This is a genomic window from Flavobacterium lotistagni (assembly GCF_011392125.1).
GTDB classification, from domain to species: domain Bacteria; phylum Bacteroidota; class Bacteroidia; order Flavobacteriales; family Flavobacteriaceae; genus Flavobacterium; species Flavobacterium lotistagni.
Genome location: NZ_JAAJBU010000013.1, coordinates 1 through 82,544, shown reverse-complemented (window position 1 = coordinate 82,544; position 82,544 = coordinate 1). Strand labels below are relative to the sequence as shown.

The 82,544-nt window shown below is 43.3% G+C and carries 65 protein-coding genes, 1 tRNA gene and 1 riboswitch; of the genes, 41 read left to right on the top strand and 25 right to left on the bottom strand.

Annotation, left to right across the window (positions count from 1 at the left end; all coding sequences use genetic code 11):
• Positions 1 to 374: 374 nt before the first annotated feature.
• The 7 genes from G4D82_RS12990 to G4D82_RS12960 form a co-directional block, all read right to left on the bottom strand.
• Positions 375 to 1,133, bottom strand: coding sequence for a DUF2490 domain-containing protein (locus G4D82_RS12990; protein WP_207788178.1), 759 nt, complete (start codon positions 1,131 to 1,133; stop codon positions 375 to 377).
• 30 nt (positions 1,134 to 1,163) lie between these two features.
• Positions 1,164 to 2,555: a TolC family protein gene (locus G4D82_RS12985; RefSeq protein WP_166337721.1), complete on the bottom strand. Its 1,392-nt coding sequence runs from the start codon at positions 2,553 to 2,555 to the stop codon at positions 1,164 to 1,166.
• 2 nt (positions 2,556 to 2,557) lie between these two features.
• Positions 2,558 to 3,901, bottom strand: a complete 1,344-nt coding sequence (locus G4D82_RS12980) for an HlyD family secretion protein (protein WP_166337720.1) — start codon at positions 3,899 to 3,901, stop codon at positions 2,558 to 2,560.
• A gap of 4 nt (positions 3,902 to 3,905) precedes the next feature.
• Positions 3,906 to 5,564, bottom strand: a complete 1,659-nt coding sequence (locus G4D82_RS12975; RefSeq protein ID WP_166337719.1) for a peptidase domain-containing ABC transporter — start codon at positions 5,562 to 5,564, stop codon at positions 3,906 to 3,908.
• The gene (locus G4D82_RS12970; protein WP_166337718.1) at positions 5,561 to 6,235 is read right to left on the bottom strand and encodes a TetR/AcrR family transcriptional regulator; all 675 of its coding nucleotides are present in this window, start codon (positions 6,233 to 6,235) and stop codon (positions 5,561 to 5,563) included. Before G4D82_RS12970 ends, G4D82_RS12975 begins: the two co-directional genes overlap by 4 nt.
• Positions 6,236 to 6,372: 137 nt before the next feature.
• Entirely contained in the window at positions 6,373 to 7,890 is a 1,518-nt protein-coding gene (gene gpmI, locus G4D82_RS12965; RefSeq protein WP_166337717.1) for a 2,3-bisphosphoglycerate-independent phosphoglycerate mutase, read from the bottom strand.
• 197 nt (positions 7,891 to 8,087) lie between these two features.
• Positions 8,088 to 10,508: a DUF5916 domain-containing protein gene (locus G4D82_RS12960; RefSeq protein WP_166337716.1), complete on the bottom strand. Its 2,421-nt coding sequence runs from the start codon at positions 10,506 to 10,508 to the stop codon at positions 8,088 to 8,090.
• Positions 10,509 to 10,777: 269 nt separating this feature from the next.
• Here G4D82_RS12960 and G4D82_RS12955 point away from each other — a divergent pair, with 269 nt between their 5' ends.
• Together G4D82_RS12955 and G4D82_RS12950 are read left to right on the top strand one after the other, a co-directional pair.
• On the top strand, positions 10,778 to 11,482 hold the full coding sequence (locus G4D82_RS12955) for a murein L,D-transpeptidase catalytic domain family protein (RefSeq protein ID WP_166337715.1): 705 nt from the start codon (positions 10,778 to 10,780) through the stop codon (positions 11,480 to 11,482).
• A gap of 174 nt (positions 11,483 to 11,656) precedes the next feature.
• A tRNA-Gly gene (locus tag G4D82_RS12950) sits at positions 11,657 to 11,729 on the top strand.
• A 63-nt stretch (positions 11,730 to 11,792) separates the two neighbouring features.
• On the opposite strand, the gene G4D82_RS12945 is transcribed toward G4D82_RS12950, so the two are convergent.
• From G4D82_RS12945 to G4D82_RS12925, 5 genes are all read right to left on the bottom strand, one after another.
• Positions 11,793 to 12,731 (bottom strand): energy transducer TonB, encoded by a 939-nt coding sequence (locus tag G4D82_RS12945; protein WP_166337714.1) that lies wholly within the window; start codon positions 12,729 to 12,731, stop codon positions 11,793 to 11,795.
• 21 nt (positions 12,732 to 12,752) lie between these two features.
• A complete protein-coding gene (locus tag G4D82_RS12940) occupies positions 12,753 to 13,577 on the bottom strand; it encodes a thymidylate synthase (RefSeq protein WP_166337713.1) in 825 nt (274 codons plus the stop codon).
• 69 nt (positions 13,578 to 13,646) lie between these two features.
• Entirely contained in the window at positions 13,647 to 14,273 is a 627-nt protein-coding gene (locus G4D82_RS12935; protein WP_166337712.1) for a bifunctional nuclease family protein, read from the bottom strand.
• A 110-nt stretch (positions 14,274 to 14,383) separates the two neighbouring features.
• The gene (locus tag G4D82_RS12930; protein WP_166337711.1) at positions 14,384 to 15,352 is read right to left on the bottom strand and encodes an electron transfer flavoprotein subunit alpha/FixB family protein; all 969 of its coding nucleotides are present in this window, start codon (positions 15,350 to 15,352) and stop codon (positions 14,384 to 14,386) included.
• Positions 15,353 to 15,578: 226 nt separating this feature from the next.
• Positions 15,579 to 16,325: an electron transfer flavoprotein subunit beta/FixA family protein gene (locus tag G4D82_RS12925; RefSeq protein ID WP_166337710.1), complete on the bottom strand. Its 747-nt coding sequence runs from the start codon at positions 16,323 to 16,325 to the stop codon at positions 15,579 to 15,581.
• 325 nt (positions 16,326 to 16,650) lie between these two features.
• Between G4D82_RS12925 and G4D82_RS12920 the strand changes: the two genes are divergently transcribed.
• The 5 genes from G4D82_RS12920 (at position 16,651) to G4D82_RS12900 (ending at position 24,817) form a co-directional block, all read left to right on the top strand.
• Positions 16,651 to 17,628 (top strand): pyruvate dehydrogenase complex E1 component subunit beta, encoded by a 978-nt coding sequence (locus G4D82_RS12920; RefSeq protein ID WP_166337709.1) that lies wholly within the window; start codon positions 16,651 to 16,653, stop codon positions 17,626 to 17,628.
• A gap of 604 nt (positions 17,629 to 18,232) precedes the next feature.
• Complete coding sequence (locus G4D82_RS12915; RefSeq protein WP_166337708.1) at positions 18,233 to 20,716, top strand: DUF5686 and carboxypeptidase-like regulatory domain-containing protein; 2,484 nt, start codon at positions 18,233 to 18,235, stop codon at positions 20,714 to 20,716.
• Between the two features lie 118 nt (positions 20,717 to 20,834).
• Positions 20,835 to 21,443, top strand: a complete 609-nt coding sequence (locus tag G4D82_RS12910; protein WP_166337707.1) for a DNA-3-methyladenine glycosylase family protein — start codon at positions 20,835 to 20,837, stop codon at positions 21,441 to 21,443.
• Between the two features lie 175 nt (positions 21,444 to 21,618).
• Positions 21,619 to 24,171 (top strand): sodium-translocating pyrophosphatase, encoded by a 2,553-nt coding sequence (locus G4D82_RS12905; RefSeq protein ID WP_166337706.1) that lies wholly within the window; start codon positions 21,619 to 21,621, stop codon positions 24,169 to 24,171.
• Between the two features lie 166 nt (positions 24,172 to 24,337).
• Complete coding sequence (locus tag G4D82_RS12900; protein ID WP_166337705.1) at positions 24,338 to 24,817, top strand: DinB family protein; 480 nt, start codon at positions 24,338 to 24,340, stop codon at positions 24,815 to 24,817.
• A 104-nt stretch (positions 24,818 to 24,921) separates the two neighbouring features.
• Here G4D82_RS12900 and G4D82_RS12895 read toward each other — a convergent pair whose 3' ends face one another.
• The 3 genes from G4D82_RS12895 to metK form a co-directional block, all read right to left on the bottom strand.
• Positions 24,922 to 25,536 carry a deoxynucleoside kinase gene (locus G4D82_RS12895; RefSeq protein WP_166337704.1) on the bottom strand — a complete coding sequence of 205 codons (615 nt, stop codon included), beginning with the start codon at positions 25,534 to 25,536 and terminating at the stop codon, positions 24,922 to 24,924.
• Entirely contained in the window at positions 25,536 to 26,312 is a 777-nt protein-coding gene (locus G4D82_RS12890) for a hypothetical protein (protein ID WP_166337703.1), read from the bottom strand. Before G4D82_RS12890 ends, G4D82_RS12895 begins: the two co-directional genes overlap by 1 nt.
• Before the next feature lie 503 nt (positions 26,313 to 26,815).
• On the bottom strand, positions 26,816 to 28,066 hold the full coding sequence (gene metK / locus G4D82_RS12885) for a methionine adenosyltransferase (RefSeq protein ID WP_166337702.1): 1,251 nt from the start codon (positions 28,064 to 28,066) through the stop codon (positions 26,816 to 26,818).
• Between the two features lie 282 nt (positions 28,067 to 28,348).
• On the opposite strand from metK, the gene G4D82_RS12880 reads away from it, so the two are divergent.
• The 9 genes from G4D82_RS12880 to G4D82_RS12840 all read left to right on the top strand — a co-directional run bounded on the left by G4D82_RS12880 (position 28,349) and on the right by G4D82_RS12840 (position 41,236).
• Positions 28,349 to 29,329: a T9SS-dependent choice-of-anchor J family protein gene (locus tag G4D82_RS12880; RefSeq protein ID WP_166337701.1), complete on the top strand. Its 981-nt coding sequence runs from the start codon at positions 28,349 to 28,351 to the stop codon at positions 29,327 to 29,329.
• Positions 29,330 to 29,435: 106 nt separating this feature from the next.
• Complete coding sequence (locus G4D82_RS12875; protein ID WP_166337700.1) at positions 29,436 to 30,311, top strand: T9SS-dependent choice-of-anchor J family protein; 876 nt, start codon at positions 29,436 to 29,438, stop codon at positions 30,309 to 30,311.
• Positions 30,312 to 30,584: 273 nt separating this feature from the next.
• Positions 30,585 to 30,686, top strand: a riboswitch (SAM riboswitch).
• Between the two features lie 223 nt (positions 30,687 to 30,909).
• A complete protein-coding gene (locus G4D82_RS12870) occupies positions 30,910 to 31,923 on the top strand; it encodes a homocysteine S-methyltransferase family protein (RefSeq protein WP_166337699.1) in 1,014 nt (337 codons plus the stop codon).
• A 68-nt stretch (positions 31,924 to 31,991) separates the two neighbouring features.
• A complete protein-coding gene (gene metH / locus G4D82_RS12865; protein WP_166337698.1) occupies positions 31,992 to 34,673 on the top strand; it encodes a methionine synthase in 2,682 nt (893 codons plus the stop codon).
• 591 nt (positions 34,674 to 35,264) lie between these two features.
• A complete protein-coding gene (metF, locus tag G4D82_RS12860; protein ID WP_166337697.1) occupies positions 35,265 to 36,221 on the top strand; it encodes a methylenetetrahydrofolate reductase [NAD(P)H] in 957 nt (318 codons plus the stop codon).
• Positions 36,222 to 36,680: 459 nt separating this feature from the next.
• Positions 36,681 to 38,942 carry a CotH kinase family protein gene (locus G4D82_RS12855; protein WP_166337696.1) on the top strand — a complete coding sequence of 754 codons (2,262 nt, stop codon included), beginning with the start codon at positions 36,681 to 36,683 and terminating at the stop codon, positions 38,940 to 38,942.
• Between the two features lie 44 nt (positions 38,943 to 38,986).
• Positions 38,987 to 40,081 (top strand): acyloxyacyl hydrolase, encoded by a 1,095-nt coding sequence (locus G4D82_RS12850; RefSeq protein WP_166337695.1) that lies wholly within the window; start codon positions 38,987 to 38,989, stop codon positions 40,079 to 40,081.
• A gap of 4 nt (positions 40,082 to 40,085) precedes the next feature.
• Entirely contained in the window at positions 40,086 to 40,838 is a 753-nt protein-coding gene (locus tag G4D82_RS12845) for a head GIN domain-containing protein (RefSeq protein ID WP_166337694.1), read from the top strand.
• A gap of 215 nt (positions 40,839 to 41,053) precedes the next feature.
• Complete coding sequence (locus G4D82_RS12840; RefSeq protein WP_166337693.1) at positions 41,054 to 41,236, top strand: hypothetical protein; 183 nt, start codon at positions 41,054 to 41,056, stop codon at positions 41,234 to 41,236.
• Between the two features lie 180 nt (positions 41,237 to 41,416).
• Here the strand turns inward: G4D82_RS12840 and gldA are convergent, their stop codons facing one another.
• Positions 41,417 to 42,316, bottom strand: a complete 900-nt coding sequence (gene gldA / locus G4D82_RS12835) for a gliding motility-associated ABC transporter ATP-binding subunit GldA (protein WP_166337692.1) — start codon at positions 42,314 to 42,316, stop codon at positions 41,417 to 41,419.
• Positions 42,317 to 42,601: 285 nt separating this feature from the next.
• Here gldA and G4D82_RS12830 point away from each other — a divergent pair, with 285 nt between their 5' ends.
• The 9 genes from G4D82_RS12830 to queA all read left to right on the top strand — a co-directional run bounded on the left by G4D82_RS12830 (position 42,602) and on the right by queA (position 53,915).
• The gene (locus G4D82_RS12830) at positions 42,602 to 43,684 is read left to right on the top strand and encodes a bifunctional 3-deoxy-7-phosphoheptulonate synthase/chorismate mutase type II (RefSeq protein ID WP_166337691.1); all 1,083 of its coding nucleotides are present in this window, start codon (positions 42,602 to 42,604) and stop codon (positions 43,682 to 43,684) included.
• Positions 43,685 to 43,837: 153 nt separating this feature from the next.
• Positions 43,838 to 44,821 (top strand): ribosome small subunit-dependent GTPase A, encoded by a 984-nt coding sequence (gene rsgA / locus G4D82_RS12825; protein WP_166337690.1) that lies wholly within the window; start codon positions 43,838 to 43,840, stop codon positions 44,819 to 44,821.
• A 1-nt stretch (position 44,822) separates the two neighbouring features.
• Positions 44,823 to 45,275 (top strand): D-aminoacyl-tRNA deacylase, encoded by a 453-nt coding sequence (gene dtd / locus G4D82_RS12820; RefSeq protein ID WP_166337727.1) that lies wholly within the window; start codon positions 44,823 to 44,825, stop codon positions 45,273 to 45,275.
• Positions 45,276 to 45,329: 54 nt separating this feature from the next.
• A complete protein-coding gene (locus G4D82_RS12815; RefSeq protein WP_166337689.1) occupies positions 45,330 to 47,231 on the top strand; it encodes a DUF3857 domain-containing protein in 1,902 nt (633 codons plus the stop codon).
• 3 nt (positions 47,232 to 47,234) lie between these two features.
• Positions 47,235 to 49,172: a DUF3857 domain-containing protein gene (locus G4D82_RS12810; RefSeq protein ID WP_166337688.1), complete on the top strand. Its 1,938-nt coding sequence runs from the start codon at positions 47,235 to 47,237 to the stop codon at positions 49,170 to 49,172.
• A gap of 10 nt (positions 49,173 to 49,182) precedes the next feature.
• Positions 49,183 to 51,165 carry a DUF3857 domain-containing protein gene (locus G4D82_RS12805; protein WP_166337687.1) on the top strand — a complete coding sequence of 661 codons (1,983 nt, stop codon included), beginning with the start codon at positions 49,183 to 49,185 and terminating at the stop codon, positions 51,163 to 51,165.
• Position 51,166: 1 nt separating this feature from the next.
• Positions 51,167 to 51,493: a nucleotide pyrophosphohydrolase gene (locus tag G4D82_RS12800; protein ID WP_166337686.1), complete on the top strand. Its 327-nt coding sequence runs from the start codon at positions 51,167 to 51,169 to the stop codon at positions 51,491 to 51,493.
• Between the two features lie 3 nt (positions 51,494 to 51,496).
• Positions 51,497 to 52,747 carry a 3-phosphoshikimate 1-carboxyvinyltransferase gene (locus G4D82_RS12795; RefSeq protein WP_207788177.1) on the top strand — a complete coding sequence of 417 codons (1,251 nt, stop codon included), beginning with the start codon at positions 51,497 to 51,499 and terminating at the stop codon, positions 52,745 to 52,747.
• Between the two features lie 118 nt (positions 52,748 to 52,865).
• The gene (gene queA / locus G4D82_RS12790) at positions 52,866 to 53,915 is read left to right on the top strand and encodes a tRNA preQ1(34) S-adenosylmethionine ribosyltransferase-isomerase QueA (protein ID WP_166337685.1); all 1,050 of its coding nucleotides are present in this window, start codon (positions 52,866 to 52,868) and stop codon (positions 53,913 to 53,915) included.
• 386 nt (positions 53,916 to 54,301) lie between these two features.
• On the opposite strand, the gene G4D82_RS12785 is transcribed toward queA, so the two are convergent.
• Positions 54,302 to 55,033 (bottom strand): SIMPL domain-containing protein, encoded by a 732-nt coding sequence (locus G4D82_RS12785; protein ID WP_166337684.1) that lies wholly within the window; start codon positions 55,031 to 55,033, stop codon positions 54,302 to 54,304.
• 100 nt (positions 55,034 to 55,133) lie between these two features.
• On the opposite strand from G4D82_RS12785, the gene kynU reads away from it, so the two are divergent.
• Positions 55,134 to 56,429, top strand: coding sequence for a kynureninase (gene kynU, locus G4D82_RS12780; RefSeq protein ID WP_166337683.1), 1,296 nt, complete (start codon positions 55,134 to 55,136; stop codon positions 56,427 to 56,429).
• Here the strand turns inward: kynU and G4D82_RS12775 are convergent.
• Positions 56,409 to 58,220: a hypothetical protein gene (locus G4D82_RS12775; RefSeq protein WP_166337682.1), complete on the bottom strand. Its 1,812-nt coding sequence runs from the start codon at positions 58,218 to 58,220 to the stop codon at positions 56,409 to 56,411. The genes kynU and G4D82_RS12775 overlap by 21 nt on opposite strands.
• A 159-nt stretch (positions 58,221 to 58,379) precedes the next feature.
• Here G4D82_RS12775 and G4D82_RS12770 point away from each other — a divergent pair, with 159 nt between their 5' ends.
• From G4D82_RS12770 to G4D82_RS12760, 3 genes are all read left to right on the top strand, one after another.
• On the top strand, positions 58,380 to 59,471 hold the full coding sequence (locus G4D82_RS12770) for an agmatinase family protein (RefSeq protein WP_166337681.1): 1,092 nt from the start codon (positions 58,380 to 58,382) through the stop codon (positions 59,469 to 59,471).
• A 215-nt stretch (positions 59,472 to 59,686) separates the two neighbouring features.
• On the top strand, positions 59,687 to 61,000 hold the full coding sequence (locus tag G4D82_RS12765; protein WP_166337680.1) for an ammonium transporter: 1,314 nt from the start codon (positions 59,687 to 59,689) through the stop codon (positions 60,998 to 61,000).
• Positions 61,001 to 61,188: 188 nt separating this feature from the next.
• The gene (locus G4D82_RS12760; RefSeq protein ID WP_166337725.1) at positions 61,189 to 62,529 is read left to right on the top strand and encodes an FAD-dependent oxidoreductase; all 1,341 of its coding nucleotides are present in this window, start codon (positions 61,189 to 61,191) and stop codon (positions 62,527 to 62,529) included.
• A 157-nt stretch (positions 62,530 to 62,686) separates the two neighbouring features.
• On the opposite strand, the gene G4D82_RS12755 is transcribed toward G4D82_RS12760, so the two are convergent.
• The 4 genes from G4D82_RS12755 to G4D82_RS12740 all read right to left on the bottom strand — a co-directional run bounded on the left by G4D82_RS12755 (position 62,687) and on the right by G4D82_RS12740 (position 67,782).
• Positions 62,687 to 63,049, bottom strand: a complete 363-nt coding sequence (locus tag G4D82_RS12755) for a cupin domain-containing protein (protein WP_166337679.1) — start codon at positions 63,047 to 63,049, stop codon at positions 62,687 to 62,689.
• Positions 63,049 to 65,568, bottom strand: coding sequence for a T9SS type A sorting domain-containing protein (locus G4D82_RS12750; protein WP_166337678.1), 2,520 nt, complete (start codon positions 65,566 to 65,568; stop codon positions 63,049 to 63,051). The genes G4D82_RS12755 and G4D82_RS12750 overlap by 1 nt, the downstream gene beginning before the upstream one ends.
• A 173-nt stretch (positions 65,569 to 65,741) precedes the next feature.
• Entirely contained in the window at positions 65,742 to 66,110 is a 369-nt protein-coding gene (locus tag G4D82_RS12745; RefSeq protein WP_166337677.1) for a DMT family protein, read from the bottom strand.
• A gap of 154 nt (positions 66,111 to 66,264) precedes the next feature.
• The gene (locus tag G4D82_RS12740; protein ID WP_166337676.1) at positions 66,265 to 67,782 is read right to left on the bottom strand and encodes a helicase HerA-like domain-containing protein; all 1,518 of its coding nucleotides are present in this window, start codon (positions 67,780 to 67,782) and stop codon (positions 66,265 to 66,267) included.
• Positions 67,783 to 68,154: 372 nt separating this feature from the next.
• Here G4D82_RS12740 and G4D82_RS12735 point away from each other — a divergent pair, with 372 nt between their 5' ends.
• From G4D82_RS12735 to G4D82_RS12690, 10 genes are all read left to right on the top strand, one after another.
• Complete coding sequence (locus G4D82_RS12735) at positions 68,155 to 68,976, top strand: MotA/TolQ/ExbB proton channel family protein (protein ID WP_166337675.1); 822 nt, start codon at positions 68,155 to 68,157, stop codon at positions 68,974 to 68,976.
• A 35-nt stretch (positions 68,977 to 69,011) separates the two neighbouring features.
• Positions 69,012 to 69,620, top strand: a complete 609-nt coding sequence (locus tag G4D82_RS12730; protein ID WP_166337674.1) for an ExbD/TolR family protein — start codon at positions 69,012 to 69,014, stop codon at positions 69,618 to 69,620.
• Positions 69,621 to 69,638: 18 nt separating this feature from the next.
• Entirely contained in the window at positions 69,639 to 70,235 is a 597-nt protein-coding gene (locus G4D82_RS12725; RefSeq protein WP_166337673.1) for an ExbD/TolR family protein, read from the top strand.
• 20 nt (positions 70,236 to 70,255) lie between these two features.
• A complete protein-coding gene (locus G4D82_RS12720; protein ID WP_166337672.1) occupies positions 70,256 to 71,050 on the top strand; it encodes an energy transducer TonB in 795 nt (264 codons plus the stop codon).
• Between the two features lie 228 nt (positions 71,051 to 71,278).
• Complete coding sequence (locus G4D82_RS12715) at positions 71,279 to 72,184, top strand: PstS family phosphate ABC transporter substrate-binding protein (protein ID WP_166337671.1); 906 nt, start codon at positions 71,279 to 71,281, stop codon at positions 72,182 to 72,184.
• Between the two features lie 25 nt (positions 72,185 to 72,209).
• Positions 72,210 to 73,880, top strand: a complete 1,671-nt coding sequence (locus tag G4D82_RS12710) for a tetratricopeptide repeat protein (RefSeq protein WP_166337670.1) — start codon at positions 72,210 to 72,212, stop codon at positions 73,878 to 73,880.
• A 261-nt stretch (positions 73,881 to 74,141) separates the two neighbouring features.
• Entirely contained in the window at positions 74,142 to 74,774 is a 633-nt protein-coding gene (locus G4D82_RS12705) for a 7-carboxy-7-deazaguanine synthase QueE (RefSeq protein ID WP_166337669.1), read from the top strand.
• A gap of 1 nt (position 74,775) precedes the next feature.
• Positions 74,776 to 75,168: an energy transducer TonB gene (locus G4D82_RS12700; protein WP_166337668.1), complete on the top strand. Its 393-nt coding sequence runs from the start codon at positions 74,776 to 74,778 to the stop codon at positions 75,166 to 75,168.
• A gap of 3 nt (positions 75,169 to 75,171) precedes the next feature.
• Positions 75,172 to 76,326: an aminotransferase class V-fold PLP-dependent enzyme gene (locus G4D82_RS12695; protein ID WP_166337667.1), complete on the top strand. Its 1,155-nt coding sequence runs from the start codon at positions 75,172 to 75,174 to the stop codon at positions 76,324 to 76,326.
• Between the two features lie 101 nt (positions 76,327 to 76,427).
• On the top strand, positions 76,428 to 77,669 hold the full coding sequence (locus tag G4D82_RS12690; protein ID WP_166337666.1) for a M43 family zinc metalloprotease: 1,242 nt from the start codon (positions 76,428 to 76,430) through the stop codon (positions 77,667 to 77,669).
• A gap of 54 nt (positions 77,670 to 77,723) precedes the next feature.
• Here the strand turns inward: G4D82_RS12690 and G4D82_RS12685 are convergent, their stop codons facing one another.
• On the bottom strand, positions 77,724 to 78,263 hold the full coding sequence (locus G4D82_RS12685) for a YfiT family bacillithiol transferase (RefSeq protein ID WP_166337665.1): 540 nt from the start codon (positions 78,261 to 78,263) through the stop codon (positions 77,724 to 77,726).
• Positions 78,264 to 78,399: 136 nt separating this feature from the next.
• On the bottom strand, positions 78,400 to 79,107 hold the full coding sequence (locus G4D82_RS12680; protein ID WP_166337664.1) for a class I SAM-dependent methyltransferase: 708 nt from the start codon (positions 79,105 to 79,107) through the stop codon (positions 78,400 to 78,402).
• Between the two features lie 52 nt (positions 79,108 to 79,159).
• Between G4D82_RS12680 and G4D82_RS12675 the strand changes: the two genes are divergently transcribed.
• Complete coding sequence (locus tag G4D82_RS12675) at positions 79,160 to 79,663, top strand: YkgJ family cysteine cluster protein (protein WP_207788176.1); 504 nt, start codon at positions 79,160 to 79,162, stop codon at positions 79,661 to 79,663.
• A gap of 87 nt (positions 79,664 to 79,750) precedes the next feature.
• Here G4D82_RS12675 and G4D82_RS12670 read toward each other — a convergent pair whose 3' ends face one another.
• Positions 79,751 to 80,965 (bottom strand): exo-beta-N-acetylmuramidase NamZ family protein, encoded by a 1,215-nt coding sequence (locus G4D82_RS12670; RefSeq protein WP_166337723.1) that lies wholly within the window; start codon positions 80,963 to 80,965, stop codon positions 79,751 to 79,753.
• 215 nt (positions 80,966 to 81,180) lie between these two features.
• On the opposite strand from G4D82_RS12670, the gene G4D82_RS12665 reads away from it, so the two are divergent.
• On the top strand, positions 81,181 to 82,416 hold the full coding sequence (locus tag G4D82_RS12665) for an ABC transporter permease (protein ID WP_166337722.1): 1,236 nt from the start codon (positions 81,181 to 81,183) through the stop codon (positions 82,414 to 82,416).
• The last annotated feature ends 128 nt before the right edge of the window (positions 82,417 to 82,544 follow it).

Sequence of the window (82,544 nt, the reverse complement as noted above, 5' to 3'; positions counted from 1 at the left end):
TCGCGTCTTTGCGCCTCTGCGAGAAAATTAAATCTCGCTAAGACGCCAAGGCGCAAAGCTATTGATGTCATTTACCTGTTGTCACTTTCCACAAATCATAGTTGAAATTTCCAATCAGGACGTGCCCATAGAAAACCATTGTGCAAAACTTCGCGTCTTTGCGCCTCTGCGAGAAAATTAAATCTCGCTAAGACGCCAAGGCGCAAAGCTATTGATGTCATTTACCTGTTGTCACTTTCCACAAATCATAGTTGAAATTTCCAATCAGGACGTGCCCGTAGAAAACCACTGTGCAAACTTCGCGTCTTTGCGCCTTTGCGCCTTTGCGAGAAAATTAAATCTCGCTAAGACGCCAAGGCGCAAAGCTCTTGATGTCATTTACCTGTAGCAGCTTTCCGCAAATCAAAATTAAAAATCCCTGTAACGATAAAACCATTATTCTTCTGGAATACATTCTCGCCATTCACTTCGCGACCCAGTTGTACAATCTGGTTCAAATAGCCGCCTTCGGCTTTGAAATGCTTATTGAACTGGTAGCCCACGAGTAAACCCAAACGGTTCTGGTCAAAAATATTTTCGGCGATTTTTCCGCCAAAGCCTATGAATATTTCGTCGTAAGCGGCCGCGTAAAAATCCTTGTAAACCGGTAGTTGCAACCGGAACATATAGCGCAACCGGTTGGTGTAGATATAAATGTCTTCGTTGTTCAAATCCTCGCTTGAATACCGTCCGACCCAGCGTTGCTCCAGCATCAAACGGTGGCTCACATTGAGTTGGTTCATATTATTATTGAATTGCACCATTTCAAAAATGCGGTGCTCGGTAAAGTCTTTTCCCATGCCATTGAGCGGAATCTCGCCATACGGATAAGTCTCGGCCCAAGCATAACCTGCGCGAAAAAGCACGTTGTTATTGTATTTGTAATTCACGCCAATCCGCAACAAACCTTGCTGCCAGTTTTCGCCATAATCTAGGCGCCGCCATTGGTATTCGGTGTGGATTCCGAAATGTTCTGAAACAGTAAAAGTCGCGTTGGCCGCATACCAGCCAATATTATTTCGGTCAGTAATCCGGTTTTGGGCGGTACTGAAAAGTGAATGCAATAAGAAAATCGTCAGTAAAAGTTTTTTCAAAATAATAAAGGTTAAGATGTGGCTGGCGGTTTATCCTCCGGGATTGGCCATAGTTTGATACAAATCGGCATGCGAAATCAAGAGTTGGTTCTCCAGTGTGATTTGTGAGAGTTGCGTCGAAATCAAACTATTTTCCCTAGAATTGAGTAAAAACATGGAACTCTCGCCAAACTCAAAAAGCCGCGTTTCAGAATTGACCAAAGTTTCGGTATCGGCCACCAAACTTTCAATAAGTTTTTTCTGTTTCTCCAGCGATTTTACGGCAATGCGCTGCGAGGCAATTTTATTGGAAAGCTCCAATTTTTCCAAGCTCAAATTGAATTGCGATTCTTGTAGTTTCAATTTGGCCATTTTCAAATCGCCACGTTCTTTTCTGAGAAACAAAGGAAAGGCAAAGTTTACACCTACTTTATAATCTTTCAAGCCATAAGCCGACATCGAATCGGGCACAGCCAAATAGGAATAGCCCAAATCAATTCGCGGCAGTAAAGCATTTGATTTGAGTTTTTTGTCGATGGTTAGCAATTCTATCTTCCTTTCCAGTACATTAATTTTCGGGTGGTTGGCGATTGTTGGTTCGTTTTGCAACAGCTCTTCGGTGCGCAGCGTGGTCGCGATGGAGTTGGCGAGTGCTTTTTCAGGCTGTACCGTTTCGGCCAACTCGAGCGGAATGGCATTGTCGAGCCACAAAAAATTGCTGAGTTCTAGTGCGGCTTTGTTGAGTTTGAGCTTTGAATCTTCTAAACTCACCAAACGATTGCTCACAATAATTCTGGCCTCGATGCTGTCAATCGCAGGTTTATCGCCTTGTTCAATCAAACTTTTGATGCCGCGGAAACGATTTTCTGCCACAGTCAAATATTCGCTGTACAATTGCACTTCGTCAAAACTTCGTTTCCACTTGAAATAAGCCAACGAAGCTTCGTGAATCACTGCTACGGCTCGTAATTTCTGCTCGTCTTGGCTGAGTTTCAGATAGGTTTTGGCTTTTCTTAAATCGGCCATCCGCTGGTTAATCAGTAAACCTTGACCCAACGGAACGCTCACACCAAAAGAAGCCAATCCGTTATTAGGAACCGTGTTCTGCGGATCCAGAAACAAGCCGTCGTTATTTTCAAATCCGGCTTTGGCTTCAATGCCGTACCAAGTCGGGATTTTGAAAGTACCGTTGAGCAGCGAATAATATTCTTTGTCTTTAAATTGTTTCTGTGAGAAATCCGCTTCTAATTTTGGGTCAAATCCGCCGCGGGCTTTCATCAGGTTGGCTTCCGCCATACTCACTTCAAGACCGGCATTGCGCACCATCGGATGGTACTTTTTTACATAACCCAGAAATTCGGCAAACGGCAGCACTGTCGGGTTTTCGGTTTGAGCCCAACCCGGAAGCGATGACAATAACAAAATCAAAAGCCAGTTTTTCATCACTATTTTTCTTTAGCGGTTGTAGTTTTGGGTTTGTAATAATTCGGTGGAAATCCGTTGAGGTTGCGCCAGATTTCGTACCAAATCGGTACATCGTTGAGCAAGGCAATTGTCTGTGCGCCACTGCCGATGCTGAGCTGTTTGGGCCAAGGCGCATCGTTCGGGTCGGGAGCTATTAAGATTCTGAATTTTCCGTTCTCACTAATGGCATTCTCGATGGCAGCCACTCGTCCGCCAAAAGTACCGTAAGACATATTGGGCCAGCCGGAAAACACGATTCTGGGCCAACCGTCGAACCAAACCCTAATTTTTTCGCCTCGGTGCACTAGCGGTAAATCGATAGGGTCAATGTAAGATTCCACTGCAATTTCGTAGTCTGCGGGCATAATGCTCACAATCGAAGTACCTTCCTTGATGGTTTCGCCAATACCGGCTTGCAAGGCACGGTTCACATAACCACTTTGAGGTGCTTTGATGTAGTACATTCCGTTTCGGATGCTGTAGTTCACGTATTGGTTCTCGAGTTTGGTCACTTGGGCTTCGGTGTCGAACTGGCTGCTGAGCGCGGTGAATTGGTCGCTTTGGGCCTTGGAAGCTTTCTCGTTGTATTCGGCTTGGATGCGGTTGATTTCCACCTTGGCGTTAATGAATTCATTTTTACTGGCCAGCAGTTTGTTCTCCTGAGTGATGATTTTCGCCTCAGCTTCCTGCAATTTCAGGCGTTTCTCTTCTACATCTGTCAGCGGTTTAAGGCCTTCTTTATTGAGTTGCACAGAGCGATTGAACTGGGTTTTAGCAATTTTGATTTGGGTTTTCACGGCTTCGAAATCGATACTGTCGCTCTTAATTTTTAGCATTGCTTGTTGAATTTTATTCTTGGCTTGCTGCAGTTTGAGGTTTTTTTCGTTTTCGATTGCAGAAATCTGGTTCGACAAAGCCTTAACTTTAGAACCATAGGAAATGACCGATTTCTTTTTGGCCTCGACTTGGTTTTTGGTATTGGCTACTAAATTCGGGTCGAAATAATCGTCTTTGATTTCCGAAATGAACAAAATGGTATCGCCTTTCTGCACGAAATCTCCTTCTTGAACATACCACTTTTCAATGCGCCCTGAAATCACACTCTGAATCGTTTGCGGACGTTGGTTCGGTTTGAGTGTGGTAACGGCTCCGTTTCCTGAAATATTCTGTGTCCAAGGCAAGAAGAGCAAAATGAAAACGAAAGCGCAAACCCCGATAATAATGCGGTTCAAGACTTTGTAATGCGGACGCGTACTCAAATTTTTAACCGTCGCATATTGCTCTAAAGGAACAATTTTCTGTTGGGTATGAGATAAGTTTAGCATGGCGTTATTGTTTGAGGTCAGAGGTGATTTTTCCGTTTTGTAGGGCAATGATTCTAGAGCAAGCTGCCTTCCAGCGTTCGTTTTTCGAGGTGACGATTACTGTCCAGGAATGTTTGTCAGATAAGATAAAATCGATGATCTCACTAGCCACAATTTCGTCAAGTGTATCGGTCGGATTTTCGTAAAACAAGATTTTGGGTTTGTGAATAATACTTCTGGCGAGTAAAATTTTTCGTGCATTTGAAGACGATAGCTTCTTGCCTTCAGGGAAAATCTTAGTGTCTAATCCTTCGGGTAATGATTTGATGTAGCTACCCAATTGTACAGCATCGATAGCCCATTTTAAATCCTCATCGGAAACTGTTGCATCGTTGAAAGTGATGTTCTCTTTAATAGTACCTTCAAAAGGCGTCTCGCCATGAAAAATCGTCCCAATTTGCGAGCGGTATTGTTCAAGATCCATTTTACGGTACATATCATCATTGATAAAAAACACACCAGAAGTTGGTTGCAGTAAGCCGGCCAAAATTCTTATTAAAGTGGTTTTTCCTGATCCGTTCTCACCTTCAAGGAAAATTGTTTCGCCTTGTTCTATTTTGAGCGATATTGATTTGAGTACATCGTTTTTAGACTCTGGAAAGCGAAATCTAAGATTCTCTGTTTCGAGTTGAATTTTGGTATAACAATAATCCTGTTTAAAGTCTTGTGCAGCTTCTAATTCTAAGTCAGTAATCCAACCGATTTTTTCCACCGAAGTCAATACATCATAAAAAGTTTCAAGCCCAAGAATAATCTTCTCAACCGAACCAATCACCAATAGAATGATGATTTCTGCCGCTACGAATTGCCCGACGTTCATTTGTTGGTTCAACACCAGAAATCCACCGACCGATAAAAGCCCAGCGCTAATAATCATCTTAAAAACAATCAACTGGCTGAATTGTTTCTGCAATACTTTAAAGTGCTTCTCGCGATAAGACAAGTAATCTGTTAATAGGGTATCGTTTTTTTGAAGTGCGAAGTGGTAATTCAACGTGTTGCGAAAACTGAAATGATTGCGAGCAATTTCCTGAATCCAGCCGGCGACTTTGTATTTGTAATGCGATTCTTTTAAACTCGTATTCAAACCTGTAGTATAGGAATTTTTGAAAATCAAGTAAAGCAAAATCAGCAGCGCCAATCCGAACAGAATAAAATAAGGATGATAAATCGAAAGCAGGATGATGCCGAAGAAAATCTGAAGCAAAGCCGCCGAGAAATCAATCAAGAGTTTGGAAGTGCCTTTCTGAATAGACAGCGTGTCGAAAAAGCGATTGGCCAATTCTGCCGGATAGATATTATAGGTAGATTCGAATTTGATTTTCGGGAAACGCGCCGTGAAATCAAACGACGAGCGCACAAAGATTTTCTGTTGCAAGTTCTCGGTAATGCGCAGTTGCATGAGCGATAAGAGCCCAACCAATGCTACGCCAAAGACCACCAAGAAAATCAACAAAACCCAAGAAGCGCTGATGCGTCCGGCCTGAATGAAAACAATAATCGCTTGAATGCCAATGGGCAATGACAAACTGATGAGTCCGGCAAAAATGGCGTAAAAGAAGATTTGCAAGACATCTTTTTTGTCGAGCCGCAGTAAGTTGAAAAATCGTTTAAGTGGTGTCATTTTCTGAGGATATTTTGTACTAAATCTAAATAGAAATCAGTGGGTGAAATGCTCGAGTCGCAGTTGGTAATGCTGCCTAAATGTAACATAAGGAAATGCTGGTGCAGGCAACCTTCCACGATGCTCGAAGCTAGGCTTTTGGCAAAACGATAATCTGGGTTTACTGTTTGAATTAGAGTCACGAGCCGATCGATGATTCTTTGGTAAATCAAGAAAAAGCCTTCCTTGTTCTCCTGATCGACTTCTTTGGTTTGTAGGGTTTTGGTGAATTCGGAGATGATAATTTTGTTCAAAATGCTTTCGTTGATGTGCGGAGTGCTTTGGTCGTCGAGAATTTTTTCGGTAATTACTGAAATGGCACGGTTGAGTTTCTCTGAAGCTTCGGTAATGTTTGAAGTGCTGAAAACAAGTTTGTATTCAATCCAGCTCCAATACCACGAAGACAAGTATAACATGAGTTTGTGTTTGTTCTCGAAGTAACGGTAAATCGAGCTTTCGTTCGAGTGGATGGCGGCACCAAGTTTTTTGAAAGTGAAATCCTCGAACCCGATTTGGTCGATGAGCAAGATACTGTGCTCGATGATTTTTTTGCCCAAAGCCGAGGTTTCAGGGTCTTTAACGTAAATTTTTGGGTTGATTTGTATTTTGAAGTTGCTCAACAAACTTTCCATATTGATTGTTTTTGATGCAAATATAATAGTAATACTATTGCTATTGAGAATTTAACTTTTATTTAGCGACTGTCAACCAAAAAAAAAACGCCAACTCAAAAAGAATTGGCGCTCACTATTTTGGAATAAATTATCTTTTACAGTAGCGATTTTTGGGTCATCGCTGCGGGTTTTTCTAGGCCCATGAGCTCAAGAATGGTCGGGGCAATGTCGCCCAAAATGCCGTTGTGAATGATCTTGAGTTCTGGGTCGACCAAAATAATCGGTACTGGGTTAGTGGTGTGCGCCGTGTTAGGGCTTCCGTCTGGGTTAATCATCGTTTCACAATTGCCATGATCGGCGATGACTATTGTGGTGTATTGGTTTCTAAGCGCGGCTTTGATGACTTTTTCGGCACATTTATCGACCGCTTCGCAAGCTTTGATGGCGGCTTCCATCACACCAGTATGGCCTACCATATCGCCGTTGGCAAAGTTCAAACAAACAAAATCGACTTCGCCTTTGTCGAGTTCCGGAACCAGTGCATCGGCCAATTCGAAAGCGCTCATTTCAGGTTGCAAGTCATAAGTAGCCACTTTGGGTGAATCTCTCAGAATTCGGGTTTCGCCTTCGAAAGGTTCTTCTCGGCCGCCGGAAAAGAAAAACGTCACGTGCGGATATTTCTCGGTCTCGGCAATCCGGATTTGTTTTTTGTGGTTTTTAGCGAGCACTTCGCCCAAGGTTTCGGTGATGTTGTCTTTGTCGAAAATGCGGTAGATGTTACTGAACGTATCGTCGTAATTGGTCATCGTGACATAATACAGGTTCATCTTATGCATGTTGAAATCGAGGTGGTCTTTCTGTGAAAGCACTTCGGTAAGTTGGCGGCCACGGTCAGTGCGGAAGTTGAAGAAAATGACCACATCGCCTTCTTTGATTGTTGTAATGGGTTGGTCTAGGGCATCGGTCATGACAATCGGCGGTAAGAACTCGTCGGTGATGTCTTTGGCGTAATTGTCTTCAATAGATTTCACGGCATCTTTGGAATGTTTTCCGATACCTTGAACGAGCAGATCATAAGCTTGCTTCACGCGTTCCCAACGTTTGTCGCGGTCCATGGCGTAATAGCGTCCGATGACCGAAGCCAGTTTGACCGATGTTCCTTTGACGTGGTTGACAATATCGCCGATAAAACCGGTGCCCGACTTTGGATCTACGTCGCGGCCGTCAGTGAAGGCGTGAACAAATACTTTTTGCAAACCGAAATCGTGCGCGGCATCAATCAATCCTTTTAAGTGATTGATGTGCGAATGGACGCCGCCATCGGAAACCAGCCCGAGCAAATGCACGTCTTTGTCATATTCTTTTGCGTAATGGAAAGCATCTTCAATGGCTTTTTCCTTGTTGATGGTTTTGTTCTCTACGGCCAGATTGATTTTAACCAAATCTTGGTAAATGATTCTACCGGCACCAAGGTTCATGTGGCCGACTTCACTATTGCCCATTTGGCCATCGGGTAAGCCTACGTTGAGCCCATCCGTGCGCAGTTGGGCACTTGGGTAATTTTGATAGAGCGAATTGATAAACGGAATTTTAGCATTGTCGGGCGCAGACACTTTCGGGTCGGGTGATTTGCCCCAACCGTCGAGGATCATCAGGATGACTTTTTTGTTCATGGTATTTTGGGTTTGCGAAGCCGCAAGGTTTCAAGATTTAACGAATTTTTGTCGGACAGTTCATAGCCCTAGCCCTGATGGCAGCGGCACCCTTTTGCTGCTTTCTTTAAGCAGGAAAAGGTATAGCGAACAGCAGGATTAAGCTTCTAAAAGCAAATAAGCTTTTCAGCAAATAGCTACAAAATTAAAGAATAAAATTAGTGTTTGAGGCTGTTGTAATCGATAAAGTAGCGGAAACTGATCGAAAAAATGTGGTCGAGTTGTTCGTTGTTGACCAAATCGCCAACGTTGCGACGGAAATTGGTCGAAAAGACATTGGTGTCAATCAGCGCATTGTTGCGATACAACACCGAAATCTGGCTGCCCGGCGCGAACCACCAGTTGTAGGAAAGATCGAAATTCCAGGTGTTGAAATCGTTGTTTTTGTTCTCGGTGTAAGTGCTAATTTCGGTCAAATCGCCATCGTTTTCTAGCTCAAGAATGTCGTGATTTTTGGCGTAAGACCAGTAATGGCGTACCAAAAGGTTGAAATTCATTCGGTTGTTGACCGAGTAACGGCCATCGAGCGTATTGGTATAAGTGTGGCGGTTGCGTCGGGCGAAGATAATTTTGTCGTCGGTAGCCGGATTGCTGTCGTGGTCGAAAGTGTCAATATAGCCGGTATTGTTGTGTTGCTGTAAATAGTTGAAGCGATAAATGAGCAATAACCGGTCGGAGAAACGGTAGCGCGGACTCACTGTAAAACCGTAATTGGCGCGGTCTTTTTCGTTGAATAAATTGAGCGTTGTGTTCAAATCGACCAAAAAACGGCGGTTGTAATTCGGGGAATAATACAAACGCGTTTCGAAATATTCGGGCAAGGTGACAAAACGGGTTTCGCCTTCGGTGCGCGGCTCGTAAAAATCGTAGTTCTTCATTGGGCGAATCGTGATTCCGGCACCGAGATAGTCATTTTTCTTGTTGGTAGAGTTGAGGTTCAGATTCACGTAACTGCCCTGAATACGACCGGTTCGATTGTCAAACTCGGAATAAAGGTTGGTCGAGAAATCGAATGAATTAAAAGTTTTGTTGGGGTTCAGAATGCGGTAGCTTCCGTTGGCTTCTATGGTGTGATAATGGGTTTGGAAAGTGATGCCCAAATCGTCGATGTTGTAGTCTTTAGAAATGTAGCGGCTGCTCACAGAATAACGGTAGTTGCCGCTGGTTTCTCCTAAAGACAGGTAGGCATTGTATCCTTTTTTGTTGGTCGGATTTTCGTTGATCAGGCTGTATTTCATCTCACCGGTCAGATTGTAGGTATTGGCCTTGGTGTTCAAATCGAAAAGCGCTCCAGTGACGTTGGCATCGCGGAAATGGTCGGCACGCAACACGCTGGTATTAATTAAAGAAACCGATGAGTTTTTGCGAAAACGTTGGTCGAGTACCAATACATTATAATTGGTAAGCGGAGAAAGAATCGCGTTGCGCGTAGAATTGTCGTTGGTGTTGGTTACCGTTACCGAGGTCTTTTCCGTCACAGCATTCAAAACACCGATACCCAAACCGGCTTTGTTGCGACCTGAAATTTTTAAAGCGTTGAGTAGTTTGATTGATCCGGGAAGTTCTTCGGAAACTTCATCGTTGTTTAAAGCAAGATCTCTTGGGGTTTGGCCAATTCTTCGTGAATACACCAGATTGCCTTTGCTGAACAAATCGGTGCCTTCGGTAAAAAACGGACGGTTCTCGCTGAATTGCTGTTCGAAAGCGCTCAGGTTAAGTTCGACGTTATCAAACTTGGTCTGACCAAAATCTGGAATTAGAATCGCGTCGAGTGTGAAAGCATCACTAATGCCGTATTTGATGTCGAGCCCGCCTTTGAGTTCGCCTTTGGCTTTATTATATTTATTAGCGTTCAGATAAAAAGAAGAGTAAGGAATCAAAAACAAGCGGGTGGGCGTGTTGATGTTGTCAATGCCTTCCAAAATTCCCGACTGTGCGCTTTCGTTGTTGATTTTCGAGTCGATGAAATTCCAGGTATAATCCTGACGGTCGCGGCGAATTTCTCGGTAAAAGTTAACGCCCCAAGTTTGAAATTGATTTTTAGAGAACCGAAGCGCCGCATACGGAATCTTGATTTCTGCCACCCAACCATATTCTGTTATGGCCACTTTACTGTTCCAAATCGCATCCCAAGTGAAGTCTTGCCCGTTTTGGTTGGTAAAAATGCAATCCATCTGCACGCCGGCAGAACTGACGAAAAAGCGAAAATCCTGTTGGCTGTCATTAAAGCCGTTAATAAAAACCCCGAAGTGTTCTGCTGCGCCAAATATATCGCGTTGGGTGATTTCTTTACAAATCTTCGACGGGTCGTCATCGTACATTTTGGCGGCGATGTATATTCCGTCGTCATTATATGCTACCTGAACTTCTGTTTTTTTGGCTTGGGCAATCGGCCTTCCGTTATCTGGACCAAACATGATGAAGTCTTTGGCGATGGGCGCGAATTCCCAAATCGGCTCATCGATTTTAGCGTCTATAGTAATATCGCCCGATGGAACGGCCCTTAAAACTTTCTTCTGGCTGTAAGAAACATGAAATAGGCAGATAAAAATTAATATGTAGTAAGGAAATTTACCCATAAACGCGGTAGGTTAGTTAAACAAAAGTAACGATAAAATTCAACGATGCAATAGCTTATACAATAAAAACCGAAGTGGTTCGTTTTCGGTAATTCGCAGTGTTTTCGAGCGGTTGTTATAAATCGGATTCTTCCCAAGATTTATAAAAACATGCGTTTCGTCGATTATTTTGGTCGATAATCGCATTTTTTTGTTAAAAAAGTTGGCTGGGAAAATATGTTTTAATAGGTTTGCTGCCCCGAGTCTATTGTGGAACCTAATCTAAATCAATGAAATATAAGTTTTTATCGTTCGCTATTGTATTTGTGCTGATGGCTTTTGCGCCAACAAAAACAGCCGTTCCGAATACCTATTTTCCCGTTGAATCCCTTGGAGGTTTTGAAGCCAAAGCCGCTAGCTTGCATGCTGGTTTGAATGCCAATCATTTCCAATTGCCTAAACTCAAAAGTTTTTCTGAGGCACTCAAAGGATTTTACCAATTACAAGATAAAGGCCTTTTGCAAAAAGAATTGCTGACCATCATCGACTTCAGTATGTCATCCAACGAAAAGCGCCTTTGGATTATCGATATGGCTACCGAAACTGTTTTAATGAATACTTATGTAGCCCATGGTAAAAATACCGGTGAAGAATTTGCCACTTCATTTTCCAACACCGATTCATCCAACAAAAGCAGTTTAGGATTTTATACTACCGGAGAAGTATACAATGGCAAGCACGGCCTATCGCTCAAACTAGACGGAATTGAAAAAGGCATCAACAACAACGCAAGAAGACGCGGAATTGTGATGCACGCGGCAGACTATGTTTCGACAAGTTTTATCAAAGCGCACAACCGTTTAGGAAGAAGCCAAGGTTGTCCGGCAGTTCCGACCGAACTTTCGGCACAAATCATAGAACTGATAAAAAACAAATCGTGTCTGTTCATTTATCATCCGTCACGAAGCTATAATATCAACGAAAAACTGGTTTAAAGACCGGTTTTTTTGTGTTCGATTGAATTGTTTTAAAGAACAGGTCGACAGATAACAAATTCACAATAAAAAGGTTGGCTGAATTGAATCCGGCTGAACGGCATAAAAAAATAATTTTATTAAAAAAAACTTGCAAGTCCGAGAAGTTATTGCTTATATTTGCACCGCAATAACGCGGAAGTAGCTCAGTTGGTAGAGCTCCAGCCTTCCAAGCTGGTTGTCGCGAGTTCGAGCCTCGTCTTCCGCTCTGATAGAACCTCAAATGAAAGTTTGGGGTTTTTTGTTTTTCGTCTATATGGATGAAATAAAATTACTGCGATCCACTTAAGGCGATTGGTAAAGAGTAATTGCATCTGACTTTGACACCTCTTTGTTCTCCAGGAATCCATTTTTCATATTTCTGAACGACTCTAATTGCTTCCTCATCCAGACCATATCCGGCACCTTTGAGGATTTTTGGTTCTACGATATTGCCTTGTTCATCAACTACGAAAGTAATAATGATTTTTCCCTTGATGTTTTCTTTTCTCGCTTCTTTAGAATACTTAAAATTATTGCCAATGAATTCGTAGAAATCTTTCATGCCTTTTTTGGGCTCAGGTTTTTTTTCAAATTGGTCGTATCGTATTTCAACATTGTTCTGATCAGTTCTGACACCTGAAATGAATTTTCCTTCGACATATGTTTCCACTATCTTTACTTTTCCATGGTTGAATTCCGATTTCCATTCCCCCTCTCGATAACCATTCTTGACACTTCCTTCGCCATAAAAACTGTTTAAACCTTTGATATAACCATTGCCATCGATAACAGTTTTATTGTTTTGACTATCCCAGTATTGAAAAATTTTAGACTTTGAATTACCTTCTTCAAAATATTCTCCTTCATACTCAGGATTTCCATTCTCATACCATGTATAGTATTTACCCACAGGAGCTGAATTTTCAAAATGGCACTGTGATTTTTTTTCTCCGTCAGGATAATAATAAACAAAATCGCCGGTCTGTTTCAAACGGTCTTTGTCAAGAGAGTAACCTTCCATTCTTAGGTTTCCAGACTTATAATAATCTTGAACCTTATAGGGTTTGTTCTCGCTAAAATAATTTCTAATTATCCTATAATACGTGTGACTTCCTTCGGCAACTTCATTGTTTATGGAGTCCAAAAATATTTTCTTGTCACCTGATTCTTGTGCCTGAACATGAATTGAAATCAATACCCACAGTACCAGAAAAGAAAATTGCTTCATAAAATTTTGTATAAAGTGTCCTTACACCGCCACTTCACCTTTAATATGCGGATGCGGATCGTAATCCGTTAGGGTAAAATCCTCAAATTTAAAATCTAGGATGTTTTTCACTTCAGGGTTCAGGTGCATTTTAGGCAGCGGTCTAGGTTCACGTGAGAGTTGCAATTCGAGCTGCTCGAAATGGTTGTTGTAGATGTGCGCGTCGCCAAAAGTGTGAATGAATTCTCCTGGTTGCAAATCGCAAACCTGCGCAATCATTAACACCAACAAGGCATACGAAGCGATATTGAAAGGAACGCCCAAAAAGATGTCGGCGCTGCGTTGGTACAATTGGCAGGATAATTTTCCGTCGGCTACATAAAACTGGAAGAACGCGTGGCATGGCGGCAAAGCTACTTTTCCGTTGGCGACATTCTCTGCAAAAGATTTTGAAGTATCGGGAAGCACCGACGGGTTCCAAGCGGAAATCAGCATTCTGCGACTGTTCGGATTGGTTTTTAAAGTTTCAATCAGTTCAGTAATCTGATCAATGCCTTCGCTGTTCCAATTGCGCCATTGGTGGCCGTAAACAGGGCCTAAATTTCCGACGGCGTCGGCCCATTCATCCCAAATCCGGACGCCATTTTCGTTCAGGTAAGCAATATTGGTGTCGCCTTTCAAGAACCAAAGCAACTCATATATAATAGACTTTAAGTGCAACTTTTTGGTAGTTACCATCGGAAAACCTTCACTGAGGTCAAATCGCATTTGGTATCCGAAAACACTTTTGGTTCCCGTGCCGGTGCGGTCGCCTTTCTGGGTGCCGTTTTCCAGTACGTGTTTTACTAGGTCGTGGTATTGTTTCATTTATTTAGCCTTTAGCGTTCAGCTGTCAGCACTCAGCTAAATGCTGATGGCTCACAGCTACTAGCTGATTTACGATTCTCTCTTCGAAATCTCATCGCGGATTTTCGCCGCCTTTTCATAATCCTCGTCTTGTACTGCGCCTTCGAGAAGTTCATGCAGTTCAGACAAGCTGTGTTTAGTATAAGTTTCCCCGGCCTGGTTGCTTTCTTCGATGCCGAAAGTTTCCGGCGGTGTGAGCGCGCCACTGAGTTCGTCACTTTGCGGATTGGGTTCCATCGAACTGCTTTTGAGGTAAATCCCGGCTTTGTCCAAAATATTCTTGTAAGTGAAAATCGGAGCCGAAAACCTCAGGGCCAATGCAATCGCATCTGAAGTTCTGGCATCAATGATTTCTTCAATCTTGTCTCGTTCGCAAATGATGCTAGAATAGAAAACGCCATCTACGAGTTTGTGGATAATCACTTGCTTGACCACGATGTCGAAGCGTTCGGCGAAATTCTTGAAAAGATCGTGCGTCAATGGGCGCGGCGGCTTGATTTCTTTTTCCAGCGCAATGGCTATTGATTGGGCTTCGAAGGCACCAATGACAATCGGCAGCTTGCGTTCACCGTCTACTTCATTCAGGATTAAGGCATACGCGCCGTTTTGTGTCTGGCTGTATGAAATCCCTTTTATCGTTAATTTAACTAAGCTCATAGTTGCAAAAGTACAATGAAATGGTAGAAACTACCAACACATTTTTTTAACAAAAAAAGCTATCTGAATGAAATGCACCCAGATAGCCTTTCTTAGGCCAATTTATAAAATTAAGCGTTTTGTGCTTTGAAAGCTTTTAATTTCTCGTTGAGTTTCGGCACGATTTCGAACAAATCGCCTACCACGCCATAATCCGCTACCTTGAAGAAAGGCGCTTCCGGATCCGAGTTGATGACCAATTTCACTTTCGAAGAGTTGATTCCGGCAATATGCTGGATCGCACCTGAAATTCCTACCGCCACGTATAAGTTCGCCGCTACAGGTTTCCCAGTTTGCCCGACGTGTTCTCCGTGCGGTCTCCAGTCCAAATCGGAAACTGGTTTAGAACACGCGGTTGCAGCGCCCAAAGTAGCCGCCAAATCCTCGATGATTCCCCAGTTCTCCGGACCTTTCATTCCTCGGCCTGCAGATACGACAATATCAGCATCGGCAATAGTTACTTTTCCGGTAGATTTTTCTACTGATTGTACTTTCACGCCAAAATCCGCATCTGAAATCGACGGAGCGAAATCTTCTTCTGTTTGCGATGATGCATTTTCAAAAACGCCGTATGAGTTCTTTCCTAAACTCAACACTTTTACGTCGGTGCTGATTTCGGTAACGTTGAACGCCTTGTTCGAGAATGCGTGTCTTTTCACCTGAAACGGCGAAGTGCTCACCGGCAAACCGACTACGTTAGATGCGAAACCGGCTTCCAAAGCAACGGCTACCAGCGGAGCTAAATACAAACTATCGGTCGTTGAAGACAACAAAACCAATTTCACATTTTCTTTTTGGGCGGCCTGCTTGATCACGTCGGCGTAAGCTTTTGCGGTGAATCCGGCGAGTTTGTCGCTGTTCACTTTCAAGACTTTATCGACACCGTATTTCGAAAGTTCCGAAACCTCTCCGGCATTGATCGTCACGGCAGTCACGCTCGTTCCCATGTTTTGCGCCACGGCTTTGGCGTACGAAGCCAATTCGAAAGCGACTTTCTTAAATTTTCCGTCTGCAGATTCTGCGTATATTAATATAGACATCTTTAATTATTTTGAATGATGAATGTTGAATGTTGAGTGGGGCGTTGCCTTCGGCCGGGCTTTCCGTTGCAATCTTTTTTTACAAAAAAGGATTTTCACTGCAATCCCTAACGCGGGCTAACGTTCCTGTTTTATGTTTTTCTTCTTTACGAAGGTTTGGTTTTATACCTGAAGCCCACCGGGCTTCCTCCTCTTAATATCAAATCTAACGCGGGCTCCGTTTCCCTTAGATTACTTTTGCCTCGTTGTGCAATGCGCTGACCAAGCCATCCAAATCGTCAGCCGAGAACAATTTCACCGCTGATTTCGGAGCTGGTTTTTCAAACTTCACAGCTTTGGTTTCTACGTTGGCAGCCACAGGTTCCAAAACGGTCAAAACTTTGGTTCTTGCAGTCATAATCCCGCGCATATTTGGAATACGCAAATCTTTTTCTTCCACTAAGCCTTTTTGTCCGCCAATAATTAGAGGTAACGAAGCAGATAAAATTTCTTTTCCACCGTCGATTTCGCGCGCTGCGGTAGCGGCAGTGCCGTCCACTTTTAATTCAATGCACGAGTTTACGAAGTTGTAACCGAGCAAACCGGCCACCATTCCCGGAACCATTCCGCCGTTGTAATCCAAAGATTCTTTTCCGGCAATCACCAAATCGTAACCACCATTTTTAATCACTTCGGCCAATTGCTTGGCTACGAAAAACCCGTCGGTCGGAGTAGCATTGACACGAATGGCTTCGTTAGCTCCAATGGCAAGTGCTTTTCTCAAAGTCGGCTCTGTGTCTGGGCCGCCAACATTCACTACGGTAACGTTCGCGCCTTGTTGCTCCTGGAACCAAATGGCACGCGTCAAGCCAAATTCATCATTCGGATTAATCACATACTGTACGCCGTTGGTGTCAAACTCAGAATCGCCGTTGGTAAAGTTGATTTTGGAAGTAGTATCAGGCACATGGCTGATGCAAACTAATATTTTCATTTTGTAAAGTTTATAGAGTATTTCAGCCGCGAAAGTATAAAATAATTTTGAATAAAATTAATATGCATGCATAATATATAGTCCTACTATTTCGATTTCGCTGTGGGTTTTTCTCCTAAATGATTGTGGCATCTTTTTTCTTGTTCTTTTCTGGGGTGAAAGATATCCTCATAAATTCAATCACTATATACAAGCATTGGTTCAATTCGCTTGTTTCGGGCAGCCAGCAACCAGAAATAACTACTAAAAATTAAAATGACTTTTGTTTCTATCTGACTAGAAAATTTTTACTTTTGCTTTCCAAAATTGACACAAAGAAATTGATATGAGAACGATACAGTTTAGAGAAGCCATAGCCGAAGCCATGAGCGAAGAAATGCGCCGCGACGAATCGGTATATCTGATGGGCGAGGAAGTAGCCGAGTACAACGGAGCTTATAAAGCTTCAAAAGGAATGCTAGACGAATTTGGCCCTAAAAGAGTCATCGATACACCGATTGCCGAATTAGGTTTCGCCGGTATTGCAGTAGGCTCAGCCATGAACGGTTGCCGTCCGATTGTAGAATACATGACCTTCAATTTCTCATTGGTAGGTATCGATCAAATCATCAACAACGCAGCAAAAATGCGCCAGATGTCAGCCGGACAATTCCCAATGCCAATGGTTTTTCGTGGGCCAACCGCATCAGCTGGGCAATTGGGCGCGACGCACTCACAGGCTTTTGAGAACTGGTTTGCCAACACACCAGGTTTGAAAGTAGTAGTGCCATCAACACCTTATGATGCCAAAGGATTGCTCAAGTCAGCCATTCGCGACAACGATCCGGTGATTTTCATGGAGTCAGAACAAATGTATGGCGATAAAGGCGAAGTGCCGGATGGCGAATACACACTTCCGTTAGGCGTGGCCGATATTAAAAGAGAAGGAACCGATGTAACAATCGTATCGTTCGGGAAAATCATCAAAGAAGCCCACGCAGCAGCTGAAGTTTTAGAGAAAGAAGGTATTTCGTGCGAGATTATCGATTTGCGTACTGTTCGCCCGATGGATTACGATGCTATCATCAATTCTGTGAAGAAAACCAATCGTTTGGTGGTTTTAGAAGAAGCATGGCCGTTTGCAAGTGTCGCTTCTGAGATTACTTATATGGTACAAGAACGCGCGTTTGATTATCTTGATGCGCCAATTCAGAGAATTACTACTGCAGATACGCCTGCGCCTTATTCCCCGACCTTGCTTAAAGAATGGCTTCCAAATTCGGAAGATGTGATTAAAGCGGTGAAGAAAGTGCTTTACAAATAAGATTTTTTCTTTTAAAGATAGAAGCCGAAATGTTTAGTTTCGGCTTTTTTGTTTCTTCTTTTGTCTGGCAACAAAAGAAGCAAAAGTGCCTAAGCGGCGCATAAACGTGGCTAAAAATTGCTAGCTGGCACTAAATGAAATTAACTCGCCTGCGGCTCAAACAGAATTTCTTTCTTAACGCGTCAGCTAGCAATTTTCTTAACGCCACATTCATACTATGCCGCACTAAGCGGAATGTTCTTTGCAATTTTCGGCTACCTTCGGAGCGCCGAAAAGGGTTCGCGAGGACGATTCGTAAACTTTACGATATTTTCTTCGCGTTTCGGCCTTCATAAAATCGGCGTTAAAAAAAATTAAAGTGATGAGCGTTAAGAGCCAGGTTCTGTTTGAGCCGTAGGCGAGTTAAGCTGGCTTAGCTTTTCACTTTAATTTTTAGCTGATTTTATGTAAGCCTTGAATTTTTGCTTCTTTTACCTCACGGGTTAATATTTTTTATTTGCGTTCGGTGAACCTCCTGCGTCGGTTTGTATCAAGGAAAAAGAAGATACATTACCTTTTTGTTTCAAGAAGAATAAACTTATATTTGACCTCCCTAAGAAAACCTATGAAAAAGAAAATATTTTTAGTTCTATTCGCCTTTGTTTCGCAGTGGCTTTTGGCTCAAACCAAAGTCAGCGGTGTTGTGCTTGATAATACCAATCAGCCGATTCCTTTCGCCAATATCATTTTCAAGAATTCCCAAACCGGAACCGTCAGTAACGAAGACGGGCGTTTCTACATTGAATCTGATCAAACCTATAAAACACTTGTGGTTTCTTTTATGGGTTTTCAAACCAAAGAAATTCCGCTTACCAAAGAGGTTAACTACGATTTTAAAGTGGTTTTGTCCGATGCCAATAAGCTCAAGGAAGTAGTAGTTTATGCCGGAAAAACCTCCAAGAAAAACAATCCGGCTTTGGATATCCTTCGCAAGATTTGGGCGCGCAAACGCAAGAACGGTTTGAACATGTTCGACCAATACCAGATGGAGAAATACGAAAAGGTGGAATTCGACATGAACTCGATTGACAGTGCTTTTATGAAAAAGAAGATTTTCAAAGGCATGGAGTTCATCTTCAAACAAGTGGATACTTCTAAAATTACCGGGAAAACTTATTTGCCGATTTTTATCAACGAAGCCCTTTCGGATGTGTATGGCGACAACATCAAGAAACGCGTCAAGGAAATCCTCAAGGCCAACAAGAACTCGGGTTTTGAAACCAATCAGCAAATCATCGCGTTCATTAAAGATTTGTATTCCGAGTATAACATCTACAACAACTACGTGACGTTTTTCGACAAAAGCTTCACCAGCCCGCTTTCTAGAACCGGAATCGACGTATACAATTACGTTTTGACCGACACGGCCGTGATTGACAAGAAACTTTGCTACAACATTGTTTTTTATCCACGACGCAAAAATGAGTTGACTTTCAAAGGCGATTTCTGGGTCAATGACACCACTTGGGCCATCAAGAACATCAACATGGCCGCGACCAAAAGCGCGAACATCAACTGGGTGAAAGACGTGTATATCGAGCAGGAATTCGAAGTGATGAACGACTCGGTTTTTTTGCTCACCAAAGATTACATGATGTCGGATTTTGCCTTGAACAAGAAAGAAAAGTCAAAAGGTGTTTACGGGAAACGGACTACTTATTACCGCAACCACCAATTCAATATTGAAAAACCCGACGATTTTTACAAGCAAGAAGTCAATTACAACGACGAATCGGTCTATATAAAACCCGATGAATATTGGGAAGAAAACCGTTTTGAGAAGCTTTCCAAAGATGAGCGCGGCGTGTATAAAATGTTGGATACTTTAAAAACCGTTCGCAAGTTCAAACGCTTGTACGATGCCACGACTATTGTCTTAAGCGGATTTGTACCCATAGCCAAAGGATTGGAATATGGCTCCATCTATTCTACGATAGGAAACAACGAAGTTGAAGGGCTGCGTTTGCGTGCTGGGCTCAGAACTTATTTCGGAGCAAACGATCCTTGGCGTTTGCAAGGTTATACGGCTTACGGTTTCAAAGACAATAAATTCAAATACGGCCTTTCGGGCAAATGGATGATCGACAAGAAAAACCGCATCATTATCTCCGGAGGCAATCGCCGCGATGTCGAACAAATAGGAGCGAGCCTGACCACGACCAACGACGTTTTGGGTAGAAGTTTCGCGTCTTCGGCTTTGTTCACCAACGGCAGCAATGGTAAGTTAACCAATATCAATTTATCGAATGTAGCTGTAGAAATTGAACCGGTCAAAAACCTGACTTTCCAAACGGGTTTCTCTTATCGTACGCTGGTTTCGGCCTCAGATTCGTTTAAGTTAGATTACTATACTGACGCAGCCCTAACCCAAACCAAGAGCGATGTCAAACAACCTGAAGCCAACTTCCAAATCGAATACACTCCAAGAATGAAAACGGTCGGTTACGGTGTAGAACGTAACATTGTCGACAATCCGTACACGCGCGTTTTCTTCAATTATACCCGAGGTTTCAAAGGCTTCATGGACGGCGATTTCTCGTACAACAAATTCCAATTCTATTATAACCAACCAATTATTATAGGAGCCATTGGCCGCACGAATTTGATTAGCGAGTTCGGCAAAACCTACGGAAAAGTGCCTCTAGGACTTTTGAGCGTCGTACCCGGAAACCAAACTTATTTCACCATCGAAAACACGTTCAACAACCTGAATTTCTACGAGTTCGTGACCGACGAGTACGTAACCTTGCAATGGATACACAATTTCCAAGGTAAACTTTTCGCCCGTGTGCCGTGGCTCAGAAAGCTCAACTGGCGTGAAATCATCGGAGCCAAAGGCGTTTACGGAACCGTATCCGAGGAGAACCGCGCCATCAACGCTTCGGGTTTGGTTTACACCGCTCCTGAGAAATTCTACTGGGAATACAGCGCCGGAGTTGGCAACATTTTCAAGGTCTTGCGCATCGATTTTTCTTGGCGTGGCAATTATCTCGACCTGCCTAAAGCCAACAAAATGACCGTGAAGGCATCAATCGGGTTTTACTTTTAATTTTTTTTTTTAGAAGCTTTTCCAGCTATTCGTTGCAATCTTTTGTGTCGAACGCCGCCACAAAAGGATTTCCACTGCTATCTGGGCTAGGGCAATCATTTCCAAATCAACTGTAAGCATGCAAGAAGCTATCGATTACTTAACCCAACGCGAGCCGGTTTTCCAGAAAATCATCGATACTTACGGATTACCCAAAATCCCATACCGGCCGCCCGGTTTCGAAACTTTGGTATTGCTCATTCTCGAACAGCAAGTTTCCATCGATTCGGCCAAAGCCACTTATCTTAAACTCAAAACCAAAGCAGGGGCAATTGCACCACAAACGCTGGTCGATATTGCTGATGAAGATTTCCGCTCGGTAGGAGTGAGCCGCCAGAAAACGGGTTATATCAAAGGTTTGGCGCAAATCATCCTCAACAACAAAATCGAATTGGAGGGTTTCGCTCAGAAATCTGCTGAAGAAGTCCGTCAAGAACTGATCAAGATCAAAGGCATCGGCCACTGGACTATCGATGTGTACCTGATGTTTTCTCTCGAAGCTTCAGATGTGATGCCCTTTGGCGATGTCGCGGTGGTCAATACGATCAAAGAACTTTTCGATATCCACGACAAAACTCAGATGGAAAATTTTGCCTTGCAATGGGCGCCATATCGTTCGATGGCTACTTTTCTGCTTTGGCACCATTACCTGAACAAACGAGGCCGCACCATCGAATACATTTACTAAATCTCAATTTTGCCACTAATTTATCTTGCAGCGCAGCGGTCTTGCTTCTATCGGCGAAGTGGTCTTACCTCTCAAAAGGCGACGGTCTTTTTCTTTCCATAATTCCGTTTGAATAGTTGTTTTTTGTTAATGTTTTGTTACTTTTGCGACCGATAAAAATTATAACAAAGAACTTATGGAATCAATGATGATTTACGTGCCAGTGATTATGGCAATCTTAGGCCTCGCGTTCATGGGAGTGAAAGCCGCTTGGGTAAACAAACAAGACGCCGGGGACGAAAAAATGCAAAGTATTTCTAAGAGCATTCAAGAAGGTGCTATGGCGTTCCTCAAAGCCGAGTACCGAATTTTGGCGATCTTCGTAGTGATTGCTTCTGTGGCTCTTTTTGCGGTTTCTCAAATTTCAGGAGCTTCCCACTGGATGATCGTAGTGGCGTTCATCTTCGGAGCTATTTTCTCAGCTTTAGCCGGAAATATCGGAATGAGAATCGCTACTAAAGCCAACGTAAGAACCACACAAGCTGCTAAAACCAGTTTGCCGCAAGCTTTGAACGTATCGTTCGGCGGTGGAACAGTAATGGGCTTAGGAGTTGCCGGTTTGGCCGTTTTAGGATTGAGCATTTTCTTCATGTTCTTCATTGGCCAATTCATGGGTGATAACGGAAAATCATTCTATGAAAATATGTCGATGGTACTAGAAACGCTTGCAGGTTTCTCATTAGGTGCTGAATCGATTGCATTGTTTGCCCGTGTGGGCGGTGGTATCTATACCAAAGCCGCCGACGTTGGAGCAGACTTAGTAGGAAAAGTAGAAGCAGGAATTCCAGAAGACGATCCGCGTAACCCAGCAACAATTGCTGATAACGTGGGTGACAACGTAGGAGACGTTGCCGGTATGGGTGCCGATTTGTTCGGTTCTTATGTGGCTACTGTTTTGGCTTCTATGGTACTTGGAAACTACATCATCAAAGATATGTCTGAGGCTACAGGTACTCAATTCACCGATGCTTTCAACGGTATGGGACCGATTTTGTTGCCGCTAGTAATTGCCGGTATCGGAATCTTGTGTTCGATCATCGGAACTTTCTTCGTGAAAATCAAAGACAACGATGCCAAAGAAGCTCAAGTTCAAGGTTCTTTGAACTTAGGAAACTACGTATCCTTGGCTTTGACGGTGGTAGCTTGTTGGTTCTTAATCGATATGATGTTACCAGAGAAAATCAGCATGAACTTCTTCGGCGAAGGCGTGAAAGAAATCGCTCGCGTGAACGTGTTCTATGCTACTTTGGTAGGTTTGGGCGTGGGGCTTTTGATCTCAGCTATTACAGAATATTTCACTGCTTTAGGTAAAAAACCAGTATTGAATATCGTACAAAACTCTTCAACCGGAGCTGCAACCAACATTATCGCTGGTTTGGCTACGGGTATGAAATCTACTTTTGGTTCTGTGTTGTTGTTCGCTGCTGCAATCTGGGGTGCTTATGCGCTGGCAGGTTTCTACGGTGTGGCTATCGCTGCTTCTGCGATGATGGCTACTACAGCGATGCAGTTGGCTATCGATGCTTTCGGTCCGATTGCAGATAACGCCGGCGGTGTCGCTGAAATGAGCGAATTGCCAAAAGAAGTGCGTCAAAGGACTGACGTTTTAGATTCGGTAGGAAATACTACAGCTGCCGTTGGTAAAGGTTTCGCGATTGCTTCTGCTGCATTGACTGCCTTGGCTTTGTTCGCAGCTTACGTAACTTTCACAGGCATTGACGGAATCAACATTTTCAAGGCTGATGTATTGGCTGCGTTGTTCATCGGAGGAATGATTCCGGTAGTATTCTCAGCTTTAGCCATGCAATCAGTAGGAAAAGCAGCGATGGATATGGTACAGGAAGTACGCCGTCAGTTCCGCGAAATCCCTGGTATCATGGATGGGACCGGAAAACCAGAATACGGTAAATGTGTTGACATCTCAACCAAAGCAGCGTTGCGTGAAATGATGTTGCCTGGTGCGATTACCATCATTACCCCAATTATTGTAGGAATCTTAATGGGTGCTGAAGCGCTTGGAGGTTATATGGCCGGAGTTTGTGTTTCTGGTGTACTTTGGGCGATTTTTCAAAACAATGCCGGTGGTGCTTGGGACAACGCCAAGAAATCTTTCGAAGCTGGTGTGATGATTAATGGTGAAATGACTTTCAAAGGTTCTGATTCTCACAAAGCGGCAGTAACCGGAGATACCGTTGGTGATCCGTTCAAAGATACTTCAGGTCCGTCGATGAACATCTTAATCAAATTGACTTGCTTGGTAGGTTTGGTGATTGCTCCAATTTTGGGTTCAGGTCACGGTGCAACACAAAAAATGGAGTGCACGATGGAAATGAAAAAAGAATGCACTACCGAAATGAACGGCAACTGCGATATGAGCAAGTGCGCTACCATGACCAAAGAAGAGTGTGCTAGAATGTGCGATTCGTTGGGTTGTACGCCAGAACAAAAAGAAATCTGCATGTCACACTACGACGCTGATGGAAAGTTCATCACTACAAAAAAAGATTGTTGCGCCGGAAAACCAGCGGGTGAAACCATGTCTGAATCTAAAACAGTAAGAGTAGAAATCAGCAATGACAAAGGCAAATCAAAAGCTACGGTAACTAAAACCGTGAACGGAGTTTCAACTACAGAAACTTTCGAAGGTACTGAAGCTGAAGTAAAAGCTAAAGTAGATGCTGTGAAATAATCTCACTTTCTCAAATTAATAGAAGCCTCGGTTCGCGCCGGGGCTTTTTTTGTTAACATCTATTCCGGTTTGGTTAATATCTAAAATTCAAATAATTAACATTTTTTCCAAGAAGTATTTTATATTTGGCGCATCCTAATTGACGTTAAAACAAGACTTTATCCCGATGAGCCAAAAAAAGGCCGTAAATGCACTCTTGGGCGAATACCGAAATGTAATCAATGCGCTGCAACAAGTGATTGTAGGCATTTCGCATGAGAACCTTGTCGCTGTTGTAGATGCAGAAACTTCTGATCCAGAGTGTGTCTCAATTCAGAGCATCCTCTCGCATGTAGTAAGTTCGGGATATTCTTATGGCGGCTACATTCGCAAACTTAAAAAAATCAAAGACGACCGCCCGGGAAAAGTGGTTCGTATTGCCGTAGAAGACTACCGCGATGATTTAGAACGACTCATGGCCTACACCAATGAAACTTTCGACACCATTGAAGACCACGAACTGGAAGAATTCGACGAAGACAAAAAAATCAAAACTACTTGGGGCCAAGTATATGACATCGAGCAAATGATGGAACACGCCGTCGTTCATGTGTTGCGCCACCGCCGTCAGATTGAAAAATTCAAGCGTAAACTAGGTCTGCAATAATTCAAACCAATACCAATAAAAAACGCTGCTAGCAAATGAACTTATTTGTTCTTCTTGCAAGGCAGCGGTCTAACTTCTTATAGCGAAAGCGGTCTTTTTAATATTTAAAACAAACCGTGCAACTCTGCATCAATTCTGTTAAGAATCATTCCTAAATCTTCGGGGTTGTTCACAAAGTCGATATTGTCTACGTCGATAATCAACAACTTTCCTTTGTTGTACGTATGAATCCAAGCTTCATAACGCTCGTTGAGGCGGCTCAGGTAGTCAATCGAAATCGAGTTCTCGTAATCCCGTCCGCGTTTGTGAATCTGTGAGACCAAATTCGGAATTGAACTGCGCAGGTAAATCAACATATCGGGTGCTTCCACCAAGGTTTCCATCAGCTCAAACAACGATTTGTAGTTCTCGAAATCACGATTGGTCATCAAGCCCATCGCGTGCAAGTTGGGCGCAAAAATGTGAGCATCTTCGTAGATTGTTCTATCTTGGATAATCTTTTTTCCGCTTTGACGAATTTGCAAAATCTGCCGAAACCTACTATTGAGAAAGTAAATCTGCAGGTTGAACGACCAACGTTCCATCTGGTGGTAAAAATCATCGAGGTAAGGGTTGTCGACCACATCTTCGAAATGCGGTTCCCATTTAAAATGCTTGGCCAATAAACGTGTAAGTGTGGTTTTCCCTGCGCCGATGTTTCCTGCTACTGCTATGTGCATTATGGTATCGTGATTTTATAATTCGTAATTCCTTGGTTGGTAAAAATAGATAAAATTTGGTCTTTGTAGCTAAAATTTTCGAACGTTTTTTCACCAATTGCTACCAAAACCGATTTGTTTTCCACCAAGTCATACCGATACAAATGACTGCCGTTTTTATAAAGTAAAATCGTATTGGTGGCCCAAACCAATTGCTGATGCTCAGGCACTTTACCCAAAGCTTGAATCTTGCCGTATACATCGCAACTAAACGCTTCTCCGCGGGCATTCACCCAACGGAAATAATTAAAATCAGAGTCATAATTCACCGGCGCTTCCCGCAAAGGCGTGCCCAATCTCCGGAACTCTTTTTTAGTATAATCATACAAGCCAATTCGCTGCGAGAGTCCGTCATACACCCAAAGCCGGTTTCCCGAAGCCAATCCGGTAGCTTGCAAGATCATCGGGTCAGTGGTGCGCTGAGAGAAATCGATTTTTTCGGTCAGATTTAGTTGGTTGTCCAGCAGCGCAACGGTATTAAAATCCTGAAAAAAAACCACTATTTTCAATGGGTTCAGCAAATCCACCCTCGAAATTTTCCCGAGCTGCGGCAAACGGAATTCCCAGCTGATGTTCGAAGCATTTTTTACCAAAACATTCTCGTTGAGGCCATAGGTAGCACCCAGATTATCATAGCCGAGAAAAGTACCGGCTTTCCAGATAAGAGAATCCCTTACTTCGAGTTTTTGCCCGACCAAATTTGTCGAAACCAGCAATATAACGAGCCATTTTTTCATTCCAACGAAAGTAAAGAATTCAAGGTAAATTATGTGAATTTCTATCGGTTTATTGTTTTTCGGGAGCCGGGAACCTGCTATTCGCTATAGTCCTCGCAAGCTCCGGGCTGCCGCTGCTATCAGGGCTAGGGTTTCAGGGCAAATCAAAAGCAATTATTTGAGAATGAAGATTAAGCCTTATACCTTAAGTCCACTGGACTTTTATTCCGCTATCGCTCCATACAATTCGACCTATCGGTCTCGGGTCTCCTCTTAATATGCTAAGCCAGTTCGCTGAAGCTCGTGTCACCCGAGGCTTTAGCCGAACTGAGCGAAGCTAAATATCAAGGCTAGGGCTTTAGGACAATATTGAAGCCTTGTTGCCAAAATCAATATTCAAATTTATTCCAATTTGCGCCTTAGCGTCTTTGCGAGATTTTTTGACTACCAGAGCAATAAATCTTTTAAACAAAAAAGCCTGACTCCAATGAAGCCAGGTTTTATATAGTTCGCATTTGGGGAAATTAAATTCCGAAAGCCGCTTTTACTTTGTCTACGTAATCGAGTTTTTCCCAGGTAAACAATTCTACTTCCACCGTTTTTTGGCTTCCACCCGGTGCTGCGAAGGTTTTCGTTACGGTTTTCGGCTCTCTTCCCATGTGCCCGTAAGCAGCCGTTTCGCTGTAAATTGGGTTTCTGAGTTTCAAACGCTGCTCGATGAAGTAAGGGCGCATATCGAAAATACTCTCGACTTTCTTGCTGATCTCACCGTCGGTCATATTTACTTTAGCGCTGCCATAAGTCACCACGTTGATTGAAGTTGGCTTGGCCACACCAATAGCGTAAGAAACCTGTACCAATACCTCGTCGCACAAGCCGGCAGCCACCAAGTTTTTAGCAATATGACGTGTAGCATAAGCGGCAGAACGGTCTACTTTACTTGGGTCTTTTCCTGAGAATGCACCACCACCGTGAGCGCCTTTTCCTCCGTAAGTATCTACGATGATTTTTCTTCCGGTGAGCCCGGTATCGCCGTGCGGCCCGCCAATGACGAATTTTCCGGTCGGGTTAATATGGTACGTAATATTGTCGTTGAACAAGTGTGCATATTGCGGGTATTTCGCTTTAATTCTAGGAATCAAAATCGAAATCAAATCGCTCTTAATTTTAGCCAACATTTCCGCCTCAGCAGCAAAATCATCGTGCTGGGTCGAAATCACGATGGCGTCAATACGCACCGGTTTGTTATCGTCAGAGTATTCTAATGTTACCTGAGATTTAGCATCGGGGCGCAAATATTTAATTTCGTTGTTTTCTCTTCTCAAATTGGCCAACTCTATAAGTAAAGCGTGAGATAAATCCAACGCCAAAGGCATGTAGTTTTCTGTTTCATTGGTAGCATAACCGAACATCATTCCTTGGTCGCCGGCACCTTGGTCTTCTGGATTGGCTCTTTCCACGCCTTGATTGATGTCTGATGATTGTTCGTGAATGGCCGAAAGCACACCACAAGAATCTGCTTCAAACATATATTCACTTTTGGTATATCCGATTTTGCGGATGACTTCACGAGCAATTTGCTGCACATCAAGATAAGTGTTCGATTTTACTTCGCCTGCCAAAATCACTTGACCAGTTGTAACTAAGGTTTCGCAGGCCACTTTTGAAGTCGGGTCGAAAGCCATGAAGTTGTCAATCAACGCATCTGAAATCTGATCGGCTACTTTGTCCGGATGTCCTTCACTCACAGATTCTGACGTAAATAAATAAGCCATAATAATTAGGTATAAATGTTAATTAATGAAGAGGAAAGGCTGACGACAATGTTAAAGTAGAGCAACTCTGTTTTAGCATTTTTTTGTTTCGAACCCAATTAAAAAAAAACAGTTATTCGCTTTATACTGTTGGTTTTCAATTCAAAACAAGAGGTCGCAATCAGTCAAATTTTTCCTCCGTATTTTCCGCTTGCGAATGTATGAAACCTTTTTTGATTAGAAAAAACTTTTTTCTAGCACTTTTTTTCATAGTTTTGCTACCAAACAATTAAAAATATAATTATGAAAAAACTATTACTTTCTTTCGCTTTAGTTGTAGCATTTGCTTCGACTCAAGCTCAAAACCTTTACAACTATGGGTTTAGCGGTGTGTCAGCAGATTTGACAACAGCTGGCTGGGTAAGAACCAACCAAAGTACTCTTGCGGACGCGACCAGATTATGGAGCATCGCTAGCTACACTGCGGTAACTGCAACAAGTACTTTTCAAAACCCTTTCAACGCTGCCCCTGTAGCCGTTGGAGCCACTAGTCCAGTGCCTAACGGTCAAGCAGGTGGAGGAAACTCATTTGCTCTTGTAAATTTTGCAGGTACTACTAGTACTGCTGCTACTGGAGCTACATTGAGCAATTGGTTGATTTCACCAAGCATTACAGTAGAAAATGGTGACATTGTAACGTTTTATACAAGAATTGGTAAAAACACCACAGCTAACAATGCTTCATTTGCTGACAGACTTCAGTTAAGAATGAGTACAAATGGTGCTTTTACAGCTGTCCCAAGTACAGGGCCTGAAGATATTGGAGATTTTTCAGAGGTATTGGTTGATGTTAATCCTACTTTAAACCTTACTGCTTACCCTTCAACCTGGACACAGTACTCATACACTGTTGCCGGTTTAACAGGTCCAACTGATTGCCTTTTCGCTTTCAGATATTACGTGACTGACGGTGGCCCACAAGGAAACAACTCAGACATCATCGGAATTGATACTTTCTCTGTAGACCGTGCTTTAAGTACTGATTCATTCTTCAGAAACAACTTTGGAGTAGCTCCGAACCCAGCTAATGATGTAATTTATATTTCAAACATCACTGATATCGCTGTTAACAGTATCCAGTTAGCTGACATCAATGGTCGTACTGTAAAAGAAGTAAAAGGAATGACTAACCAAATCAACGTTGCTGAATTGAACGCTGGGGTTTATTTCCTTAAAATTACTACAGACCAAGGAACAGGTACTACCAAAGTAATCAAAAGATAATTTTTATATCTCATAGATTCTTAGGCCCGCTTCTTCATTGAGGCGGGTTTTTTTATGTTAGCAATTCAAAATTTATTGCTTATTTTGCGGCAATAAAACAAACATCATGAAGATAAAACTATTTTCCGCACTGCTTGTATTGGTTTCAATGAACTCGTATAGTCAAACTTTATTGGCAGAAAACTTCGATACTTTTCCCACCACCTGGACCGCTACCAACCAGAGCCAGCCGGTAGGGGTTTCCAATTGGCAACAAGGAACCACCAGCCCTTTTGGAGCCGGTTTCAACGGCGGATCAACCTCTTACGCCAGAGTCAATTATAATAGCGTGGCAGCCGGAATGGCCGGAACCATCAGCAACTGGTTGATTTCTCCTTCGGTCAGCTTGGTCAACGGGGATGTAATTAAATTCTATACTAGAGCCGGAGCCAACTTCAGTACACCTCCGGATCGATTAGAGTTTCGCCTCAGTACAGCTGGTGATGCCTCTGTAATTCCTTCCACAGGTAGCAGCGATTTGGGTAGTTTTACTACTGTTGGCGTCACTGTGAATCCCAATCTAGCCCCGAATGTATATCCCGTAACCTGGACAGAATACACTTACACCGTTACAGATTTACCCAACGCCACTGATTGCAAACTCGGGTTCCGCTACTACGTCACCAACGGCGGCCCGACCGGAGCCAACGGCAACGCGATTTGGTTAGACGCTATTACCATCAACCGCGTTCTGGCAACAGATACCTTCTTCAAAAGCCATTTTACAGCCAGCCCAAACCCAGCTAGCGATGTTATCAATATCTCTAATAACACTGATATTGCAGTCAATACAATCCAACTTACTGACATGAACGGCCGTGTTGTGAAAGAGGTAAAAGGAATGACCAACCAAATCAACGTGAACGAGTTAAACGCTGGGGTTTATTTCCTTAAAATCACTACCGATCAAGGAACTGGTACTACCAAAATTATCAAGAAGTAATTTACTTCTATAATGCATTAAAAGCCTGCTTTCACGAGCGGGCTTTTTTGTTGATGATTGTTGGCTACTATTAAGTTTAATAGCACTTTCTGCTTTTCATTTCTTACTTCAGGATGATAACACTTTTAGCAACCAAATATTGTCATCTCCTATTGCAACCGAAAACCGACGACTGACAACTGTCACTACAACGTTGTCGCATAAATATTTTCCCAAACTCTTGCAAAAACCACTTTCATGCCCTTACTTTGCAGCGTTCATTTACATACTGAACCGTTATCACGAAAGCCAGAGGGACTAGACCCGATGAAAGCTTAGCAACCCTTTGCCAAAAGAAGGTGCTACATTCTACCGCCATAAGCGGACAGATAACCACGAGAATTTCCCTTGATTTTTCTGGTAACGTTTTATTTTTTTCGAGAAGCTGATCCGGCTGTCCGTTATTATCTTTTGCGCTGAACCCCAGCACAAAAGGATAGCCACTACCATCCGGGCTAGGCCCATCGGTGAAATAACCATAGTGGCTAGACTTTGCGCCTTTGCGTCTTTGCGAGCCAAAATAAAATCCAAAACGAGTCACTTTGAAGGCCAAAAAAATATGACACTAGTAGAACAAGAAATCTCCAAAAGAATCCTCGTGCTCGACGGTGCGATGGGCACCATGCTGCAACGCTACAACTTCACCGAGGAAGACTACCGCGGCGAGCGTTTCAAAGACTTTCCGCATCCGCTCAAAGGCAACAACGATTTGCTTTCGATTACGCAACCACACGCCATTCGCGAAGTACACGCCAAATATTTCGAAGCCGGCGCCGATATTGTCGAGACCAACACTTTCTCCGCCACGACTATCGGAATGGCCGACTACCATTTAGAAAATTTGGTATACGAACTCAACTATGAATCGGCTAAAATCGCCCGTGAAGTTGCAGCTGAATTTACCTCCAAAAATCCAAGTAAGCCCAGATTCGTTGCGGGTTCCATTGGTCCAACCAATCGTACGGCCAGCATGAGCCCCGACGTCAACGATCCGGGTTACCGCGCCGTCACTTTCGATGATTTGCGTATCGCTTACAAACAGCAAGTAGAAGCCTTAATCGACGGTGGCTGCGACGTGCTGTTGGTAGAAACTATTTTTGATACACTCAATGCCAAAGCTGCTTTGTTTGCTATCGAAGAAGTAAAAGACGAGAAAAAAGTGAACATTCCCGTCATGGTTTCCGGAACGATTACCGATGCTTCAGGCAGAACTTTATCGGGTCAAACCGTAGAAGCTTTCCTGATTTCGGTCGCGCATATTCCGCTTTTGAGCATTGGCTTCAATTGTGCCTTAGGGGCTGATTTGCTCAAACCTTACCTACAAAGACTCAGTAGAAATACTTCGCTGAATATTTCCGCGCATCCGAACGCTGGACTTCCGAACGCTTTCGGCCAATACGACCAAACACCCGCGGAAATGCAAGCCTTGATTCGCGACTACATGAAAGACAATCTGGTCAATATCATTGGCGGCTGTTGCGGTACTACGCCAGAGCATATTAAGTTGATCGCCGAAGTTGCTTCCGAATTCCAGCCCAGAACCATCTTAAAAAATGCAGAATTAAATAACTAACACAGATTTCACAAATTACACGGATTCAATCTGTGCTAATCTGTGAAATCTGTGTTTAATAGACCACAATGTCAGAATCAAATAATAAATATCTTCAGTTATCCGGCCTGGAACCACTCATAGTCACGCCCGAGACGAATTTCGTGAATGTGGGCGAACGCACCAACGTGACCGGTTCGCGTAAATTCCTTCGGTTGATTAAGGAAGAAAAATACGAAGAAGCGCTCGATATTGCCCGCAACCAAGTTGAAGGCGGCGCGCAAATCATTGATGTCAACATGGACGAAGGCATGCTCGATGGCGTGTATGCGATGACCAAATTCCTGAACCTGATTGCCGCCGAACCCGATATCGCGCGTGTTCCGGTGATGATCGATTCCTCGAAATGGGAAATCATCGAAGCCGGGCTCAAAGTCATTCAAGGCAAAGGCGTCGTGAATTCGATTTCGCTCAAGGAAGGCAAAGAAGCTTTTGTGCACCATGCCAAACTGATCAAGCGTTACGGTGCTGCGGTCATTGTGATGGCTTTCGACGAGCAAGGTCAGGCCGATACTTATGAGCGGCGGATTGAAATCTGTAAACGCTCTTACGATATATTAGTTAATGAAGTCGGTTTTCCGGCGCAGGATATTATCTTCGACCCAAACATTTTTCCGGTTGCCACAGGCATGGAAGAGCACAAACTCAACGCGCTCGATTTTTTCCGTGCCACCAAATGGATTCGTGAGAACTTGCCTTATGCCCACGTTTCCGGAGGTGTGAGCAATGTTTCTTTTTCGTTTCGTGGTAATGACAAAGTGCGCGAGGCTATGCATTCGGCTTTCTTATATCACGCGATTCAGAACGGCATGACCATGGGAATCGTAAATCCGGAAATGTTGGAGATTTATGACGAGATCGACAAGAATTTGCTCGAACATGTGGAAGATGTCTTGCTGAACCGCCGCGAAGATGCCACCGAAAGATTGCTCGATTTGGCCGAAAGTTATAAAGGAGAAAGCAAAGAAACGACCAAAGAAATCCAGCAATGGAGGCAAGGCAGCCTGCAAGATAGACTCACGCATGCGTTGGTGAAAGGCATCGACGAATTCATAGAAACCGATGTGGAAGAAGCCAGACAATTAGCGGCAAAACCCATCGAAGTCATCGAAATCAATCTCATGGCCGGAATGAACGTCGTGGGCGATTTATTCGGCAGCGGAAAAATGTTCCTGCCGCAAGTAGTCAAGTCGGCGCGTGTGATGAAAAAAGCCGTGGCGTATTTGCTTCCGTACATTGAAGCGCAGAAAGACGGCAAATCGTCCTCGGCCGGAAAAGTGTTAATGGCTACTGTGAAAGGCGATGTGCACGATATCGGAAAAAATATAGTATCGGTGGTTTTGGGTTGCAACAATTTCGAGATCATCGATTTGGGTGTGATGGTGCCGCCGGAGAAAATCATTGAAACCGCGATCAAAGAAAACGTAGACATTATCGGTCTCAGCGGATTGATTACGCCATCGCTCGATGAAATGGTCTACTTGGCCAAAGAAATGGAAAAACGCAACATCAAAATTCCACTCATGATTGGCGGAGCGACGACTTCAAGAGCGCATACGGCGGTGAAAATTGCACCGGAATATGGTGAAACTGTCGTGCACGTCAATGATGCTTCCAGAGCCGTAACAGTAGCGAGCAATTTGCTGCAACACGAAACCAAAACGACTTATTCCCAAAGTATCCGAGCGGAATATGACCAATTGCGCGAAGGCTATTTAAGCCGTAGTCGAGATAAGAATTATTTACCGATAGCCGATGCCAGAAGAAATAAACTCCAACTCGATTGGAACGAATTTACTCCGGTAAAACCCAATTTCATCGGAACCAAAACCGTTGAAGTAGATTTGGCAACGCTGGTAGATTATATCGATTGGACGCCGTTTTTCGCTTCGTGGGAACTCTACGGAAAATATCCGGCGATTCTCAGCGACGAAGTAGTTGGCGAGCAAGCTACCAATTTATTTGCCGATGCCCAAAAAATGTTGGCGCAAATCGTATCAGAAAAATGGTTCACTGCGAAAGGCATTCTGGGGATTTTTCCAGCCAATCAGGTAAACGATGATGATATCGAAGTGCATCCAACAACCAACGACCAACAACCAACAACTTTCCTTACCCTGCGCCAGCAATCACAGAAAACCGCCGGAGCCCCGAACATTGCCCTAGCAGATTTTATGGCACCGAAAGATTCAGGCAAGCAAGATTATATTGGTTGTTTCTGTGTGACGACCGGTTTTGGTGTTGATGAAAAAGCAGCCGAATTTGAAAAGGAACTCGACGATTATAATTCGATTTTGGTCAAAGCGCTAGGTGACCGATTGGCCGAAGCGTTCGCGGAATATTTGCACCTGAAAGTCAGAACTGAAATTTGGGGTTACGCTTCGGATGAGGAATTGTCGAATCAGGAATTGATTGCCGAAGAATATAATGGCATCCGTCCGGCTCCGGGTTATCCGGCTTGCCCTGACCATTTAGAGAAACCGACGATTTGGAAGTTATTGAATGTAGAACAGGAAATAGGCGTGAAGCTCACCGAAAGCATGGCGATGTGGCCGGCTTCGTCTGTATCAGGTTATTATTTCGCGCATCCGAAAAGTAAGTATTTCGGGCTTGGGAAAATCAAACCGGATCAAGTGGAAGATTACGCAAAAAGACGAGGCGTTTCGACAGAGCAGGCGAGTAAGTGGTTGAGCCCGAATTTGGCGGATTGAGTTGCAGGTTTCGGGTCGTCAGTCGTCAGTCGTCGGTTTCGTTTAAGGAAAGTTGATTTTAGAGGCTGCGCTAGACCGCTGCACTGATGGAGCCAAGACCGCTGCGCTGCAAGACCGTTTATGAAAAGTTGAATTGGTGTTTTTCAATTCGTATTTTTCTGTATGAAGTACTTATTGGACCGTTAATTCCAGTAAAAAACTGTAAACCGTAAACCGTGAACTGTAAACTGTAAACTATTGTATACCGTTAATTCCGCGATTCGTAAACGACAACAGACGACCGAATGACCGACAACCGAACTGCGTGAGATTTAGCTTCGCTCAGTTCGGCTTCGCCTCGAGTGAGATTAAGAGGAGGAAGCCTAGTGGGCTTCAGGTATAAAGGAGGTACAATTAAAAGCAAAATGTTGAGGTTAACCCTTAACTGCGTGAGGGATAGAAGCGAGTACCGTGTACCGCAAATAGCCCGACGGCGGCGCGAATAGTTCAACCAAACAAACCAAGCGGGAATGCCGCCGGCACGCCCTAATAACAATAGTAATAGTTGTAGCGAGAAGTCAACCTACAACCCAGAACATACAACTTACAACCATGAAAGTAACCCAACACATCGAAAACGCCAAAGGAAAACCGTTGTTCTCCTTCGAGATTTTGCCGCCGCTTAAAGGGCAGAACATTCAATCGATTTTTGACAGTATTGATCCGCTGATGGAATTTAGTCCGCCGTTCATTGACGTGACTTACCACCGCGAAGAATACGAATTCAAGGAGTTGCCCAGTGGTTTGCTGCAAAAGAAAATCGTGAAAAAGCGCCCGGGCACGGTCGGGATTTGCGCCGGAATTCAGAACAAATATTCGGTAGACGCGATTCCGCACATTCTCTGTGGCGGTTTTTCTAAGGAAGATACCGAGAACTTGCTCATTGACCTTGACTTTTTAGGTATTGACAACGTGGTGGCTTTGCGTGGCGACGCGCTGAAAACCGAAACCTATTTCAAACCCGAGAAAGACGGAAACGAATTTGCCTCAGATTTGGTCGAGCAGATCAAGAACCTCAATAGCGGGATTTACCTCGACGAAGATTTGCAAAACACTTCGAGTACTAATTTCTGCATTGGCGTAGCGGGTTATCCCGAAAAGCACATGGAAGCGCCGAGCTTAGATAGCGACATACACTTTTTAAAGCAGAAAATTAAGAAAGGCGCAGATTATATTATCACACAGATGTTCTTCGACAACCAGAAGTTTTTTGATTTTGTAGCCAAATGCCGCGCGGCCGGAATTACGGTTCCGATTATTCCGGGTTTAAAACCAATTGCAACCAAGAAGCAGCTCAATTTGATTCCGCACCGTTTTAGCCTAGAAATGCCCGACGATTTGATCATGGCAGTAGTCAAAGCCAAAGATAACGACGAGGTAAAGCAAATCGGGATTGAATGGTGTATTGAGCAAAGCAAAGGTTTGGTAGCGGCCGGAATTCCGGTGTTGCATTATTACTCGATGGGGAAAGCGGAGAATATCAAAGCGATTGCGAAGGAAATCTTTTAAAAGTTGTTGGTTGATGGCCGTAAGCTGTAGGCTTTAAGCTGTAAGCACGAGTTGGTGGAATTGACGGTGTGTTTATGATTTATTTTGAATGTTGAATGTGGTGGAATTAAAGGCCCAACAAGTACTTCATCCAGAAAAATAAGAACTGAAAAACACCAATTCAACTTTCCGTAAACCAACCTACAACATACAACCCACAACTTTCTTGAACTGAAAAACTAACAGTCAACTTTCCGTAAACGAACCAACAACCAACAACTCTACGTAAACCAACCGACAACTCCAATTCAACTTTCCGTAAATAAACCTACAACTCACAACCTACAACTTACAACAATTCCCACCTTGTCCACTTTTTGTCTACCTGATTTTTTAGCGGTTTTACAAGAGTCGTTCTACTTTTGGCTCAGGGAAGAACTGCTATGAAACCCTGTTATTTTAAACCAAAAAATTGGGAAGATGAGAAAACGACTACTACTTGCCTTTGTGCTAATTTCGCTCAACAGTTGGGCGCAGGATTTTTACGATTTGGGAACTATCCAAGAAATCCGGCTGACTTTTGCCAACCCGAATTGGCATCAGATTTTATTGTTCGCCAACGACTACACACCGGCCGAATCGGTTTCGATTAACGGAACGGTTTTCCAGAATGTGGGCGTGAAGTACAAAGGCAACAGCTCGTTTTCGACTGCGCATCTGAAGAATCCTTTTCACATCGAACTGGACACCTATCAGAACCAAGATTATCAAGGGATTAAAGACATCAAACTCAGCAATGTGTTTTACGACCCGTCGTTTATTCGCGAGACTTTGTCGTATGCTATCTTAGGGAAATACATGCATGCCCCAAGGGCGAACTACGCGCGGGTTTATGTGAACGATGTACTGATCGGACTGTACGTGAATACCGAATCGATAACTAAGACTTTTGTCAAGAACCATTTTGGATCTGATACCAGGCCTTTCTTTAAAGCGGCCATTCAAGGCGGAGCGAATCTCGGTTCGACCAATAAACCCAACTTGCTGTATTTGGGTGAAGACCCGGCGCCTTATGCCACGCGTTTTGAAATGAAATCAGAATTGGGCTGGCCGGAACTCATCGCCTTGACCAATACTTTAAACAACAACACGGCTCAGATAGAAACAGTGCTCGATGTGGATCGCGCGCTGTGGATGTTGGCTTTCAACAATGTATTGGTGAATTTGGACAGCTACACGGGTTTGCTCAACCATAATTATTATCTCTATCAGGACGATAGCGGTCGGTTCAGCCCGATTGTTTGGGATTTGAACATGTCGTTCGGCACGTTTGATTTTTTATCGAGCCAATCGGATTTTGTGTTTCAAACTTCCCAAAAAATTGCGATGAGCCATTTGGTACAAGCCAATCGAGCGCAATGGCCCTTACTGAGAAAGCTATTGGCGATTCCGCGCTATAAGAAAATATTTTTGGCGCACATGCAGACCATCTTGGCCGAGAATTTTGATAACGACAGTTATATTCAAACCGCGAATCAGTTTCGCAGTGCCATCGACGCAGCGGTTCAGGCCGATCAGAATAAATTTTATACTTACACCGATTTTCAGAACAGCTTAACCACAACTTCGATGGTCGATGACGAGTTTGCCGCTGCAGGAATTGTCGAACTCATGTCGGGTCGAAAAGCTTTTCTGAACAACTTGCCCGATTTCACAGCAACCAAACCGGTGATTTCCGAGATTGTTCCGTCGGTCGCGACACCGCTGATCAACACCAATATTTCGTTTACCGCAAATGTCACCAATACTAATTCCGATGCGGTGTTTTTTGGTTATCGCACGAATTTGAGTTTGGCGTTTAACAAAATCCAGATGTTTGACGATGGTGCGCACAATGACGGTGTTGCTGGCGATAACATCTACGGAACCACTCCGCTATTAATCAACAATGCGTACCTGCAGTATTATATTTATGCCGAAAACAATACCATCGGAGCATTTTCACCGGCGCGGGCCGAGCACGAGTTTCATTCGATTGCAGCCATCAACAACATCAATCCCGGAGAAATTGCAATCAACGAACTGATGGCGCAGAACACGGAAACCGTGACCGATCCGGCCGGCCAATTTGAAGATTGGATTGAACTCTACAACAATACAACCAGTCCGTTGTTGCTAGATGGTTTGTTTCTTTCGGATACTGAAACCAATTTGCAGAAATGGCAATTGCCCGCCGGAATTACTTTGCAACCCGGAGGTTATTTAATCATTTGGGCCGATGAAGACCTGACCGAAGAAGGCTTGCACGCAGACTTCAAATTATCGGCTAGTGGCGAGAGTGTAATTTTGTCGAAGGCTGATGGTACAATAATAGATTCGGTTACTTTTGGTACGCAAACGGCCAATATCAGTTATGCCAGAAACCCCAACGGCACCGGAAATTTTGTGACACAAGCACCCACTTTCAATGCCAATAATGAAACTTTAGCGGTAGAGGAAATTCTAGCGAACAACTTGGCAACTGCCCTATATCCGAACCCGGCTACCGAGCAAATCACAGTACTTTCTACTGAAGATTTAGACCGTCTGGAGATTTATAATTTGGTCGGACAAAAAGTGCATTCGCAAGGGAAATCATCAAACTACACTACCATTGATATAGGTCATTTACCATACGGAACTTATATGGTCAAATCCATTCGGGAGCAAAAAACGGCGGTTTCCAAATTTGTAAAAATCTAACGCTACACCAATAAAAGCGATATATTTACGGCTTTAATGGGCCAATGAAATTCCGATTTCTTTTTATATTGTTTTTTGGCGTTGGCGTTTTTGCCCAGCAACTTGACGACACCAATGCCATAGAGGTCAATTTCCTGCGCGGAAACATTTTGCCGCATTCGCCTGAATTGTATCATTTAATTACGGGCCATCCTGAAGGCATAATGCTGAGTTTTTCCCGAAAAACGTACGGCAAAGAAGCTTGGCAATCGCTTTACAATTATCCCGATTATGGCGGCTATTTCATCTATCAGGATTTCAAGAACGAAATGCTCGGGAAGAATTACGCGGTGGGCGCGCACTACAATTTCTATTTTCTCAAGCGTCATTTGATGTTTAAAATCGGGCAGGGTTTGGCCATGACTACGCGTGCGTATGACCGTGAAACCAATAGCAAGAATCGGGCGTTCGGCTCGAAGTATATGGGCAATACGAACTTCATGCTCAATTATCGTAAAGACCGAATCATAGGCAGCTTAGGTATCGATGCCGGATTTTTCTTTACACATTATTCCAACGGCCGTTTCAAATCGCCCAACAGCGGCATCAATACTTACGGGCTCAATTTGGGCGTGCACTACGATTTTGAAAAGCAACCCCAATACGTTGTGCTCGATTCGGTGGCTTCCTCAATGAAATATTCAGAGTCGATTAAGTTCAATTTAGTGTTGCGTAGCGGTTTTAACGAAAGTTACGTCATCGGAAGTGGGCAAAAACCTTTTTATCATTTTGGAGCCTATGCCGACAAACGCCTGAATCGAAAAAGCGCCATCCAAGCCGGCTTTGATTTGTTCGCCACGACTTCCATCAAAGAGTTCATCCGCTATCGTTCGATTGCTTATCCGGAAGAACACCTCGACCCAAACACCGACTACAAGCGCGTGGGTTTTTTTATTGGCCATGAGCTTTTTATTAATCGTCTTTCTATTGAAACCCAACTCGGGTATTATATTTATCGTCCGTTTGAGCTCGATACGCCAATATACGACCGACTCGGAATGAAATACTATTGGTACAAAAATGTGTATTCCGCACTGTCGGTCAAAACCCACGGATTTTTGGCTGAAGCGCTCGAACTTGGCATCGGCATCAGAATTTAAACCTATGAAAAGAAGTCTGTTATCTATTTTTTTGGCCTTGCTGTTCATCCATTGCGAGAAACCACTCGACTGCGTGAAATCTAGCGGCCCGATGAAAAGTAAATTATACACCGGACTGAGCTTTACCAAAGTGTTGGTCAACCAAGGCGTTTCGGTGGTGATTACCCAAGGCGATGATTATTTGGTAGAAGTGCGCAGCGGAGAGAATTTAATCAACGACATCGAGGTCACTGTTTCAGGCGACAGGCTTACCTTATCAGACAACACCACTTGCAATTGGGTGCGCGATTACGGAGAAACAACGGTGTATATTACCGCGCCCAATCTCACCGATATTTATTCCAAAACTGGTCTTGATATTCGCTCCAACGGCACGCTAACTTATGATTCACTGCACTTGACCGCCTTGGATAGCAACGACGGATTTTCAGGCACCGGCACCGGCGATTTTTACCTTACCGTAGCCAACAACAATCTGGTCTACGAGAACAACGAAATGGGCCGATGCTTCGTTAGCGGCACTACTCAAAATTTGCAAGTCAGTTTCTACGAAGGCGGCGGGGTTTTTCACGGCGAAAATCTGGAGGCTTATCATGTAGGTTTTTATCACCGCGGCAGCAACGATATGTTCGTAAAGCCAACACATTCGCTCTCAGGCCACTTATACAGTTTGGGCAATGTGAACTGTTATTCGCGTCCGCCAACCGAAAACGTACAGGTAGTTCAGCACTATCGTGGCCGGTTAATTTATCGTTAGTTTTTCTAGAAGCTATTCCGGCTCTTCGCTGTACCTTTTGCTCTGAACCCCAGAACAAAAGGGTGCCGCTGCGATCCGGGCTAGGGGTTTTCGTTGTGGGTTGTCAGTCGTCGCTTACGAATAGTGGAATTGGAGGTGATGATGGCTGTAAGCTCTAGGCTATAAGCTGTATGCACGAATGGTGGAATTGATGGTGTGTATATGATTTATTTTGAATGTTAAATGTTGAATGTGGTGGAATTAAAAGTCCAGTAAGTACTTTATCCAGAAAAATAAGAACTGAAAAACCAACGGTCAACTTTCCGCATCCAAACCGACGACTGACGACCGACGACCCAAGACTGACGACCGACAACTTTCTCAAACTGAAAAACAAAGGTCAACTTTCGCTCGCGTGAGGGATGGCAGAGAAAAGCCCGCAGCCCGTGTAGCGCAGCGGAGCCGGCGAGGACTTGCAACGAACAGCCCGACCCTTGTGGTCACGCCCTACTAAAAAATTGAATGAAAAAACAAAAGGTCAACTTTCCGTATCCAAACCGACCACCGACGACCGACGACCGACGACCGAAAACCAACCACTACTTCTTCGTTACTTCCCGGAACAAAGTTTCTAAATTCTTATTTTTCTGGCTCAGTTGCAACGTTTTCAAACCTTGGCTTTGTGCCCAGTCGAATATTAAAGCTCGGCTGTCTTCTGGAGCCATGAAAGTGAGTTCCCAGGTTTTGTTATCGTTAGTGTTGCAAGAAACCAGTTGCGGTAAGTTTTGCAAAAGTTCTTGGGTGACTTCGCGATCAAATTCGACTTCGATGATTTGCTCTTGCGTGGGCCTAATAGCGGCTTCGAGTTTTTTATCGGTCACGATTTTTCCTTGGTCGATAATGATCACACGGTCGCAAATGGCTTCTACTTCCTGCATGATATGCGTCGAGAGAAATACCGTTTTGTCTTTGCCTACGTTGCGAATCACTTCACGTATTTCAAGCAATTGGTTCGGGTCTAAACCGGTTGTGGGTTCATCCAGAATCAGCACGTCTGGATTGTGCAATAAAGCGTTGGCCAAACCTACTCGTTGGCGATACCCTTTGGAAAGCTGTCCGATTTTCTTATGACTTTCGGGTTTCAGGCCGGTCAGGCTAATGACTTCTTCAATACGTTTTTGGTCTACGCCGTACACCTCAGCATTGAATTCTAAATATTCACGGACGTACAAATCCAGATACAAAGGATTGTGCTCTGGCAAATAGCCAATAGATTGTTGCACGGCTTTAGGCTGAGTAGTCACATCAAAACCATTCACGCTGGCTTGTCCGGAATCAGCAGTAATGAATGTCGTGAGGATTTTCATTAACGTCGATTTTCCGGCTCCGTTTGGGCCAAGGAAGCCTACAATTTCACCTTTCTGAATCGCAAACGAAACGGCATCGAGGGCTTTTTGGCTCCCATAGCTTTTACTGATCTGATGGACTTCAATCGACATAATTTTAAATTTGAAAACAAAAGTACAGAATCACCAATGATTTTTTCAAAAAAACTGGCTCATTTGTAACGGCCTAAACATTTTTTTCTTACTTTAGCCATCCAATTAAATTTCAATAAAAGGCAACCGTTGCAAAATGGCGCTGATAAAGGTTTTTAGAAATTGTTCAGAGTCAGGTTGTTTAAAAATTATTAATTCAAAATAAGATATAAATCCCGGTGTGCTATCGGGATTTTTTTATGGTGGAGTTTCCCGCGAGAATCCATCGCCACAAAACAATAACTCATGGAAAATAACGCCTCGATGAGAAAATGGCTCGACGATTTTGCACTTTCACATCCGCTAGTGATTGCCGGGCCGTGCAGCGCTGAAACCGAATCGCAAGTTTTGGCCATTGCCGACCAGCTTAAGAACTCTGATGTGAGTATTTTTCGCGCGGGCATCTGGAAACCCAGAACACGCCCGGGTGGTTTTGAAGGTGTTGGTGCCATCGGTTTAAAATGGTTGCAAAAAGCGAAAGCCCAAACCGGTTTGCTGATGGCAGTTGAGGTGGCCAACGCGGCGCATGTCAAACTCGCCTTAGAACACGATATCGATGTTTTGTGGATTGGCGCAAGAACTACGGTGAATCCGTTTGCGGTGCAAGAAATTGCCGATGCGCTTCAAAAAACAGACAAAATTGTATTGGTCAAAAATCCGGTAAACCCTGATTTGGCTTTGTGGCTTGGTGGTGTGGAACGACTTTATAACGCCGGTGTAAAGAAACTGGGCGTGGTGCATCGCGGTTTTTCAACTTATGAAAAAACGACCTACCGCAACATTCCCGAATGGCAAATTGCCATTGAACTCCAGAGTCGTTTTCCCGATTTACCACTGATTTGCGATCCGTCGCACATTACCGGCCGTCGCGATAGGATTCAGGAAGTTTCCCAGCAAGCACTCGATTTGAACTACGACGGGCTCATGATTGAAACCCACATCGACCCAGACCATGCTTGGAGCGACGCCGCACAACAAGTTACGCCTACGGTGCTCAAACAAATTTTCAAAGATTTGCGTATCCGGAATCTGAGCACTGAAGAAACCGATTTCAATACCAGAATGTTCCAATTGCGCACTGATATTGATCGGGCCGATACCAAACTGCTGGAGATTTTGGGCAAGAGAATGCAGATTTCCGAACAAATTGGCGCGCTCAAAAAGGAGAAAAACATAGCCGTTTTACAAAGCAAGCGCTGGAACGAAATTTTACAGAAAATGATTTGCGAAGGCCGAACCTATGGGCTTTCAGAAGAATTTGTGCTGCGCTTATTTAAAGCGGTTCACCAGGAAAGTATCGTACATCAAGAAAAAATCATCAACAGATAAGCGCTTCTGGTTGAATACAGAAATCTCCCTGCACATAGAGAAAATCAACATCAAATAAAACACAAGGGCAATCGAAAGGTTGCCTTTTTTATTTCCGGGTGGCGCCGTCTTTAAACGATTCCTTTTTTTACCTTTGCCGAAATCTAACAATGCATGACGGGACTTGTTTATAAATCTACCGGAAGTTGGTACACCGTAAAATCCGAGCAAGGCGATTTTATCGAGTGCCGCATTAAAGGGAAGTTCCGCATCAAAGGTATCAAAAGTACCAATCCGATAGCTGTAGGCGACCAAGTCGATTATGAGTGGGAAGAAACTGCCGGCGTCGTAACGGGAATGATTCATCACATTCATCCCCGAAAAAATTATATCGTGCGCAAATCGGTCAACTTGTCCAAACAAGTACATATTATTGCGTCGAACATCGATCAGGTTTTTCTGTTGGTCACCATTAACAATCCGCCGACCACGACAAGTTTTATTGATCGTTTTTTGGTTACCGCTGAGGCCTATCATATTCCGGCCGTATTGGTGTTCAATAAAATCGATACCCTTGACGAGGCAACACTCGATGAGCAGCTTTTCTTGCAATATATTTACGAGCAGATAGGTTATCCTTGTTTGAGGGTTTCCTCTACAGAACAAAAAGGCATTGGGCCGCTCAAGGAAATGATGAAGGGCAAAGTGAGCATGTTCTCTGGGCATTCCGGTGTAGGGAAATCAACTCTTGTCAATGCACTGGAACCGACACTCGATTTAAAAACTACTGAAATCTCTGAGCAAAGCAAGCAAGGCCAGCACACTACCACTTTTGCCGAAATGTTCGATTTGTCTTTCGGGGCCAAAATTATCGATACGCCGGGTATCAAAGGTTTCGGTATTGTCGATATGCAGCCACAGGAAATCGGCGATTATTTTCCGGAGTTTTTTAAACTAAAAGACCAATGCAAATTCAACAACTGTTTGCATAAAGAAGAACCGCATTGTGCCGTCAAAGTGGCGCTCGATACCAACGAAATTGCTTGGTCACGTTATCGCAGCTATTTGCAAATGCTCGAAGGCGATCAAGAGCATTATCGCACCGATATTTACAATGACGACCGCATCGCGAGCGACCAAACCCGACAATCCGAGTAGCATGAAAGTGGTGATTCAAAGGGTTTCAGAAGCTTCAGTAGTGGTGGACGAAAAAAAAGTAGCTGATATCGCTCAAGGTTTGCTAGTACTTGTTGGTGTGGAAGACGCCGACACCGCAGAAGACATCGACTGGCTGACCAATAAAATCGTGAACCTGAGAATTTTCGCAGATGCCAATCAAGTCATGAATCTGTCGGTGAAAGATATCGATGGTGAAATTATTGTCGTGAGCCAATTCACTTTGCACGCTTCGACCAAAAAAGGCAATCGACCGTCGTATCTCAAAGCCGCCAAACCCGAGATTTCCATTCCGGCGTATGAAAATTTTGTGCTGGCATTGGAGGCACTTTTAGGCAAAAAAGTACCAACCGGGATTTTTGCCGCCGACATGAAAGTATCGTTGCTTAATGATGGCCCGGTCACGATTATTATCGACTCTAAAAATAAGGAATAAAGAAATGTTAAGTTTTTCTAAAAATAAATTTTATTTTTGGACAAATTCTTCTCGATGAAACATTTCTTTTTGCCTTTTTTTATAGCTTGCGTTCAACTCGCAGCTGCCCAAAATTATCTTACATGCCTTAACATTCCTGATAGCTTAAAGCAAAATGCAAATGCTATAGTCCGCTGGGATCAAACCGATATCGATATCCACTCGCAACGAAATATGGACATTCGGAAGAAGCGTGTGGTTACCGTTTTGAATGAAACCGGAATGGCTGCCATTGATGCCTACGAGCCTTATGATAAGCGTACCCATGTGAGAAGCATCGAAGCCACTGTTTACGATGCCTTTGGCAATGAAATCAAAAAGATCAAGAAGAAAGATTTCAGAGACCAATGCATTCTGGATGGCGTGACACTTTTTTCAGATAACAGGGTCGTTTATCTGGATTATATTCCAACTCAGTATCCTTTTACCATTGTTTACGAATGCGAGGTGCAAACCTCAAACACCGCTCAAATACCGAGATGGAGACCGATGGGTCACTATTTTGTGAGTGTTGAGAAAAGCCTACTACAGGTGACTTGTCCGCAGGAGTTAGGCCTTAAAAAACAAGAACATAATTTTTCGAACTTTAATATCAAGAAAATCGTTGAAAAAGACACTCAGTTGTCTTACGAAGCCTCGGGGCTACTGGCTCAGAAAGAAGAGTATTTTAGCGTCAACTACAATAAGATATTTCCTTGGGCATTGCTCGGTCTGGAGAAGTTTAACCTTGAAGGGGTTGATGGTACTGCCAAGACTTGGAAAGAATTCGGCAAATGGTATGCTGAGTCGCTGCTCTCGGATACTGAAGAATTGCCCGATGCCACGATAGCCAAAGTGAAAACTTTAGTTGGTGCGGAGAGCGACCCAATAAAGAAAGCTAAGATTATCTACAATTATGTGCAGCAAAAATCCCGATACGTGAGCATTCAGGTTGGTATTGGCGGGTTCAAACCCATGCTGGCGAAAGATGTTGATCGTTTGGGCTATGGCGATTGTAAAGCACTGACCAATTACACCAAAGCATTGTTGGGTGCGGTTGGCGTTCCGTCTTACCATACCGTTTTGTATGGTGATCACGACAAAATCGATATGGAGTCTGAATTTATTTCAGTTCAAGGCAATCACATGATTCTATGTGTTCCCTCCGATACAGAATATTATTGGTTGGAATGTACTAGTCAAGACGTTCCTTTCGGATATCAGGCCAACTTTACAGACGATCGAAAAGTGCTAGTAATCAAGCCTGAAGGTGGTGAAATAGTCAAAACCCAAAACTATCGAGACGAGTCCAATACTCAGTTCTGCAACGGCACCTACAAACTCACAACTGATGGAACGTTTTCAGCGAAAATCCAAATGGACTCAGAAGGCTCGCAATATGGCCCAAAATATCATTTAGAACATCGCAGACCGAATGAGCAAGAAGCATATTACAAAGCCTTTCTGAGTCATATCAACAATTTGAAAATCAGCAAAATGACGTTTTCAAATGATAAGGAATCCGCGAGGTTTACAGAAAAACTAGATTTGGATGCCATCCAATACGCCACGATAACGGGCAATAAGATGCTTTTTCCAATCAATGCTTTCAACCGCTACGATGGGAACATCAAGCGCATTCGTAACCGGAAAACCGATTTTGAGATCCAGCGTGGAAGCTATGACAAGGATGAGGTGATAGTGGAGTTACCAACAGGATTTACAGTAGAATCATTACCTGAGAATGTTCAGTATGACAGTAAGTTTGGCCAATACAAAACCGAGATTCTCAAAAAAGATGAGTCTACACTAATTTATAAGAGAACATTTTTACTCAAAAAAGGATATTATCAGCATAATGAATATGAGGCTTTTCGGCTTTACATGGAGCAGATTGCCAAGAACGATAATGCCAAAATTATTTTAAATAAAATCTAACCCATGAAAACCAGACAGTTGTTTTTTTCGCTCCCATTCCTATTATTTACAATTGCGTTTCAAGCCCAAAAAATGGATTTGGGTAAAGTGACTATTGCCGAACTCGAAGAAAAAGAACACCCAAGAGATCCGGCAGCGCCTGCGGCAATCCTTTTTAAAATAGGCGAGAGCCGAACCCGAGATGAGAATGGCTACATCAGCGTAACCGAAGTAAAGACCAAAATTAAAATATACAAAAAAGAAGGCTTTCAGTGGGCCAACCAAGAAGTGGCTTTTTATAAGTTGGGTAACACCGAGAATATTTATTTCAGTGACGCAGTGACCTATAACCTCGTCGATGGTAAAATCGTAAAGTCTAAATTAAAGAGCGACGGCCAGTTTGAGGAGAAAATCAATAAGTTTTTCAGCCGAAAGAAAATCACTTTGCCCAACGTTAAAGAAGGTTCAATCATCGAGTATAGCTACATCATCAAATCGATCGGTTACAGTATTCCAAGACGATGGGATTTCCAGACGACCATTCCGATGAATTATTGCCAGTATAAAACTTATATCCCTCAGTACTTTGTTTATAAAAAAAGTCAAAAAGGCTATTTATTTCCCAAAGTGACCGACGAGAAAATCAACAACAATTTGGGTTTTTACGACAATGTGACGACCTACGTTGCCGAGAATTTTCCAGCCATCAAAAAGGAAGCTTATGTGAATAACATCAACAATTACGTTTCGAGCGTCTCTCATGAACTGGCCACAATCGATATCCCACGGGTATTGTTGAAGAGTATTTCGACCAATTGGGACAACATCACCAACGAAATATACAAAATGGACGATTTCGGATTGGAGCTCAACAAAAAAGGATATTTCGAAGACGAGTTGGCTCCGATTCTTAAAGGTTTAGAGAAACGAGACGATAAAATTGCCGCAATTTTAAATTTCGTGAAATCGAAAGTAAAATGGAACGGATACGAAAGTTATCTGTGCGATGACGGCGTGAAAGCGGCCTACAAAAATCAACTTGGCAATGCGGCCGAGATCAATTTAATGCTCGTCGCCATGTTGCGATCGGCCGGAATCGATGCCAATCCGGTATTGTTGAGTACGCAATCGAATGGTGTGGTGCTGTTTCCGAGCCGAACGGCATTTAATTACGTAATCGCTGCAGTTGAAATCACTGAAGATTTAATCCTGCTCGATGCTACAGAACAATTCTCGGAACCTAATATTTTGCCACTAAGGGATCTCAACTGGACAGGAAGATTGATTCGTAAGGAAGGCAGCTCTACCGATATTGACTTGTTTCCTAAAACACTTGCTAAAGAGGCCGTAAATATGAGCGTGTCGATAAACCCAGATGCCACTGCCAACGGAAAAATTAGGTGTCAATTGGCCTGCCACGAAGCATTGGTGTACCGTCAAAATAACAAGAGCGTTAACGATGAAGTGTATCTTGAAACACTCGAAAACAAATACAAAGCTATTGAGGTAGATGATTACAAACGCGAGAATTTGCTGGACAATACCAAACCCATTATGGAAACATATAGTTTTAAAGACAGCAACAGTGCCGAGCTCATCGACGGAAAAATATATTTCTCTCCTTTACTTTTCTTGGGCTTGAAAGAAAATCCGTTCAAACAAGAAACCAGAGAATACCCTATTGATTTCAACTATCCGTTCCAGAAAAAATACAATATTAACGTTACCCTTCCTGAGGGTTATGCTGTTGAGAGCCTGCCGCAGCCTGTTAACATGATTACCGGAGACGATATCGGCGATTTTAAATACATGATTGTGGCCAATCAAAACCAAATTCAAGTTTCGGTGCTTATGGATATTTATAAACCCTTAGTTGCGTCAGATTTCTATGAAGTGGTTAAAGATTTTTATCAGAAAGTAGTCGACAAGGAAAACGAAAAAGTCGTTTTAGTCAAGCAGTAATTTGACAAAGATGAATAAAGCAATCTTTCTTTTTATATTCATTGGGTTTTATCAACTCCACGCCCAAAAATTAGAGTTGGGAAAAGTTTCAATCAAAGAGCTACAGGAAAAAGTTTGTCCAACAGACACTAGTGCCGCCGCCGCTATTCTATTCACCAAAGCCAAAACGGTTTATATATACGAGAAACAGGGTTTTTATCTAAACCATATCTACGAATACCGGATTAAAATTTACAAAAAAGAAGGGTTGAAATGGGCCAACTTCAAAATGCCGTATCGCATTGGTTACGAGTCCATTCGAGATGATGCCTTGAATTTCTCCGAAGCGATCACTTATAATCTGGTTAACAATGAAATCGCGAAAACCAAACTGAAAAATGAAGGAAGTTTCAAGAGAAACGTCAATAAATATTGGGATGAGGCCGGAATTACGATGCCCAATGTAAATGTGGGTTCGGTAATTGAGTTCCGTTATATCATAAAATCTGACAATATGGTGAAATACCCGGTTTTCAATTTTCAGTACGACATTCCTGTAAAATATGCCGAATACAAAACTGAAATTCCGGAGTTTTTTGTTTATAACCCGATTTTTTCCGGATTTCAAGAAGTCGATACTCAAGCCAAAGTTGAGTTAGGTTATCAGAACTATGACGACAAGAACAACCAAGGCCTGCATATGTCCTACAGGCAAGTCAATAGCGTTCACAAATTAGAAAATGTTCCGGCGTTGAAGCAGGAGCAATACCTTGACAACATAGAAAACTATCGAATTTCTGTTGACTATGAATTGGAAAAGACGCGATTTCCCGAAGTGCCCGAAAAGATTTTCACCCAAACTTGGGAAGACGTGGCAAGGGTAATCTACAAAGACAAGGATTTCGGACAGCAACTCGGCAAAAAAGACTATTTCTTGTCGGATTTGAGATTGGTACTGAAAAATAACGATTCTACCGAAGCATCCAAAGCCAAAGCCGTTTTCAAATTTGTTCAAAACAAGATGAATTGGGACGGCACTTATGGCTATTTAGCCGAAAAAGGAGTAGAAAAAGCCTATCACGAGAATAGCGGTAATGTGGCAGAAATCAATTTTATTTTGGTTTCGATGCTCAATTATGCCGGACTCAATGCCAATCCCGTATTGCTCAGCACCATTGACCACGGGATTCCGGTATATCCCAACCGGACCGTTTTTAATTACGTTGTCGCTGCCGCTGATGTCGATGGGAAGACCGTACTTTTCGATGCGACCAACAAATATACTGCACCCGGAATACTCCGTTTGTCAACCTTAAATTGGGTTGGGCGACTGATTCGCGGAGACCAGAGTTCTATAGAAATAAACTTAGCGCCATCGACTGCTTCCAAAGTATCGAACAATGTGATGGCAGTTCTCGACGCAACAGGGAAAGTGACCGCCAAAGTTAGAAGGCAACATTCCGACTATTTGGCGTTACAGTTTCGCGAAAAATACGGAAATTTGAACGCTCAAGCGTATCAGGACGATTTGGCGGTGCATTTTGAGGTTGCTGCCATCGAGGGTTATGCTGTTGAAAACAAATTGACGGATTTCTCAAAGCCCATCGTTGAAACCTTTAATTTGGCCTCCGATAATTTGGTAGAGCGAGCTAATGACCAGCTCTTGGTTGATCCGATGTTATTTTTCAGTACGGCAAAAAACCCGTTTCAGGAAGAAAAAAGAACACTGCCGGTCTATTTCGGCTTTCCCAAACACCAGAAGTACAACATCTTTATCGATGTACCTCAAGGCTATAAAATAGAATCGGTGCCAAAAGCAGTCACCATTGCCACTCCAGAGAATGTGATGCTTTTTTCATATAAGGTTTTAGCTCAGGAAAACAAACTTCAGATTTTAGCATCACTAGAGAACAACGCTTCGGTGGTATCGGCTGATTTTTATGAAGCAATGAAAGAATTTTATAACAAAGCTATCGAAAAGCAAAACGAAAAAATCATCCTCAAAAAGCTATAAAATGAACCTCAAAAACGCCCAACTCGAAGTAGACAATTGGATTAAAAACCACGGTGTGCGCTATTTTAACGAACTCACCAATATGGCGCAACTCACCGAAGAAGTCGGCGAAGTAGCCCGCATCATCGCGCGTCGTTATGGCGAACAATCTGAAAAAGAATCTGACAAGAACAAAGATTTAGGAGAAGAATTGGCCGATGTGGTTTTTGTAGTTTTGTGCTTGGCCAACCAAACCGGAATCGATTTGCAAGCGGCTTTCGACAAGAAAATGGATATCAAAACAGGTCGCGACCACGACCGTCATCACAACAACGAGAAACTGAAATAAGTTTTGGGCGAAACTTCAGCCGATATCAAGTTAGAACATGTAGCCGAAATTGTTCAGGCGCGTATTTTCATTGGTGGCAGTAAGTCTGAAACCAATCGATTGTTGTTGTTGCAAGCTTTGTATCCGCAATTGCCACTCGAAAACATTTCCGATTCAGAAGATTCGCTACTGATGAAAAAGGCGCTTTCGGCCAAAGATTCCGTTATCGATATTCATCATGCCGGAACAGCGATGCGTTTTCTAACGGCTTACTTCGCGATGCAGGAAAATCGTGAAGTTGTACTTACCGGTTCTTCCAGAATGAAACAGCGCCCGATTGGCATTTTGGTAGCAGCACTCAAGGCGCTCGGTGCTGATATTTCTTACGAAGAGAACGTCGGATATCCGCCACTGCGCATCAAAGGAAAAAAACTCATCGGAAATCAGCTCAGCATTCCAGCCAACGTGAGCAGCCAATACATTACAGCATTATTGCTCATCGCGCCCCAACTCGAAAACGGACTTGAGCTGCAACTCGAAGGCGAAATCACTTCCGCGCCTTATCTGCAAATGACTTTAAGATTGCTGAATCAAATCGGCGTGCAAACAATTTTTGAAAATAATCTGATTCAGGTTTTTCCGCTACAACAGCCATCCACCATCCACCATCCACCGATAAAAATAGAATCCGATTGGACTTCCGTTTCTTATTTCTATTCGATAGTTGCCTTATCAAAACCCGGAACACAACTTACACTTTCGAGTTTCCATCAAAACAGTCTACAAGGTGATTCATTTCTAACCGAAATCTATCAAAGTTTCGGAGTGCAAACCCAATTCGACAAAAACACGATCATTCTGGCCAAAACCCACCAACAACCAACAACCATCAACCAACAACTAAAAGACCATCCCGATCTCGCGCAAACCATCGCCGTGACTTGCTTCGGATTGGGCATTGGCTGTCAACTTACCGGATTACATACGCTCAAAATCAAAGAAACCGACCGCTTGAAGGCTCTGCAAAACGAACTCACTAAACTCGGCGCTGAAGTTACCATTACCGACGATTCACTGACTTTAGCTGCTTCCACAGTTATCGAGCCCAATCAAAAAATTGCTACTTACAACGACCATCGTATGGCTATGGCTTTTGCGCCGCTGGCGTTGAAAGTTCCTGTAGAGATCGAGAATCCGACAGTCGTTTGTAAATCCTACCCGAATTTCTGGAACGACCTACAAAAAATCGGATTTCAAATCTCGTCATCCCAATAAACTCAGGCACTCAGGTACTCAGGCACTCAGGTACTAAAAAATAAAACCCAAAACGCTTGACTTCGCCCTAGCGCCGATAGTATATTTGCGGGCTAAATAAAAAAACTAACGCCCGAGTATGAAACTATCGCACTTCAACTTCAATTTGCCCAAAGAACTACTGGCTGAATTTCCAACCGAGAACCGTGATGAATCCCGTTTGATGGTCATCAACCGCGAGAAAAAAACCATCGAGCACAGAATGTTTAAAGACTTAATCGATTATTTTGGTGATGGCGATGTACTAGTGCTCAACAACACCAAAGTATTCCCGGCGCGTCTTTATGGCAACAAGGAAAAAACCGGTGCGCGCATCGAAGTGTTTTTGCTCCGCGAACTTAACTCAGAGCAACGCCTTTGGGATGTTTTGGTAGATCCGGCTAGAAAAATCCGTATCGGGAACAAACTTTATTTCGGCGATGACGATTCATTGGTGGCTGAGGTAATTGATAATACCACTTCGCGCGGTAGAACCTTGCGTTTCCTTTACGACGGTTCGTACGACGAATTCAGATACAAACTCAAAGAACTCGGTGAAACTCCGATTCCGAAATACATCAACCGCGAAGTCACTCCAGAAGATGCCGAGCGTTACCAAACCATTTATGCCAAAAACGAAGGAGCCGTAGCCGCGCCCACTGCCGGTTTGCATTTCTCTAAACACTTGCTAAAACGATTGGAAATCAAAGGCGTGAATTTCGCCGAAGTCACTTTGCATGTCGGTTTGGGAACCTTTAATCCGGTGGAAGTAGAAGATTTATCGAAACACAAAATGGATTCGGAGGAACTCATCATTACCCAAGAAGCCTGCGATATCGTGAACGCGGCCAAAGCCAAAAAGAAAAAAGTTTGCGCCGTCGGAACCACGTCGATGCGCGCTATTGAAAGTTCTGTTTCGTCTGCCAAAACCCTGAATCCGTACGAAGGCTGGACCAACAAGTTCATTTTCCCGCCGTACGATTTCAGTGTGCCGAACTGCATGATCACGAATTTTCACACGCCAAAATCCACTTTGCTGATGATGGTTTCTGCGTTTTGCGGCCACGACCTGATGAAAAAAGCTTACGACGAAGCCATCAAGGAAGGTTACCGTTTCTATTCCTACGGCGACGCGATGCTCATCCTGTAACCGAAATGCATATCGATAAAAAAAATCCCGTCAATTACTGGCGGGATTTTTTTTGTTAACACGGATGACACTAATTTTCACGGATTCCTATATCTGTGATAATCTGTGCAATCTGTGTTTGTTTTTGGGCGTGCCGGCGGATGAACTCTCCGTTTCGATTTTAATCCATTGGTCGCCGTCGGGCTATTCGTTGCAAGTCCTCGCTGGGCTGCGGGCTTTTCACTTTTATCCCTCACGCAGTCACAACTCAACCTCAACATTATGCTTCTTATTTGAACTCCTTTATGCCTGAAGCCCACTGGGCTTGCTCCTCTTAATCTCACTCGAGGCGAAGCCGAACTGAGCGAAGCTAAATCTCACGCATTTGGGCTGACAGCTCAACCAATCTAATCCACCTGATAAACCAACTTTACCGTAATATTCGCCGTCTTGTTTTTCGACATTGTATTGAACGAACCGCCATAAGAAAAATCCTCCGAAGAGTTTTGCCCGGTAATCTGGAAAACGCCCATATCCGATTTTTTTAAATTCCCTAAACCGGCTCCGGCATTTTCGGCGATACTTTGGGCCCGCGTGCGCGCATCTTTGGTCGCTTCGGCAATCATTTTGATTTTGAGTTCGGCCAGCTTGGTATAATAATATTCGGGCGGGTTGGAGTAAAATTCTACGCCTGAATTAATGAGTTCGCTCGACTGTCGTGAAATGTCTTCTATCATGTTCACTTGTGTAGATTGTATCGTCACGGTTTGCGTTAAGTTGAAACCGGTGAAAATCTGCTGCTTGGTCGAGCCGTTTTCGTTGTAGATGTAGTCAAAATCTTTGTTGAAATTCACCGCAGAGAATACAATCTCATTCTGCTGAATACCTTTAGAAAGCAAGTAACTCTTGATTTTTTCTCGGTCGGCATCCAGTGCGGCATAAGCGTCTTTCAAAATCATACTTTTCTTGGAAAACGAGCCACTCCAAACAATCAAATCGGAAACGAAATCTTTTTTTCCGAGCCCTGTTACGCTGATCGTGTCGGCACTTTGGTTGCGGTTCCGGAAGGCATCAGAGAATAAAAAAGCGGCCACCACAACGGCCAGTGCAATAATTAGTGTATTGGCATAATTTCTCATAAGAATCGGTTTAGGATTTAAAAGTAAATATTTTCAAAACACAACGGCAAACCTTCGTAGTTATTTTTTGTTATTTTTACGCACCTTAAAAAAATGCATCATGACTTTTCAGAACACTAGAGAATTTGCGCAACAACTCGATGGGCAAGACGCTTTACGTGCCTACCGTGACGAATTTATCTTTCCGCAGCACAACGGCAAAAATGTGATTTATTTCACCGGAAACTCGCTCGGGTTGCAACCCAAAAGAACCAAAAAATACGTCGATGAAGTCATGAACGACTGGGCCAACCTTGCTGTTGAAGGCCATTTTTATGCCAACAAACCCTGGTGGGATTATCATGAACGTTTCGCTGCACCACTGAGTAAAATTGTAGGCGCGAAGCCATCGGAAGTGACTGTGATGAACACCCTTACGGTCAATTTGCATTTGCTCATGGTATCGTTTTATCGCCCAACGAAAACGCGCTATAAAATCCTCTGCGAAGAAAAAGCATTTCCATCTGACCAATACATGTTCCAGAGCCAAGTGCATTTCCACGGCTACAAAACCGAAGATGCGATTGTCGAGGTCAAACGCCGCGACGGCGAACACAACATCCGCTTAGAAGACATTCTCGCCAAGATTGAAGAAGTCGGAGACGAACTTGCCTTAGTCTTAATTGGCGGAGTGAACTATTACACCGGACAAGTTTTCGACATCAAAACCATTACCGAAGCCGGACACAAGGCAGGCGCAAAAGTCGGTTGGGATTTGGCGCACGCTGCCGGAAACATCCAACTCGAACTGCACGATTGGAACGTTGACTTTGCTTGTTGGTGTAGTTATAAATACATGAATTCAGGGCCGGGCAATGCTTCGGGTTGTTTCATCCACGAGAAGCACCACAACGATTCCAACTTGCCGAGATTTGCCGGTTGGTGGGGCCACAACAAAGAGCGTCGTTTCAAGATGGAACCAGCTTTCGATCCGGTTCATGGAGCCGATGGTTGGCAAGTGAGCAATTTGCCGATTCTCTCGCTCGCGCCTTATTTGGCTTCGGTAGAAATGTTTTCCGAAGTCGGGATGGACGCTTTAATTACCAAACGCAACCAGATTACAGCTTACCTCGAATTTGTTCTGCACGAAATCGACAAAGAAGTAGATAGTACGTTCGAAATCATTACTCCGCAAGACCAATCCCAGCGCGCTTCGCAGTTGTCAGTATTCCTGCACGGTGAAGGCCGAACCTTATTCGATTACCTGATGAGCAATGGCGTGATTACCGATTGGCGTGAACCTAACGTAATCCGACTAGCGCCGGTTCCTTTGTATTGCTCTTACGAAGACATGTACGACTTCGGCCAGATTTTAAAACAGGGCATTTTGCAAAAGCTAAACTTGAACAGCCTCTAAAACAGGAATGTCGATTGACTGAAGCACATTTGTGTAATGATTCAATTGCTTTTGAATTTCATCGCGTTGGGTTACAAAATAAGGCGAATCAGAAATCAATTGTTGATAGTAACCGATTCCGTCAAGTAAATTTGATTGGAAAGTCAGCCACTTCTTGATTTGCGGCGAGGTGGCTTCAGTGTTTTTGAGGTCTTTTTGTAAATAATCCACATAGAGTTTCAGCTCATTGATAAAAACGTGCGGACGATGTCCAGTAGTCATCACACTAGCATTGCCATAAATGTGCTGCACCATTTCCCGGAGCGAAACTTCACGGTCAAAGTAGGCCAAATTCGGCCCAGGGCAAATCACGACACCTTGGTCTTGCCCTTTGATTTTGATGCTGTGTTCTAAGTAAGAAGCGTTGGCCAAACCTACACAAAGACAGGATTTCTCGGTGATTTTGTCGAACGATTTTTGAAAATCTTCTGCCGAGAGTTGTTCTTTTTCGGCCAACAGTTCTTCTAATTTGATGTCTTGGTATTTCTTGGCGGCGGTGCACATTCCCATCGGATCGTACTGTTTGTTGCCCAGCGCTAACAATTTCTTTGGGCAAGAACTTCCGGCTTTATCTTCGGAGATTCTTTTCTGTTTCAGTTGTTCGTTGGTGGTGCCTCTGACCGTATTGAACGGAACGCCGAGCGGAGAAATATTACTCAAATAAAAATCGTCTTCTTTCGCTTGGGCCAATAAATTCCGTGTTTGCGCATCAACAGAAGTGGCTTCAGGAACCAGCAAAAAGGGCGAGCCCCAACCAATCGAATCCAAATGATAATGGTTCAGTAGAAATTCGTGTTCCACGGCCGCTCCGACACCACCTTGCGCGGTGATTTTCAATGGCAATGCCGATTCGGGGATAGGTCTTCCTTTTTGCGACAAAGCTTTTTCCATCAAAGGTTTTGCAGAAGCGATGAGTTCGTTTTTCTTTTGTTTGAATTCTTCGAGAATCGGCCCCATAAGCAAACCGTCTGTAGCAAAGGCATGGCCACCACAATTAAGCCCCGATTCGATCCGGTACTCGGAAACCCAAAGCCCTTTTTTGGCTAAGAAATTCCCTTGAATCATTGCCGAACGGAAATCGCTTACCTTCAAGATGATTTTCTTTTTGAGCCGACCATCTGCTGTAGGGAAAAAGTCTTGAAATTGCTCAATATAACTGTACAGCCTCGGGTTCATTCCGGCAGAAAGCACTAACGACGATTGAAGTTGACTATGGGCAAAACCCCGAAGCGCTGCATGGGCGTCGTTAAATTCTACCGGCAATTGCGTTTTCTTATCGAAGTTGTCTTTGTCTACTTTGGTCATGATGTTAACATCAATTGCGCCCGGATGCAAATGGCTTTCGATATACTCTTGGAGCTGTTCCTCAAGCGATGGCCCATCGAGAAATTGTTGCAGTTTGGTCTTGATTTCTGAATGGTTTGGTAGTAGCGCGATGTAGTTTTCTAAGGCCGTTTTGCTCTCGGCGAGCTCGGTTTTGAACTGAGAGAATTTCTCTTTTACAATCTGATCGACCATATTGAGGTAATGCGTAATTCTGCTGGCACGGAAGTCTTCGATTTTGGTTGTGATTTCTTGATACGGCAACTTGAATTTGGCGCTATAAAAGGCGCGCATTTTCTCCAGCAGTTCGTCGTCGGTAATTGAAACGACCGAATCAATGCCGAAGTGTGCCACGCGGATTGGGCTGTCGATGGTAAAGGCCAATCCCATGACGGGAATATGAAAAGTATGTAAGGAATTTGTGCTCATACGAAGGGATTAAATAAACCGCAAATATGAGTAAACGCGTCCATTAAAAACCTGATAATTGTCATGCGTAGCGGAAATTCCCACTTTTGTTTTGCAATCAAACCAATGCGATTATCTTTGCGCGAGATAGGCGTTTGATGCCTTAAAATTTTTTCTAAGATGATGAACAAACAACAGAAAATAGAAAATTTCGACCCGTCGCAGCCCGGCTTGGCCGATCAGAGCATTTTTGGCTTGCCTTTTACGGCTGACGAGAGCGAAATCATTATTATTCCCGTGCCTTGGGAAGTGACGGTGAGTTACGGTTCAGGTGCGTCCAACGGCCCCGATGCTATTTTGGAAGCCTCGTTTCAAGTCGATTTGCACCATCAGGATTTTCCCGAATTATGGAAGCTTGGCATGTACCTCGATCTAACCGATCAAACCCAGAATTGGGCCGACAACAGCGAGAAATACAAAGCCTTGGCACAACCGATTATAGAAGCGCTGGAAAGCGGCGAGGTCATTGAAAGCCATCCGGCCTTGCAGTCTGATTTGGATAAAATCAACAAAGTTTGCCGCGAACTCAAAGACGAAGTGCGCGAGCGTGTTTTATACTGGATGGAACGTGGTAAGAAAGTAGCGCTGCTTGGTGGCGACCATTCTACACCGCTGGGTTATTATGAAGCTTTGGCTAGAAAGCACGACCATTTCGGGATTCTGCACCTCGATGCCCACATGGATTTACGCATTGCTTACGAAGGATTTACCTATTCGCACGCATCCATTATGTATAATGCTTTGCAGTTGCCGCAGATTACCAAGATCGTTCAGATTGGCATTCGCGATTTCTGTAAACAAGAAGTAGAGGTAGTTATGGCGCAAAATGGACGTGTTCAAGTGCATACTGATGCAGACATGAAAGCCGAAACCTTCAAAGGCATGACTTGGGATGAGCAATGCAACAATATTATTGCCGCGCTTCCCCAAAAAGTAGCCATCAGTTTTGATGTCGATGGCATGTATGCTTGGTACGGACCCAATACAGGAACTCCGGTTCCGGGCGGGTTTTCGTATGAGCAAGCCACTTATTTGTTCAATAAATTAGCCGATAGCGGAAAGGAAATCATCGGTTTTGATTTCGTGGAAGTCGCTCCGGGCGAAACCGATTGGGACGGAAATGTTGGCGCGAGAATGCTGTATCATTTGTGCGGAATCCTCGCCAAGAACAACGGAATGGAAGTAGGCCAGCGGATTAATTTCAAAAAATAAATTACTAGTCACATTTCATAGCAAAGCCCGTTCAATTGAGCGGGTTTTTTATTTATAACTAGCATGAGTTTCTAAAAAAAATGCCTTCATTTTCGAAAATGCCCTAAAATTGAATGGGGTATATTTTAAAATTCATAAAAATCAACTTGGTAATAGGTGTAAATTTTTAGGGTAAAATTCAATTTTCTATTTTTAGATCAAATAAACTGCGAACGATGAGAAAAATTACCTTAACCCTAGTTTTGATTTTACTTTTAGTGCAGAGTTTGTTCTCGCATCTGATACTGCAAGAAAACACGGCTATTTCCACCACTTCACAATTTGATACCGGCGATACGGCCTGGATGCTTGTGGCTACCGCGCTGGTTTTATTAATGACTCCGGGTTTGGGTTTTTTCTACGGCGGTATGGTCGGAAAGAAGAACGTGATTAGCACGATGATGCAGAGCTTTATGGCGATGGTGATTGTCACTGTGCTTTGGGTAGTGATTGCTTTTGGTTTGTCGTTCGGGCCTAGCCTCGGCGGAATTATCGGCAATCCGGCGGGTTATGTTTTCTTTCAGAATGTGAGTGTTTTGACTTCTTGGCCTTTAGCGCCTACGATTCCGTTTTTGTTGTTTGCCTTGTTCCAAGCGAAGTTTGCCATTATCACACCGGCTTTGGTAACCGGAGCTTTTGCCGAGCGCATTCGTTTTTGGGCTTACTTGCTTTTTATGGTTTTGTTTATACTGTTTATTTACACGCCGCTGGCACATTGCACCTGGCATCCGGATGGCTTGTTATTTCAACTCGGCGTGCTCGATTTTGCCGGTGGCACCGTAGTGCACATGAGTGCTGGTTGGGCAGCCTTAGCCGGAGCTATTTTTTTAGGGAAACGCAGAACACCCAACACCAGCCCGGCCCGAATTACTTATGTTTTGCTGGGTACTGGCTTGCTTTGGTTCGGTTGGTTCGGGTTCAATGCTGGCTCTGCGATGGGCGCCAATGGAATTGCCGTGCAAGCTTTAGGAACTACTACCGTTGCAGCGGCGGCGGCTTCGATGGCCTGGGTGTTTCTTGACAAAATCTGGGGCCACAAACCATCGGCAATGGGCGCTTGTATCGGTTCGGTGGTGGGATTGGTGGCCATTACTCCGGCGGCCGGTTACGTGAGTATTCCACATGCCATTTTTATTGGAATCTTCAGCAGTTGGGTGAGCAATGTGATGGTGTCGAAATTCCCGAAAGGCAAAATTGATGATGCGCTCGACGTATTTTCGTGTCATGGAGTTGGAGGTATGACCGGAATGTTGCTCACAGGCGTTTTTGCTTCCAAACAAGTGAATCCGGCAGTGGTCGATCAGGGTTTGATTTTTGGCGAAACAACATTGTTTTTGCACCAGTTGGTGGCTTTGATAGGTGCTTCTGTGTTTGCCTTTACGGCTTCGTGGATATTGTTTTTTGTGGTCAATAAAATCACGCCTTTGCGGGTAAGTCAAGAGAAAGAGGAATTGGGGCTAGACCTCACCCAACACGGAGAATTCTTGTAAATCCAGTGGCTGCGTGAAGGATGGCAGCGGTTAGCCCACAGCCCGGTTTGCAAAAGCGGGCGAGGACCAATAGCGTACAGCCTGACCCTTGTGGGCACGCCCAAACCTTAAGAAATAAATATATCGTTTTTGACTTCTTGAATTTGATTATTACTTACTTTTGTGGCCTACATTTACTTTACTTCTCGATGCAGCAACCTAAGAAAATAGCGGTAATCGGCTCTGGATTGGTCGGGTCATTGCTGGCTATTTATTTGAGAAAAGCCGGACATACCGTACACGTTTACGACCGCAGCCCAGATATCCGAACCATAGAGTTTTCAGGTCGTTCAATCAATTTAGTGATGTCAGACCGAGGTTGGAAAGCGCTCAAAGACATGGGGCTCGAGCAGGAAATCAAGAAAATTGGCATTCCGGTAGACAAACGCGCTATTCACTTGGTAGGCAAAGAACTCCAATACCAATATTACGGCAAAGAAGGCGAGGCGATTTTCTCTTTGTCACGCGGTATTCTGAACCGCAAGATGATTGATTTGGCTGAAGCAGCCGGAGCGGAATTTTTCTTCGAACACAAAATTTGGGATGTTACTTTAAGTGATGCCACCATCCACATCGGCGAGACCGAAAAAGGCGAGTGGGAAGAACTCAAATACGATTTGGTGTTTGGCTCTGATGGCGCTTTTTCAAGGGTTCGACACAGAATGCAACGCCAGAGCATGTTCAATTATTCGCAGGAATTTTTGAAAATCGGTTACAAGGAATTGCACATTCCGGCCAACGCAGACGGCACGCACAAACTCGACAAGAACTCTTTGCACATCTGGCCACGCGGCGAATATATGCTGATGGCGCTCGCCAATACCGACGGCACTTTCACCTGTACGCTGTTCATGCCGCACGAAGGCGAGAATTCGTTCGAAAACCTCAAAGACAAAGAAACTTTAGAGGCTTATTTCGCGGAACATTTTCCCGATACGGCCGATGTGATTCCTGACTTGGTGCGCGATTTCTTCAAAAATCCGACTAGTTATTTGGTCACGATGAAATGTTTTCCCTGGACTTATGAAGATAAAGTGGCGCTGATTGGCGATGCTTGTCACGCAATTGTCCCTTTTTACGGACATGGCATGAACGCCGGTTTTGAGGATATTACCGTGCTCTACCAATTGATGGAGCAATACGGCGACGACTGGGAAACCATTTTCAAAGAGTATGAAACTTCGCGTAAACCCAACGCCGACGCGATTGCCGAGCTGTCTTACCGCAATTTCATGGAGATGAGTTCCAAGACCGCCGATGCGCAATTCCTGTTGCAGAAGAAAATCGAAAAGTGGTTTTCAGAAAAGCATCCGAACAAATGGTTGCCGCTCTACAGCCGCGTGACTTTTAGCCTTCGTCCGTATTCTGAGGCGCTCGCTTTGGGCAACCAGCAAAACGCCATTATGGAGCAAGTCATGAAAATGCCTGATATCGAAAAACTCTGGAATTCCGAAGCGGTCGAAAATAAAATCCTGGAGTTACTGGGTTAAATTTTTCAGAAGCTGATCCGGCTGTATTTTACAAGTTTTTACAAAATCCCTGGGTTTTCTAAAGTTCCCGAAAACGCTTCCGCTGGTCGCGTTTCGGCAACAAGAAAACCATCACGGCTTTTGTAAAAAGCTTTTCATTCCCATCCGGGCTAGGGCTTTATTCTTCCCGATGTACTTTATTGAAATCAAAAGCAGGTTTGCAGATCGCGATGTATTCGCAAGGCTCGTCAAAAGGATTCGAGTATTGCACGCGCGTGTTCTTCTCAATCTTAATCGATTGTCCAGCCTCCAAAATTACTGTGTCGCCTTCAATGATAAACTGCTTTTTCCCTGAAATGATATAAGTGTATTCCTCGAATTCAGGCGTTTGGAACGGCTCGGCCCAATGCGGTGGCGCAATCATGTGCGCAATCGAGATTTCTGGATTATTCGTCGTAGCGATGCCATGGTGTTCCTCGATGAGTTTACCATCAGTCGTCGGAACCACAAAAGGCGATTTTTGAATCAGGTATTTTTTCATTATTGCTTAATGATTTTTTCAACCCTAAATCCGTTTGAAGTTTTGATTTTCAGAAAGTAAATTCCGCTGTTTCTGTTGCTTAAATCAAGTTGAAGCGATGCGGTATTCGTAAGCACTTTCTCTAGAATTCTTCCCTGCAGATCGAACAACTCCACCGAAGTCATGTTGTCTTTAGAAACAATGTTTATCCAGTCTTCGGTCGGATTAGGTGCCAATGAAACACGATTGTTTTCAAAAGTTGTATTACTCAAAAGTTCAGAAATGGTCGAAGTGGCGGTATTGGTTTCAACTGGAAAATTATAATCGAAATACACGCTCGCTTGGTTTTCTATGGTGTCACCTATAACAAGGTTGTCTTTAGTTTTGATTTTAAAAGCGACAAAACCACTGCTGGTTGGTTCGTTTTCAGTAACTGATGAAAGGTTGATATCCTGAAAAATAAATTCAACTTGAGGGCCCGAAATTTTTGTGAGCAGTGAATTTGAAGCAGCAATCACTTGCAAAGAAGCGACGTCAAATTCGGCTACATTAACTAAGTCTTTCACCACCACATTTTTCGCCATTGTCTCGCCGGTATTCTGAAAACGGATTAAATAGTGCACATAATCACCGATCAATTCAGTAGAGATTTCATCGCCTTGCAAACAGCTTTTATCATTGGGCAATGCAGTATCAGCAACGGTTTGTGCCAAAGTGAATTGGTTGTCTGAAGCCGTTTCATCATCCTCCACCGGAATAGAAAGGATAAATCGCAACACGTCACCCGAAACAACAGCCGGAGTTTCAAGCGAAGAATTCAAATTCAGAATCAAATCAATCGAACGGGTTTCAAAAGGTTTTAATTGGCTGAAATTCCAAACCAACTCGTTACTGATTTGTTGATTGATCGCTGGATTGGCCGCCACAAAATGAAGTCGGTCTTCTTGATAATTCAAACTGATGTTGCCTGAAAGTGTTTGGTTGCCTTTGTTTTTGTATACTAACTTATAGTGTGCATCAGTTCCCGGTTGGGCAGCCTTCAATGGCAGCATCATGATTTCCAAATCGTTGTGAATGCCGTTGGGAACCACGCAGAAATGCTGGGTTTGCGTACTGTTGGTGTTGTTTTCGAAATTGACCAAAGCCGTCGCCGGCGTTACGGTGAAATAAGGATTTTCGAGTTTGGGTGTCAGGGTATAATTCCCGTTTTTAGTAAAAAATGAATAACCGCCCTGAGCGTCAGTAGTAGTTTCATTTTGAGTATTACCGCTGAGTTCTAATTTACAATTCGCTAAAGCAATATCGCCCAGATCGCAACCATTGTTGTCAAAATCTAAAGTGAGCTTTCCCGTTATTGTATTATAATCACCGCCAGGAACAAAACTGCAATAGGTATTGATTTCGATAGTGTCAATCTGGTTGTTTTCCAAGATTTCTTGCTGGTCTGCAAAATCTTCTTCGTCAAGGCAGAGATAAGTCAGGTTCGGGCAATTCAAATTGGCATTGGCCCAGATGAAATCCCGATGTCCGTTTTTTAGGTTCACCCAAGTCAGGTTCGGATTGTCGTTGATATAATATTCCGGACCATTTCCATAATTTTCACATTCAGTCAAGCTGCTAAAATCGAGAGCGGTAAATAAATTAAAACTCACGTCAACAAAATTTAATCGGTGTACTTGGCTTAAATCAAGCGATGAAAGTTGGTTCTCGCCACAACTGAGCCATTCCAAATTCGGGTTATTCCCTAAATAGAGTGCGCCGAGTTGGTTGGCGTTGCAGCTCAACTTGCGCAAGGCTGTGAGTAATGAAACATCTATGGAATTGAGTTGGTTCTCGCTACATTTAATTTCTTCAAGTAGCAAATTGTGCTCAAAATTCAATTGAGTCAGGTTTGATCCTTCGAGTTCGAATTGGCGCAAGTTCACCAAGTCCGCCAGATTCAAATAAGTGAGATTTCCCGGATGCTCGCAACGAAACGTCTCTAAATTGACCAATCCGTCAAGTACAATGGTTTCTAGCTGGGTGTGTTGTGCCGAAAAAGACCTTAAATCTTGTGCATGTGAAAGATCGATTTGAGTGAAATTAGTGTTGTAAAAATATACAGTTCTCAAGTTGACCGTATCTTCGAAATTGAGGAAATTCACCGCGCCAGCATAACCTACACTCAAGTTTTCTAAGGCAGTCAAACCTTCAAGATTCAGCGTATGAAAGTTACATTTGGTAAAACGCAGCGATTTCAAATGTACCATGCCTGAAAGATCAATCGGTTCAGTAATCGTAGTATAAGAACCAAAGTTCAGGATTTCTAGATTTTCAAATTCGCGAATGCCGGTAATGTTATTGAAATTGGCAAACGAAAAACTCAATTCAGTTACCAGTAAGGCTTCGCTAAGGTCTATTTCTCCGTCTTCGTTCAGGTCAATAGTTGTAGGGTAGTTGAGCAGTTTGTCTTTGAAGGTGGCATCTGGGAAATCGATAATTTGTGCCACGCCGCCAACGGAGCATAAAAAAGTGAGCAAAAACAAGTAGTATTTTCTCATTGGGGCAATGTTTGCCCAAAGGTACAGGGAATGGTTTTGGCACTCCAGAAATCGAGTAAAAAATCGACAACGGCTACAAAAAAACCGATGAAAAGAGCGTTTTTCTATCGGTGAAATTCATTTGATGGGCTTTCAAACACGGATTGAGCTCAATAATGAATTGCAGGTTTGGGCTATTTCTTGAAAATAAAATACACCGCCAACACCAAAAAGCAAAACCCTACGGCATGGTTCCAACGGAAAGTTTCGTTCTTGAAAAATACCAGCGAGAAAATCACGAATACAATTAAGGTCACCACTTCCTGAATTACCTTAAGTTGCATGAGCGAAAACGGGCCGCCGTTGCCTTCGAACCCCATTTTATTGGCCGGCACCTGAAAGCAATATTCAAACAAGGCCAAACCCCAACTGATTAGGATAACAGTAATCAGCCCCGCATTCTCAAACCATTTGAGTTCCTTGAATTTTAAATGCCCGTACCAAGCCAGCGTCATGAAGATGTTGGATAAAACCAATAAACCGATGGTGAGAAAACTTTTCATTCGATGCGTAATTTTTTGAATCAGGAGCCGGGAACCTGCTGTCCGCTCTATCTTTTACTCCGCTGAGGCTCCGCAAAAGGATGCCGCTGCCATCAGGGCTAGGGGATTCCATTAATTAACAATTAATAATTAATAATGAATAATTGTTTTGTGATTACTTCTTTAGAATTTTGCTTAGAATACTGAAGGCACCACGGATGAAGCTTGCGCTGGTTACGACTTTCAGTACTGATTTTCCGACTACACTTGCGGTACTAGGCTCGCTGCTTTTGGTTTCTTCAGCCTGAGTTTGCTGAGCTTGTGTGGCTTGCTCGTAGGCGGCTTCGATTTTTTTGGTTAGGATTTCACAAGCGCTTTCCCGGTCAATGATTTCGCTGTATTTACGCACCAATTTTGATTTAGCGTTTATGGCCTCAATTTCTGCTGGAGTTAAAATATCCATGCGGCTTTGAGGGGCGCGGAGCATTGTTGCGGCAAGTGGTGTAGGCGTTCCTTTCTCGCTGAGTGCCGTGACCAAGGCTTCTCCAATGCCGAGCGAAGTGATGAGTTCTTCGGTTTGATAAAATTCCGATGTTGGATAATTATCCGCCGTAAGCTTGATAGCTTTGCGGTCATTGGCGGTAAAGGCCCGAAGTGCGTGTTGTATTTTCAAACCGAGTTGGGCCAGTACGCCACTGGGCACATCCATCGGATTCTGAGTGATAAAGTAAATGCCGATGCCTTTGGAGCGAATCAGTTTCACAATTGTTTCGATTTGGTCGAGCAGGGTTTTGCTGGCTTCGTTGAAAATCAAATGCGCCTCGTCGATAAACAACACCAACTCAGGTTGGTCGGCGTCGCCTTTCTCGGGCATTTGCTGGTAAATCTCTGCCAGTAGGCTCAACATAAAAGTCGAAAACAATTTGGGTTTGTCTTGAATATCGGTCAGTCGGATGATATTCACATAGCCTTTCCCGTTTTCATCAAAGCGCATTAAGTCATTGATATCAAATGAGAGTTCCCCAAAAAATAAATCGCCACCTTGTTGTTCAAGTTCGATGATTTTTCGCAGAATCGTTCCAGTTGTTGAGGTCGATATTTTTCCGTAGGCCGCTTCGATTTCTTCTTTGCCTTCTTCAGTAATGTAATTCAATACTTTTTTAATATCTTTCAAATCGAGCAGTGGCATTTTGTTATCGTCACAATATTTGAAAATCACCGAAACCACGCCGGCTTGTGTGTCATTCAAATCCAAAATCCGTGAAAACAAAACCGGTCCGAATTCTGAAACCGTGGCCCGAAGTCTGATACCGTTTTGCTCCGAAAGCGTCATCAGCTCCACCGGAAAACTCGAAGACGAGTATGGAATACCGATTTTCTGATGTCGTTCTGTGATGAATGGTTTCTCTTCTCCTTTGGCAGCAATACCACTGAAATCGCCCTTGATGTCCATCATCAGCACCGGAATTCCGAAACTTGATAGTTGTTCAGAAAGCACTTGAATTGTTTTGGTTTTTCCGGTTCCGGTAGCGCCAGCAATGAGTCCGTGGCGGTTTAAGGTTTTGAGCGGAATGCGAACTTGGGCTTCGGGTATTACTTCGCCTTCAAGTATTGCGGCGCCTAGTACAATGCTTTCTCCTTTGGTATGGTAGCCTTCGGTAAGGGTTTGAATGAAATCGGTTTGATTTGCCATGGAAATGAATTTTAATCGCTTGAATTGATGCGCAAGTTAATTTTTAGTTGACTATTTTGGGTGATCTCTGCCGATATTTTTTACCAATTCAGTCACAAAAAATGATGAAGATTTCTTCGATGATATAATAATAGGTTGTTCCTGCGTTATTTGAATCAATGGTTGCGCAAAAGTTGTAATTGGTTCGATTTCATTTGCTTTGCTAAAATCTGCTCAATGCCGACAAAGACGGGCTTTCGCAAGGTTTTAAATTAAATGCAATTAAATTAAAAAAAGTTTTTTTATTACAACTAAAAATCTAAATTTGCTGCTATTCAAAGTTATTTACAACTAAAACTAATAAATTATTTAAAAAATTTAAAAACTAAAAAAATGGCAAACGTTAAAAAAGAAAGTGGTTCAAGTTTAGGAGGAATGTTCTCTGGGATCGTAATTGTAGCATGTATATTGGTTGGAGTTCTGGTTTGGAGTTTCATCATGGGTGCTGGTTCTAACTTTGAAGGCGGCGTGAATACCGGAGCTCCATTAAAAGGAAATTATTTGGCGATGGTATATAAAGGAGGTCCAATCGTTCCAGTGTTGATGGGCTTACTCCTAATGGTGGTTGTGTTTTCTATTGAAAGATACTTCGTAATCACCAAAGCAACAGGAAAAGGAAATCTTGACCAGTTCATGAAATCAGTACAGTCAAGCGTAACTAAAGGGGATATCGAAGGAGCACTTGCAGCTTGTGACAAACAACAAGGTTCTGTGGCTAACGCAATCAGATCGGCTTTAGTGAAATACCAAGAAGTGAAAAAAGAAGGTTTCAACAGTGAAGAGGCTGCTGAGACGATTCATAAAGAAATCGAAGAAGCTACGGCTCTTGAAATGCCAATGCTAGAGCAACACATGACTATCATCTCGACTTTGGTTTCTCTAGGAACACTTGCTGGACTTTTAGGAACTGTAACGGGTATGATTAAGGCCTTCGCTGGATTAGCTGGTGGCGGTGGAGCAGATTCTGCTGAATTGGCAAACGGTATCTCTGAAGCCTTGATTAACACGGCTACTGGTATCTCGACTTCTGCTTTGGCGATTATCATGTACAACTACTTTACTTCTAAAATCGATACCTTGACTTACTCTATTGACGAGGCAGCCACCACAATCGTAAATACTTACAGACACTTTAGAGGTAGCTTAAAACAATAATTTTGGTAGTCAATATCAATTATAATTTATAAACGATGGCAATAAAAATGAAAAAAAAGTCTACATCTACCGACATGACGGCGATGTGTGACGTTGCATTCCTTTTGCTTACTTTCTTTATTTTGACTGCTACTGCCAAAGTTCCTGAAGTAATGCCTGTTGATACACCGGCATCTACGGTACAAACCAAGTTGCCAGAGAAAGATTTGGCTACGTTAACAGTTGGAAACGGAAAAGTGTTTTTTGATGTCAAAGGGAAAGATGTTCGTATCAGAACCCTTGAACTGATGGGCAACAAATACGGGGTTAAATTTTCTGAGGAAGATCAAAACAAATTTGCAATTATGGAAAGTTTCGGTGTACCGGTTCAAAACCTAAAGCAAATTTTAGATATGAGTCCTTCGGACAGAAAAAGCGTTCAACAACCGGGAATTCCCAAAGACTCGTTAGACAATCAATTGGCTGAGTGGGTTCAGAATGCTAGAATTGCTAACATCGAATTGCACGATAAAGAGTTGGAACTAGCCATCAAAGGAGATGCTAAAGAAGAATATCCGGTTATTAGAAAAGTAATGGATATTTTGCAAGACCAGAAAATCAACAGCTTTAGTTTGGTGACTGGTTTAAGAGGAAAAGAAAAATAATTTTTAAAAATATACTAGATGGCTGAATTAAATACCGGCGACAGTGGCGGAGGTAAGAAAGGCAGTAAAAAAGTAAGAAGTAAAAAACAGAACTCTAAGGTCGATTTGACGGCCATGGTAGATTTGGCTTTCCTTCTGATTACTTTCTTCATGCTCACCACGACCTTGTCTAAACCCCAATCGATGAATTTGGGTTTGCCAGACAAAGATCCGGACAAGGACAAAAACAAAGATGTTAAGGTAGACGAAAACCGAACCATGACCATTTTGTTAGGTGATAATAACAAGTTGGTTCGTTATGTAGGTTTGTTGGCTACTCCGGTTGCAGGAGGTGCTCCAAAAGATTTTGAATACGGTAAAGATGGAATTCGAAAAGAATTACTTGAGCGCAAAGAAAAAGTGCTTCAGTATACCGGAAACAAAGACAAAGGGATGATTGTAATTATCAAACCCAGCAAGAAATCAAACTATCGAAATTTAGTAGATATTCTTGACGAAATGGCTATAGTTGGGGTTCCTACTTATGCTATTGTAAACGACTTTACTCCAGAAGAAAGCAAATTGATCAACGGTGGTTCTACAGAAGCTGCGGCTCCGGTGACTACTAATCCTTAATCTAATTAAAAAAGAAAGACATGAAATTAGATTTATTAAAAAGTCAATGGCTCGATATCGTTTTTGAAGGACGAAACAAATTATATGGTGCATACAACTTAAGAGCAACCAATGGCAAAACAACAATGCGTTCGTTTGTTATTGGAGGGATTGTTTTTACTTTTTTGGTGAGTATTCCAGTTTTGGCCAACCTGCTTCCGGATAGTAATGATGAAGCGGTGCTAGATCAAAAAATCACCACAGTAAAACTTCCACCTAAAGAGAAACCGAAAGAAAATCTTCCACCGCCACCACCACCGCCACCAAAAGTGGATCAGGTAAAATTTGTAAAACCTGTGGTAGCGAAAGCGGAAGAAGTGGTTGAAGAGCCGCCAAAAATTAAAGAAATCGTCGATAAGAAAATCGGCGCTGAAACCATTAAAGGTGACCCAGATGCAGAGCTTACTGTAGAACCAGTAGGTAATGGCCCAAAAGAAGTAGTTGAAGAAGACAACAACATCTACAACTCTGCGGGTATCGAGGTGAAGCCAGATTTCCCGGGCGGAATCGAGAAATTCTACAAGTTCGTTGGAAAAAACTTTACCCCACCGGATGACGAAGATTTCCCAGGAGGACGCGTTTATGTGAATTTCGTGGTGGAGAAAGACGGTTCATTAACCGACATCAAAGTAGTGCGCGATGCTGGTTATGGAACTGGAAAAGAAGCCATGAGAGTATTGAAGCAATGTCCGAAATGGAACCCTGGTGAGCAAAATGGAAAGAAAGTAAGGGTTTCCTATTCATTACCGATTATGGTAGCAAAAGGAGGAGAATAATATGCTCCGTAATATCGTTATTAATTTCAAAGAGAAATCGCTTTCGCAGCGGTTTCTTTTTGTTATAGGAATGTTGTTCTTCCTGATGTATTTTGTTCTCGGTTTAATCATTATATTTTGGAAGTCATTGCCGATTAATATGCCGGACAATTATCGGATGGCTTTTGGCGTTTTGCTGATTGTTTATTCTTTTTTTCGGTTTTACCGATTTTTTAATGCGAACACGCAATGAGAAAGTACTTCAATATTATAGTTTATACCGTATTGATTTTCTTGGTGGTTACCTGTAAGAATTCTGAAAACAAGCCAACCCAGACAATGCTTCAAGGCGAAACCACACTATTGGTTGACGAAACCCTGCGCCCAATTGTTGAAGAACAAGTACAAGTTTTCGAGAGCAATTACGATGCGAAGCTGACTATTATACCAAAATCTGAAGCGGAGATTATTCAAGCCATGACGAAAGACAGTTCCAGAATTGCGGTACTTCCAAGAACACTAACTGACCAGGAAGTGAAGTTTTTTAACAGTAAAAAATTCTACCCCAAAATGACTCCTTTTGCCAAAGACGGCATTGCACTCATTGTCAGTAAAAGTACTAAAGACACCTTAATCACGTTAGAAGCATTGACCCAACTGATGAAAGGTATTCAAATCCCAAATTTCAAAGGGTTGGTTTTCGACAATCCAAACTCTAGCACCGCGCGCTATCTGTGTAGCTTGGCTGCGGTTAAGAATCTTCCGGAGCAAGGTGTTTTTTCATTCAAAACCCATAAGGAAGTTTTTAGTTATGTGGCGCAGCACGACGGCATGATAGGAGTTGTGGGAATAAATCATATCTTTGAGCCCGCTGTTGAAATTGCTGAGAATTTAGATAAAGTCAACACGCTCAATGTGTTAAATCCGAAAGACAAAAAGTACTATGCCCCGACTCAAAACGACATTGCCACCGGACAGTATCCTTTGGCACGCGAATTGTTTGTTGTCGACGCCCAAGGATTTAAAGGGCTTGGAAGCGGGTTTTCCGTTTTCGTCTCCGGAGAAATTGGGCAACGGATTGTTTTAAAATCAGGATTGGTACCGGTACATTTCCCGACGAGAAAAATCCGAGTCCGAAACACAATCAACAAATAAAAAAAGTAAAATTAAATACAAGACCATGAACAGAATCAAAATTTTTAGCTTGTTATTTCTTGCAGCAACAACCTTTACCCAAGCCCAAGATCTCGAGCAAGCTAAAAAAGCCATAGACGCCGAACAATACGAGAAGGCAAAAGCAATGCTCAAGGCACTTATTCAGGCCAAGCCTGCCAACGGAAAAGCTACATTTTATTTAGGGAACGTTTACCTTAAACAAAACATAGAAGATTCCGCCAAAATATTTTACCAAAAAGGGCTCACTACAACCGAATCTCCGAAATGGAATTATATCGGTTTAGGTCAAATCGATCTCGACAACGGCAACACTACTGCAGCCCAAGCCAATTTCGATCAGGCGTTAAAAGATATCAAGAAAAAGGATATCGAAGAATACATCCACATCGCTAAAGCATACATGAACAGTGACAAGCCAAACTACAAAACGGCGCTCACTTATCTTGACAAAGCCAAAGCCATCAATCCAACTGATGCTAACTTACAAATGGCACTAGGCGATGCCTATTACGGAGACAAAAACCAAAACGAATCATACGCTGCCTACCGTAACGCATTTCAAACCGATTCTTCTTTACTTCGTGCCAAGATGCAATTGGGTGTGCTTTTAAAAGGTGCGAAATCTTACACCGAAGCGGTAAAAGCCTACGACAACGTGATTGCCATCAACCCGAATTATGGTCCGGTTTACAGAGAGTTAGCCGAAACCTATTACTATTGGGGCAACAACGAACCAAAGAAGTATAACGAGTACATTCAAAAAGCGTTGGGCTATTACGAGAAATATATGTCTTTGACCGATTATTCTCTAACTTCAAGAATGCGCCACGCCGATTTCTTGATCTTGGCCAAAGACTACAAAGCTCTGGAAGTTGAAGCCAACAAGATGAAAGAACTAGACAAAGTCAACCCTAGAATTTTACGTTATTTGGGTTATTCGGCTTATGAAAATGGCAACACGGACTTGGCAATCAAATCAATTCAAGATTATTTGGCCACTCCGGGGAATAAAATTATCGCAAGAGATTATATGTACTTAGGTTTGGCCAAACTTAGAAAATCAAACAATGCCGAAACCAAAACGGTCGACCAAACTTTGTTTGCGGCTGCAGTAGCGGATATTAAGAAATCTGTTGAAAAGGAACCCTCAATGACCAATGACTTGAGTGAAATTGGAAAAAAATTCTACGAGCAGAAACTCTTCAAAGAAGCATCAGCCATCTACGAAATTGCTACGAGCAACCCGAATTCAAAGAATTTCCTTTTGGATAATTTCTACTTGGGCAACTCAATCTACTACAACAACACCAAAAAAGATGTCGTAAAAGTAGATGCAGTAGAACTCCAGAAAGCCGATGCCGCGTTTGGCAAAGTAATCGAAGCTTCACCAACAACCCAAGATGCTTATATCTTCCGCGCCAGAACCAACCGATTGCTTGAAAACGAGGAAATGATCATCAAGTACTACCAAGATTACCTTCGCGTAGTGACCGAAAAAGGCCAAGAGGAAGTCGATAAAAACAAGGCCAAGTTCATCGAAAGCTACAACAACATCGCTGCGAGTTACGCCAATACAGATGTTGCCAAGGCCAGAGAATACTTCAACAAAACTCTAGCGCTCGACCCAACCAACGAGTACGCTTCAAGTTCACTCAAAAGCCTTGGAAAGAAATAATTCCTGACAAGAAATTGCAAAGCCGATTGCCCTGAAAAGCAGTCGGTTTTTTATTTGAAGCTAATCCTGCTGTCCATTACTAGCTTTGCCGCAGCCATGGTTTTTTGTATCGGCCAGTAACTGCTTCTGTGGTCGCAGTTACTGGCCGGCAAAAAATCCAAGTCGGCGCCAAAGGCTATTCATTCCCATCAGGGCTAGGGCACTGGTTTTTCTCTGAACTTCAGTAGAACTTTTCGCTATCTTTGCCCTTTAAAACAGAAAATGCTAGCAAAAGAAATACAAACTGCTGTAGAAAAAGGAACCATGCTTCCGTTAATGGAAGAATTCTACACCATTCAAGGCGAAGGTTTTCACACCGGAACCGCGGCCTACTTCATCCGAATAGGTGGTTGCGATGTCGGTTGCCATTGGTGCGACGTCAAAGAAAGCTGGAATGCCGAATTGCATCCGCCCACAGCGATTGATAAAATCGTAGCCAACGCCGCAAAATATGCAGACACGGTAGTGATTACCGGAGGAGAACCACTCACTTGGAATATGTCGCCGCTCACCCAAAACCTCAAAGACAAAAACCTCAAAGTACATATTGAAACATCGGGTGCTTATCCGCTTACAGGTATTTGGGACTGGATTTGCCTTTCGCCAAAGAAAACGAAGCTTCCTACGGCCGAAGTTTACGAAAAAGCCCACGAGCTCAAAGTCATTATTTACAACAAACACGACTTTATCTTCGCCGAAGAACAAGCCGAGAAAGTCAACCAAAACGCGATTTTATTCCTGCAACCCGAATGGAGTAAAAAAGAAGAAATGACGCCGCTTATCGTCGATTACGTCATGCAAAATCCGAAATGGCGTGTGTCGTTGCAAACCCATAAGTATTTAAATATACCTTAGCATGAAGTGTTTTTTCTGCATCATTTGTTTTCTTTTGGCTCTGGAGCATACCTCGGCTCAAGACCATACGGATCCCGTTGCACCGGTTTTAGAACTTACAGAAGTAGATCAGCAACCCGAGTTCCCGGGCGGTTTAGAAAATTGCTATACTTTTTTCTACAAAAATTTCAAAAAACCTGAGGTGCCCGAATTAATCGGCAAAATTTACATTTCGTTCATCGTCGAGCCCGACGGCACATTAACAGATATTCGCAGTGACAGAAATCCCGGCTTCGGAACCGGCGCAGAAGCCGAAAGAGTTATGCAGCTTTCTCCAAAATGGATTCCCGGAAAAAAAGCAGGCCAACGCGTTAGGGTGAAGTATATCCTTACGCTCGGCATTCACACGGATTAAATTATGAAATCACAGTTTCTATTAGATTCCGAAATTACTTATCTCAATCATGGCTCGTTTGGAGCTTGTCCGAAACCCATTTTTGAAAATTACCAATATTGGCAGCTCGAACTCGAAAAACAACCGGTACAATTTCTGACCAAACATTTGTCGGGCCATCTTCAAAATGCTAGACAGGCATTGGCCGCATATATTAATTGTGACGCAGACGATTTCTTCTTTTTGTCCAATCCGACTCAAGCGATCAATACGGTCATGCGCAGTCTCAAATTAGCACCCGGCGATGAAATCCTGACGACCAATCACGAATACGGCGCCATGGACCGCACTTGGCATTTTTACTGTGAGAAGTCAGGAGCAAAATATATCCGTCAGAATATTTCTTTACCAATCCAATCCACCGAAAGCCTGATTGAACAATTCTGGAAAGGCTATACTACCAGAACCAAAGTGATTTTTCTGAATCAGATTTCTAGTGCTACGGCGCTCATTTTTCCCGTTAAAGAAATTATAGACAAAGCAAAGTCACTCGGGTTGATTACTATAATCGATGGTGCTCACGTTCCAGGGCATATTGATTTGAACCTCAAAGAACTTGATCCTGATTTTTACACTGGAACGCTGCACAAATGGATGCTTACCCCTAAAGGTTCTTCGTTTCTTTATGTGAAGAAAACTTGGCAAGACAAGCTTGATCCATTGGTAGTCAGTTGGGGTTATCTTAGCGATACGCCAAGTAAAAGCCGTTTTCTGGATTATCACGAAATGCAAGGCACGCGAGACGTTGCTGCTTTTTTGACGGCTCCGGCTGCTATTGGGTTTTTGAGTGAAAATAATTGGAGTGAAAAGAGTACTGAGGCCAAGCAGCTCATCCTTGAGAACTACAAAAAGTTTTGCGACTTGGTAGGGTCAGCGCCTATTTGTCCTGTTACTAACGAGTTTTTGGGTCAGATGTGCAGTATTCCCATCCGTGCCGAAAAACCGTTGGCTTTAAAAGAAATTTTGTATGAAAAGTATCGCATTGAAATTCCGGTGATGAAAATCGATCACGGCACTTTCCTCAGAATTTCGCTTAATGCCTATAATGCCCCTGATGATTTAAAAGTTTTGCAATATGCTCTAAAGGAAATTATCCGAACCACAGATTGGCTCGGTTGATTTTCACCGCTTGTTTAATTGGGTTCGCCTCTTTTTAAAATTGTTAGGGTAAAAATCAAAATTAGTTTGTAACATTGTACCCTTAATTGTCTATTAATCCCATGAAAAAATTAATTACCCTATTGTTTGTTGTGGTCTCTCTGAGCGCTTTCTCACAAAGAAGAACCTGCGCCACCATGGACAAAATGCATCAAAGAATGCAAGCAGATCCGGAGTTTGCAAAGCACCACGAGCAGGTGATGAAGAACATCCAAAACGCCAATGCCACGCAACCACTGTTCCGAAGCCCAAATGCGCCAACCGCGGTGGTGACCATTCCAGTAGTTTTCCATGTGCTCTACAAAAACGCTACTCAAAATGTTAGTGATGCACAAATCAATTCACAACTAGCCGTGTTAAATAAAGATTACAGAAAACTCAATACTGATTTTAGCACAGTGGTTCCCGCTGCTTTTCAACCGCTAGGAGCTGATATGGAGGTGGTTTTCGTCAAGGCATCAATTGATCCTAACGGTGCCGCAACAACCGGCATCACTCGCAAGTCGGTTCCCAGTTCTTTCGTTTATGAAGACAGTTATTATCTGGCTGCCGGTCAACCTGCCTGGAACCCAACGCAATATATGAACATCTGGATAGGTCGTTTCTCTGATAATTCTTTACTAGGTTTCGCTTATTTGCCTTCTGCCGCTGGTCAAGCTTATGATGGTTTATGCATCGGAGACCAATATTTCGGCACTACGGGAACTGCTTCAGCACCTTTCAACAAAGGAAGAACGGCTACCCACGAAATTGGGCACTATTTCGGTTTAGAACATCCTTGGGGCGATGACAATAGCTCATGCGGTACTACAGCTAATAGCGATGGAGTAGCCGATACACCGGCTGTAGATGGGCCTCATTATGATTGCCCGACTTATCCGACCAATGTCAATACTTGTACTTCGTCGGCCAACGGCGCCATGTTCATGAATTTCATGGATTATGTGAATGATGCCTGTATGGCGTTTTTCACGACAGGTCAAAAAACCATTGTGAGAAATACAATTAGCGGCACAAGAGCTAGTTTGCTTACATCACCAGCTTTGGCGGTAAACAATTTTGAGGCTTACAATTCCATTAAGCTTTATCCCAATCCGGCATCGAACTATTTTACCATCGATTCGGAAAAAATCAACGTTGACCAAGTGGAAATATTCAGTGCTGTTGGGCAATTGGTAAAAAGTCAGAAGGTTTCCAAAACCAACAACGTCATCAACATCGAAGATTTCGCGGCAGGAACTTACTACTTGAGAATCTACGGCGACGGTCAGTATTTGAAATCAGACAAAATCGTAAAAGAATAATCTCGAACCGAGTTAAAAAGCAAATCCCGAAAGTGTTTGGCTCTCGGGATTTTTTTATGACCAATGTTTTCGTTTTTTAAGTTCGGTGATATGCGCCAAATGATGGTTGCCGTGCCAAGCATACAAACCAATGATTTCCTTGAGTCGGAACGTTTTTCCGTGTTCCGGGTGAATGAAACTTCGATTCAGTTGTTCTGAATTCAAACTTCGCATCAGATACGCCAGCCGATAATGCAAGCCGTCAAGAAACGCCAAAGTCGGTTCAATCGGCATGGTCTTATTGTCTTCAAGGGTTGACCAGCGGTCTTCGTAATAGAACTTGATCGTTGGGTTTTCCTCGGTTAATGCCCATTTCACGCGAACCAAACAATTCATGTGGCTATCAGCACAATGGTGAATTACTTGACGAATCGTCCAACCGCCCGGGCGATAGGGTGTTTCCAGTTGCTGCGGCGTCAAGTCAGCTACTTCCTTTGTCAGTCTTTCTGCAAACGAAGCAATTTCATCAATCCGGCCAGTTAAATATTCAAGAGAATAATCATCAGGCGGAACAAACTTGCCAATCGGGTAACGCAATTTTTCTAAATCTTCCATAGTGTTGTATTTCTTTTTTGGGCGTTCCCTTCGGTCGGGCGTTCGCACTCGCTTTTTTACGCTGAACCCCAGCGCAAAAAGAGCTCAGACAATTGCTCATTCCCTAACGCAAACCTGAGAATTCCGTCCGCTTGGTCTAAATGGTGAGCTTTGCCAAGTAATCGTAATGCTCGCCTTCGAGCACCAATTCACATCGTAATCCATTGGCTAAGGCTGCGTTTCGCAAGGTATTGTAATCAATGTACATCCAATCAAACGGCACTTCTTTTTCGCCTTTGTACTCAATATCGAAAACCACTTCGCCATAATATTCCGTATCCGATGGAACATACTTTGCGCCGTCTTCATCTTCGTCGAACATATAAATGATATCAGAACTATCGAGCAAAATTTGGCCATTTTCATTCAGTAGTGACTTCAGTTGAAGCAGAAAACTACTGATGTTTTTCAACTTGCCACACATACCGGCACCATTCATCAAAAGCAAAATTGTATCGAATTTTTCGCCTTGCAACTCCATCACGTTCTGCACTTTGGCATTTTTAATTCCGCGAAGTTGGCACGCATGTATTGCATTGGCCGAAATATCCATCGCCGTCACATCTAACTTTCGCTCGTTTTGAAGGTATAAGCTGTGACTTCCGGCGCCGCAACCTACGTCGAGAACTTTTCCTTTTGCCAGTAGCAAGGCTTTCTGCTCTATTTTCGGCATGGCATCAAAAGAGCGGAACAGATAAGCCACGCTCATTTCGTCAGCTTCGGAAATCGAAGTTTCGGTAATTAAATCTTCAGGATTGTTGCCGGTTTGGAAATCCAGAATCGCTTTTCCGAAAAGATCTTTCATGTTGCAGTTGCGTTTATTTGAAGTAAATTTGCCTGCTGCAATACATCACAAATTGACAAATCCACGAATTGACATATTAACCAAGCTCGCCAAAGATAAGCATAACGAGAACAAAAAGTATTTCGATAAGCTCAAAAAAAAGCCGCCGAAAAACCTTGATTATGCGATGCAGGAACTTCACGATGCGGAGTTCAAAAGAACCGATTGTTTGCAATGTGCCAATTGCTGTAAAACCACTGGGCCTTTATTCACTTCGGCCGATATCGAGCGTATTGCCAAGCATTTCCGACAGAAACCACAACAATTTATTGACCAATACCTGCGCATCGATGAAGACAAGGATTACGTTCTTCAAAAAGTTCCGTGCACTTTTCTCGACGCGGAGAATTACTGCATGATTTACGATGTTCGACCCAAAGCCTGTCGCGAATTCCCGCATACCGACCGTAAAAAATTCCAACAAATATCAGAGTTGACTTTGAAAAATGTCGCTATTTGCCCAGCGGCTTATAATATTGTTGAGGAAATGAAAAAGCGTTTGCCCATCCATCAATAAACTCAAAAGTTTTGCGTCTCTGCGGCTTTGCGAGAGAAAAGAATGCTCGCAAAGCCGCAGAGACGCAAAGTGTGCCATAATAAAACTTTAATTGTTTTGATTGGCGACCAAGAAACTGTCCGGATAAATCAAGTATTTTCGTCGCATTTCCTTGAATTTTTCGATGCCGGATTTCCAGGTCGCGCGGATTTCTTCTTCATTCATACCGCCTTCAATCTGCTCTTGGAGCTTTTTTGTTCCGGCCAGTTTGGTAAAATACGAATTAAAAAACTTCGACGGTTCTTCGGTTTCGCGATAGGCTTTGATAAGCCATTTGAGTTCGAGTTTGTTCACTTTCGGGATTTCAGACAAATCTTCGCCACAACAAATTTTCCCATTCCATAACGGATCTTTCGCTCCTTCGTTTGGCATCGGGGTGAAACTGTAATGATTCGCGGTCAAATAAGGCGAACCATAAATTTGAAATTGCTTGTTCGTACCGCGCCCGATACTGACATTAGTTCCTTCAAAAAAACAAAGGCTGGCGTATAGGTTAATCGCTTGGGCGTTGGGCAAATTCGGCGAAGGTTTCACCGGTAAACTGTATGGCATCTCGCGGCGGTAATTCTCGCACGGCACAATCTTAATCTTGCACTGAATACTGTCTTTGAGCCATTTCTCGCCGTTAATCATCAGCGCATATTCGCCAATAGTCATTCCGTGCAATACCGGAATTTCGTGCATTCCGACAAAACTGCTGTGCTCTTTTTCCAGAATTGGGCCGTCGACAATATTGCCATTCGGGTTCGGGCGATCTAGTACAATCAATTCAATATTGTTTTCCGCACAGGCTTCCATCACATAATGCAGCGAAGAAATATAAGTGTAGAACCGCGCACCTACATCTTGCAGGTCGAAAAGCAACACGTCAATGCCTTGCAATTGCTCTGCGGTCGGTTTTTTATTGTTGCCGTATAACGAAATGATGGGCAAACCGGTTTTGGTGTCTTTGCCGTCTACGATGAGTTCTCCTGCATCGGCCGTTCCGCGGAAACCATGCTCGGGCGCATAGATTTTAACCAAATCGATTTTGGTGTTCTGAGCGATGTAATCTACCACGTGCATCGTATAGGTTTTCATGCTCAATTGCTCTGAGTGGTTGATGGTATCTTTAATAGAAATCGGCGCTTCAAACGTAACAAGGCCGCTTTGATTGGTCAGGATACCGACTTTCTTGTTTTTGAGCAGACCGAAATAACTGGCCATATTGTCGGTGCCGGTCATAAAAAAATCAGGCTTGATTTTCATTTTGCTCTTGATCATTGTTTGCGACGGAGCAGCATAGTTAATCGGCTTGGTCGTTTTACACGATATCAATAGCAGCGCTAAGCCTAAAGTCAGGAATGCTCTTTTCATTTTAAGGTTGCTGTTGCAGCTCCACCTAAATCCTATTTCAATGCTCATAAATCCTGAATAAATTTCACCTAAACGTTCTAAAAGCTGTATTTTTGAAGCCACAAATCAAGCAAAAACCCAATTTGAACCTCGAGTATTTTATAGCCAAAAGACTCATTACGGCTAAAGGGCGTAAAAGTAGTATATCTGCACCAATTATAAAAATTGCGGTTTCGGCCATTGCTATTGGTATGGTCATGATGATTGTTTCGGTCGCTACAGGCATCGGTCTGCAGCAGAAAATCCGTCAGAAAGTATCGGCTTTCAACGGCCATATCATCATCACCAATTACGACGATAACCAGTCCCAAGTTAGTGTCACGCCGGTTTCCATCCATCAAGAATTTTATCCCAAATTCAAAAACGTGCAGGGCATCAGCCATGTGCAAGCCGTGGCTTCCAAAGCCGGAATCATCAGAACCGCCAGTACTTTCGAGGGGATCATCTACAAAGGCGTCGGCAAAGATTACCAGTGGACCAATATCAAGGAATATATCACTTCAGGCCGCACCCCGAATTTGATGCATAACTTAAACAACGAAGTCATCATTTCAGAATTTCTTGCCAAACGTCTTAACCTGAAACTTGGCGATACGTTCAACACTTTCTTTATGAAAGAAACCGGTAACCAACTGCCGAACTTGCGCGTTTTCAAGATTGTCGGGATTTACAATTCCGGGATTCAAGAATTCGATTCGGCATACATCATCGGCGATATCCGGCATTTGCAGCGCATCAACAAGTGGCAGTCGGACCAAGTGGGCGCTTTTGAGGTTTTCGTAGACGATTTCACCCAAATCAAACAAAAAGGTGAAGAAGTTTATGAGCAAACCAACTCCACGCTCGATACCCAAACCGTGGCCGAGAAATACTACTATATATTCGAATGGCTCGAACTGTTCGATTTCAATATCATCGTAATTCTGGTCGTGATGATTGCTGTGGCGACGATCAATATGGTGGTGGCTTTGCTGGTGCTCATCCTCGAACGCACTCAGATGATTGGCATACTCAAAGCGCTCGGAGCCAACAACTGGAGCGTGCGCAAAGTGTTTTTGTACAATGCTTTTTACCTGATATTGCGCGGACTGTTTTGGGGCAATCTTATCGGAGTCGGTTTGGTTTTAATTCAGCAATATTTCGAGCTCATTAAACTCAACCCTGAAAACTACTACGTGAATGTTGCACCTGTCGATTTGAATTGGCTGTATCTTTTGGCGCTCAACCTCGGTACAGTTCTGGTCTGCCTGATTGTTCTGTTGGTGCCGTCTTATATTATTACCAAAATTTCTCCGGTTCGGGCGATTCGTTTTAATTAAGTTTTGGGCGTGCCGGCGCAATGCCTCCAGTGTTTTTAAAAGAACTGAGCGCGCGCCGTCGGGCTATCCGCTGCAAGTCCTCGCTGGGGCTGCGGGCTTTTCGCTGCTATCCCTCACGCAATTTGGGT

Bases quoted from the DNA above. Each gene is read 5' to 3' on its own strand.
- G4D82_RS12985 (WP_166337721.1), bottom strand. From the start codon at position 2,555: ATGAAAAACTGGCTTTTGATTTTGTTATTGTCATCGCTTCCGGGTTGG.
- G4D82_RS12980 (WP_166337720.1), bottom strand. From the start codon at position 3,901: ATGCTAAACTTATCTCATACCCAACAGAAAATTGTTCCTTTAGAGCAA.
- G4D82_RS12975 (WP_166337719.1), bottom strand. From the start codon at position 5,564: ATGACACCACTTAAACGATTTTTCAACTTACTGCGGCTCGACAAAAAA.
- G4D82_RS12970 (WP_166337718.1), bottom strand. From the start codon at position 6,235: ATGGAAAGTTTGTTGAGCAACTTCAAAATACAAATCAACCCAAAAATT.
- gpmI (WP_166337717.1), bottom strand. From the start codon at position 7,890: ATGAACAAAAAAGTCATCCTGATGATCCTCGACGGTTGGGGCAAATCA.
- G4D82_RS12960 (WP_166337716.1), bottom strand. From the start codon at position 10,508: ATGGGTAAATTTCCTTACTACATATTAATTTTTATCTGCCTATTTCAT.
- G4D82_RS12955 (WP_166337715.1), top strand. From the start codon at position 10,778: ATGAAATATAAGTTTTTATCGTTCGCTATTGTATTTGTGCTGATGGCT.
- G4D82_RS12945 (WP_166337714.1), bottom strand. From the start codon at position 12,731: ATGAAGCAATTTTCTTTTCTGGTACTGTGGGTATTGATTTCAATTCAT.
- G4D82_RS12940 (WP_166337713.1), bottom strand. From the start codon at position 13,577: ATGAAACAATACCACGACCTAGTAAAACACGTACTGGAAAACGGCACC.
- G4D82_RS12935 (WP_166337712.1), bottom strand. From the start codon at position 14,273: ATGAGCTTAGTTAAATTAACGATAAAAGGGATTTCATACAGCCAGACA.
- G4D82_RS12930 (WP_166337711.1), bottom strand. From the start codon at position 15,352: ATGTCTATATTAATATACGCAGAATCTGCAGACGGAAAATTTAAGAAA.
- G4D82_RS12925 (WP_166337710.1), bottom strand. From the start codon at position 16,325: ATGAAAATATTAGTTTGCATCAGCCATGTGCCTGATACTACTTCCAAA.
- G4D82_RS12920 (WP_166337709.1), top strand. From the start codon at position 16,651: ATGAGAACGATACAGTTTAGAGAAGCCATAGCCGAAGCCATGAGCGAA.
- G4D82_RS12915 (WP_166337708.1), top strand. From the start codon at position 18,233: ATGAAAAAGAAAATATTTTTAGTTCTATTCGCCTTTGTTTCGCAGTGG.
- G4D82_RS12910 (WP_166337707.1), top strand. From the start codon at position 20,835: ATGCAAGAAGCTATCGATTACTTAACCCAACGCGAGCCGGTTTTCCAG.
- G4D82_RS12905 (WP_166337706.1), top strand. From the start codon at position 21,619: ATGGAATCAATGATGATTTACGTGCCAGTGATTATGGCAATCTTAGGC.
- G4D82_RS12900 (WP_166337705.1), top strand. From the start codon at position 24,338: ATGAGCCAAAAAAAGGCCGTAAATGCACTCTTGGGCGAATACCGAAAT.
- G4D82_RS12895 (WP_166337704.1), bottom strand. From the start codon at position 25,536: ATGCACATAGCAGTAGCAGGAAACATCGGCGCAGGGAAAACCACACTT.
- G4D82_RS12890 (WP_166337703.1), bottom strand. From the start codon at position 26,312: ATGAAAAAATGGCTCGTTATATTGCTGGTTTCGACAAATTTGGTCGGG.
- metK (WP_166337702.1), bottom strand. From the start codon at position 28,066: ATGGCTTATTTATTTACGTCAGAATCTGTGAGTGAAGGACATCCGGAC.
- G4D82_RS12880 (WP_166337701.1), top strand. From the start codon at position 28,349: ATGAAAAAACTATTACTTTCTTTCGCTTTAGTTGTAGCATTTGCTTCG.
- G4D82_RS12875 (WP_166337700.1), top strand. From the start codon at position 29,436: ATGAAGATAAAACTATTTTCCGCACTGCTTGTATTGGTTTCAATGAAC.
- G4D82_RS12870 (WP_166337699.1), top strand. From the start codon at position 30,910: ATGACACTAGTAGAACAAGAAATCTCCAAAAGAATCCTCGTGCTCGAC.
- metH (WP_166337698.1), top strand. From the start codon at position 31,992: ATGTCAGAATCAAATAATAAATATCTTCAGTTATCCGGCCTGGAACCA.
- metF (WP_166337697.1), top strand. From the start codon at position 35,265: ATGAAAGTAACCCAACACATCGAAAACGCCAAAGGAAAACCGTTGTTC.
- G4D82_RS12855 (WP_166337696.1), top strand. From the start codon at position 36,681: ATGAGAAAACGACTACTACTTGCCTTTGTGCTAATTTCGCTCAACAGT.
- G4D82_RS12850 (WP_166337695.1), top strand. From the start codon at position 38,987: ATGAAATTCCGATTTCTTTTTATATTGTTTTTTGGCGTTGGCGTTTTT.
- G4D82_RS12845 (WP_166337694.1), top strand. From the start codon at position 40,086: ATGAAAAGAAGTCTGTTATCTATTTTTTTGGCCTTGCTGTTCATCCAT.
- G4D82_RS12840 (WP_166337693.1), top strand. From the start codon at position 41,054: ATGTTAAATGTTGAATGTGGTGGAATTAAAAGTCCAGTAAGTACTTTA.
- gldA (WP_166337692.1), bottom strand. From the start codon at position 42,316: ATGTCGATTGAAGTCCATCAGATCAGTAAAAGCTATGGGAGCCAAAAA.
- G4D82_RS12830 (WP_166337691.1), top strand. From the start codon at position 42,602: ATGGAAAATAACGCCTCGATGAGAAAATGGCTCGACGATTTTGCACTT.
- rsgA (WP_166337690.1), top strand. From the start codon at position 43,838: ATGACGGGACTTGTTTATAAATCTACCGGAAGTTGGTACACCGTAAAA.
- dtd (WP_166337727.1), top strand. From the start codon at position 44,823: ATGAAAGTGGTGATTCAAAGGGTTTCAGAAGCTTCAGTAGTGGTGGAC.
- G4D82_RS12815 (WP_166337689.1), top strand. From the start codon at position 45,330: ATGAAACATTTCTTTTTGCCTTTTTTTATAGCTTGCGTTCAACTCGCA.
- G4D82_RS12810 (WP_166337688.1), top strand. From the start codon at position 47,235: ATGAAAACCAGACAGTTGTTTTTTTCGCTCCCATTCCTATTATTTACA.
- G4D82_RS12805 (WP_166337687.1), top strand. From the start codon at position 49,183: ATGAATAAAGCAATCTTTCTTTTTATATTCATTGGGTTTTATCAACTC.
- G4D82_RS12800 (WP_166337686.1), top strand. From the start codon at position 51,167: ATGAACCTCAAAAACGCCCAACTCGAAGTAGACAATTGGATTAAAAAC.
- queA (WP_166337685.1), top strand. From the start codon at position 52,866: ATGAAACTATCGCACTTCAACTTCAATTTGCCCAAAGAACTACTGGCT.
- G4D82_RS12785 (WP_166337684.1), bottom strand. From the start codon at position 55,033: ATGAGAAATTATGCCAATACACTAATTATTGCACTGGCCGTTGTGGTG.
- kynU (WP_166337683.1), top strand. From the start codon at position 55,134: ATGACTTTTCAGAACACTAGAGAATTTGCGCAACAACTCGATGGGCAA.
- G4D82_RS12775 (WP_166337682.1), bottom strand. From the start codon at position 58,220: ATGAGCACAAATTCCTTACATACTTTTCATATTCCCGTCATGGGATTG.
- G4D82_RS12770 (WP_166337681.1), top strand. From the start codon at position 58,380: ATGATGAACAAACAACAGAAAATAGAAAATTTCGACCCGTCGCAGCCC.
- G4D82_RS12765 (WP_166337680.1), top strand. From the start codon at position 59,687: ATGAGAAAAATTACCTTAACCCTAGTTTTGATTTTACTTTTAGTGCAG.
- G4D82_RS12760 (WP_166337725.1), top strand. From the start codon at position 61,189: ATGCAGCAACCTAAGAAAATAGCGGTAATCGGCTCTGGATTGGTCGGG.
- G4D82_RS12755 (WP_166337679.1), bottom strand. From the start codon at position 63,049: ATGAAAAAATACCTGATTCAAAAATCGCCTTTTGTGGTTCCGACGACT.
- G4D82_RS12750 (WP_166337678.1), bottom strand. From the start codon at position 65,568: ATGAGAAAATACTACTTGTTTTTGCTCACTTTTTTATGCTCCGTTGGC.
- G4D82_RS12745 (WP_166337677.1), bottom strand. From the start codon at position 66,110: ATGAAAAGTTTTCTCACCATCGGTTTATTGGTTTTATCCAACATCTTC.
- G4D82_RS12740 (WP_166337676.1), bottom strand. From the start codon at position 67,782: ATGGCAAATCAAACCGATTTCATTCAAACCCTTACCGAAGGCTACCAT.
- G4D82_RS12735 (WP_166337675.1), top strand. From the start codon at position 68,155: ATGGCAAACGTTAAAAAAGAAAGTGGTTCAAGTTTAGGAGGAATGTTC.
- G4D82_RS12730 (WP_166337674.1), top strand. From the start codon at position 69,012: ATGGCAATAAAAATGAAAAAAAAGTCTACATCTACCGACATGACGGCG.
- G4D82_RS12725 (WP_166337673.1), top strand. From the start codon at position 69,639: ATGGCTGAATTAAATACCGGCGACAGTGGCGGAGGTAAGAAAGGCAGT.
- G4D82_RS12720 (WP_166337672.1), top strand. From the start codon at position 70,256: ATGAAATTAGATTTATTAAAAAGTCAATGGCTCGATATCGTTTTTGAA.
- G4D82_RS12715 (WP_166337671.1), top strand. From the start codon at position 71,279: ATGAGAAAGTACTTCAATATTATAGTTTATACCGTATTGATTTTCTTG.
- G4D82_RS12710 (WP_166337670.1), top strand. From the start codon at position 72,210: ATGAACAGAATCAAAATTTTTAGCTTGTTATTTCTTGCAGCAACAACC.
- G4D82_RS12705 (WP_166337669.1), top strand. From the start codon at position 74,142: ATGCTAGCAAAAGAAATACAAACTGCTGTAGAAAAAGGAACCATGCTT.
- G4D82_RS12700 (WP_166337668.1), top strand. From the start codon at position 74,776: ATGAAGTGTTTTTTCTGCATCATTTGTTTTCTTTTGGCTCTGGAGCAT.
- G4D82_RS12695 (WP_166337667.1), top strand. From the start codon at position 75,172: ATGAAATCACAGTTTCTATTAGATTCCGAAATTACTTATCTCAATCAT.
- G4D82_RS12690 (WP_166337666.1), top strand. From the start codon at position 76,428: ATGAAAAAATTAATTACCCTATTGTTTGTTGTGGTCTCTCTGAGCGCT.
- G4D82_RS12685 (WP_166337665.1), bottom strand. From the start codon at position 78,263: ATGGAAGATTTAGAAAAATTGCGTTACCCGATTGGCAAGTTTGTTCCG.
- G4D82_RS12680 (WP_166337664.1), bottom strand. From the start codon at position 79,107: ATGAAAGATCTTTTCGGAAAAGCGATTCTGGATTTCCAAACCGGCAAC.
- G4D82_RS12670 (WP_166337723.1), bottom strand. From the start codon at position 80,965: ATGATCAAGAGCAAAATGAAAATCAAGCCTGATTTTTTTATGACCGGC.